Annotated in this window: 109 protein-coding genes and 1 pseudogene (2 of these 110 only partly in view); 61 read left to right on the top strand and 49 right to left on the bottom strand. The window is 66.7% G+C overall.

Annotation, left to right across the window (positions count from 1 at the left end; translation table 11 throughout):
* The 10 genes from ACWV14_RS25190 to ACWV14_RS25145 form a co-directional block, all read right to left on the bottom strand.
* On the bottom strand, window positions 1–826 hold the 5' portion of the coding sequence (locus tag ACWV14_RS25190; protein WP_016452536.1) for an ABC transporter substrate-binding protein. 365 nt of this gene lie to the left of the window's left edge; only the first 826 of its 1191 coding nucleotides appear in the window; it begins with the start codon at window positions 824–826; its stop codon lies beyond the left edge, outside the window.
* Between the two features lie 55 nt (window positions 827–881).
* Window positions 882–1490 (bottom strand): 2-hydroxychromene-2-carboxylate isomerase, encoded by a 609-nt coding sequence (locus tag ACWV14_RS25185; RefSeq protein WP_016452535.1) that lies wholly within the window; start codon window positions 1488–1490, stop codon window positions 882–884.
* Entirely contained in the window at window positions 1487–2218 is a 732-nt protein-coding gene (locus tag ACWV14_RS25180; protein ID WP_016452534.1) for a glutathione binding-like protein, read from the bottom strand. The genes ACWV14_RS25185 and ACWV14_RS25180 overlap by 4 nt, the downstream gene beginning before the upstream one ends.
* Before the next feature lie 147 nt (window positions 2219–2365).
* Entirely contained in the window at window positions 2366–3148 is a 783-nt protein-coding gene (locus tag ACWV14_RS25175; protein ID WP_016452533.1) for an SDR family NAD(P)-dependent oxidoreductase, read from the bottom strand.
* Window positions 3149–3177: 29 nt separating this feature from the next.
* Complete coding sequence (locus tag ACWV14_RS25170) at window positions 3178–3963, bottom strand: enoyl-CoA hydratase/isomerase family protein (protein ID WP_223275149.1); 786 nt, start codon at window positions 3961–3963, stop codon at window positions 3178–3180.
* An 11-nt stretch (window positions 3964–3974) separates the two neighbouring features.
* Window positions 3975–5156, bottom strand: a complete 1182-nt coding sequence (locus ACWV14_RS25165) for a thiolase family protein (RefSeq protein ID WP_016452531.1) — start codon at window positions 5154–5156, stop codon at window positions 3975–3977.
* A 43-nt stretch (window positions 5157–5199) separates the two neighbouring features.
* Window positions 5200–6867 (bottom strand): long-chain fatty acid--CoA ligase, encoded by a 1668-nt coding sequence (locus tag ACWV14_RS25160; protein ID WP_016452530.1) that lies wholly within the window; start codon window positions 6865–6867, stop codon window positions 5200–5202.
* A gap of 11 nt (window positions 6868–6878) precedes the next feature.
* The gene (locus ACWV14_RS25155) at window positions 6879–7931 is read right to left on the bottom strand and encodes a CaiB/BaiF CoA transferase family protein (protein WP_016452529.1); all 1053 of its coding nucleotides are present in this window, start codon (window positions 7929–7931) and stop codon (window positions 6879–6881) included.
* A gap of 11 nt (window positions 7932–7942) precedes the next feature.
* The gene (locus ACWV14_RS25150; protein ID WP_016452528.1) at window positions 7943–9088 is read right to left on the bottom strand and encodes an acyl-CoA dehydrogenase family protein; all 1146 of its coding nucleotides are present in this window, start codon (window positions 9086–9088) and stop codon (window positions 7943–7945) included.
* Window positions 9089–9235: 147 nt separating this feature from the next.
* Complete coding sequence (locus ACWV14_RS25145) at window positions 9236–10267, bottom strand: helix-turn-helix domain-containing protein (protein ID WP_017405984.1); 1032 nt, start codon at window positions 10265–10267, stop codon at window positions 9236–9238.
* 286 nt (window positions 10268–10553) lie between these two features.
* Here ACWV14_RS25145 and ACWV14_RS25140 point away from each other — a divergent pair, with 286 nt between their 5' ends.
* Entirely contained in the window at window positions 10554–11324 is a 771-nt protein-coding gene (locus ACWV14_RS25140; protein WP_016452526.1) for an SDR family NAD(P)-dependent oxidoreductase, read from the top strand.
* Window positions 11325–11346: 22 nt separating this feature from the next.
* On the opposite strand, the gene ACWV14_RS25135 is transcribed toward ACWV14_RS25140, so the two are convergent.
* Window positions 11347–12375: an AraC family transcriptional regulator gene (locus ACWV14_RS25135; protein ID WP_016452525.1), complete on the bottom strand. Its 1029-nt coding sequence runs from the start codon at window positions 12373–12375 to the stop codon at window positions 11347–11349.
* A 294-nt stretch (window positions 12376–12669) separates the two neighbouring features.
* Between ACWV14_RS25135 and ACWV14_RS25130 the strand changes: the two genes are divergently transcribed.
* From ACWV14_RS25130 to ACWV14_RS25030, 21 genes are all read left to right on the top strand, one after another.
* Entirely contained in the window at window positions 12670–13371 is a 702-nt protein-coding gene (locus tag ACWV14_RS25130; protein ID WP_016452524.1) for a nitroreductase, read from the top strand.
* A 157-nt stretch (window positions 13372–13528) separates the two neighbouring features.
* Window positions 13529–15310: an acyl-CoA dehydrogenase gene (locus ACWV14_RS25125; RefSeq protein WP_016452523.1), complete on the top strand. Its 1782-nt coding sequence runs from the start codon at window positions 13529–13531 to the stop codon at window positions 15308–15310.
* Between the two features lie 24 nt (window positions 15311–15334).
* Complete coding sequence (locus ACWV14_RS25120; RefSeq protein ID WP_026382504.1) at window positions 15335–16084, top strand: electron transfer flavoprotein subunit beta/FixA family protein; 750 nt, start codon at window positions 15335–15337, stop codon at window positions 16082–16084.
* Between the two features lies 1 nt (window position 16085).
* Entirely contained in the window at window positions 16086–17030 is a 945-nt protein-coding gene (locus ACWV14_RS25115) for an electron transfer flavoprotein subunit alpha/FixB family protein (RefSeq protein ID WP_026382503.1), read from the top strand.
* 17 nt (window positions 17031–17047) lie between these two features.
* The gene (locus ACWV14_RS25110) at window positions 17048–17962 is read left to right on the top strand and encodes a LysR family transcriptional regulator (RefSeq protein ID WP_016452520.1); all 915 of its coding nucleotides are present in this window, start codon (window positions 17048–17050) and stop codon (window positions 17960–17962) included.
* A 25-nt stretch (window positions 17963–17987) separates the two neighbouring features.
* Window positions 17988–18215: an EexN family lipoprotein gene (locus tag ACWV14_RS25105; RefSeq protein WP_016452519.1), complete on the top strand. Its 228-nt coding sequence runs from the start codon at window positions 17988–17990 to the stop codon at window positions 18213–18215.
* A gap of 217 nt (window positions 18216–18432) precedes the next feature.
* Window positions 18433–20433 (top strand): conjugal transfer protein TraG, encoded by a 2001-nt coding sequence (locus ACWV14_RS25100; RefSeq protein WP_016452518.1) that lies wholly within the window; start codon window positions 18433–18435, stop codon window positions 20431–20433.
* The gene (locus ACWV14_RS25095; RefSeq protein ID WP_016452517.1) at window positions 20430–20894 is read left to right on the top strand and encodes a hypothetical protein; all 465 of its coding nucleotides are present in this window, start codon (window positions 20430–20432) and stop codon (window positions 20892–20894) included. Before ACWV14_RS25100 ends, ACWV14_RS25095 begins: the two co-directional genes overlap by 4 nt.
* Entirely contained in the window at window positions 20891–21928 is a 1038-nt protein-coding gene (gene trbB, locus ACWV14_RS25090) for a P-type conjugative transfer ATPase TrbB (protein ID WP_016452516.1), read from the top strand. The genes ACWV14_RS25095 and trbB overlap by 4 nt, the downstream gene beginning before the upstream one ends.
* The gene (locus ACWV14_RS25085; RefSeq protein WP_016452515.1) at window positions 21925–22317 is read left to right on the top strand and encodes a TrbC/VirB2 family protein; all 393 of its coding nucleotides are present in this window, start codon (window positions 21925–21927) and stop codon (window positions 22315–22317) included. The genes trbB and ACWV14_RS25085 overlap by 4 nt, the downstream gene beginning before the upstream one ends.
* On the top strand, window positions 22314–22598 hold the full coding sequence (locus tag ACWV14_RS25080) for a VirB3 family type IV secretion system protein (protein ID WP_016452514.1): 285 nt from the start codon (window positions 22314–22316) through the stop codon (window positions 22596–22598). Before ACWV14_RS25085 ends, ACWV14_RS25080 begins: the two co-directional genes overlap by 4 nt.
* 10 nt (window positions 22599–22608) lie before the next feature.
* Window positions 22609–25047, top strand: coding sequence for a conjugal transfer protein TrbE (gene trbE / locus ACWV14_RS25075; protein ID WP_016452513.1), 2439 nt, complete (start codon window positions 22609–22611; stop codon window positions 25045–25047).
* Window positions 25044–25772 carry a P-type conjugative transfer protein TrbJ gene (gene trbJ / locus ACWV14_RS25070; protein ID WP_016452512.1) on the top strand — a complete coding sequence of 243 codons (729 nt, stop codon included), beginning with the start codon at window positions 25044–25046 and terminating at the stop codon, window positions 25770–25772. The genes trbE and trbJ overlap by 4 nt, the downstream gene beginning before the upstream one ends.
* Window positions 25773–25784: 12 nt before the next feature.
* Window positions 25785–27119: a P-type conjugative transfer protein TrbL gene (gene trbL, locus ACWV14_RS25065; protein ID WP_016452511.1), complete on the top strand. Its 1335-nt coding sequence runs from the start codon at window positions 25785–25787 to the stop codon at window positions 27117–27119.
* Between the two features lie 18 nt (window positions 27120–27137).
* On the top strand, window positions 27138–27842 hold the full coding sequence (gene trbF, locus ACWV14_RS25060) for a conjugal transfer protein TrbF (protein ID WP_016452510.1): 705 nt from the start codon (window positions 27138–27140) through the stop codon (window positions 27840–27842).
* A complete protein-coding gene (trbG, locus tag ACWV14_RS25055) occupies window positions 27839–28831 on the top strand; it encodes a P-type conjugative transfer protein TrbG (RefSeq protein WP_016452509.1) in 993 nt (330 codons plus the stop codon). Before trbF ends, trbG begins: the two co-directional genes overlap by 4 nt.
* Before the next feature lie 2 nt (window positions 28832–28833).
* Complete coding sequence (locus ACWV14_RS25050; protein WP_016452508.1) at window positions 28834–30096, top strand: TrbI/VirB10 family protein; 1263 nt, start codon at window positions 28834–28836, stop codon at window positions 30094–30096.
* Window positions 30093–30335, top strand: coding sequence for a DUF2274 domain-containing protein (locus tag ACWV14_RS25045; protein ID WP_016452507.1), 243 nt, complete (start codon window positions 30093–30095; stop codon window positions 30333–30335). The genes ACWV14_RS25050 and ACWV14_RS25045 overlap by 4 nt, the downstream gene beginning before the upstream one ends.
* Window positions 30336–30943: 608 nt before the next feature.
* Entirely contained in the window at window positions 30944–31846 is a 903-nt protein-coding gene (cysM, locus tag ACWV14_RS25040) for a cysteine synthase CysM (RefSeq protein WP_454904338.1), read from the top strand.
* Window positions 31847–31910: 64 nt separating this feature from the next.
* Window positions 31911–32495 (top strand): NUDIX domain-containing protein, encoded by a 585-nt coding sequence (locus ACWV14_RS25035; RefSeq protein WP_454904336.1) that lies wholly within the window; start codon window positions 31911–31913, stop codon window positions 32493–32495.
* The gene (locus tag ACWV14_RS25030) at window positions 32485–32712 is read left to right on the top strand and encodes a sulfurtransferase TusA family protein (RefSeq protein ID WP_422087928.1); all 228 of its coding nucleotides are present in this window, start codon (window positions 32485–32487) and stop codon (window positions 32710–32712) included. The genes ACWV14_RS25035 and ACWV14_RS25030 overlap by 11 nt, the downstream gene beginning before the upstream one ends.
* A gap of 66 nt (window positions 32713–32778) precedes the next feature.
* Here ACWV14_RS25030 and galU read toward each other — a convergent pair whose 3' ends face one another.
* Together galU and ACWV14_RS25020 are read right to left on the bottom strand one after the other, a co-directional pair.
* Window positions 32779–33669, bottom strand: coding sequence for a UTP--glucose-1-phosphate uridylyltransferase GalU (gene galU, locus ACWV14_RS25025; protein ID WP_422087927.1), 891 nt, complete (start codon window positions 33667–33669; stop codon window positions 32779–32781).
* A gap of 117 nt (window positions 33670–33786) precedes the next feature.
* Window positions 33787–36666, bottom strand: a complete 2880-nt coding sequence (locus tag ACWV14_RS25020) for a valine--tRNA ligase (RefSeq protein ID WP_454904333.1) — start codon at window positions 36664–36666, stop codon at window positions 33787–33789.
* A 104-nt stretch (window positions 36667–36770) separates the two neighbouring features.
* Between ACWV14_RS25020 and yaaA the strand changes: the two genes are divergently transcribed.
* The 11 genes from yaaA (at window position 36771) to ACWV14_RS24965 (ending at window position 47340) form a co-directional block, all read left to right on the top strand.
* On the top strand, window positions 36771–37553 hold the full coding sequence (yaaA, locus tag ACWV14_RS25015) for a peroxide stress protein YaaA (protein ID WP_454904331.1): 783 nt from the start codon (window positions 36771–36773) through the stop codon (window positions 37551–37553).
* Window positions 37553–38395 carry a 2OG-Fe(II) oxygenase gene (locus ACWV14_RS25010; RefSeq protein ID WP_454904329.1) on the top strand — a complete coding sequence of 281 codons (843 nt, stop codon included), beginning with the start codon at window positions 37553–37555 and terminating at the stop codon, window positions 38393–38395. Before yaaA ends, ACWV14_RS25010 begins: the two co-directional genes overlap by 1 nt.
* Window positions 38396–38409: 14 nt before the next feature.
* The gene (locus ACWV14_RS25005) at window positions 38410–39312 is read left to right on the top strand and encodes an alpha/beta fold hydrolase (RefSeq protein WP_454904327.1); all 903 of its coding nucleotides are present in this window, start codon (window positions 38410–38412) and stop codon (window positions 39310–39312) included.
* Complete coding sequence (queF, locus tag ACWV14_RS25000) at window positions 39309–40175, top strand: NADPH-dependent 7-cyano-7-deazaguanine reductase QueF (RefSeq protein ID WP_454904325.1); 867 nt, start codon at window positions 39309–39311, stop codon at window positions 40173–40175. Before ACWV14_RS25005 ends, queF begins: the two co-directional genes overlap by 4 nt.
* Window positions 40176–40213: 38 nt before the next feature.
* Window positions 40214–41005 (top strand): DUF4019 domain-containing protein, encoded by a 792-nt coding sequence (locus tag ACWV14_RS24995; protein WP_454904323.1) that lies wholly within the window; start codon window positions 40214–40216, stop codon window positions 41003–41005.
* A 117-nt stretch (window positions 41006–41122) separates the two neighbouring features.
* Entirely contained in the window at window positions 41123–42028 is a 906-nt protein-coding gene (locus ACWV14_RS24990) for an SDR family NAD(P)-dependent oxidoreductase (protein ID WP_422087921.1), read from the top strand.
* 85 nt (window positions 42029–42113) lie between these two features.
* Entirely contained in the window at window positions 42114–43004 is an 891-nt protein-coding gene (locus tag ACWV14_RS24985; protein ID WP_454904321.1) for a LysR family transcriptional regulator, read from the top strand.
* Window positions 43005–43191: 187 nt separating this feature from the next.
* On the top strand, window positions 43192–44079 hold the full coding sequence (locus tag ACWV14_RS24980; protein WP_454904320.1) for a LysR family transcriptional regulator: 888 nt from the start codon (window positions 43192–43194) through the stop codon (window positions 44077–44079).
* 109 nt (window positions 44080–44188) lie between these two features.
* Window positions 44189–45343 (top strand): mandelate racemase/muconate lactonizing enzyme family protein, encoded by a 1155-nt coding sequence (locus ACWV14_RS24975; protein WP_454904319.1) that lies wholly within the window; start codon window positions 44189–44191, stop codon window positions 45341–45343.
* 94 nt (window positions 45344–45437) lie between these two features.
* Window positions 45438–46448, top strand: coding sequence for a Bug family tripartite tricarboxylate transporter substrate binding protein (locus ACWV14_RS24970; RefSeq protein WP_454904317.1), 1011 nt, complete (start codon window positions 45438–45440; stop codon window positions 46446–46448).
* A 184-nt stretch (window positions 46449–46632) separates the two neighbouring features.
* The gene (locus ACWV14_RS24965; RefSeq protein WP_454904316.1) at window positions 46633–47340 is read left to right on the top strand and encodes an arylmalonate decarboxylase; all 708 of its coding nucleotides are present in this window, start codon (window positions 46633–46635) and stop codon (window positions 47338–47340) included.
* Between the two features lie 6 nt (window positions 47341–47346).
* Here the strand turns inward: ACWV14_RS24965 and ACWV14_RS24960 are convergent, their stop codons facing one another.
* From ACWV14_RS24960 to ACWV14_RS24950, 3 genes are all read right to left on the bottom strand, one after another.
* On the bottom strand, window positions 47347–48717 hold the full coding sequence (locus tag ACWV14_RS24960) for an MmgE/PrpD family protein (protein WP_454904315.1): 1371 nt from the start codon (window positions 48715–48717) through the stop codon (window positions 47347–47349).
* 111 nt (window positions 48718–48828) lie between these two features.
* Window positions 48829–49992 (bottom strand): acyl-CoA dehydrogenase family protein, encoded by a 1164-nt coding sequence (locus ACWV14_RS24955; protein ID WP_106935366.1) that lies wholly within the window; start codon window positions 49990–49992, stop codon window positions 48829–48831.
* 10 nt (window positions 49993–50002) lie between these two features.
* The gene (locus ACWV14_RS24950) at window positions 50003–50788 is read right to left on the bottom strand and encodes a citryl-CoA lyase (RefSeq protein ID WP_422087914.1); all 786 of its coding nucleotides are present in this window, start codon (window positions 50786–50788) and stop codon (window positions 50003–50005) included.
* Window positions 50789–50894: 106 nt separating this feature from the next.
* Between ACWV14_RS24950 and ACWV14_RS24945 the strand changes: the two genes are divergently transcribed.
* From ACWV14_RS24945 to ACWV14_RS24925, 5 genes are all read left to right on the top strand, one after another.
* On the top strand, window positions 50895–53222 hold the full coding sequence (locus ACWV14_RS24945) for an acyl-CoA dehydrogenase (RefSeq protein WP_454904313.1): 2328 nt from the start codon (window positions 50895–50897) through the stop codon (window positions 53220–53222).
* A gap of 161 nt (window positions 53223–53383) precedes the next feature.
* On the top strand, window positions 53384–54370 hold the full coding sequence (locus tag ACWV14_RS24940; RefSeq protein ID WP_454904311.1) for a Bug family tripartite tricarboxylate transporter substrate binding protein: 987 nt from the start codon (window positions 53384–53386) through the stop codon (window positions 54368–54370).
* 3 nt (window positions 54371–54373) lie between these two features.
* The gene (locus ACWV14_RS24935) at window positions 54374–55876 is read left to right on the top strand and encodes a class I adenylate-forming enzyme family protein (protein ID WP_454904309.1); all 1503 of its coding nucleotides are present in this window, start codon (window positions 54374–54376) and stop codon (window positions 55874–55876) included.
* A gap of 111 nt (window positions 55877–55987) precedes the next feature.
* Window positions 55988–56167 carry a DUF3606 domain-containing protein gene (locus tag ACWV14_RS24930; RefSeq protein ID WP_198085197.1) on the top strand — a complete coding sequence of 60 codons (180 nt, stop codon included), beginning with the start codon at window positions 55988–55990 and terminating at the stop codon, window positions 56165–56167.
* A 120-nt stretch (window positions 56168–56287) separates the two neighbouring features.
* Window positions 56288–56968, top strand: a complete 681-nt coding sequence (locus ACWV14_RS24925) for a hypothetical protein (protein ID WP_454904308.1) — start codon at window positions 56288–56290, stop codon at window positions 56966–56968.
* Here ACWV14_RS24925 and ACWV14_RS24920 read toward each other — a convergent pair.
* Window positions 56911–58146 (bottom strand): DNA topoisomerase IB, encoded by a 1236-nt coding sequence (locus tag ACWV14_RS24920; protein ID WP_454904306.1) that lies wholly within the window; start codon window positions 58144–58146, stop codon window positions 56911–56913. The genes ACWV14_RS24925 and ACWV14_RS24920 overlap by 58 nt on opposite strands.
* A gap of 114 nt (window positions 58147–58260) precedes the next feature.
* On the opposite strand from ACWV14_RS24920, the gene ACWV14_RS24915 reads away from it, so the two are divergent.
* Window positions 58261–59307 carry a purine-nucleoside phosphorylase gene (locus tag ACWV14_RS24915; RefSeq protein ID WP_454904305.1) on the top strand — a complete coding sequence of 349 codons (1047 nt, stop codon included), beginning with the start codon at window positions 58261–58263 and terminating at the stop codon, window positions 59305–59307.
* A gap of 10 nt (window positions 59308–59317) precedes the next feature.
* Here the strand turns inward: ACWV14_RS24915 and ACWV14_RS24910 are convergent, their stop codons facing one another.
* From ACWV14_RS24910 to ACWV14_RS24900, 3 genes are all read right to left on the bottom strand, one after another.
* Entirely contained in the window at window positions 59318–60004 is a 687-nt protein-coding gene (locus tag ACWV14_RS24910; protein ID WP_454904304.1) for a TIGR02117 family protein, read from the bottom strand.
* Between the two features lie 13 nt (window positions 60005–60017).
* Window positions 60018–61208, bottom strand: coding sequence for a Y-family DNA polymerase (locus tag ACWV14_RS24905; RefSeq protein ID WP_454906063.1), 1191 nt, complete (start codon window positions 61206–61208; stop codon window positions 60018–60020).
* A 365-nt stretch (window positions 61209–61573) separates the two neighbouring features.
* A complete protein-coding gene (locus ACWV14_RS24900; RefSeq protein WP_422087906.1) occupies window positions 61574–62188 on the bottom strand; it encodes a YiiX family permuted papain-like enzyme in 615 nt (204 codons plus the stop codon).
* A gap of 102 nt (window positions 62189–62290) precedes the next feature.
* On the opposite strand from ACWV14_RS24900, the gene ACWV14_RS24895 reads away from it, so the two are divergent.
* Window positions 62291–62848, top strand: coding sequence for a putative glycolipid-binding domain-containing protein (locus ACWV14_RS24895; RefSeq protein ID WP_454904302.1), 558 nt, complete (start codon window positions 62291–62293; stop codon window positions 62846–62848).
* A gap of 21 nt (window positions 62849–62869) precedes the next feature.
* Here ACWV14_RS24895 and ACWV14_RS24890 read toward each other — a convergent pair whose 3' ends face one another.
* Both ACWV14_RS24890 and ACWV14_RS24885 read right to left on the bottom strand, forming a co-directional pair.
* Window positions 62870–63865, bottom strand: coding sequence for a Bug family tripartite tricarboxylate transporter substrate binding protein (locus ACWV14_RS24890; protein ID WP_454904300.1), 996 nt, complete (start codon window positions 63863–63865; stop codon window positions 62870–62872).
* Window positions 63862–64797: a LysR family transcriptional regulator gene (locus tag ACWV14_RS24885; RefSeq protein WP_454904298.1), complete on the bottom strand. Its 936-nt coding sequence runs from the start codon at window positions 64795–64797 to the stop codon at window positions 63862–63864. Before ACWV14_RS24885 ends, ACWV14_RS24890 begins: the two co-directional genes overlap by 4 nt.
* Window positions 64798–64918: 121 nt before the next feature.
* Here ACWV14_RS24885 and ACWV14_RS24880 point away from each other — a divergent pair, with 121 nt between their 5' ends.
* Genes ACWV14_RS24880 through ACWV14_RS24870 form a run of 3 tightly spaced genes read left to right on the top strand, consistent with a single transcriptional unit; the run spans window position 64919 to window position 70006 of the window.
* Entirely contained in the window at window positions 64919–67657 is a 2739-nt protein-coding gene (locus tag ACWV14_RS24880; protein WP_454904296.1) for a tannase/feruloyl esterase family alpha/beta hydrolase, read from the top strand.
* The gene (locus ACWV14_RS24875) at window positions 67654–69000 is read left to right on the top strand and encodes a hypothetical protein (RefSeq protein WP_454904295.1); all 1347 of its coding nucleotides are present in this window, start codon (window positions 67654–67656) and stop codon (window positions 68998–69000) included. The genes ACWV14_RS24880 and ACWV14_RS24875 overlap by 4 nt, the downstream gene beginning before the upstream one ends.
* Window positions 69001–69031: 31 nt before the next feature.
* Window positions 69032–70006, top strand: a complete 975-nt coding sequence (locus ACWV14_RS24870; protein ID WP_454904294.1) for a tripartite tricarboxylate transporter substrate-binding protein — start codon at window positions 69032–69034, stop codon at window positions 70004–70006.
* Window positions 70007–70036: 30 nt separating this feature from the next.
* Here the strand turns inward: ACWV14_RS24870 and ACWV14_RS24865 are convergent, their stop codons facing one another.
* Window positions 70037–70747, bottom strand: a complete 711-nt coding sequence (locus ACWV14_RS24865; RefSeq protein ID WP_454904292.1) for a FadR/GntR family transcriptional regulator — start codon at window positions 70745–70747, stop codon at window positions 70037–70039.
* Between the two features lie 246 nt (window positions 70748–70993).
* On the opposite strand from ACWV14_RS24865, the gene ACWV14_RS24860 reads away from it, so the two are divergent.
* The 8 genes from ACWV14_RS24860 (at window position 70994) to ACWV14_RS24825 (ending at window position 79069) form a co-directional block, all read left to right on the top strand.
* Window positions 70994–72079: a porin gene (locus ACWV14_RS24860; RefSeq protein ID WP_454904290.1), complete on the top strand. Its 1086-nt coding sequence runs from the start codon at window positions 70994–70996 to the stop codon at window positions 72077–72079.
* Between the two features lie 103 nt (window positions 72080–72182).
* A complete protein-coding gene (locus ACWV14_RS24855; RefSeq protein WP_454904289.1) occupies window positions 72183–73058 on the top strand; it encodes an amidohydrolase family protein in 876 nt (291 codons plus the stop codon).
* A 7-nt stretch (window positions 73059–73065) separates the two neighbouring features.
* Window positions 73066–74583 (top strand): sugar ABC transporter ATP-binding protein, encoded by a 1518-nt coding sequence (locus ACWV14_RS24850; protein ID WP_454904288.1) that lies wholly within the window; start codon window positions 73066–73068, stop codon window positions 74581–74583.
* A 19-nt stretch (window positions 74584–74602) separates the two neighbouring features.
* On the top strand, window positions 74603–75628 hold the full coding sequence (locus ACWV14_RS24845) for an ABC transporter permease (RefSeq protein WP_454904286.1): 1026 nt from the start codon (window positions 74603–74605) through the stop codon (window positions 75626–75628).
* 29 nt (window positions 75629–75657) lie between these two features.
* Complete coding sequence (locus tag ACWV14_RS24840; RefSeq protein ID WP_454904284.1) at window positions 75658–76614, top strand: substrate-binding domain-containing protein; 957 nt, start codon at window positions 75658–75660, stop codon at window positions 76612–76614.
* Between the two features lie 2 nt (window positions 76615–76616).
* Window positions 76617–77894 (top strand): L-fuconate dehydratase, encoded by a 1278-nt coding sequence (locus tag ACWV14_RS24835; RefSeq protein ID WP_454904282.1) that lies wholly within the window; start codon window positions 76617–76619, stop codon window positions 77892–77894.
* A gap of 36 nt (window positions 77895–77930) precedes the next feature.
* The gene (locus ACWV14_RS24830) at window positions 77931–78707 is read left to right on the top strand and encodes an SDR family oxidoreductase (RefSeq protein ID WP_454904280.1); all 777 of its coding nucleotides are present in this window, start codon (window positions 77931–77933) and stop codon (window positions 78705–78707) included.
* A gap of 32 nt (window positions 78708–78739) precedes the next feature.
* Entirely contained in the window at window positions 78740–79069 is a 330-nt protein-coding gene (locus tag ACWV14_RS24825; RefSeq protein ID WP_454904279.1) for an L-rhamnose mutarotase, read from the top strand.
* A gap of 37 nt (window positions 79070–79106) precedes the next feature.
* On the opposite strand, the gene ACWV14_RS24820 is transcribed toward ACWV14_RS24825, so the two are convergent.
* On the bottom strand, window positions 79107–79580 hold the full coding sequence (locus tag ACWV14_RS24820) for a hypothetical protein (RefSeq protein ID WP_454904277.1): 474 nt from the start codon (window positions 79578–79580) through the stop codon (window positions 79107–79109).
* Between the two features lie 92 nt (window positions 79581–79672).
* Here ACWV14_RS24820 and istA point away from each other — a divergent pair, with 92 nt between their 5' ends.
* Entirely contained in the window at window positions 79673–81262 is a 1590-nt protein-coding gene (gene istA / locus ACWV14_RS24815) for an IS21 family transposase (protein ID WP_454901620.1), read from the top strand.
* On the top strand, window positions 81252–82055 hold the full coding sequence (gene istB / locus ACWV14_RS24810) for an IS21-like element helper ATPase IstB (protein ID WP_454901618.1): 804 nt from the start codon (window positions 81252–81254) through the stop codon (window positions 82053–82055). The genes istA and istB overlap by 11 nt, the downstream gene beginning before the upstream one ends.
* Window positions 82056–82122: 67 nt before the next feature.
* Here the strand turns inward: istB and ACWV14_RS24805 are convergent, their stop codons facing one another.
* The 7 genes from ACWV14_RS24805 to ACWV14_RS24775 form a co-directional block, all read right to left on the bottom strand.
* Window positions 82123–82953 (bottom strand): hypothetical protein, encoded by an 831-nt coding sequence (locus ACWV14_RS24805; RefSeq protein WP_454904276.1) that lies wholly within the window; start codon window positions 82951–82953, stop codon window positions 82123–82125.
* A complete protein-coding gene (locus ACWV14_RS24800) occupies window positions 82950–83264 on the bottom strand; it encodes a hypothetical protein (RefSeq protein ID WP_454904274.1) in 315 nt (104 codons plus the stop codon). Before ACWV14_RS24800 ends, ACWV14_RS24805 begins: the two co-directional genes overlap by 4 nt.
* Window positions 83265–83549: 285 nt before the next feature.
* Window positions 83550–84158 (bottom strand): hypothetical protein, encoded by a 609-nt coding sequence (locus ACWV14_RS24795; protein ID WP_454904272.1) that lies wholly within the window; start codon window positions 84156–84158, stop codon window positions 83550–83552.
* Window positions 84159–84236: 78 nt separating this feature from the next.
* Window positions 84237–85583, bottom strand: a complete 1347-nt coding sequence (locus ACWV14_RS24790) for an MFS family transporter (protein WP_454904270.1) — start codon at window positions 85581–85583, stop codon at window positions 84237–84239.
* Window positions 85584–85704: 121 nt separating this feature from the next.
* Entirely contained in the window at window positions 85705–86862 is a 1158-nt protein-coding gene (locus ACWV14_RS24785; protein ID WP_422087884.1) for an alpha-hydroxy acid oxidase, read from the bottom strand.
* A 109-nt stretch (window positions 86863–86971) separates the two neighbouring features.
* A complete protein-coding gene (locus ACWV14_RS24780; protein WP_454904269.1) occupies window positions 86972–87859 on the bottom strand; it encodes a LysR substrate-binding domain-containing protein in 888 nt (295 codons plus the stop codon).
* Window positions 87860–87924: 65 nt separating this feature from the next.
* Window positions 87925–88515 carry a TetR/AcrR family transcriptional regulator gene (locus ACWV14_RS24775; protein ID WP_422087882.1) on the bottom strand — a complete coding sequence of 197 codons (591 nt, stop codon included), beginning with the start codon at window positions 88513–88515 and terminating at the stop codon, window positions 87925–87927.
* 86 nt (window positions 88516–88601) lie between these two features.
* Here ACWV14_RS24775 and ACWV14_RS24770 point away from each other — a divergent pair, with 86 nt between their 5' ends.
* Window positions 88602–89015: a nuclear transport factor 2 family protein gene (locus tag ACWV14_RS24770; RefSeq protein WP_454904267.1), complete on the top strand. Its 414-nt coding sequence runs from the start codon at window positions 88602–88604 to the stop codon at window positions 89013–89015.
* A gap of 49 nt (window positions 89016–89064) precedes the next feature.
* Window positions 89065–89508 carry a cyanase gene (cynS, locus tag ACWV14_RS24765; protein ID WP_454904266.1) on the top strand — a complete coding sequence of 148 codons (444 nt, stop codon included), beginning with the start codon at window positions 89065–89067 and terminating at the stop codon, window positions 89506–89508.
* Between the two features lies 1 nt (window position 89509).
* Here cynS and ACWV14_RS24760 read toward each other — a convergent pair whose 3' ends face one another.
* Complete coding sequence (locus tag ACWV14_RS24760; RefSeq protein WP_454904264.1) at window positions 89510–90268, bottom strand: SDR family oxidoreductase; 759 nt, start codon at window positions 90266–90268, stop codon at window positions 89510–89512.
* A 364-nt stretch (window positions 90269–90632) separates the two neighbouring features.
* Here ACWV14_RS24760 and ACWV14_RS24755 point away from each other — a divergent pair, with 364 nt between their 5' ends.
* The gene (locus ACWV14_RS24755) at window positions 90633–91193 is read left to right on the top strand and encodes a nucleoside 2-deoxyribosyltransferase (RefSeq protein ID WP_454904263.1); all 561 of its coding nucleotides are present in this window, start codon (window positions 90633–90635) and stop codon (window positions 91191–91193) included.
* A 56-nt stretch (window positions 91194–91249) separates the two neighbouring features.
* Window positions 91250–92137 (top strand): alpha/beta hydrolase, encoded by an 888-nt coding sequence (locus ACWV14_RS24750; protein ID WP_422087877.1) that lies wholly within the window; start codon window positions 91250–91252, stop codon window positions 92135–92137.
* Here ACWV14_RS24750 and ACWV14_RS24745 read toward each other — a convergent pair.
* Window positions 92109–93047 carry an AraC family transcriptional regulator gene (locus tag ACWV14_RS24745; protein ID WP_454904262.1) on the bottom strand — a complete coding sequence of 313 codons (939 nt, stop codon included), beginning with the start codon at window positions 93045–93047 and terminating at the stop codon, window positions 92109–92111. The genes ACWV14_RS24750 and ACWV14_RS24745 overlap by 29 nt on opposite strands.
* A 300-nt stretch (window positions 93048–93347) precedes the next feature.
* Between ACWV14_RS24745 and ACWV14_RS24740 the strand changes: the two genes are divergently transcribed.
* On the top strand, window positions 93348–93908 hold the full coding sequence (locus tag ACWV14_RS24740) for a response regulator transcription factor (RefSeq protein ID WP_454904260.1): 561 nt from the start codon (window positions 93348–93350) through the stop codon (window positions 93906–93908).
* Between the two features lie 15 nt (window positions 93909–93923).
* Here ACWV14_RS24740 and ACWV14_RS24735 read toward each other — a convergent pair whose 3' ends face one another.
* The 8 genes from ACWV14_RS24735 to ACWV14_RS24700 all read right to left on the bottom strand — a co-directional run bounded on the left by ACWV14_RS24735 (window position 93924) and on the right by ACWV14_RS24700 (window position 102151).
* Entirely contained in the window at window positions 93924–94274 is a 351-nt protein-coding gene (locus ACWV14_RS24735; protein WP_454904259.1) for a DUF1161 domain-containing protein, read from the bottom strand.
* 106 nt (window positions 94275–94380) lie between these two features.
* Window positions 94381–95931 (bottom strand): AAA family ATPase, encoded by a 1551-nt coding sequence (locus ACWV14_RS24730; protein ID WP_454904257.1) that lies wholly within the window; start codon window positions 95929–95931, stop codon window positions 94381–94383.
* Window positions 95932–95940: 9 nt separating this feature from the next.
* Entirely contained in the window at window positions 95941–96498 is a 558-nt protein-coding gene (locus tag ACWV14_RS24725) for a hypothetical protein (RefSeq protein WP_454904256.1), read from the bottom strand.
* Complete coding sequence (locus tag ACWV14_RS24720) at window positions 96499–96693, bottom strand: hypothetical protein (RefSeq protein ID WP_454904254.1); 195 nt, start codon at window positions 96691–96693, stop codon at window positions 96499–96501.
* Between the two features lie 24 nt (window positions 96694–96717).
* Entirely contained in the window at window positions 96718–98433 is a 1716-nt protein-coding gene (locus ACWV14_RS24715; RefSeq protein ID WP_454904252.1) for a hypothetical protein, read from the bottom strand.
* A gap of 10 nt (window positions 98434–98443) precedes the next feature.
* Window positions 98444–98941, bottom strand: coding sequence for a hypothetical protein (locus ACWV14_RS24710; protein ID WP_454904251.1), 498 nt, complete (start codon window positions 98939–98941; stop codon window positions 98444–98446).
* Between the two features lie 195 nt (window positions 98942–99136).
* Entirely contained in the window at window positions 99137–101374 is a 2238-nt protein-coding gene (locus ACWV14_RS24705) for an NADP-dependent isocitrate dehydrogenase (protein ID WP_454904249.1), read from the bottom strand.
* Window positions 101375–101509: 135 nt separating this feature from the next.
* On the bottom strand, window positions 101510–102151 hold the full coding sequence (locus ACWV14_RS24700; RefSeq protein WP_454904248.1) for an ABC transporter ATP-binding protein: 642 nt from the start codon (window positions 102149–102151) through the stop codon (window positions 101510–101512).
* 24 nt (window positions 102152–102175) lie between these two features.
* Between ACWV14_RS24700 and ACWV14_RS24695 the strand changes: the two genes are divergently transcribed.
* Complete coding sequence (locus ACWV14_RS24695) at window positions 102176–102976, top strand: hypothetical protein (protein WP_454904246.1); 801 nt, start codon at window positions 102176–102178, stop codon at window positions 102974–102976.
* Between the two features lie 13 nt (window positions 102977–102989).
* On the opposite strand, the gene ACWV14_RS24690 is transcribed toward ACWV14_RS24695, so the two are convergent.
* Entirely contained in the window at window positions 102990–104315 is a 1326-nt protein-coding gene (locus ACWV14_RS24690) for a CynX/NimT family MFS transporter (RefSeq protein ID WP_454904245.1), read from the bottom strand.
* Window positions 104312–104992 (bottom strand): FadR/GntR family transcriptional regulator, encoded by a 681-nt coding sequence (locus ACWV14_RS24685; protein ID WP_454904243.1) that lies wholly within the window; start codon window positions 104990–104992, stop codon window positions 104312–104314. Before ACWV14_RS24685 ends, ACWV14_RS24690 begins: the two co-directional genes overlap by 4 nt.
* A gap of 348 nt (window positions 104993–105340) precedes the next feature.
* Here ACWV14_RS24685 and ACWV14_RS24680 point away from each other — a divergent pair, with 348 nt between their 5' ends.
* A complete protein-coding gene (locus ACWV14_RS24680; protein ID WP_454904242.1) occupies window positions 105341–106234 on the top strand; it encodes a LysR family transcriptional regulator in 894 nt (297 codons plus the stop codon).
* Window positions 106235–106240: 6 nt separating this feature from the next.
* On the opposite strand, the gene ACWV14_RS24675 is transcribed toward ACWV14_RS24680, so the two are convergent.
* Together ACWV14_RS24675 and pbpC are read right to left on the bottom strand one after the other, a co-directional pair.
* Entirely contained in the window at window positions 106241–107707 is a 1467-nt protein-coding gene (locus ACWV14_RS24675; RefSeq protein ID WP_454904240.1) for a TPM domain-containing protein, read from the bottom strand.
* Window positions 107704–109938 carry a penicillin-binding protein 1C gene (gene pbpC, locus ACWV14_RS24670; RefSeq protein ID WP_454904238.1) on the bottom strand — a complete coding sequence of 745 codons (2235 nt, stop codon included), beginning with the start codon at window positions 109936–109938 and terminating at the stop codon, window positions 107704–107706. Before pbpC ends, ACWV14_RS24675 begins: the two co-directional genes overlap by 4 nt.
* Window positions 109939–110123: 185 nt before the next feature.
* Between pbpC and ACWV14_RS24665 the strand changes: the two genes are divergently transcribed.
* Window positions 110124–110339 (top strand): hypothetical protein, encoded by a 216-nt coding sequence (locus tag ACWV14_RS24665; protein ID WP_454904236.1) that lies wholly within the window; start codon window positions 110124–110126, stop codon window positions 110337–110339.
* Window positions 110340–110360: 21 nt separating this feature from the next.
* Here the strand turns inward: ACWV14_RS24665 and ACWV14_RS24660 are convergent.
* The 4 genes and pseudogenes from ACWV14_RS24660 to ACWV14_RS24645 form a co-directional block, all read right to left on the bottom strand.
* A pseudogene (locus ACWV14_RS24660) lies at window positions 110361–110986 on the bottom strand (LysE family translocator).
* A gap of 52 nt (window positions 110987–111038) precedes the next feature.
* On the bottom strand, window positions 111039–111440 hold the full coding sequence (locus ACWV14_RS24655; protein WP_454904235.1) for a GFA family protein: 402 nt from the start codon (window positions 111438–111440) through the stop codon (window positions 111039–111041).
* Between the two features lie 99 nt (window positions 111441–111539).
* Window positions 111540–111818: a DUF2277 domain-containing protein gene (locus ACWV14_RS24650; protein WP_454904233.1), complete on the bottom strand. Its 279-nt coding sequence runs from the start codon at window positions 111816–111818 to the stop codon at window positions 111540–111542.
* A gap of 34 nt (window positions 111819–111852) precedes the next feature.
* Window positions 111853–112138, bottom strand: partial view of an N-acetyltransferase family protein gene (locus tag ACWV14_RS24645; RefSeq protein ID WP_454904232.1) — the 3' portion only. 209 nt of this gene lie beyond the right edge of the window; only the last 286 of its 495 coding nucleotides appear in the window; the start codon falls outside the window, past its right edge; its stop codon occupies window positions 111853–111855.

The following is a 112138-nucleotide window of genomic DNA, read 5'->3' as shown; positions in this document are numbered from 1 at the left end:
GCCCCACCGGAGTCAGCACCGCGGGCACCGAAGATGCGCTCGGGTTGATGTAGATGGCCGGGCGCCAGCCGATGTCGTGGGTCTTGCGCAGCGACTGGAGGGTGGCTTTGGGCGAACCCCACGCCACCAGCACGTCCGCGCCCGAGGCATGCATGGAGACGATCTGCGAGTCCACCGTCGGATCCGACACTTCATGCGACTCTTCGCTGATGAGCTTCTTCCCGGCGGCAGCCAGAACCTCCTTCACGCCACGCAGCACATCCTTGCCGGCGTCGTCGTTCTGGTAGAACATGGCGATCTTCGCGTTGGGCCGCGTCTGCAGGATGTGCCTGGCCAGGATGCGCCCTTCGTCGGTGTACAGGGGCAGCCAGCCCATGCTCCAGGGGAACTTAGCCGCATCATCCAGCCACGTGGCAGAGCCGGACGAAACGAAGAGTTGCGGTACTTTGGCGTTGTTGAGATAGCTGCGCGACGCCAGCCCAGTGGACGAGCCTATCTGCGCCGCGAGAAAAGCCACCTGATCGCGCTCCACCAGGCGGCGCGATTGCTCCAGGGTTTTCGGCGGGCTGTAGCCATCGTCGGCCAGCACCAGCTTGAGCTGGCGCCCATTCACGCCGCCCTCGGCGTTGACCAGGTCAAACCATGCAGACATGGTCTTGCCGACGACGCCATAGCCTGCGGCCGGGCCGCTGAGCGGCCCGGTCGAGCCGATCTTGATCTCGCGATCCGTCACGCCCGGGGTGCCTGCGCCCTGCGCGCGGACCAGGCCAGAAACGCCGGTCAGCATGGCGCCGGAAAGCATGGTGATGAATTGTCTTTTTTGCATGATGTCTCCTGTGGTGGTGGTGAGATGAATGGATGGGTGAACCCTGCTTGCGGTATCAGGCCGTCTTCCCTTGCAGGCGCAGCACGGCTTCGCGGATCAGCGGCATGCGGTCGTTGCCGAAATACATGTCGGTCTTGTCCACAAAGATGGTCGGCGAGCCAAAGCCGCCGCGCGCGACCACCTCATCGGTGTTGGCCTTGAGCTGATCCTTGATCGCCTGCTCGCCGATGCCTGCAAAGAATGGGGCGGGATCGATGCCAATGCGCTGGCACACATGGGTCAGCACCGAATCCTGCGAGATGTCCTGGTCCTCGCCCCAATAGGCTTCAAATATGGCGCGGGCAAACGGCACCATGTCGTTGCCGAGCCAGACGCAGCCGCGCATCGCCTTCACGCTGTTGACGGGAAACACCGTCGGCGGCATCTTGATCGCAAGCCCCGTCGAGCGGGCCCAATCTGCCAGATCCTTTTTCAGGTAGCGGGCCTTCTGCGGCACCGGCGTCTCGCGCGAGGCGTAGACGGTCGGATTGATCGTGTTGAAGATGCCGCCGACCAGGATGGGCCGCCATGTGACCTCGACGCCCAGTTCGTCGGCGAGCGGCTGGATGTTGTGGAAGGCGAGATAGGTCCAGGGGCTGGAGCAGTCGAAGAAGAATTCGATCATGGTGTTTCTCGCTGGTTGTTGGGCGACATGCGGTGTGCCATCTCCTTGGCCTTCTGGCCGAACATGTTCTTTCTTGCTTCGTCGTCCAGCGGCTCCTTCTCGAATTTGCCGACCGCCAGTCCCGCCTGCACTTGCGGCCGGGCGCGCACGCTGGCGTACCAGCGCTTGATGTGGGGAAAATCGTCGAGCGTGAAGCCTTGCGCCTTGTGGGTCATGGCCCAGGGAAAGCAGGCGATGTCGGCGATGCCGTACTCGGCGCCGGCGACATAGGCGCCGGTCTTGCCGAGCTGGGTATCGAGCACGCGATACAGCCGCGCCGCTTCGTCGCGGTAACGCTCGATCGCGTAGGCGATCTTTTCCTGCGCATACAGCGCAAAGTGACCATGCTGGCCGAGCATGGGCCCCAGTCCGCTCACCTGCCACATCACCCATTGCATGGTTTGGGTGAAGCCGCGCAGATCCGTGGGCAGGAAGCGGTTGGTTTTCTGGGCCAGATAGACCAGGATGGCGCCGGTCTCGAACACCGAAAGCGGGCCGCCGCCGTCGAGCGGCGCATGGTCCACTATGGCCGGAATGCGGTTGTTCGGGCTGATCGCCAGAAATTCCGGCTTGAATTGCTCGCCAGCGCGGATGTTGACCGGAGTCACCGTATAGGGAAGTCCGAGTTCCTCAAGCAGGATGGAGATCTTCCAGCCGTTGGGTGTCGGTGCGTAATGCAGGTCAATCATGGCGAATGACGCTCCTGGCGAGCTGCGGATCGACATCACGCCATGACTTGCAGTCACCCGTGGCCGGCCCCCTGACATTCCAGGCTCCCGTCGCGCGGCTTTCTCGGGTTGACGACATCATGCGCAGCTCTTCGAGGGTTCAAGGCGTCAGCGCGGCGCCATGCGGAGGGCCCCATCCACGCGGATGGACTCGGCGTTCATGTAGCCGCAAGTGACCAGAAACTCGACGGCCTGCGCGAATTCATCGGGGTCGCCCAAACGCTTGGGAAAGGGCACGCTGGCCGCCAGCGCTTGCTTGACGTTGTCCGGCAGGGCCAGCAGCAAGGGGGTGCCGAAGATCCCCGGCAGGATGGTGTTGACGCGAACGCCTTCGTCCATCAGGTCGCGTGCGATCGGCAAGGTCATGCCCATGACGGCGGCCTTGCTGGCGGCATAGCTGGCCTGGCCGACCTGGCCGTCCACCGCAGCGGCCGAAGCGGTGTTGACCACGACGCCGCGGTCGCCGTCGGCCAGCGGTTCCAGCGCCAGCATGCCCGCCGTCGATTTGGCAATGCAGCGGAACGTGCCCACCAGGTTGATCTGCACGATGCGGTTGAAGCGATCCACCGCACTCGGGCGGATCTCACCCGTTTTCCGATCGCGGCTGACAGTCTTGACGGCGTCGGCCGTGCCGGCGCAGTTGACCAAAACGCGTTCCTGCCCGATCGCGGCGCGGGCCTTGGCGAAGGCTGCGTCCACCTGCTCCTCGGACGTTACGTCCACGTTGCAGTAAACGCCGCCAAGCTCGCTGGCCAACGCCTGGCCGACGGCTTCGTTCATGTCGAAGATGGCGACCTTGACGCCATGGCTGGCCAAACGCCGGGCCGTGGCGGCCCCCAGGCCGGAAGCCCCCCCGGTGATGACGGCAGAAATGCCGGAATTGAGTTGCATGGTTTTTCCTTGAAGATGACAGACAGGCGTTATTGGCCGGTGAATTTGGGGGTGCGCTTGCCCAGGAATGCCGCTTGCCCTTCCAGGTTGTCGGCCGAACGCAAAGCGACAACGAAATTGCGCTTCTCATGCTCCAGGCCCTGCGCGAGCGGGGTTTCAAAGCTGGCCAGGGCCGCATCCTTGGCCAGCGCCACGGCCAGCGGCGAATTGGCCGCAATCCGGCTGGCCATCGCCAACGCCGTCGGCAGGGCCTGGCCGTCCGCCGTCACTTCGGCGACGATGCCGACGTCGCAAGCCTTGCGGGCATCCATGAAATCGCCGGTCAGCAACAGCGCCATGGCTTTGGACTTGCCGATGGCATGAATCAAGCGCTGGGTGCCGCCCGCACCGGGGATGGCGCCCAGCTTGACTTCCGGCACGCCGAACTTGGCGGACTCGCCCGCGATCACGATGTCGCAGGCCAGCGCCAGTTCCGTGCCGCCGCCCAGCGCGACCTTTTCCACCGCCGCGATGACGGGCTTGGGGAAGCGCCCCAGCGCCGCAAAGAAGTCCCAGCCGGTCGCCGAGCGGTCGCCCAGCAGCGGCGCGGCGCGCAGCACTTCAAAGGCCGTGATGTCGGCGCCCGCGCAAAACACGCCCTCGGCGCCGGTGATGACGACGACCCGCACGACATCGTCGTCGCGCAGTTGCGCAAGCTGTGCGGACAGGCCATCGAACACCGCGCGGTTCAGGCTGTTCTTCGCACGCGGGCGGTTGATGGTCAGGGTGACGACGGCGCCGTCACGGCTGACGAGCACTTCACTGGCTTCGCTCATGGTGGCCCCGCTCATGCAAGCCGCTCGATGATGGTGGTGTTGGCCGTGCCCGAAGCCTCGCAGATGGTTTGCAGGCCATAGCGGCCGCCCCGGCGCTCCAGTTCGTACAGCAGGTCGGTGAGCATGCGCGCGCCGGTGGAACCCAGCGGATGGCCAATGGCCATCGAGCCGCCGTTGACATTCAGGCGGTCGTCCGGGATGCCGAATTCCTGCTGGAACATCAGCGGCACGCCGCCGAAAGCCTCGTTGACTTCGAACAGGTCGATGTCGTTGATGGTCAGGCCCGATTCCTTCAATGCCTTGCGGGTGGAGTCGAGCACGGCGGTGAACTGGATCACCGGGTCGGCGGCGGCCACGGCGGTGCTGACGAAGCGCGCACGCGGCTTGAGGCCATGCTTTTTGGCATAGGCACGGCTGGCGATCAGCAGTGCGGCGGCGCCGTCGCTGATCTGCGACGAGTTGCCGGCGGTGGTGGTGCCGTTGGCGGCAAACACGGCTTTCAGCGTGGCCAGCTTCTCGGGGTCGGGGTTGGCGCGCACGCCCTCGTCGGCGGCGACGACGGGGCTGTTCGGGTCGGCCGGGTCCTCGGTCAGATGCACCAGTTGATCCTTGATGCGACCGGCCTGAATCGCCTCGGCGGCGCGCTTGTGGCTGCGCACGGCGGATGCATCCAGGACTTCACGGGTCAGGCCGAAGCGCGAGTTCAGCAACTCCGACGAAACGCCTTGCGGTATCAGCGGGTTGTCCTGGTAGCGCGCCAGTTCGCGCGGGCTGTATTGCGCGCCCAGCGGCGCGCCGGGCTTGAACGACGGCGGCAGCGGCGCCTGCGACATCGACTCCACCCCCCCGCCGATGGCCAGCTGGTAGGCCCCCGCCTGGATGCCATGCACGGCAAAACTCACCGCCTGCTGGCCGGAGCCGCATTGCCGGTCCACCGTCACAGCCGGGACGGATTCGGGCAGCCCCGCCGCCAGCACGGCATGGCGGGCCAGGTTGCCATGCTGCTGGTCCCACTGCAGCACACAGCCGACGATCACGTCGTCCAGATCGGAGGGGTTGACGCCGGACTGTTCGACCAGCTGGCGCAGCGTCTCGGCCATCAGATCGACGGGGTGCCATTTTTGCAGGCGCCCGCCGCGCTTGCCCACGGGGGTGCGCAGCGCGCCGACGATCACGGGTTCATGGTCATTCATGTGGTTCTCCTGGTAAGAAACTGGGGGTCATGCAAAGCGGGTGTCAGGCGGAATAGCGGTCTGCCTGCTCGACGCGTATGCGCTTCTTGTCGAGCTTGCCGACGCTGGTCTTGGGGATGGCCTCGACGAACAGAACCTGATCCGGCCACTGCCACTTGGCGAAGGCGCTGCCCAGGTGCTCCTTCAGTTGTTCCTGGGTCGCCTGCTGGCCGGGCTTGAGCACCACCAGGGCCAGCGGCCGCTCCTGCCACTTCGGATGCGGAACGCCGACCACGGCGGCGTCGCGCACGGCGGGGTGGCCCATGAGCAGGTTTTCCATGTCGATGGAAGAAATCCATTCGCCGCCGCTCTTGATCACGTCCTTGATGCGGTCGGTGACCTTGAGGTAGCCGTTCTCGTCCACCGTGCCGACATCGCCCGAGCGCCACCAGCCACCCTCCAGGAAGCGGTCTGCGGAATCGGGCATGTCGTGGTAGCTGGCCGTGATCCAGGGGCCGCGCACGCAAATCTCGCCCGCCGACTTTCCGTCATGCGGCAAGTCCTTGTCATCGGCATCGAGGATGCGGATGTCCACCCCGGTCAGCACCAGACCCTGCTTGCGCTTGAGGTTCCAGCGCTCTTCCTCGGTCAGGCGCTTCTTGAGCGTGGACTTGAGGCGGTTCATGGTCACCAGCGTCGTGGCTTCGGTGGCACCGTAGCCGTGGACCACCTCGGCACCGGTGAGTTTGTAGAAACCGATCATCATCGACAGCGGCGGCTCGGAGGCGCCGGACAGCATGCGCATGCTGCTGAAGTCCGGCTTGACCGGCATCGTTTCGATGTACTGCAGCATGGGCTGAAAGATGGCCGGTGCGCCGTTGGCGACCGTCACGCCCTCGGCGATCATGGCGTCAACCAGGGGCTTGGTGTCCTCGGCGACATAGCGGCCCGGCAGCACGATCTTGTCGCCCAGCAGCGTGGCGGCCTGCGGCAGGCCCCAGCATTGCCCGTGGAACATGGGCGTGATGAGCATCACGCAGTCGCTCAGCGTCATGCCCAGATTGGTGGCCATGCCCGTGGAGTGCAGGTAGATGCAGCGGTGCGAGTAGTACACGCCCTTGGGCTTGCCCGTGGTGCCGGTGGTGTAGCAGGCGCTGTAGGCCGAGGTTTCGTCGATCTCGGGCCAGTCGATCTTGGGGTCGGCGGCGGCCAGCAGGTCTTCGTAGTGCAGCAGCGGTTTCAGCGTGGTCTTAATCTGGTCCAGCGGCTTGTCGGTCATGACGATCCAGCCCTTGATCTGGGGCGAATTCGCCGCGACGGATTCGGCGATGGGCAGCAATGATTCGTCCACGCATACGTAGGACACTTGGCTGTGGCCGACCACGTAGCCCAGGTCTTCGGCGCCCAGGCGCAGGTTCATCTGCAGCATGACCGCGCCCAGGCCAGGGATGGACCAGTACAGCTCGAAATGGCGTCGGCTGTTCCAGTCCAGGATGCCGACCCGGTCGCCAGGTTCGACACCGAGCGCGCGCAGCGCATTGGCGCTGCGGCAGACGCGCGCGTAGCAGTCGGCATAGGTGTAGCGGTCCCAGCCGCCATCGGGCGTGCGGTAGACGATCTCCTGGTCTCCGTGGGTGCGCGCGGCGTGCCGGATGAGCGTCGTGGTGTTGAGCTGGCGGTCGTTGCCCGAGGTAGACGGGCAGCCGCGCACGATCTTGGTGGTGTTGGTCATTCTCTGGTCTCCTATGTGGTTGCGTTGAGTGCCTGGAACCGTGGGGCCGGGGCCGCCTCGATGGCGCCGGAGGGGGTGGTCTGGTAGATACCCCGTGCCGCGTTGTGCGGATGCCGCGCCGCCTCGGCCAGGCTGAGCACGGGCGCGAAGCAGGCGTCGCTGCCTTCGAGCAACGCGCACCAGTGCGCCCTGGGTTGGCTGCGGATGAGGGCCGCAATGCGCTCCTTCAGCGCTGGCCACGTCGTCGTGTCGTACTGGTCGGCAGGGTTCACGTCCGTCAGGCCCAGCTTCGACAGCAGCAGTGCGTGGAACGCGGGCTCCACCACCGCGAGGCTGATGAAGCCGCCGTCGGCACAGGCGTACACGTCATAGAACGGCGAATCGTGAAACGGGCTCGGCTTCGTGCCGTCGATCTGCCCATTGGCGCGAATCCAATGCACCAGCGTGCCCATCATGGCCACGATGTCGATGATGGCGGCATCCACGACCCGGCCGCGGCCACTGCCCCTACCGTTACCGCGCGCATCGACCAGCGCGCAGGCGACACCGAAGGCCATGCCCAGCGCCCCGGCCGCGTCCCCGAGCACCGAGGGCGGCACGATGGGCATCTGCCCCTTGCGGGCCGACAGCGACAGCAGGCCCGTCAGCGCCACGTAGTTCAGGTCGTGGCCAGCGGCCCGGGAGAGCGGGCCGTCCTGGCCCCAGCCCGTCATCCGGCCATAGACCAGCTTGGGGTTGCGCGCCGCGCATTCGGCGGGGCCGAACCCCAGCCGTTCCATCACGCCGGGGCGAAAGCCTTCGATCAGAACGTCGGACTGGCCGATCAGATCCAGGGCGCGCGCCTTGCCGCCGGGCGACTTCAGGTCGGTGATCTCGACCGTCTTGCCCCGGTGCAGCGGGTTGGCCGCCGCCCCGCCCAGCGGCTGCGCCCCGGCGGCCTGCTCGGCCCGTGTCAGCGCAATCACCTCGGCACCCATGTCGGCCAGCATCATGGCGGCCAGCGGGCCCGGCCCGATCCCTTCGAACTCCACCACACGGACGCCGTGCAGTGGCTTTTGCAGCATGTGCGAGGCGTTCACAGCTTCCTCGCAATCAGTTCTTTCATGACCTCGTTCGCGCCGCCGTAGATCTTCTGCACGCGCGAGGTGGTGTACATGCGCGCGATCGGGTATTCGTACATGTAGCCGTAGCCGCCGAACATCTGCAGGCACTCGTCCACCACGCGGCACTGCTGCTCGCTGCACCACCACTTGGCCATGTACGCGGCTTCGGCGTCGAGCTTTCCGTCCAGCAGCCGCTGGATGCAGTCGTTGACGAAGGTGCGCACCACGTGAGCGGTGGTGGCGATCTCGGCCAGCTTGTGGCGCGTGGTCTGCATCTCGAACAGCGGTGCGCCGAAAATCTTGCGCTCCTTCGTGTATTCGACGGTGAGTTCCAGGGCCCGGTCGATGATGGCCGCCGCAGGCACGGCGATGGTCATGCGTTCGTAGGGCAACTGGCCCATCAACTGCTTGAAACCAAGCCCTTCGACGCCCCCCAGGACTTGATCGACCGGCACGCGCACCCCGTCGAAGAAGAGTTCGGCGGTGTCCGACGCATGCAGGCCGATCTTGTCGAGCAGGCGGCCCACGCGGAACCCTGGCAGGTTCTCGGTCTCCACCACGATCAGCGAAAGGCCTCGGCTGCCCGCCTCGCCGGTGCGTGCGACCACAATCAGCAGATTGCAGGTGTAGCCGTTGGTGATGAAGGTCTTGGCACCGTCGATCACGTAGTGGTCGCCATCACGGCGCGCGCGGGTGGCGATGGCCTTGAGGTCCGTCCCGCAGCCGGGTTCGGTCATCGCAATGCCGAGCAGCATCTCGCCGCTGCTCAGCTTGGGCAGCCAGCGCTGCTTCTGCTCCTCGGTGCCGTAGTCCATGATGTAGTGCGCAGCGATGCTGTTCACCTGGACGTTGTTGGGCATTTCCGCTCTGGTCAACTCATCCTGTACCACCAGCTGGTAGGCAATGCTGGCCCCGGTGCCGCCGTAGGCTTCGGGCATTTCGGGCAGCATGAACCCCATCTCGCCGAAGGGCCGCCAGGTCTCGCGCGGGACGTAGCCCTGTTCGCGCCAAGCGGGCAGGTGCGGAGCCATCTCGGCGGCGATGTAGCGGCGCACCTGGTCGCGAAAGGTCTCGATGTCGCTGTCCATCCAGGGTTGACGGTGCAATTGCGGCAGCATGGGAGCGCTCCTCAGAAGGTTTGTACGATGAAGGTTTGAAAACTTGGCCAGCGATGCGGCCCCGGGTCATGCCCGCATACCCACAACGGGGCGGGCGAAGCGTCGAATCTCTGCGTTCTCAGTCTGTCCAGGGCATATGGTCGGCATTCAGCCCGTGCGCGTCTTGCCCGCCAGTGCATGGCAAGTTGACTTTGCGTGTGCAAGGGAAAGCCCGGCTGACTCGACCGGGCCGATGGCGGAGCCGTGAGCAGTCATGCCGCGTGCATCGCTGGGCGACACTCCAAAGCGTTGTTTGAATGCGCGGCAGAAATGGCTGGTGGAGTTGAAGCCCCAGTGAAAGGCGATCGCCGAGACCTGCAGATGCCGGCAGACCGGGTCAACGAGTGTCCGCCAGCACGCTTGCAATCGGCTTTCCAGGATGTGGCCGACCACCGTGGTATCGCCCTGCGCAAACAGCGCATGAAGGTAACGCAGTGAAATACCGTGCGCCGCGGCGATGCGTGCCGGACTCAGGTCATCCTCTTGAAAATGCTGGGCGATGTAGGCAAGTACTCGTTCGCGCAACGCGGCCATGGCCGTGAATCGAGTGGCGCTCTCCGGCTCTGGCAGCGCAATGTCCAGAAGCCCGATCACCGTGCGGCAAAGGGCGACGTGGGCGGAGGGCGGCACGGCGCCGATCTCCTTTGCCAACCCCATCAGGTGTTGGCTGAGCAGTGAGCCCACGCCTGTGTGACTGTCAATGCGGCAGGCTGCGGGCGGCTGCTTGCGGCCCGGTAGATGCTCGCGCATGAGCTGCCAGGGAATCATCAACGACACGCTGTGGGTTCGTTCCAGCACCTCATAGTCTTGCCGCTGATCGGTACGCCAGAGGAACATGTCGCCCTCGCAGATTGGCGTGTCCCACTGCTGCAACTGTACTCGGCCGCTCAGGTTCAGCTGCAGCCCCAGGCAGAACTCATCGTCGAATGACGAATGTCCAGGAGGAGACTGCTCGACGCAAGCACCGGTCACGGTGCATACCAAGGAGGCTCCGGCGAGTTCGTGTCGCCGCAACTTCGCCTGGAATGCAGCAGGCTTCGCCGGGGAGGAAAGACTCCAGCGCTGGAAGGAGTCCTTGAGGATCGCTTCCGTCGCATCTATCCTGCCCTCGATGGGCGCATGGTCGATGGACCATTCCATGGGTGACTGTTGCAGCACTTGTCGTCTCCTGAATCTGCCCCCAGACGCCGCAGCCCATCGGGACCGGAGCGTCGACACCGTGGCGTGCTTTCGTGCGGCGCTCAGGGTACCCAAGGCATACAGGCAATCGTAGGCAGCGGTGCTTGGCGCGGCAATGACGGATGGTCTCGATCAACTGACAAGGCACCTCTTTCGACGGATGGGGGAGCGAGGCAACCCCGCAGCCGAGCGGCCCTGCGCTAACCTCCCGGCATCGACGGCGAACTGAAGATGCAAGGAGACGATGATGGATCTGGGTGCAATGCTGGCAGGCAAGCGGGTGCTGGTCACGGGGGCCTCGTCGGGCCTGGGCGAGAACTTCGCTCGGCTGGCTGCTGGTTGCAAGGCCAAGGTAGTGATTGGGGCGCGGCGCAAGGCGCGGCTCGACAAACTCGCCCAGGAACTCGAAAAGCTCGGTTCGCCTCAGGTCACGGTGCTGGAAATGGATGTGGCTTCCGAGCAGTCCATCGACGACGCCTTCGCCGAGATAGACGCCTCGGGCACCATCCTCGACGTGGTGGTTAACAACGCCGGGGCTTCCAACGACGCCTTGTCGCTCACGCTGCCTGTGTCCGACTTCGACTCGCTGATGGAGACCAACGTGCGCGGCGTGTGGCTGGTGGCCGCGCGTGCCGCGCAGCGCTGGGTGGATGCGGGGCGGGGAGGCTCAGTCATCAACATCGCATCGATCCTGGGCGAACGCGTGATGCCGGGCGCCATGCTGTATGCCACGTCCAAGGCTGCAGTCGTGCACATGACCAAGAGCCTGGCGCTCGAATGGGCGCGCCACGGCATTCGCGTCAATGCCATCGAGCCGGGCTACATCGACACCGAGATGACCGATGCCATGTGGGATACCGACCATGGCAAGGCGCTTATCAAGCGCATCCCGATGCGCCGCCTGGGTAAGCCGGAGGAGCTCAACGGTCTGTTCCTGCTGTTCGCGACCGAGGCCGGGTCGTGGATGACCGGCGCCTGCGTGCCAGTGGATGGCGGGCATCTGTGCTCGTCGCTTTGAGTGCGACCGCGTCGAAGCAGCGCTACGTTTTTTGGGTGCGCGAACGATAGACGCCTGGCGTGCTGCCGGTCCATGACTTGAAGGCCCGCTGGAAGGCGGTGCCGTCGGCGAACCCCAACTCGGCGGCGATGGCGCTCAGCGCGGCATCGGTGCTGGTCAACCGAACGATCGCCATGTCGCGCCGTAACTCGTCCTTCAGCACCTGAAAGGACTTGCCCTCCACGGCCAGATGCCGCTGCAGTGCGCTGACCGACATGTGCAAGCGCTGCGCGGCGACAGTCAGATCGGGCCACTCCGGGCACGCTTGCTGCAATAGCGCGCGCACCCGCGCGCTGGCTGTCCGCTCGATTAGACGCGGGCCGATCAGGTTGCCCGGTGTGGCACGCAAAAAGGTCTGGAGCGCGGCGGTGTCACGGCGCATCGGCTGCGTGAATGCGGATGCCTCGAACCAGACCGCCGACCGCGCCTGCCCGAACCGCAACGTGCCCGAGAAGATTTGGGCATAGTCTGCGGCACGCGGCGGTGGCTCGAAGGCAAAATCGAGCCCTCTGGGCACCAGTCGGCCGCCGTGCAGCCATACCAGCAGACGCCAGAAAACGCGCAACAGCAGCCCGTGCAGGAAGTCTGAATGTTTGCCCAGGGCGTGGCGCACGTCCAGAGCAGCACCCTTGAGCAAGCCATCAGAGACGGGCACAAGCGCCACGTCGTCCTGCAGCAGGGCGAAGGATGCACTCACGCGCTGCAAGGCGGCTGCCAGCGTCTTGGCCCCGAGCGTAGAGCGAGCCATCAGCGCAAAGCTGCCGCAGCGCAACGGCCGACCGTGTAGATGGCCTAGGCATTCGTCGTCCAAGCTGTTCTTCACGGCACTGAAGAGTGCGATGTATTGCTCTATGGTCACACGCGACTGCTCCAGATGCAGCAGCGACTCGGCGATGCGGGCCTGCGCCAGAACGCCATCCAGCCAGGACTCGGTGGCCAGTCCTTTGCTGCGCGCGCCGTCGAGCAGGCCATGCACGGCAAAAACAGGAACAGTGACGACGGGTTTCAACATGGTCAAAGGGAGCAACGATAGCTGGCGCTGAATCCGAAATTACACCAAGAAAACGGCCCGCTAACGATGTAGCGTCCGGCTGCGGTCAACCGGATTTTGCCTTGTGCATACAAAGTCAACTCGCCATGCACTGGCGGGCAAGACGCGTATGTGCCGAGTGCCCAGAATACCGCTTGGTAGCACACCCAGGGACGACCCGTGGACGTTCGGCATCGATGCATTCGCATGAATGCTTCTTCGGCAACGGCATGTCGGTGTGCTCACCCGAATAGCCCAGCAACCAGGAGAGAGTGAATGTCTGTCTGCGCCGTGCCTTTGCGCAACATGCTGATTGATGCGGTGATGCGCGAACGTCGTTCCGTGCGCGCCTTTCTGCCGACCCCGGTGTCGCAAGAAGCGGTGGCCCAGATTCTGTCGGTGGCAGCCAGCGCGCCCAGTGGCACCAACACCCAGCCGTGGCATGTCATTGCCGTGGCGGGCGAGGCGAGGAAGCGCCTATGCGACCGTGTATTGCACGCCTTTCACCATGAAGAGGGAGAGCACCAGTCCGAATACGACATCTACCCGGCCGAGTTCTTCGAGCCCTACCTGACCAGGCGGCGTCGGTGCGGTTTCGCTCTTTATGCCGCAGTCGGAATCTCCAAGGGAGATACGGATGCCATGCGCGCTCAACATGCACGCAACTTTGCCTTCTTCGATGCGCCGGTCGGTTTGATCTTCACCTTGGACCGGCGCATGGTGCAGAGCAGTTGGGTGGACTACGGGATGTTCTTACAGAACATCATGCTGGCGGCCCGCGCACGAGGCCTGGATACCTGTTCGCAGATGGCGTGGACCCTTTACCCGCGCCTTCTGGCTGAAGCCCTGCAAATCCCGGACGGGCAGATGGTCCTGTGCGGCATGGCACTGGGCTATGCCGACCCGGCGGCCGTGGTGAACCGCGTGCGCACCGAGCGTGAGCCGGTCGAGAACTTCACACGCTTCAGCGGCTTCTAGAAATCTTGTCATACCAACTAATCGCGTCGTAAGCCGCCTGAGAAATTCAGCCGCCCTGAAGCGGTTGATCGACCGGGCCTTGTCCTGGTGGGTAGGGTCATGCATGGATGTATGCCCTATGGGGCAGACGGGTTGAACCCACAAAGAGGAGTAAGCAATGTCTACCTACGCCGCGCCCTTGCGCGACATGCTGTTCACGATGAAGGAAGTCGGAGGCCTGGATGCGATCTGTGCCCAGCCGGGCCATGAAGAAACCACGCCCGACCTGGTCGAGGCCATCCTGCAGGAGGCTGCCCACTACGCCACCGGCGTGCTTGATCCGCTGAACCGCACCGGCGACGTGCAGGGCGCGCGCTGGCACGACGGCCAGGTCACGCCAGCCGATGGCTTTCGCGAAGCCTGGGCCAGCTTCTGCGAGAACGGCTGGAACGGCATGCCCGCTGCCACCGAATGGGGCGGCCAGGGCCTGCCCACGCTGGTGTCCACAGCCGTGCTGGAGATGTGGAAGTCGTCCAACCTCGCGTTCAGCCTGTGCCAGATGCTCACGCTGGGCGCGGTGGAAGCCATTGCGCACCATGGCAGCGACGCACTCAAGCGCCGCTTCCTGGAGCCCATGGTCGCGGGCCGCTGGACCGGCACCATGAACCTCACCGAGCCCCAAGCAGGCTCCGACTTGGCCGCGCTGCGCAGTCGCGCCGTGCCCGAAGGCGACCATTACCGCGTCAGCGGAAACAAGATCTTCATCACCTGGGGCGAGCACGACATGGCCGAGAACATCGTCCACCTCGTGCTGGCGCGCCTGCCCGATGCACCGCCCGGCGTGAAAGGCATCTCGCTGTTCCTGTGCCCGAAGTACCTGGTCAACGACGACGGCTCCCTGGGCGAACGCAACGACCTGGCCTGCACCTCCATCGAGCACAAGATGGGCATCCACGGCAGCCCCACGGCGTCGATGAGCTTTGGCGACTGCGGGGGCGCGATCGGCTACCTGGTCGGCGAGCCGAACCAGGGGCTGGCCTGCATGTTCACGATGATGAACCATGCGCGGCTGAACGTCGGCCTTGAAGGCGTGGGCATCGCCGAGCGCGCCTACCAGCGCGCACGCGCCTACGCGCTGGAGCGGGTGCAGGGCAAGCCACTGCTCAGCGGCAGCACCACCATCGCCGGCCACCCGGACGTGCGGCGCATGCTGATGGACATGAAGGCCCGCACCGAGGCCATGCGCGCATTGGCCTATTTCTGCGCCGGCCAGATGGACCGCGCCGCAGGCCACGCCGACGCGCAAGAGCGCGAGCAGGCGCTGGCCCTGGTCGGCCTGCTGATCCCGGTGGTCAAGGGCTGGTGCACCGACAGCGCACAGGGCATCACGTCCGATGGTGTGCAGGTGCATGGCGGCATGGGTTACGTCGAGGAAACCGGCGCCTCACAGCACTTGCGCGACGCGCGCATCACGACCATCTACGAAGGCACGACGGGCATCCAGGCCAACGACCTGATTGGCCGCAAGCTGGCGCGCGAGGGCGGGCGCACGCTGAAGGCACTGCTGGGCCGCATCGACGGCGATGCGCGCCGGTTGGCCGAGATGCCCGATGCCGCGCTGGCGCAGATCGGCGGCGTGTTAGCGGCTTCGGCGCGTGCGCTGGGGGACGCGGCCGACTGGCTGCTGGCCCACGACGACCAACCCGCGCAGTGCGCGGCGGGCGCCGTGCCCTTCTTGCGGCTGGCGGGCACGGTGATCGGCGGCTGGCTGTCGGCGCGCATGGCCGAAGCCGCCACTGCGCAACTCGCGGCGAGATCTGGCGATGCGGGCTTTCTCGGCGCCAAGCGTGCCACGGCCAGCCACTACGCAGCGCATGTCCTAGTGCAGGCGCCGATGTTGCGCGACATCGTCACGGGCGGCGCCGCCAGCACGCTGGCCCTGGCGGATGATCAACTCTGAATGATCCTGAAAGGAAACCCTCCCATGAAAATCCTGGTTCCCGTCAAGCGGGTGGTTGACTACAACGTCAAGGTCCGCGTCCAGAGCGATGGCAGCGGCGTGGACATCGCCAATGTCAAAATGAGCATGAACCCCTTCGACGAGATTGCCGTCGAAGAGGCTGTGCGGCTCAAGGAGAAAGGCGCGGCAACGGAGATCGTCGCCGTCTCGTGCGGCGTGTCCCAATGCCAGGAGACGCTGCGCACCGCCATGGCCATCGGTGCCGACCGCGGCATCCTGGTCGAGACCAATGAAGAACTGCAGCCGCTGGCCGTGGCTAAGCTGCTCAAGGCCCTGATCGACAATGAACAGCCCGGCCTCGTGATCCTGGGCAAGCAGGCCATCGACGACGACTGCAACCAGACCGGCCAGATGCTGGCGGCGCTGGCCGACCTGCCGCAAGCCACCTTCGCCTCCAAGGTCGAGATCGCCGGCGACAAGGCAGCCGTGACCCGCGAAGTGGACGGCGGCCTGGAAACCCTCAGCCTTACGCTGCCCGCCGTCATCACCGCCGACCTGCGCCTGAACGAGCCGCGCTACGTCACGCTGCCCAACATCATGAAGGCCAAGAAAAAGCCGCTGGACACCGTCAAGCCCGAAGACCTCGGCGTGGACGTGGCCCCGCGCCTGAAGAACTTGAAGGTCAGCGAACCCGCCAAGCGCGGCGCCGGCGTGAAGGTGGCCGACGTGGCCGCCCTGGTCGAGAAACTCAAGAACGAAGCGAAGGTGATCTGACATGACCGTACTCGTAATCGCTGAACACGACAACGCGACCATCAAGGGCGCGACGCTCAACACCGTGACGGCCGCCGCAGCCTGCGGCGGCGACGTGCACGTGCTGGTGGCCGGCCACAACGCCGGCGCTGCCGCACAGCAAGCCAGCCAGATCGCCGGCGTTGCCAAGGTCATCCACGCCGACGGCGCCAGCCTGGCCCACGGCCTCGCCGAGAACGTGGCCGCCCAGGTGCTGGCACTCCATGGCAGTGGTGCCGGCAACTACAGCCACATCCTGTTCCCCGCCACCGCCAGCGGCAAGAACGTGGCCCCGCGCGTGGCTGCCAAGCTCGACGTCGCCCAGATCAGCGACATCACCAAGGTCATCTCCGCCGATACCTTCGAGCGCCCCATCTACGCCGGCAACGCCATCGCCACCGTGCAGTCTGCTGATGCCGTGAAGGTCATCACCGTGCGCACCACCGGCTTTGACGCCGCCGCCGCCACGGGTGGCAGCGCCGCTGTCGAAACCGCTGCTGCGGCCGCCGACGCTGGCAAGAGCAGCTACGTGGGCAGCGAGATCGCCAAGAGCGACCGCCCCGAACTCACCGCCGCCAAGATCATCGTGTCTGGTGGCCGTGCGCTGGGCAGCAAGGAAAAGTTCGACGAAGTCATCACCCCCCTGGCCGACAAGCTGGGCGCTGCCATCGGCGCCAGCCGTGCTGCCGTGGATGCGGGCTACGCCCCCAACGACCTGCAAGTGGGCCAGACGGGCAAGATCGTCGCGCCGCAGTTGTACATTGCCGCCGGCATCTCGGGCGCCATCCAGCACCTGGCCGGCATGAAGGACTCCAAGGTGATCGTGGCGATCAACAAGGACCCCGAGGCCCCGATCTTCAGCGTGGCCGACTACGGGCTGGAGGCGGACCTTTTCGCAGTTGTGCCGGAATTCGTCAAGGCCTTTTAAATTGGATGAGATACACCATGGAGCTTCGGCATTTACGTTGCTTTATAGCGGTGGCCGAAGAACTTCACTTCGGCCGCGCAGCGGAAAAGCTGCACATCGATCAGTCCCCTTTGTCGCGCACCATCAAGGAGATAGAGGAAGAGCTCGGGGCGCAACTGTTCACGCGAACCACGCGAAGCACCCGCCTGACCTTTGCCGGAATGGCATTCCTGGAGCGGGTGCCGCGAATCTTCGAAGCTCTGAAACAGGCGTGTGACGGCGTCAAGTCCGCCGCCAGTGGGTTTCAGCGACAGTTGCGCATCGCTTTGTCCGATGGCATCACGCCCTCGCGAATGCCGACGCTGCTGGCACAGTGCCGAGCGGAAGATCCAGAGATTGATGTTCGGCTATTTGAGGTGCCGTTGGATCAACAGATCAAGGGTCTGCACGATGACCTGTATGACGTCGGCTTTTCGATGGCCGAAGAGGTGGGCGACGGCATTGTGGTCAGGCCTGCATGGGAAGACGAACTGATGGTGGCGGTCCCAGCTCGCCATCCTGTTCTGGCCCACAAGCACGTGCCGTTGGAAGAAGTGTTGCGCTATCCGCTGGCGCTATGCGATCCGGCGATATGCGAAGGCCATGCACGCCAAGTTGATCGCGTTTTGCAGCGCTACGAGCAACAGCCACTGATCGCCCAGCGCGTGGCGTCCTATGAGGTGATGATGACCTTGGTCTCAGCCGGATTGGCGCTCGGTTTGGCGGGCGCCGCGCACATTGCATCCGGCCGTGGGCCAGGTGTTGTGGCCCGGCGCTTGGCGGGCAAGCCGCAGATGCTGGCCACGTATCTGCTGCACCGTGACGTGGAGCCCTCCGAAATGCTGGCCCGGTTCATCGAACGAGTGGCCTCCATTGATTCGGCGGATGGCTCCAGCGCCGCCGAGGACTCCTGATCCACCTGCTGAAAGGACCCAAGCCATGACCCGATTCCTGCCGCTGCTGATGGTTGCCGCACTGACGGGCTGTGGACCATCCCAACCGACGGAAACCGTGGACTTCCTCGTTGCCCATCCCGAGCGCCTCAAAGAAGTCCAGCGCCTGTGCAAGGAAGACCGCGCGAAGGCAGGAGAAGAACTCTGCCGCCGTGCGGCCGAAGCCGCCAACCGGCGTTTCTTCGGCGATCGGCCGGAACAGCAATCCAAATAGCGCCCCGCGCCGTCGCCTGGCCGCGACAGAGTTCTTGCTGTTACCTCATCACGCCGCAGCGCGCTCGCGCATGCGGCATTTTTATTGCCTTCGCCACAGCAAGAAGTCTGGCCATTTTGGCCTGAATCCCCGCTATAACGGTCTTTGACCGACCTGCACGCTCGCCTTGATCCTCGGCACTACGGCATGTCCCTGTGCCGTAGCGGGAGGTTGGCCAATGCAAGGAACGAACGTGCTGTTCGGTCAGATTGCCGTTGTCTTCGGCATCGTGATCGCTGGCGTATGGAGCGCCACGCAATGGACAGCAGCGGCGCTGGGCTACCAGCTACGCCTGGGTTCGCCCTGGTTCGATTTCCTCGGCACGCCGGTCTATCACCCCTGGCGCCTGTTCGAGTGGTGGTTCTTCTTCGACGCCTACGCGCCGCATGTATTCGACGTGGGCGGTGCCATTGCCGCAGGCAGCGGCCTGATCGCGGTGGTGGTTGCCGTCGGCATGTCGATCTGGCGCTCGCGCCAGTCCAAGCTGGTCACGACCTACGGCACGGCGCGCTGGGCCAATGCGGAGGACATCCACAAGGCGAGTCTTGACCGGTCTGCGGGCGTATTCCTTGGCCTGCATCGCCAGCAGTACCTGCGGCACGAAGGCCCGGAGCATGTTCTGACCTTCGCGCCTACCCGCTCGGGCAAGGGCGTGGGCCTAGTGGTGCCCACCTTGTTGAGCTGGCCCGCATCGGCCGTCATTCACGACATCAAGGGCGAGAACTGGAGCATCACCGCTGGCTGGCGCTCGCGCTTCTCGCACTGCCTGCTGTTCAACCCGACCGATGCGAAGTCGGCGGCCTACAACCCGCTGCTGGAGGTGAGGCGCGGCGCGCACGAAGTGCGCGACGTGCAGAACATCGCAGACATTCTGGTCGATCCCGAAGGAGCACTGGAGCGGCGCAACCATTGGGAGAAGACCTCGCATGCGCTGCTGGTTGGGGCCATCCTGCATGTGCTCTACGCAGGCGAAGACAAGACGCTGCGCGGTGTCGCCAACTTCCTCAGCGACCCGGCCTGTCCCTTCGAGCTTACCCTGCATCGGATGATGACCACGCCGCACATCGGCGATGGACCGCATCTGGTGGTGGCATCGGCAGCGCGTGAAGTCCTGAACAAATCGGACAACGAGCGTTCCGGCGTGTTGAGCACCGCCATGTCATTCCTCGGCCTGTACCGAGACCCCACGGTGGCCGAAGTCACCTCGCGCTGCGACTGGCGCATTGCCGACCTGATCGCGGCCGAGCATCCCGTGTCGCTGTATCTCGTGGTGCCGCCTTCGGACATCAGCCGCACCAAACCGCTGATCCGCCTGATCCTCAACCAAATCGGGCGGCGGCTGACGGAATCACTCGATGGCAGCGATGGCATCCAGCGCCGTCACAAGCTGTTGCTGATGCTCGATGAATTCCCGGCGCTTGGGCGCCTGGACTTCTTCGAGACGGCGCTGGCCTTCATGGCGGGCTACGGCATCCGCAGCTTCCTGATCGCGCAGTCGCTCAATCAGATCGACAAAGCCTACGGCCAGAACCATTCCATCCTCGACAACTGCCATGTGCGCGTGACGTTCGCCACCAACGACGAGCGCACGGCCAAGCGGATTTCCGAAACCCTTGGCACCGCTACCGAGCTGCGCGCGCAGCGCAACTACGCGGGACATCGACTCGCACCGTGGCTGGGGCACCTAATGGTGTCGAGACAAGAAACCGCCCGCCCGCTGCTCACGCCGGGCGAGGTGATGCAGCTGCCGCCCGATGAGGCGGTGGTGATGGTTTCCAGCGTCGCGCCGATCAAGGCCAAGAAGCTGCGCTACTACTCTGACGCGAACTTCCAGCGGCGCGTGCTGCCGCCTCCTGTACTCGTTGCGGGGCGCTACGCCGACGTGCCTCCCTTACGGCCCGACGACTGGAGCGGGCTGACGGTTCCTCCCGTTCCGGTGGCGCCTGCAACCGAAGCCGTTGAAGGCTTCCCCTCTGCCGCTGACGACGGCGGCCCGCGTCGCCAACCCGAACTCTCCGAAGCCGCCGCCTACGACCCCGACCTGGCTGCGCCTGCAGCCGACCTCGGGCTGCTCGATGACGATGACATGCAGCTTCCCCTTCCTCGCCAGCTCGACCCGGCCCTGCAGCGCACGGCCCGGCTGGCTTCCCTTGACCCTGACGACGGAATCGACCTATGACCCAACACCGCCTCAATGTGTTCATCCAGCCGGAGCACAGCAAGCGGCTCGATGAACTGGCCGCCAAGAAGGGCGTGTCCAAGTCCAGCATCGTCGCGGCGGCCCTGGCCTCCTGGCTGTCGCCCGATGCGGCCGACCAGCGCGAGGCGGCGATTGCCAAGCGACTGGATCGCCTGTCGCGCCACGCCGAGCGTCTGGAGCGCGACCAGAACATTGCCATCGAAACATTGGCGCTGTTCATCCGCTATTTCCTCACTGTGAGCACGCCCGTGCCCGAGGCCCATCAGGACGCCGCTCGCGCCCAGGGCAAGGCCCGCTTCGAGCAGTTCGTCGAACAGCTCGGACGGCATTTGCTGCGCGGGCGCAGCCTGGTGCGGGATGTGGTGGAGGAACTGCACCCCGATCCGACGCGATCGGAGGGCGCGGCGGCCGCTGCAGATGCCCAGGAGCGTGCCTTATGAGCGCCGTTCTTTCCTCCTTCACGGCCACCTCGCTGGATCGCCGCATTCAGATGCTACGCACGGCCATGGGGCCGCTGATCGCCGCCGCGCTCGAAGACCCGGACGTGGTGGAAATCATGCTCAACCCCGACCGCACGCTCTGGGTGGATCGTCTGTCCACGGGCCGCGCCCCGATGGGCGAGGAGCTGTCCGAGGCTGATGGCGAACGCATCATCCGTCTCGTGGCCGCCCACGTCGGCGCCGAGGTGCATCGCGGCCAGCCGCTTTTGACGGCAGAGCTGCCCGAGACCGGCGAACGCTTCGAGGGCATCCTGCCGCCCGCTGCACCGGGGCCAGCCTTCGCCTTGCGCAAGCGTGCCTTTGGTGTGATCCCGCTGTCGCGCTACATCGAGGACGGGATGATGACCGCCGCACAGGCTGGTTTGCTGGTGCGCGCCGTGCGCGAGCGCCAGAACATCCTGATCGCGGGCGGCACCAGCACCGGCAAGACCACCTTGGCGAATGCGCTGCTGGCCGAAATCGCCGCCACGGGCGACCGCGTGCTGGTGCTCGAAGACACGGTGGAGCTGCAATGCGCGGCGCGCGATCACGTACCGCTGCGCACGCGCCAGGGCGTCGTGTCCATGACCGAGCTGGTGCGTTCGTCCATGCGCCTGCGCCCGGATCGTGTGGTCGTCGGCGAGGTGCGCGGCGCCGAGGCACTGGATCTCATCAAGGTCTGGGGCACCGGCCACCCCGGCGGCATCGCCACGATCCACGCCGGCTCCGCGCTGGGCGCGCTGCTGCGCCTGGAGCAACTGATTCTCGAAGTGGCGGTGAACCCGCCCCGTGCGCTGATCGCGGAAGCGGTCAACGTGGTCATCCACATTGCCGGGCGCGGACGCAAGCGCCGCATCGAGAGCATCGCTCGGGTCGTCGGCTTCGACGGCTCGGGCTACCAACTGGCGGATGCGCTGGAGGCTCCATTCCCGGAGCTGCTGCCGCAGTCCGACCTTTCTTCCGTGTCCCCTGATCAACCTGGAGAACTGCCATGACGCAGATGATCGTTCCTGCTTTCCGTATTTCTGTAAACCCGCTTGCCCTGCGCTGCCACCCCGCGCGGCTGGATGGCTTGGCGCGCCCGGCCCTGCAGGGTCTGATGCTCGCGGCGCTGATGCTGCTGCTCGCAGGCACCGCGCAGGCCGCAGGTTCCTCGATGCCCTGGGAGGGGCCGCTGCAATCCATCCTGGAGTCGATCCAGGGTCCGGTGGCCCGGATCATCGCGGTCATCATCATCATCGCCACGGGCCTGGCGCTGGCCTTCGGCGATACCTCGGGCGGGTTCCGCAAGCTGATCCAGATCGTCTTCGGTCTGTCGATCGCGTTTGCCGCGTCCTCGTTCTTCCTGTCGTTCTTCAGCTTCTCGGGCGGGGCCGTCGTATGAACGCGGCCCACGATGGCGTGCAGGGGTTCGCTCCAGGTTTCGAGGTGCCCCTGCATCGCTCGCTGACCGAGCCGATCCTGCTGGGCGGCGCGCCGCGCACAGTGGCGATTGCCAATGGCACCTTGGCCGCCGCCGTGGGCTTGGGCCTGCAACTGTGGATTCCGGGCGTGGTGCTCTGGATCGCCGGCCATGCGCTGGCGGTCTGGGGTGCGCGTGTCGATCCGCAGTTCATGCAGGTCTTCGCGCGCCACATCAAGCACCGGCCGCTGCTGGACGTGTGAGGGGAATGCCATGCTGAACCTTGCCGAATACCGCCAGCGGCCGGCGCTGCTGGCCGACTGGCTGCCTTGGGCCGGGCTGATCGCGCCGGGCGTCGTGCTGAACAAGGATGGCGCCTTCCAGCGCACGGCGCGCTTTCGGGGGCCTGACCTCGACAGCGCGACGCAGGGCGAGTTGATCTCCACGTCGGCGCGGCTGAACAACGCGCTGCGCCGCCTGAGCTCGGGCTGGGCGCTGTTCATCGAAGCCGAGCGCCGGCCCGCGGCCAGCTACCCGCACTCGGAGTTTCCTGAGCCGCTGTCCTGGCTGGTGGACGAGGAGCGCCGCGCCGCCTTCGAGGACTCGGGCAACCATTTCGAGAGTGGCTACCACCTCACGCTGGTGTACCTGCCGGCCGAGGAGTCGCGCGCCCGCGCAGCAGGGCTGCTCTATGAGAACCGACCCACCGAAGGCGTGGATTGGCGCGAGCGCCTAACTGCCTTCGTCGCGGAGACGGATCGCATCTTTGACCTGCTCGATGGCGTGATGCCGGAGATCGTCTGGCTCGATGACAGCCAGACGCTGACCTACCTGCATGCCACCGTTTCAACGCGGCGTTACCGCGTGGGCGTGCCCGAGGTGCCATTCCACCTCGACGCTCTGCTAGCCGACGCGCCGCTGATCGGCGGCCTGGCACCGATGCTGGGCGACCAGCATCTGCGCGTGGCGACGGTGCGCGGTTTCCCGACCTCGACCTGGCCGGGGATTCTGGACGACCTCAACCGCCTGGGATTTGGGTATCGCTGGAGCACGCGCTTTCTGTGCCTCGACAAATCCGAGGCGGAACGGGAGTTGGGGCGCTTGCGCCGCCAGTGGTTCGCCAAGCGCAAGAACGTCATCGCGCTGCTGCGCGAGACGATCTTCCAGCAAGAAAGCCCGCTGGTCGATACCGACGCCAGCAACAAGGCCACCGATGCCGATGCCGCCTTGCAGGAGCTGGGCAGCGATCAAGTGGCCTTCGGCTACGTGACAGCGACCGTCACCGTCATGGACGCGGATGCCGCCGTGGCCGACGAGAAGCTGCGCAGGGTGGAGCGCGTCATCCAGGGGCGTGGCTTCGTCACCATCCCCGAAACGCTCAACGCCGTGGATGCGTGGCTGTCGTCCATTCCGGGTCATGCCTACGCGAACGTGCGCCAGCCCATTGTCTCCACGTTGAACCTGGCGCACCTGATGCCGGTGTCGGCGGTATGGGCCGGGCCGGAGAAGAACGCGCACCTCGACGGCCCGCCGCTGATCGTCACGCGCACTGAGGGCGCGACGCCGTTCCGGCTGGTGACGCACATCGGCGACGTGGGCCACACGCTGGTGGCTGGTCCTACGGGCATGGGCAAGTCGGTGCTGCTCGCCACATTGGCGATGCAGTTTCGGCGCTATCGCGGCTCGCGCATCTTTGCCTTCGACATGGGACGCTCGATGCGCGCCACCATCCTCGGGCTGGGTGGCGAGCACTACGACCTCGGGATGGATGGCGAGATCGCGTTTCAGCCTCTCGCCCGCATCGACCGCGAGGGCTACCGCACCTGGGCCGCCGAATGGATCGAAGGGCGCTTGCGGCATGAGGGTGTAGCCGTCGGCCCCGAAGAGAAGGCCGCCATCTGGTCGGCGCTCGGCAGTCTCGCCGGTGCGCCGGTGGAGCAGCGCACGATGACCGGCCTGTCGGTGCTGCTGCAATCGAATGCGCTGCGCCAGGCGCTCGCGCCGTACGTGCTGGGCGGCGCCCACGGCAAGCTGCTGGATGCGGATTCGGATCGCCTGGGCGCCGGCTCCGTGCAGTGCTTCGAGATGGAGGAACTGATGCACAGCAAGGCCGCCGTCATGGCCGTGCTGCATTACCTCTTTGCGCGCTTCGATGAACGCTTCGACGGTGCGCCCACGCTGCTGATCCTCGATGAAGCGTGGCTGTTCCTCGATGACCCGGTGTTTGCGGCGCGCATCCGCCAATGGCTCAAGACGCTGCGCAAGAAGAACGTGAGCGTCATCTTCGCCACGCAGAGCCTGGCGGACATCAAGGATTCGAGCATCGCGCCCGCAATCATCGAGAGCTGCGCGAGCCGCATCTTCCTGCCCAACCCACAGGCGACCGAGCCGCAGATCAGGGTTATCTACGAAGGCTTCGGGCTGAACTCGCGCCAGATCGAGATCGTGGCGACCGCGCAGCCCAAGCGCGACTACTACTACCAATCCCGACTCGGCAACCGCCTGTTCGACCTCGACCTGGGCGCCGCGACGCTGGCCTTTGCGGGCACGTCCACGCCGCAAGACCAGCGCGACATCGACGCGGTGCTCGCTGCCGCTTCATCCGCTTCCACCCCGTTCGTAGCCGCGTGGCTGCGCCATCGCGGCCTGAATTGGGCCGCCGACCTGCTGTCCTCGTTCCCGTCCACCCATCTCCAGGAGAACCCATCATGAAAAAGCGTCTTCTCGCCGCCGCCGTCGCGGCCATGCTTTGCACCGCTACCGCCGTGCAGGCGCAATGGGTCGTGATCGACCCCACGAACCTCGTGCAGAACACGCTGACCGCGATCCGCACGCTGGAGCAGATCAACAACCAGATCAAGCAGCTCCAGAACGAAGCGCAGATGCTCATCAACCAGGCGCGCAACCTGGCCAGTCTGCCATCCAGCGTGGTCGGCCAGCTGCGCGCCAATCTGGCGACCACCCAGCGGCTGATCGCGCAGGCCAAGGGCTTGGCCTATGACGTGACGAATCTGGATCGGGAATTCCAGCGCCTGTACCCCGAGCAATACGCCGCCACCGTGAGCGGCAACCAGATGTACCGCGACGCGCAGGAACGCTGGAAGAACACGCTCGATGGCCTGCAGACCACCATGCAGATGCAGGCTCAGGCATCGCAGAACCTGAGCGACGACGAAGGCGTGCTGGCCGACCTCGTGGGCAAGAGCCAATCGGCGGTGGGCGCTTTGCAGGCGATGCAGGCCACGAACCAGTTGCTGGCCCTGCAGGCCAAGCAGTCGATCCAAACGCAGCGGCTGCAGATCACGCAGGATCGCGCGGGCTCGCTGGAACTGGCGCGGCAGGCCGCCGCCGTGGAGCGGGGCCGCGAGGTGAACCGGCGCTTCCTGGGTGAGGGCACGCCGTACACGCCGCGGTCCGTCGATTTCTACAGTCGTTGACGGAGCCAGGCCATGAACGACGTTTCGGTCATTGACCGCTTCCTCGACATCTTCTCGCGCTACATCGACTCGGGCTTCGGACTGTTGCATGGCGAGGTGGCGTTCCTGACCGCAACGTTGATCGTCATCGACATGACGCTCGCCGGGCTGTTCTGGGCGATGGGGCATGCCACCGGCCAGGGCGAGGACGTGATCGCCAAGCTGATCCGCAAGGTGCTGTACGTGGGTGCCTTCGCCTACATCATCGGCAATTTCAACACCCTGGCGGGCATCCTGTTCCGCTCATTCGCCGGGCTGGGCCTGACGGCCAGCGGCTCGACCTTGAGCATGGGCAACTTCCTGCAGCCGGGACGGTTGGCCAAGGCCGGTATCGACGCAGCGGCGCCCATCCTCGACCAGATCCGGGAGATGGCGGGCTTCCCGGAGGTCTTCATCCACATCGCGCCCATCGTCGTGCTATTTCTCGCTTGGCTGGTGGTCATCGTCAGCTTCTTCGTGCTGGCGGTGCAACTCTTCGTCACGTTGATCGAGTTCAAGCTGACCACGCTGGCGGGCTTCGTGCTGGTGCCGTTTGCCCTCTGGAACAAGACAGCGTTTATGGCCGAGAAGGTGCTGGGCAACGTGGTGTCCTCGGGCATCAAGGTGCTGGTGCTCGCCGTCGTCGTGGGTATCGGCTCAGGGCTGTTCGCCGAATTCAGGATACCGCCCGGTTCCGAGCCGTCCATCGACCAGGCGCTGGTCATCATGCTGGCCTCATTGTCCATGCTGGCCCTGGGCATCTTTGGGCCGGGCATTGCGACAGGCTTGGTGTCCGGTGGGCCACAGCTCGGCGCGGGCGCGATGGCCGGTGCTGCCATCGGCGCAGCCGGAACCGCCGTGGCGGTCGGTGCCGCGGCTACCGGCGTCGGAAGCGCAGTGGCGGCCGGGGCACGCATGGCACCCGCCGCCGCCCGCTCGATGGCATCGACCGCCAGCAGCGCCAAGTCGACGTACCAGGCGGGCTCCACTTCGGCCGGTGGCGGCCTGAAGGGTGCCGCCGCCGGCGTGGGCAATGTTGCCAAGACCGGCGCGCAGGCGGCCGGGCAGAAAGTCGCCGATGGGGCGCGGTCGATGAAGGAACGCATGGCGGCGGCCTTTCGGCCCGATGACGCGCCGGCCTCCGGCGCCGCGCACGCCGACCCTGACGCTAGCGGATCGGCTCCGTCTGCCGAACAACCCGCCTGGGCCAAGCGCCTGCACCGCAGGCAGCAACTCACCCATGCCGCGACGACCGCCGCCCACACGCTGCGCGGCGGCGACGGCGGCAGCTCCAGCCAGGGGCCAAGCCTGCGTGATTCCGATTCCTGATCTTGAAGGAGAACTCCCATGCGATTCAAAAGACCGCAGGTGCGCTATGCCAACACACCGCAGCCTGCTACCCCGTACCAATCCGCCGCCCAGGCCTGGGACGAGCGCATCGGCTCGGCCCGCGTACAGGCGAAGAACTGGCGGTTCATGGCCTTCGGCTGCCTCACTTTGGCCGTACTGATGGCCGGTGGCCTGGTCTGGCGTTCCGCGCAGTCCATCGTCACCCCCTACGTCATCGAGGTGGACAACTCGGGTCAGGTGCGCGCTGTCGGCGAAGCGGCCACGCCGTACCGGCCCAGCGATGCGCAGATTGCTTACCACCTCGGCCGCTTCATCGGTCTGGTGCGCTCGCTGTCCATCGACCCCATCGTGGTGCGGCAGAACTGGCTCGATGCCTATGACTACACGACCGACAAAGGCGCCGTGGTGCTCAACGAGTACGCCCGCGTGAACGATCCGTTCGCGCGTATCGGCAAGGAGTCGGTGACGGTGCAGATCAGCAGCGTGACCCGCGCCAGCGACACGTCGTTCAACGTGCGCTGGACGGAGACGCGCTTCGTCAACGGCGCGCTGGATCGCACCGAACGCTGGAACGCCGTGGTGTCCATCGTGCAGCAGACGCCGCGCACCGAGCAGCGCGTGCGCAAAAACCCCCTGGGCATCTACGCCAACGGGCTGTCGTGGAGCCGCGAACTGGAAGCGAACGAAGGAGCAAAACCATGAATGATCTTTTCCGTAAATCCGCCTTGCCGATCATGCTGCTTGCCCTCACGGGCTGCGCTACGCAGGGCAAGCCGCCGCCGTCCATCTCGCTCGATGAGCCGGTGCAGGCCCAGCCGCTGCCGGAGCCGCCTACGCCTGTGGAGGTAGTGGCTGTGCCGCAGGTGCTGCCGATGCCAGCGCAGATGAAACCTGTGCCGGATGCCAAGTCCGTCGCAGAACCCGCCGATGAAACCGTGCGCGTGTCTCGCGCCAACGCCGAGGCGCGTATTGCGCCCACGCGCGAGGGCTACGTCAACGCGATTCAAGTGTGGCCCTTCACAGATGGCGCGCTGTATCAGGTCTATGCGGCCGTGGGCCGCGTGACGGTGATCGCGCTCCAGCCTGGTGAGGAGCTGGTGACGGTGGCTGCTGGCGACACGGTTCGCTGGATCGTCGGGGACACGTCGAGCGGCAGCGGCGATGCGCTGCGCGTCAATGTGATGGTCAAACCGATCCGCTCGGGGTTGAAGACCAACCTAGTCATCACCACCAGCCGGCGCACCTACCTGCTGGAGCTGACTTCGACCGAGAAGACGTGGATGGCGTCGTTGTCCTGGGAGTACCCGAAGGACAAGATGCTGGCCCTGCAGCGCCAGGCGCAAGCGGCCAGCGCCGTCGCGCCGGTCGATAGCGGCCTGTCGCTGGAGAAGATCCGCTTCCGCTACGCGGTCAGCGGCAGCAATCCGCCGTGGAAGCCGCTGCGCGCCTTCGATGACGGCGGGAAGGTCTACATCCAGTTCCCGCCGGGCATCGCGCAGGGCGAGCTGCCGCCGCTGTTCGTCATCGGCGCGCAGGGCGACGGGCAGTTGGTGAACTACCGTTTTCGGTCGCCGTATTACATCGTGGATCGCCTGTTCGGTGCGGCCGAACTGCGCCTGGGCGGAGACAAGGGCGATGTGGTGCGGATCGAGCGCACCGATGGCGTTTCCGGTGGCACGCGGAGGAACTGACCATGAGCCAGGACGACACTCGCGATCTTGGCACGCCACAGGCGGGCAAGGTCGCGCCCGAGGCGGTGGCGCTGCGCGCCCAGCCGCGCCCGGTCACACGCCTGAATCGGCGCACCTTGGCCATGCTCACGGGCGGCCTGTCGGTCGCCGTGCTAGGGGCCACGATCTGGTCATTGCAGCCACATCGGCGCGGCGCAGGCGAGCAGACCGAGCTTTACAACGTGGATCGCGTCTCGAAGTCCGAGGGGCTGGATGGCCTGCCTTCGGATTACTCCAAGCTGCGGAAGGTGCCGGAGCTGGGGCCGCCGCTGCCGGGCGATCTCGGCCCTGCCATCGTGAAGGCGCAGCAGCCGGTGACACCCACGTATGCGCCACCGGGCCACGACCCGGAGGACGCTCGGCGCAAGGAAGCCGAAGCGGCAGCGGCTTCCTCGGTGTTCTTCCATTCTGGTACGCCCGGCAAGACCGCAGCGCCAGCGACTGCGCAAGCGGCTGGCCCGGCATCGACCTTGGCGGGCTTCGACCCGCTGGCCGCTGGGCCGGCCTCGACGGCTGCCCAGCCTGCCGACCCGACCGCCGTGCAGAACCGGCAAGACCAGAAAGAGGCTTTCCTGAAAGGCGGTTCTACGGAAACCCGCAATTCTGGCAATCTGCAAATGCCAGCCTCGCCGTACCAGATGATGGCCGGGACGGTGATCGCCGGGGCGCTGGTGACAGGCATCAAGTCGGACCTGCCGGGCGACGTGATTGGCACGGTGACGGAGCCGGTCTACGACTCGGCCACGGGCAAGTTTCTGTTGATCCCTCAGGGCTCGCGCCTCATGGGCAAGTACAACAGCCAGATGAGCTATGGGCAGAGCCGCGTGCAGGTGGTGTGGAACCGCATTATCTTGCCGGATACGTCTTCGCTGAAGCTCGACAACCTCGCGGGCGCCGACCCGGCCGGCTACTCCGGCCTGGAGGATGGCGTCGATTGGCACTGGGATCGCGTCTTTGCCGGTGCGGCGCTGACGACACTGCTGGGCGTGGGCGCGGAGCTGGCCGCGCCGGAGAACCGGCAGAACGGCAACCGCATCGTGATTGCCGGGCGCGACAGCGCGCAGGACAGCATCAATCAGGTCGGCCAGGAGATGACCCGGCGCAACATGAACATTCAGCCGACCTTGACGGAGCGGCCGGGCCTGCCGGTGCGGATCATCGTCAACCGCGATCTGGTGTTGCGACCGTACCAGCCGATGTTCTTCCAGCGGGGGGCGATGCGATGAGCACGACGAAGAAATTGCGGCTGGGGCCGCTGCCCAAGCTGGAGTCCACGAAGCTAACCTTTGCGTGCTCGGTCAGCCTGAAAGCCGACCTTGACCGCTATGCCGCGCTGTACGCGCAGGCGTATGGGGAGGCGGTCGATGCCACGATGCTGATCCCGTACATGCTGGAAACCTTCATGGCGGGGGATCGAGGATTCAAGCGCACGCAGACCAAGAACGAAAAAGCCGCCTCTGCTTGACAGAGGCGGCTCTTGAATTGGTGCCCGAGGCCGGAATCGAACCGGCACGCCTTGCGGCGGGGGATTTTCTTCCCACTTCGGCTTTCGCCGCCGCCGTCTCCGAAGAAACGGCGTTCGTGGGCTGGAGCACGCCTTCACCATAGCCTTTCGGCCGTAGGTGCCCGCCGTCTGCTCTCTACACCTTCCGAGGAGCCTTTCGGCTCCAGGGCTTGGCTCGGTATTAGCTCGGACTTGCGTCCAGGGCCTTCGCCGAGTTTGACGGGCTTCACCTCTGGGGTTTCCCCCGGAGGGCTCAAATTTGGTCTGAGTCCCCTGCGTCTACCAATTTCACCACTCGGGCATGACGCACGATGCTACTTCAACTATCTACTCCTCACTGGGAGCCAGCTTGCATCGTCCTGGCTCCTAGCTGACTCCTGGCTCGAAATGCAGGCATCTCGATCAAGAGGCGATTTATCACTCAATCCCTTGTCCCATGCGGCTTGGCAGGCAGTGACCTCAAGCAAGAACTACGTAGAAGTCCCTATTTTTGAGTCCCCTGCGTCTACCAATTTCACCACCCGGGCAGGGTTCTGAACGAAGCCCAAAATTATGGCACAGTGGCTGCCATGAATTATCCGACGATCGAAGATGCCATCGGCAAGACCCCCCTGGTCGCCCTGCAACGCATCCATGCCGCAGAAAATGCCAAGCGTGGCAACGTGATTCTCGGCAAGCTGGAAGGCAACAATCCAGCAGGTTCGGTGAAAGACCGGCCGGCCCTCTCGATGATCAAGCGCGCCGAGGAGCGCGGTGAAATCAAGCCCGGCGACACGCTGATCGAAGCCACCTCCGGCAACACGGGCATTGCCCTGGCCATGGCCGCGGCCATCAAGGGCTACCGCATGGTGCTGATCATGCCGGAGGACCTCTCCGTGGAGCGTGCCCAGACCATGAAGGCTTTCGGCGCCGAACTGGTGCTCACGCCCAAGAGCGGCGGCATGGAATACGCGCGCGATCTCGCCGAGCAGATGGTCGCGCAGGGCAAGGGCCTGGTGCTCGACCAGTTCGCCAACCCCGACAACCCGCGCATCCACTACGAGACCACGGGCCCCGAGATCTGGGCCGACACCAAGGGCAAGGTCACCCATTTCGTGAGCGCGATGGGCACCACCGGCACCATCACCGGCGTCTCGCGCTTCCTGAAAGAGAAGAACCCCGCCATCCGCATCATCGGCGCGCAACCGGCCGAAGGCTCGCGCATTCCGGGCATCCGCAAATGGCCGGCCGAATACATGCCGAAGATCTTCGACCCGAGCAGGGTCGACCAGGAAATCAGCGTGAGCCAGGACGACGCGGAAGAAATGTGCCGCCGCCTTGCGCGCGAAGAGGGCATCTTCGGCGGCATCTCGGCCGCCGGTGCGCTCTGGGCCGCGCTCGAGGTGTCCAAGACGGTCGAGAACGCGACCATCGTGTTCGTGGTCTGCGACCGCGGCGACCGCTACCTCTCCACCGGCGTGTTCCCGGCCTGATCGTCTTCAGCCAACCCGCGGCCCGACTCCACGCGGGCGGCGCCATAAAAAGAAAAGAGACCCCATGCCCCATCCCAAGTTTTGCCAGGTCTGTGCCACGCCGCTCGAGTGGATCGCGCTGATGGAAGACGGCGGCCCCAAGGAGCGCCTGCGCTGCCCCAACTGCGGCCACACCCACTGGAACAATCCCACGCCCGTTCTCGCGGCCATCGTCGAGTACCGCGGCCAGGTGCTGCTGGCGCGCAACGCGGCATGGCCGGTCAAGATGTATGCGCTGATCACCGGCTTCATGGAGGCCGGCGAGACGCCGGAGGAGGGCGTTGCGCGCGAGGTCAAGGAAGAAACCAACCTGGACGTCAGCGCCCTCAAGATCGTCGGTGCCTACGACTTCCAGCGCATGAACCAGGTCATCATCGCCTACCACGTGGTGGCCGACGGCGAGGTCAAGCTCTCGCCCGAACTGGTCGACTACCGCCTCTACGACCTGCCCGACCTGAAGTGCTGGCCCGCCGGCACCGGCTATGCGCTGGCCGACTGGCTGCGCACGCGCGGCCACGAGCCCGTGTTCTTCACCGCCGCGGAAAACGAAGAGCGCCGCCGCGGCCTGAACCTGCCGCCGGAGCCCGAGGAGCGTGGAAGTGCAAGTTGACCGCGAACTCGACACGCGCGGGCTGAACTGCCCGCTGCCCATCCTCAAGGCGAAAAAATCGCTCAACGAGATGGCGAGCGGGCAATTGCTGAAGGTGGTGTCGACCGACCCCGGGTCGATCCGCGACTTCCAGGCCTTTGCGCGCCAGACTGGCAACGAGCTGATGGAACAGGAAACCATCGGCACCGACTTCATCCATGTGCTGAAGCGCCGCTGACAAAGCCAAAGAAAAAGGGCCGCAGCAGCGGCCCTTTGCACAAGCGCGATGCGCGCCGTGTGTTGTTTACAGCTTCAGGCTCTTGAGGTATTCGCGGAACTCCGCGCCCACTTCGGGGTGCGCCAGCGCCAGTTCCACCGACGCCTGCAGGAAGCCTTCCTTGCTGCCGCAGTCGTAGCGGATGCCCTTGTACGAGTACGCGTACACCGATTCCTTCTTCATCAGCGCCGCGATGCCGTCGGTCAGCTGGATCTCGCCGCCCGCGCCCTTGGGCTGGTTGCGGATCTCGTCGAAGACGCCCGGCGTCAGGATGTAGCGGCCCGCCACGCCCAGGCGCGAGGGTGCGTCTTCTGGCTTCGGCTTCTCGACCATCTTGCTGACCTTGACCAGGCCTTCCTCGACGGCGTCGCCGGCCACGATGCCGTATCGCTTGACGTGCTCCAGCGGCACTTCCTGCACCGCCAGCAGCGAGCCGCCGAGGCGGGCGAAGGCCGCGGTCATTTGCGCCAGCACGGGCTCGCCGCCCTTGGGGCCGACCATCAGGTCGTCCGCCAGCAGCACGGCGAAGGGCTCGTTGCCCACCAGATGCTCGGCGCACAGCACGGCATGGCCCAGGCCCAGCATGCGCGGCTGGCGCACGTAGGAGCAGGTCATGTCGTCGGGCATGACAGAGCGCGCAATGTTCAGCAGGGCGGTCTTGCCGCTGGCCTCGAGCTGGCTTTCGAGCTCGTAGGCGGTGTCGTAGTGGTCCTCGATGGCGCGCTTGTTGCGGCCGGTGACGAAGATCATGTCGCGGATGCCCGCGGCGTAGGCCTCTTCGACGGCGTACTGGATAAGCGGCTTGTCGACCACCGGCAGCATTTCCTTGGGCTGTGCCTTGGTGGCGGGCAGAAAGCGGGTGCCAAAGCCCGCAACGGGAAATACAGCCTTGCGGATACGTGTCGATGGTGTGGACATGGGCAGTTCGGCGTCGGTTCGTTGGAAGAAAGAAAGGGGGAAGTCCCGGGAGTGGTAGCAGGAGCGGCAAGCAAGTGCCGAACCAGCATCCTAAACGCCCGGTATTTACTCCGTCTGTCAGCCGAGGCGCACAAGCTGGTCGCGCAGGCGCTCCAGCGTGGCGGTGAAATCGGCCAGGCGCTTGCGTTCCTGCTCGATCACGGCAGGCGGCGCCTTGGCCACGAAGGCCTCGTTGCCGAGCTTGCCGTGCACCTTGGCGATCTCGCCCTCGATGCGCGCGATTTCCTTGCCGATGCGCAGCTTTTCGGCCGCCTTGTCGATTTCCATGTGCAGGCACAGGCGCGCGGCACCCACGACCGCCACCGGCGCCGCTTCCGCGGCCGCCTGCCATGAGGCCTCGTCGTCGAAGACCTTCACTTCCTTGAGCTTGGCCAGCGCCTGCAGCACGGGCGCCGCTTCGCGCAGGAAGGCAGCGCCTTCGGCGTCGTCGGCCACGGCGTACAGCGGCAGGCGCATCGCGGGCGACACGTTCATTTCGCCGCGCAGCGTGCGGCATGCGTCGACCAGGCTCTTCAGCCGCGCCACGTAAGCCTCGGCCGCCTCGTCGATCTTCTCCGGCTGGCTCTGCGGATACGCCGCCACCATGATCGACTCGCCCTCGCGACCCGCAACCTTCGACACCTTCTGCCACAGCTCTTCCGTGATGAATGGAATCACCGGGTGCGCCAGGCGCAGCAGCGTTTCGAGCACGCGGATCAGCGTGCGGCGCGTGGCGCGCTTCTGCGCGTCGTCACCGGTCTGGATCTGCACCTTGGCGATTTCGAGGTACCAGTCGCAGAACTCGTCCCAGGCGAACTGGTAGATCGTGTTGGCCACGTTGTCGAGGCGGTATTCCTCGAAGCCCTTGGTCACTTCCGCCTCGACGCGCTGCAGCTGCGACACGATCCAGTAGTCGGCGCGGCTGAACTTCAGGTAGCCGTGGGCCGGGCCGCCGACCTTGCAGTCTTCCTTCGTGTGCTCCAGCAGGCCGCAGTCCTGGCCTTCGCAGTTCATCAGCACGAAGCGCGTTGCGTTCCACAGTTTGTTGCAGAAGTTGCGATAGCCCTCGCAGCGCTTCGAGTCGAAGTTGATGCTGCGGCCCAGCGAGGCCAGCGAAGCGAAGGTGAAGCGCAGCGCATCGGCGCCGAACGCCGGAATGCCGTCCGGGAACTCCTTCTGCGTGTTCTTGCGCACCGTGGGCGCGGTCTCGGGCTTGCGCAGGCCCTGGCTGCGCTTGTCCAGCAGCTCGGGCAGCGCGATGCCGTCGATCAGGTCGACCGGGTCGAGCACGTTGCCTTCGGACTTGCTCATCTTCTTGCCCTGCGCGTCGCGCACCAGGCCGTGGATGTAGACGTCCTTGAACGGCACCTTGCCGGTGAAGTGCTTGGTCATCATGATCATCCGGGCGACCCAGAAGAAGATGATGTCGTAGCCCGTCACCAGCACGGTGGACGGCAGGTACAGCTCCAGTTCCTTGGTCTTCTCTGGCCAGCCCAGCGAAGAGAAGGGCACCAGCGCCGCCGAGTACCAGGTGTCCAGCACGTCCTCGTCGCGCGTCAGCTTCTTGCCCGGCGCCTTGGCCTGCGCGGCGGCTTCGTCTTCCGCCACGTACACGTTGCCTTCCTCGTCGTACCAGGCGGGAATCTGGTGGCCCCACCAGAGTTGGCGCGAGATGGTCCAGTCCTGGATGTTCTCCATCCAGTGGTTGTAGGTGTTGACCCAGTTCTCGGGCACGAAGCGCACCTCGCCCGACTTCACCACGTCGATGGCCTTCTGCGCGATCGACTGGCCGTCGGCGCCGGGGCGGGTCATGGCCACGTACCACTGGTCGGTGAGCATCGGCTCGACGATGGCGCCCGAGCGCGCGCAGCGCGGCACCATCAGCTTGTGCTTCTTCACTTCGACGAGCAGGCCCAGCGCGTCGAGGTCGGCCACCACGGCCTTGCGCGCCACGAAGCGGTCCATGCCGCGGTATTTTTCGGGCGCTTTGTCGTTGATGGTCGCGTCCAGCGTCAGCACGCCGATCATCTCGAGCTTGTGGCGCTGGCCGACCGCGTAGTCGTTGTAGTCATGGGCGGGCGTGACCTTGACCACGCCGGTGCCGAATTCCTTGTCCACGTAGTCGTCGGCAATGATCGGGATCAGCCGGCCCACCAGCGGCAGCTTCACGCGCTGGCCGATCAGGTGCTTGTAGCGCTCGTCCTCGGGGTGGACCATCACGGCCGTGTCGCCGAGCATGGTCTCGGGCCGGGTGGTGGCCACGGTCAGCGCGCCGCTGCCGTCTTCCAGCGGGTACGACAGGTGCCACAGGAAGCCATCTTCCTCCTCGCTCTCGACCTCGAGGTCGCTCACCGAGGTCTTGAGCAGCGGGTCCCAGTTGCCCAGGCGCTTGCCGCGGTAGATGAGGCCTTCGTCGTACAGCTTCACGAAGGTGTGCATCACGACCTTCGACAGGTCGTCGTCCATCGTGAAGTACTCGCGGCTCCAGTCCACCGTGTCGCCCATGCGGCGCATCTGCTGCGTGATGGTGTTGCCCGACTTTTCCTTCCACTCCCACACGCGCGCCACGAAGTTCTTGCGGCCGAGTTCGTGGCGGCTGACCTTCTGCTCCTGCAGCTGGCGCTCCACCACAATCTGCGTCGCGATGCCCGCGTGGTCGGTGCCCGGCACCCACAGCGTGTTGGCGCCCTTCATGCGGTGGTAGCGCGTGAGGCTGTCCATGATCGTCTGGTTGAACGCATGGCCCATGTGCAGCGTGCCCGTCACGTTGGGCGGCGGCAGCTGGATCGCGAATGACTCGGCGCCTTCCTTGGGCTGCTGAGTGCCGCGGAAGCCCGCCTTGGCGTAGCCGCGCTTTTCCCATTCCGGGCCCCAGTGCGCCTCGATGGCGGCGGGTTCGAAGGATTTCGACAGGCTGTCGAGGCCGGGTTGGGCGGGGGAGGTGGTGGGTTCGCTCATGGGGAATGCAAAACGGCACCCTCGGGTGCCGTCGTAACGAGGTGGGATTGCCGGTGATTTTACCGGCGCTGCCTCCGGTCACTTCGGCCACTCATAATTCCGGGATGCTGTTCCTGCTCTCCCCTGCGAAGTCGCTCGACTACGACACCCCGGTCACCGCCGAAATCCCCGCCACCCAACCCCATTTCGAGTCCCCGCGCGGCCCCTCGGTCGAACTCATCAAGCTGCTGCGCGAGAAGTCGCCGCAGCAGATCGCCGAGCTGATGCACCTGTCGGACAAGCTCTCTGCCCTGAACGTGGCCCGCTACGAGGCCTGGTCGAGCAAGAGTACCGCCAGGAACGCCCGCCAGGCCGCCTTCGCCTTCGACGGCGACGTCTACGGAGGCCTCGACGCCCGCACGCTCACCCGGGCGCAGCTCGACTGGGCGCAAGACCACGTCTGCATCCTCAGCGGCCTCTACGGCCTGCTGCGCCCGCTCGACCTGCTGCAGCCCTACCGGCTCGAGATGGGCACCGCGCTGGCCAACCGCCACGGCAAGGACCTGTACGCCTTCTGGGGCTCGCGCATCGCCGAGCACCTGAACGAGCGCCTTGCGGCCGACCGCACGCCGGTGGTCATCAACGTGGCTTCCCAGGAGTACTTCAAATCGGTCGACAGGAAGGTGCTCAAGGCCCGTGTGGTCGAATGCGTGTTCGAGGAGTGGAAGGGCGACAAGTACAAGATCGTCAGCTTCTTCGCCAAGCGCGCGCGCGGCCTGCTGGCCCGCTGGGCTGTGCAGCACAAGGCAGCCACGCCCAAGGCACTGGAAAAGTTCGACCTCGAGGGTTATGGTTTCGACGCTCAAGTGTCGACAGCCGAAAGGCTGGTGTTCAGGAGGAAAGTCTGATGTCGCAAGCGATCAGTCCGGAACTGCGCGAATGGCTGGTGGCCCAGCTCGCGGCCGGGCACTCGGTGCCGGCGCTGCGCGCGTCCATGCGCGCGGCCGGCTGGCATGACGCGGCCGCCGATACGGCGCTGGCCCAGCTCGAAGCTGGTTTTCCCAACGTCGAGGTGGCGCTGCCGCCCGTGCGCACCGAAATGCCCGGCCCCGACCTCGACGGCGCGCCGCTGTACCTCGACGTCGGCGACCGCCGCGTGCAGGTGCTGCAGACCATGCGGCATCCGCGCGTGGTGGTGTTCGGCAACCTGCTGTCGGGCGAGGAGTGCGAAGGCCTGATCGCCGCCGCGCGCGTGCGCCTGGCGCGTTCGCTCACCGTGGAAACGCGCACCGGCGGCGAAGTGCTGAACGTCGACCGCACCAGCGACGGCATGTTCTTCGAGCGTGGCGAGAACGAGATCGTCGCGCGCCTGGAGCAGCGCATCGCCATGCTGCTGCGCTGGCCGCTCGAGTTCGGCGAGGGCCTGCAGATCCTGCGCTACGCCCCCGGCGCGCAGTACCGCCCGCACTACGACTATTTCGACCCCGGTGAGCCCGGCACGCCCACCATCCTCAAGCGCGGCGGCCAGCGCGTGGCCACGCTCGTCATGTACCTGCAGGAGCCCGAGGGCGGCGGCGCCACCACCTTCCCCGACGTGGGCCTGGAGGTGGCCCCGGTGCGCGGCTCCGGCGTGTTCTTCAGCTACGACCGGCCCGACCCCGTCACCCGCACCCTGCACGGCGGCGCGCCGGTGCTGGCGGGCGAGAAGTGGGTCGCCACCAAGTGGCTGCGCGAGCGCGAGTTCAAGTAGGCAAGAAGGAACCGATGAAAGTCACCGCCAACGGGCTGCAGATCGAAGTCGACGACACCGGAGGCGAAGGGCGTCCCGTCATCCTGCTCATCATGGGCCTGGGCATGCAGCTGGTCGCATGGCCGAACGGCTTGGTGCAGCAGCTGGTGGACGCGGGCTTTCGCGTGGTGCGCCACGACAACCGCGACATCGGCCTGAGCCAGGGCTTCGATCACGCGGGCACCGGCAACGTCGTGTGGCAGACCATCCGCCACCGGCTCGGCCTCAAGGTGCGCTCGGCCTACACGCTGCAGGACATGGCGCTCGATTCGCTCGGCGTGCTCGACGCGCTGGGCATCGCCAAGGCCCACATCGTCGGCGCCTCGATGGGCGGCATGATCGCCCAGCGCATTGCCGCCTTTGCGCCGCAGCGCAGCACCAGCCTCGTGAGCATCATGAGTTCCAGCGGCGCGCGCGGCCTGCCCGGGCCGCGCCGCGAAGTGACGACCATGCTCATGCGCCGGCCCCTGGGCAAGAGCGAGGCCGAACTCGTGGCGCACAGCATCAGGCTGCTGCGGCTGATCCAGAGCCCCGCCTACCCGCAGACCGATGAAGAGCTGGCCGAGCGCCTGACCTTCAGCATGCGGCGTTCGTACCACCCGGCCGGCCTGATGCGGCAGATGCTCGCCATCGGCGCCGACGACGAGCGCCCCCAGGTACTGCCGCGCATCCAGTGCCCGACGCTGGTGCTGCACGGCGACGCCGACGCGCTCGTGCCCATGGCCTGCGGCGAAGACACCGCCCGGCGCATTCCGGGCTCGCGCTTCGTTTCCATTCCCGGCATGGGCCACGACCTGCCGCCCGAGGTGTGCGCCATCCTCGCCAACCACATTGCACCGTTCGCGCACGCGGCCGAAGCCCGAGATTCAAAGCCATGAGCACAGACCACAACCCCAATACCCCCGAGCAATCGCAGCTGGGCCGCGCCTCGGCCTACGCCGACCACTACGACCCCACGCTGTTGTTCCCCATCGCGCGCGCCACGCAGCGCGAGGCCATGGGCATCAAGTCCGGCGCCTTGCCCTTCTTCGGCGCCGACCTGTGGACCGCGTTCGAGGTGAGCTGGCTCAATGCGCGCGGCAAGCCGCAGCTGGCCATCGCGCACTTCACCATTCCGTGCGAGACGCCCAACATCATCGAAAGCAAGAGCTTCAAGCTCTACCTGAACAGCTTCAACAACAGCACCTTCGCGGGCATCGACGCCGTGCGCGAGCACCTGCGCACCGACCTCGCCGAGGCCGCCTGGCGCGGCAGCGACCAGTCGGGCGGCATCGGCGTGAAGCTGCTCACGCCCGAGCTGTTCGACCGCGAACCGGTGCATGAGATCGACGGCCTCGACCTCGACCGGCTCGACATCGAGTGCACCCGCTACCAGCCCGCCCCCGATCTGCTGAGCAGCGACACCACGCAGGTGCACGTGAACGAAACCCTCACCAGCCGCCTGCTCAAGAGCAACTGCCTCGTCACCGGCCAGCCCGACTGGGGCAGCGTGCAGATCCGCTACAGCGGCCCGCCCATCGATCAGGCCGGGCTGCTCGCGTACATCGTGAGCTTTCGCAATCACAACGAATTCCACGAGCCCTGCGCCGAGCGCATGTTCACGGACATCTGGAGCCGCTGCAAGCCCACCAAGCTCGCGGTGTACGCGCGCTACACGCGGCGCGGCGGGCTGGACATCAACCCGTTCCGCACGAGCTGGCCACAGGCGCTGCCGGCGAATATCCGTACTGCGCGGCAGTAAGCCCCCGTCTTTTTGTCCAACCGGGAGAAAGAAGAAAAATGCGTTCAGTGCTTTCACACGCGGCCGCTGGCGCGTTTCTCTTCATGGCAACGGCGTATCCCGCAATCGCGGGCGAAGACGTGGCCGTCAGGCAGCTTGGCAATGCAGCGTATGAGCTGACGCTCAAGGCGGGCGAGCCGCTGGAAATAGCGGCCGGGCAAGCCCAATTGACGCCCACAGCACAGAAGCTGTGCGGCGAAAACAAGGTCACATTCGGGCGCTACAGCTTCGCGCGCCAGGAACCCATCGATCCGGTGTCCTCAAAAGCCCCCGGCGAGCTGGTGCTCCGGCAGGAAATTCAATGTGGATCGGTCGCCCAGGAGAAAAGCGCCGCCTCCCCCGCAAGGGAGCGGCCATCGACGCCCGAAGAAGACCAGAAGCAGGTCGAGTTGCTGACGTACCAGTACCTAAAGGCCAAGGATGCCGGTGATTTTGCGAAGGCCTATGGCTTCTTTGCCGATTCGATGAAGGCCACGGCTTCGCAAGAGAGCTGGAGCAGCGCCGGAAGAAAGTTCAGCGCGATTGCCGGGCCAGCCACGAGCCGCCGGATCCGGAAAATCACGCGTTACGACAACCCACCGTCTGCCCCGCGGCCCGGTGTCTACATCGCAGCCGATCTGGTGAGCCAGTTCCAGAACATCGACATCCATTGCGGCTACGTCGTCTGGCGCGGTCAGCCTGATGGCTCGTTCCAGGTCATTCGCGAAGAAGCCAACTACATCGACAAGGCCACGCAGCAGCGAATGACGCCCGAGCAACTGGCGGCGTTCAAGGCCAGCGCCCGCTGCTGAGCCCGTGCCGGGGCGAAGCCCCTCTTCGGAAATCCGAAACCCGCAGCCCGCTCCCTGTGGCATTCTGGAATCGACCCGCGAACCGCGGTCGAACGAACATCCGGAGCACAGACAAGCATGGTTGAAGGAAAAGTGGTCGTCGTCACCGGCGCTGGCGGCGGCATCGGGCGCGACATCGCGCTGGCGATGGCGGCGCATGGCGCGAAGGTGGTGGTCAACGACATCGGCGCCGCGCTCGACGGCGAAGGCGGCAGTGCAGGCCCCGCGCAGCAGGTGGTCGACGAGATCCGCGCAGCCGGCGGACAGGCTGTGCCCAACACCGACAACGTGGCCGATGCCGCCAGCGCCGCACACATCGTGCAGTGCGCGCTCGACAGCTTCGGCCGCATCGACGCGGTGGTCAACAACGCGGGAATCCTGCGCGACCGCTTCTTCCACAAGATGTCGGTCGACGAGTGGGACTCGGTGCTCAAGGTGCACCTGTACGGCTCGTACTACGTGAGCCGCGCGGCGGCCACGCACTTCAAGGAGCAGAACTCGGGCGCGCTGGTGCACATGACCTCGACCTCGGGCCTCATCGGCAACTTCGGGCAGGCCAACTACTCGGCGGCCAAGCTCGGCATCGTCGCGCTGTCGAAGTCGATCGCGCTGGACATGCAGAAATTCAACGTGCGCTCCAACTGCATCGCGCCCTTTGCCTGGAGCCGCATGATCGGCGCCATTCCCACAGACACCGACGAGCAGCGCGCCCGCGTCGACAAGATCAAGCAGATGACGCCCGCCAAGGTCGCGCCGCTCGCGGTGTATCTGGCGAGCGATGCGGCCGGTGCGGTCAACGGGCAGATCTTCTCGGTGCGCAACAACGAGATCTCGCTCATCAGCCAGCCGCGCCCGGTGCGCTCCATTCACCGCTCCGAAGGCTGGACGCCGCAGAGCATCGCCGAGCACGCCATGCCCGCGATGCGCGCCAGCTTCTTCCCGCTGGACCGTTCGGCCGACGTGTTCAGCTGGGACCCGGTCTGAGGACAAACCCGCAGGAGGCCGAGCGCAGCTTCGGCGTCATTCGCCGGACAATGCGCGTTCCCTTCTTCCTTCGTGCCCGCGCCCGGTGAACCTGCACTTCGACCTGTTCGACCTGAAACTGTTCGTCTACGTGGCGGACGCGCACAGCCTCACGCGCGGTGCCGAGAAGGCCTGCATCTCGCTGGCCGCGGCCTCCACCCGCATCAAGCAGATGGAAGAGGCCGTGGGCGGCAAGCTGCTGCATCGCAGCGCGCAGGGCGTGACGCTCACTGCCGCCGGGCAGGCCGTGCTGTATCACGCCAAGCGCGTGATGCAGCAGATGGAGCACCTGCGCTGCGACATGCAGGACTTCGGCAAGGGCATCAAGGGCCATGTGCGGGTGTTCGCCAACACCACCTCGATCACGGAGTACCTGCCGCAGAAGCTGGCCGGCTTCCTTACGCAGCATCCTGCCGTGCAGGTGGACCTGCGGGAATACCTGAGCGAGGAGATCGTGCGCGCGGTGGCCGACGGCGAGGCCGACATCGGCATCCTCGCGGGCGACGTGCACACGGGCGACTTCGATGCGCGCCCCTTCGGCAGCAACCAGCTCGTGCTGGTCGTGCCGGTCGCGCACCATCTGGCGGGCGCACCGTCGGTGGCCTTCGCCGACACGCTCGACGAGCAGCACGTGGGCCTGCACCACGGCAGCGCCATCCACCGCTTCCTGCAGCGCCGTGCCGAGCTGGCCGGCCGGGGCTTCAACCCGCGCATCCAGGTCAGCAGCTTCGAGGCCATCTGTTTGATGATCGAAGCGGGCGTGGGGGTCGGCGTGCTGCCTGCATCTTCCGCGCAGAGACTGTCGATGGCGATGCGCATTTCGACCGTGGCGCTCAGCGATGCCTGGGCCGAGCGCGAGCTGAAGCTGATCGCGCGCAATCGCGAGCAGCTGCCGGCCTCGGCTCGCGAGTTGTTCGACCACCTCGTCGCTTCATGAAGCTCACCCCCAGTCTTCGCGCACTTCGTGTCGCTGGGCCAACCCCCTTGCAGGGGGCAACACCAGCGGCCTGGCAGAGCCGGTTCCGCGGTGTTCCTGGCTTGGGCCGTGGCCGAGGCAGTGGCAGTGGCGTGCGCCGTGGGTCGCGCATCGGCGCGGCGGAAAGCCACCAGGATGGGGACTCTGCATGTCCGCCGACCTGAAGTCGCTGCGCCTGTTCGTGACCGTGGCCGACCACGGCAGCATCAGCGAAGGCGCCAAGCGTTGCCACATCGCGCTTGCGGCCGCGAGCAAGCGCATCTCCGACCTCGAGGCCCGCGCCAGGCTGCCGCTGCTGGTGCGCCATGCACGCGGCGTCACGCTCACCTCGGCGGGCCATGGACTGCTGCTGCATGCGCGCGCCGTGCTCTCGGCCATGGACCGCCTCGGCGCGGAGTTCGACGATTTCCAGAACGGCGTGGCGGGCGTGGTCAGCATCACGGCCAACGCGTCGACCATCGCGCAGTTCCTGCCGGCGCAGATCGGCTCCTTCCTGCGGCTGCACCCGGTGCTGAAGATCGACCTGCAGGAGCGCGCCAGCACCGAGGTGGTGAAGGCCGTGCAGGCGGGCCTGGCCGACATCGGCGTGATCGAGAGCCACACGCCCGCCGACGGCCTCGAATGCCTGCCGTACCGCAACGACGAACTGGCCGTGGTGATCGCGCGCGACCACCCGCTCGCGCGGCGCAAGCGCATCGGCGTGGAAGAAGTGCTGCGCTACGACCATATCGTGGTGCGCGAAGGCACCGCGCTGCACCGGGTGCTGCTGGCCGCCGCGCTGGAGGCGCAGGTGCCGCTGAAGGTGCGCATGCAGGTGGGCAGCTTCGACATGGTGTGCCGCATGGTGGAGCAGGGCGTGGGCATCGGCGTGCTGCCCTACGCGGCCATCCTGCCGCAGCTGCAGATACTGCGGCTGCGCTGCCTGAAGCTCGACGCGCCCTGGGCGCTGCGCCGGCACCTGCTGTGCGTGCGCAGGCAGCAGGACCTGACCGTGGCCGCGCGCTCCGTGCTGGAGCACCTCGGCCGGCCGGACTGAACGCGAGGGGACGCGAGCCTTCGCGCCGCGCGAAGCCTCGCGCTCGCCAAAAACGAATTGTTCTCCGGCGGCCTGCGCGCAAAGATCGCGCAAACCAAAGGAGACTCCCTTGAAGATCGTTCGCGTCAGCGCCACGCCGCTGAACATTCCCGTCACCATCGACGTGGTCGGCCTGAACAAGCAGACCTCGCTGTCGCTGTGCCTCACCGAGATCGAGACCGACACCGGCCTCGTCGGCCACGGCATGACCGCCATCACCGAGGAAGAAATCATCGCCGCCGCCGTGCGCGAGGTGGCCGGCCCCGCGCTGATCGGCGAAGACCCGATGGCCACCGAGCGCTTGTGGGAGAAGCTCTACTGGCTGCTCTCGCCGCGCGGCCAGACCGGCTATGCCAGCCACACCATCGCCGCGCTGGACATCGCGCTGTGGGACATCAAGGCCAAGGCACTCGGCCAGCCGCTGTGGCGCCTGCTCGGCGGCGCGCGCGCCAGGGTGCCGGTGTACGCCACCTTCGGTTTCGGCTTCTTCGAGCGCGACCAGCTCGCGGCGGCCGCAAGGCTGTGGGTGTCGCAGGGCTTCCAGCGTTTGAAGATGACCGTCGGCAACCATGCGCTCGCACGCCGCGACGAGCCGCGCTCGCTCGACGAGGTCATCGCCGAAGACGTGCGCCGCGTGGCGGCGGTGCGCGAGGCCGTGGGCCCCGACGTGAAGCTGTACGTCGACGCCAACTGCGGGCTCGACCTGTTCCACGCCACCGAGCTGGCGCACCGCATCGAGCCCTACGGCATCAGCTTCTTCGAGGAGCCGCTCACGCAGAACGACGTGCGCCAGATGGCCCAGCTGCGCGCACGCACCCGCATTCCGCTGGCCTGCGGCCAGAACGAGGGCCTGGCCTTCCGCTTCCGCGACCTGCTGGTGAACCAGGCGGTCGACGTGCTGCAGCCCAACGTGACCATCTCGGGTGGCTACTCGCAGGTGCTGAAGATCGCCGGCATGGCGCAGGCCTTCAACGTGCCCATCGACAACGGCGGCGCCTGGCCTTTCCACAACATGCACCTGCATGCGGGCGTGTCGAACGGCGGGCTGGTCGAGTACCACTACGTGGCGGTGCAGATGCTCAAGCAGATCTTCGACGGACTGCCGGTACCCGACCAAGGCTGGCTCACGCTGCCCGAGACACCGGGCCTGGGCTTCGCGCCCAATGCCGACCGCGTGCGCGAGCTGGCGAAGCTGCCGACCTCGCACGGCAAGGGGAAGGCCTGAGCAGCCGGCGGGCTGCTGCCTCCCGGCGACACTTTCCTTCACGACCAGGCCGCGACAGACGGCCGGCGATTCCGACCAAGACAACGGAGACAAGATGAAAGCCAGACAAGCGATTCGACCCGCGCGCCGCCATGCACTGCGCGCAATGGCGGCCCTGGGCCTTGCGAGCGCCTTCACCCTCGCGGCGCCCGTGGCCTGGGCCCAGAAGTACCCCGACAAGCCGATTCGGCTCGTGGTCGGTTATTCGGCCGGTGGTGGTGTCGATGCGGTGGCCCGCCTGCTCGGCGTGCGCCTGTCGGCCGTGCTGGGCCAGCAGGTGCTGGTGGAGAACCGCACCGGCGCGACCGGCCTGATCGCGGCCGAGTTCGTCGCCAAGGCGCCGCCCGACGGCTACACGCTGATGATGGGCGACAGCGCCTTGCTCATTGCCAAGCTGCTGCAGCCGAAGATCGGCATCGATCCGCTCACCAGCTTCAAGCCGGTGGCGGGCGCGTTCATCTCGCCGCTGATGATCGTCGCGGGCAACGACTTTCCTGCGAAGACGCCGGCCGAGCTGGTGAAGGAACTCAAGGCCAACGCCTCGCGCTATTCGTACGCCACCTCGGGTGTGGGCACGGTGCAGCACCTGGGCTTCGAGATGCTCAAGCAGGCCAGCGGCAGTTCGGTGGTGCATGTGCCGTACCGCGGCGCCGCGCAGATCGTGCCGGACGTGATCGGCGGGCAGATTCCTCTTGGCGTGGTGAGCGCCACTGCAGGCATGGCGCAGGCCAAGGCGGGCAAGCTGCGCGCGGTGGCGCTGATGAACACGGCCAAGCTCGAAGGCGCGGAGAGTGTGCCGCCACTGGCCGATGCGTTGCCGGGGTTCGACGTGGCGCCGCGCATCTTCGTGCTGGCACCCGCGGGCACGCCTGACGATGTGGTCGAGAAGCTCTCGGCTGCGGTGAAGTCGGTGCTCGATACGCCGGAGGCCGGTGCGGCGGCCGCTGCGCAGGGCACGCTGCGTGCCTATTCAACGCCTTCGCAGCTTGGGAAGGACATGGCTGCGGAGACTTCGCGGTGGAAGAAGATCATTTCTGATCAGCACATCGTGGCTGAGGGGAACTGAGGTTTTTTGTTCGTGGTGCGCTCACGCCGGCATGAGCAGAGCGCTTGTCGTGCGCAGGGCGCCGGGTGCTCCCCGCAGCGAAATAAAGGAGGAGGGCGAAGCCCGGGGGACATTCGCGGAGGGGAGTACCCGGTGGCCTGTGCACATACCCCGAACAAGAGCCAAAAAACATGGAGCCATTGAAATGACAACACCCCACCTGGGCCTGATCGTGCCCCCCGCAGCCGGCGCGGTGCCGGTAGACGGCCCGCTGCTCTACGGCGAACGCATCCGCTTCAGTGCCAAAGGCCTGGGCCTTGGAGAAATCTCGACGCGCGGTTATCTCGACGTCATCGACTCGGTGGTCGAGAAGGCCGTGGCGCTCAAGGAGGAGGGCGTGAGCGCGGTCTCGCTCATGGGCACCTCGCTGAGCTTCTTTCGCGGCGCGGCCTTCAACCGGCAACTCGAAGCCGAGATGACACGCGCCACCGGATTGCCCTGCACCACCATGAGCAACGCCATCGTCGGCGCACTGCGGCACCTCGGAGTGCGACGCGTGGCGGTGGCCACCGCGTACATCGACGAAGTCAACCTGCACCTGCGCAATTACCTGGAGCAGAGCGACTTCGAGCCACTCGCGCTCGAAGGCCTTTCCATCTCTGACGTGAAAGCCGTGGGCGAAGTGCCGACGCAGGTGCTCGTCGATTTGTGCCTGAAGGTGTTCGATGCCCAACCCGGCGCCGACGGCATCCTCATCTCGTGCGGCGGGCTGGTCACGCTGGATGCGGTGCGCGAAGTCGAAGCGCGCCTGCGAGTGCCCGTGGTGTCGAGTTCGCCCGCCGGCTTCTGGGACCTTGTCGGCACCGCCGGGCTCGATCCGCGCGTGCCCGGTCAGGGGCGCCTGTTCGCCTGAGCCTGTTCAGCGGATCAGCCAGCGCCCCACGCGCGGCGTGTCGGCCAGCTGCCAGACCCGCTCGCACAGCGCCTTCGCCTCGTCGGCGGTAGCGCCTTCGCCGTAGTGCGCCAGGCGCTGCATCTTGTCTTCGATCTCCGCGCGGTCCAGGCTGTTGCCCGGGTCGCCTTTAGGCTCGTCCACGCGGCCCTGCAGCCTGCGGCCGTCGGTGGTGTGGACGCTGACCTTGCCGATCCAGCGCGCCGGGTAGGCGGCGTCGACTTCGTCGTCCAGTTCCATCGTCACCTTCTCGCGGAAGGCCGAGACCTCGGGCGCGAGGAAGTCGCGGTCGAACTCGCCCAGGCCCGCGCGGCCGTGCACCGCGATCAGGCCCAGCACCGTGCCCATCGAGAACTTGCCCTGGTGCACCGTGGCCGGCACGTCCACACGGCCCAGCACGTCGATGGCGCCCTGGTGCACGTGCGTGGTCACGCGCGACACGTCGGCGGGCTTCAGGTTGTTCTGCTGTATCACCTGAAGCAGCGCGTCGGCGGCGGGGTGGGTGTGGCGGCAGGAGGCGTGGTACTTGAAGGAGGTCTCGGCCAGCGTCCAGCGCGTGCCGAGGCCGTCTGTGAGCTTGGCCGGGTCGGCATCGCTCGACATACCCACGCCCAGGCCCTGCGCGCCTTCGAGGATCTTCGCGGCGCCGGTGAAGCCGTCCTGCGCGAGGTAGGCCGACATCAGCCCGCTGGCCGCCGCGTGTGCGCAGTGCAACTGCTTGGAGTCTGCCGCGTCGCGCAGGAACTCCCACACGCCGGCCGATTGTGTGCCTGCCGAGCCGAAGGCGTGCAGCATCTGCTGCGGCGTGAGGTCGAGCAGTCGGCCCACCGCCGCGGCAGCGGCCAGCGTGCCCGCCGTCGCGGTCGTGTGGAAGGTCTTGTAGTGCGAGCGCCCGAGAAATTCGCCCACGCGAATGCCGACCTCGTAGCCCGCGACCACCGCCGTCAGTAGTTGCGCGCCGCTCGCGCTGATGCTCTGCGCCACGGCCAGCGCCGGCGCAATGACGACCGCCGCCGGGTGAAACACCGAGCCGTTGTGCACGTCGTCCTGCTCGACGAAGTGCGAGGCCGCCGCATTGACGAGCGCGGCGAACAGCGGCGAGCTGGTCTGGCGCGAAGTCAGTATTTCGCTGGGGCCTTCCGCGGGGCCCATCAGGCGCGCGAAGCGCTCGATGCTGCGGATGGGGCGCGCCGTGCGCGCTGCGAGCACAGAGCCCAGCCAGTCGAGCATCAGGTCTTCGGTGCGGCGCAGCACAGGTGCGGGAATGTCGGCGAACTGCAGTTCGGCGGCGAAGGTCGCGAGCACCTTGCTCGGATGTTCGGCAACGGCGGATGTCATGAATGGATCCTTTCGTGGAATGCCGCGGAACCGGCTTTGCCGGGCCGCAGGCGTTGCCCCCTGCAAGGGGGTTGGCGAAGCGACACGAAGTGCGCGAAGCCTGGGGGTTAGTCAAAAGGAACGGGGCAGGCCGAGCATGTGTTCGGCTACATAGCTCAGGATCAGGTTGGTCGAGATCGGCGCCACCTGATACAGCCGCGTCTCTCGGAACTTGCGCTCGATGTCGTATTCGCAGGCAAAGCCGAAGCCGCCATGGAACTGCAGGCATGCATTGGCGGCTTCCCAGCTCGCCTTGGCCGCAAGGTACTTCGCCATGTTGGCCTGCGCGCCGCAGGGCTGGTGCGCATCGAACAGGCGGCAGGCCTCGTAGCGCATCAGGTTCGCGGCTTCCACTTCGATGAAGGCCTCGGCAATCGGAAACTGCACGCCCTGGTTCTGCCCGATGGGCCGGCCGAACACCACGCGTTCCTTGGTGTACTTCGTCACCCGGTCGATGAACCAGTAGCCGTCGCCGATGCACTCCGCCGCAATCAAGGTGCGCTCGGCGTTGAGCCCGTCCAGGATGTACTTGAAGCCCTGGCCTTCCTCGCCGATCAGGTTCTCGGCCGGGATCTCGAGGTTCTCGAAGAACAGCTCGTTGGTCTCGTGGTTCACCATGTTCAGGATGGGCTGCACCGTGAGTCCCTTGCCGATGGCCTCGCGCAGGTCGACGATGAAGATCGACATGCCTTCGGACTTCTTCTTCACGTCCGCCAGCGGCGTGGTGCGCGCCAGCAGGATCATCAGGTCCGAATGCTGGATGCGCGAGATCCACACCTTCTGCCCGTTGACGACGTAGCGGTCGCCCTTCTTCACGGCGGTGGTCTTGATCTTGGTGGTGTCGGTGCCGGTGGTGGGCTCGGTCACGCCCATCGACTGCAGGCGCAGCTCGCCGTTGGCGATCTTCGGCAGGTAGTTGCGCTTCTGCGCCTCGCTGCCGTGGCGCAGAAGCGTGCCCATGTTGTACATCTGGCCGTGGCAGGCGCCGGAGTTGCCGCCGCAGCGGTTGATCTCTTCCATGATGACCGAGGCCTCGGTCAGGCCAAGGCCGGAGCCGCCGTACTCCTGCGGAATCAGCGCGGCCATCCAGCCGGCCTTGGTGAGCGCATCGACGAATTCGGCGGGGTAGCCGCGCGCCTCGTCGATCTTGCGGAAGTAGGCATCGGGAAACTGCGCGCACAGGTCGCGCACGGCATCGCGGATGTCGGGGTAGTTCTTGTCGTTGGCGTTGTTCATCGGTCTTTGCTCAGTCCTGGCGCGGGCCGCCGGCTTCCTTCTCCACGCGTTGCCAGATCTCCACCGCCATCGGGTCGTCGATCTCCTCGAGGATGTGGCCCACCAGGCCGATGGCGCGCGCCATCACGCCGAAGCCGCGGATGATCTTCCAGGGAAAGCCGAACTCGGCCGCAATCGCGCCGATGGCCCCCGTGGCGTTGATCGGCAGCGACTTGCCCGACACGCGCTCGGCTTCTTCCTGCACCGCCTGCATCAGCGCGACATAGTGGCTGGAGAGGCCGTTCTCCGCCGCGATCTGGAACAGGCGCGGTGTGCGCGGATCGATGGGCTTGTGCAGCGGATGGCCCAGGCCCGGCACGATCTGCTTGCGCGCGCGGTGGTCGGCGACGATGTCTTTCGCCATGTCGGCGAGCGGCCGCGTGGGCTTCTCGCCGAAGGGAATGGCCTCGTAGAGCATCCTGGCCGCGCCTTCGGTGCTGCCTACGAACACCGTGCCCAGTCCGCAGAGGCCGGCTGCCACGGCGGCCTGCAGTGCCTCTGGAGCGCCTGCATAAGTGAGGCGCGCCGCCAATGCACTGGGCGTGATGCCGTGCTCCACCAGCGTGACGACGATGGCATTGAAGGTCACCGATTCCTGCGGCGTCGGGATGCGCCCGGTCAGTTCCAGGAAGGCCATGTCGCCGAGGTTCAGGTGGCCGAGGATTTCCGAAGGCAGGTCGCGCCCGCGCACGGTGATCTTGTCGGGGGTGCTGTGGCCCAGCTCCGTATGCAGGGATTTCTTGATCTTGGTGGTCATGCGCCGAATCTAGCCCCGCCTCGCGCGGGGTGGCTCTCTGATTGCGAAACCCTCCCTTCGGCAAATGCAAATGCTCGGCGGCGGGGTCTTCAGGCACGCTGCTGCGATGGACCTTGAATCACTTTCGGCGGTGCGCGAATCGGCGCTCGACTACTTCGTTCGCAGCCGTGCCACCCAGCGGCGGCGCCAGCGCATGGAACAACCGGATGCCGACGAGGCCGAGGGCTGGCGCGACATCGCCGCACTGGGCTGGCCCGGCATGCTGGCGCCCGAATCGTCCGGCGGCCTCGCGCTGGGGCTGGCCGGTGCCGCGGAAATTTTGCGCGCGGCCGGCGAGCACGCGGCGCCGGAGCCATTGCTGGCCGTGGCCGGCCTCAGCGCGCTGCTGCTGTCGGAGCTGCACACCCCGCGCGCCGATGCGCTGCTGGCCGAGCTGGTCGCGGGTAGCAGCCTGCCGGCGCTGGCGTGGCAGGAGAGCGCGGGCGACCTCAGCGCGGTGCCGCTGGCCTGCGGCTGCGAAGCGCTTGCAGGCGATGCAGGCGGCGTGCTGCTGCAGGGCGAAAAGCTCATGGTGCTGCCCGGCGCGGCCGCCAGCGGCTGGCTCGTGTCGGCGCGTGGCGAAGACGACGCGGTGCTGCTGTGGGTGCCGCGCGGCACTGCGGGCGTGAGCGAAACGTTGGTACCGCTGGTCGACGGCAGCCAGGCGTCGAACCTGCGCTTCGAGCAGGTCGAGCTGCCGGCGGACGCGGTGCTGGCCGAAGGCCCGGCCGCGCAGGAGGCGCTGCGCAGGGCACTCGCTGGCGGGCAGATCCTGCAGTCGGCCGAACTGCTGGGCGCGGGGCAGGCCATGCTCGCGCAAACGCTGGCCTACCTGCGCACGCGCTCGCAGTTTGGCAAGCCCATCGGCAGCTTCCAGGCGCTGCAGCACCGTTGCGTCGACATGTTCATCCACCTCGAAGTGGCGCAGGCCACGCTGGACGAAGTGCTGGCGGTGGCGGCACAGGGCTTGCCAGCGGATCGACTCGAGGCCGAGGCCAGTCGCGTCAACGCGCGCTGCACGGCGGCCGCGTTGCAGGCCTCGCGCGCCTCGGTGCAGCTGCATGGCGCCATCGGCTACACGCAGGAGTGCGACCTGAGCCTGTTCTACAAGCGCGTGTTGTGCCTCTCGGCCTGGCTGGGCAATGCCAGCGCGCACCAGCTCCGCCATGCCTTGCTTTCGCGCGATGCGGAGGCTGCTGTGGGCACCGCGGAGTGGCAGGGCGAGTTCCCCCGCACCGCCGACTGGGCGGCGATGCCCGAGGCCGATTTCCGCCGCATGGTGCGCGCCTTCCTGCAGCAGCGTTATCCGCAGCAACTGCGCTACCTGTCGCACCGCGCGCGCTGGAGCGAGATGCGCGAGTGGTATCTCACGCTGTCGGCGCAAGGCTGGATCGCGCCCGCATGGCCGCAGGCGCATGGCGGCATGGGCCTGCCGGCAGACAAGCTCATCGCGTGGATCGAGGAACTGGAGCAGCACGGCGTGGCGCGCGCGCCCGACCAGGGCATCGTGATGATCGGCCCGCTGCTCATACAGCACGGCACGCCCGAACAGCAGCAGCGCTTTCTGCCGCGCATCCTCAGCGGTGAGCATGTGTGGTGCCAGGGCTATTCCGAGCCCAATGCCGGCTCTGACCTCGCGGGCCTGCGCACCGAGGCGATGCCCGCGCGCGACGCACAGGGCGAGCACTTCGTGGTCAACGGCCAGAAGATCTGGACCACGCTTGCGCAAGACGCCAACCACATCTTCATGCTGGTGCGCACCGACAAGGACGCGCGCAAGCAGGAGGGCATCAGCTTCCTGCTGTGCGACCTGCGCACGCCGGGCATCACCATCCGGCCCATCCGTACGCTGGCCGGCGAGCCGGAGTTCTGCGAGGTGTTCTTCGACAACGTGCGCGTGCCGGCGGAGAACCTGGTCGGCAAGCTGCACGGCGGATGGACCATCGCGAAAGCGTTGCTGGGCTTCGAGCGCATCTTCCTGGGCAGTCCCAAGCAGTCGCAGTACGCGCTGGGCCAGTTGGCGCGGCTGGCGCAGGCGCGGCGGCTGTTTGCCGACCCGGTGTTCGCGCAGCGCTTCGCTGCGCTGCGGCTCGACGTGCTCGACCTGTCGGCGGCCTACACCGGCTTCGCGAACATCGTGCGGGCCGGCAAGCCGCTGCCCGCATCGGTGTCGCTGCTGAAGATCTGGGCCAGCGAGACCTATCACCGCATCGGCGCGCTGCTGGTCGAGGCAGCCGAAGAGCAGGGTGCCGTGGTCGGCGACCAGGTGCTCGACGGGCAGAGCTTCAACGTGCTCTCGCCGCTCATCGGCTCGACGGCCGCAATGATCTACGGCGGCACCAACGAGATACAGCGCAACATTCTTGCGCGGCAGGTCCTGGACCTGCCTGCATGAGGCTCGCCTCCAGTCTTCGCGCACTTCGTGTCGCTTCGCCAACCCCCGGCCGGGGACAACACCTGCGGACCGGCAAAGCCGGTTCCGCGGTGTTTCACGAAAGAACAGTCCTGCTTGGCTTTTGAGCCTGACTTGTAGATCAACAACAGGAGACAACGCTCATGACATCGAATCGCTTCTCTCGCCGCCACTTCGTGACCGCGCTGGCCGGCAGCGCGGCACTTGGCGCACTGCCGCACCGCGCCTTCGCGCAGCAGCCATTGCCGCCGCTCATCAAGCTGGTGGTCGGCTATTCGGCCGGCGGCCCGGTGGACGGTGCCGCGCGCCTGCTCGCGCCCGCGCTGAGCCAGGCGCTGGGCACGCAGGTGATCGTGGACAACCGCCCCGGCGCGAGCGGTTCGCTCGGTGGCGACGCGGTGGCCAAGGCCGCGGCCGACGGCACGATGCTGTTCTTCGGCGCGAGCCCGACCATCACCATCAACCCCAACGTGCAGCGCCACATGGCCTTCGACCCGATGAAGGACCTCGTGCCCATCGCGCCGCTGGTGGACTACACCAATGTGCTGGTCGTCAACAACGACGTGCCGGTGCACAGCGTGGCCGAGCTGCTGGCCTATGCGAAGGCGCGGCCCGGCAAGGTGTTCTACGGGTCGGCGGGCGTGGGCGCGTCGAACCACCTGAGCGGTGCGCTGCTCGAGAAGATGACCGGCGTGCAGCTCACCCACGTGCCTTACAAGGGCAGCGCGCCCGCGCTGGCCGACGTGATGGCGGGCACGGTGACGATGATGTTCGACATCATCGCGACCTCCAAGCCCTTCATACAGACCGGTAAGGTGCGCGCGCTGGCCGTCACCTCGCGCCAGCGCAACCGCATGCTGCCCGATGTGCCGACCATGATCGAGTCGGGCGTGGCGGGCTACGACGTGGGCGGCTGGTTCGGCCTGTACGGACCGGCGCGCATGGACCCCGCACTGGTCGCGCGCATCAACGCCGCCGCGCAGAAGATGCTGGCGCGCGAAGACATCGCGAACCGCCTGCGCGAGCAGGGCTATGACGTCTGGGCCGGCGCGGCAGACCTGCTCGCGACCAAGGGCAAGTCCGACCGGCAGCTCTGGGCCACGGCGTCCAAGGGCATCGAGGCGGAATAGGCGATGCAGCAACCACGCATTCACGACCTGCTGGAGACGCGCGCGGCGCGCACGCCCGAGGCAGTCTTTCTTTTCGAGAGCGGCGCAACGACCACCTACGCGGCGCTGCAGGCGATGGCCGAGACCGCCACGCAAGACCTGCTGGACGCCGGCGTGCGGCCGACCGACCGCGTGGTGCTTGTGGCCGAGAACTGCGCCGCGCACATCGCACTGCTGATGGCGTGCAGCCGCATCGGCGCATGGTCTTGCGGCGTGAACGCGCGCATGTCGCCGGGCGAGATAGCGGCGATCGTCGAGCGGGCGGACGCGCGTCTTTGCTGCTTCACCACCGGCGCTTCGCAGGCGGCCGAACAGCACGCCCGGCGCGCCGGTGCGGTGCCGTCGGCACTTGCCGGTGTGATGCGTTCGGCAACCCGTGAACAAGCGCGCACCGAGCCCGCCCCGGCCCTGGCCGACACCGCCGCCATCATCTTCACCTCAGGCACGTCGGGCACCCCGAAGGGCGTGATGGTCTCGCACCGCGGGCTGCTGCACTTCGGGCGGGTATCGGCTGGTGTGAGGGCGTTGAGCGAGCGCGACCGTGCCTACGCTTTCCTGCCGATGACGCACATCTTCGGCATCGGCACCGTGCTGATGGCCGCGCTCACCGGCGGCGCGTCGCTGGTGCTGCGCGGCAGCTTCTCGCCGGCCGACATGCTGCAGGCGCTGGCGCACGAGCAGGTGTCGAACCTGCTCGGCCCGCCGACCATGTACGCGCGCCTGCTGGCCCACATCGACAGCGAGCGCGCGGTGCCGCGCTTTCCGCATCTGCGCTACGTGTACACCGGCTCGGCACCGCTCGACCCCGCGCTCAAGCAGCGCGTGGAGCGGCTGTTCGGCCAGCCGCTGCACTATGGCTACGGGCTCTCGGAGTACGCGGGCTCGGTGTTCCTCACGCGCACCGAGGCGCCTCGCTCGGACACGGCGGCCGGCCATGCGGTGGAGGGCGGCGAGGCCCGCATCGTGTCGCTCGAGGGGCAAGACGTGCCGCAAGGCGACACCGGCGAAATCTGGCTGCGCGGGCCCGGGCTCATGCTCGGCTATTTCCGCGATGCGGCTGCCACTGCGCAGGTGATGCGTCCCGGCGGCTGGTATGCCACCGGCGACCTCGGGCGCTTCGGGCCCGACGGCGCGCTGTTCGTGGTGGGCCGGCTGAAGGAAATGATCATCCGCTCGGGCTTCAACGTGTATCCGGCGGAGGTCGAGGCGGTCATCGGCCGCTTCGACGGCGTGCACCTGTGCGCGGTGGTCGGCGTGCCCGAGGCGGATGGCAACGAGCAGGTGGTCGCCTTCGTGGAGCTGAAGCCGGACGCGGTGCTCGACGAGGCGGCGCTGCGCGCGCACCTGGTGGAGCACCTGTCGCCGTACAAGCGCCCATCCCGCATCGAGGTGATCGACACCATGCCGACCACCGCCAACGGCAAGCTGCTCAAGCGCGAATTGCAGGCGCGGCTGCGCCTTGCGTAGGCAGGTGTGCCGCCGGGCGCTTCACGTTTTCCTGCAAGCGGGTGCGCCGCAGTCCTTCGGCCCGCCTTTGGGGGGCGCCGCATCGTGGTGTCTTCTACAAAGGAAAGCACCATGGCCGATGACTTGAGCAAGCGCGGGCCGCAAGACGCCACCCGCATCAACGTGAACGAGGCGCACGAAGTGCGCTACTGGACCCAGACGCTGGGCGTGACCGAGGCGCAGCTGCGCTCGGCCATCGCCGCCGCCGGCGTCGAGGTGAAGGACGTGCGCACCTACCTGGGCAAGCCCTGAGTCTCGTAGGCTCGTTCCTACACCCGGCGCGGTAACCGGGCACGATACTTGTTGCTCCCTCTCGTTTCAGGAAGTACCCGTGACCGTGCCGATGAACCTCACGCCGCTGGCAGCCGCGCCATGAAGTCTTCTCCCAGCGCGCGCAGCTGGATCGCCGCAGGCGTGCGCCACGAGCTGCTCACCCGGGCCCTGCCCGCCCTCCGGCACGACATGGCGGCACCCGTCTCGGTGATCCGCATGGCGCTGTTGATGCTCAAGCGGCAGGTCAGCGCAGCCACCGTCGACGCCGCCGCCTGCGAAGAGCGGGTGGCGCTGATCGACAACCAGGTGGCCGAACTTGTCGCCGCCATCCGCTCGCTGCGCGACTGGGAACTGGCGACCACCGACGACGGCATTGCCCGCAGCGCGCTGGTGGCGCAGTGCACGACGTTGATGCGCGCGGCCTTCGACCTGCACGGCGTGACGCTCGACATCGACCCCGCCCTCGAACCGAGCGAGGACGAAGCACGCTGGCCTGCCGCCGCGGCCCTGCGCTATCTGTTCCTCGGCGTGCTCGGCTACCTGCACGACAGTGCCGACGAAGCCGGCACGATCCGCGTGCAGGCGGAAGGTGCCAATGCGCTGCGGCTTTCGGCCCTGGCGCGCGAAGCGGGCGGCACCGATGCCGTGCTCGATGCGCATCGCGCGCCGCGTGCGCTGGCCATCGATGCCGTCGCGCTGCAGAACCTGGCCGAAGACCTGGGTTACGTCGTTGCCGTGGACGGCGACAGCGTGCGCTTCGCGCTCGCCACCGCGGCCTGAGCCTTCCTGCCGCTTCGGCGGCTGCTGCCCGCCACCGCGCGCGCCTGCCCTTGCCGGTGCGTGCGCAGGAAGGCCAGCAGCCGGCGTTCGGCCGCATAGAGCCCGCGTGAAGGCCGCGCCGTCTTGCGGCCGGCGATCTTCTCGAACAGCGCGGTGGCTGCGTCTTCATCGTTGTCCGAAAGCGCGCTGCCCAGTGCCAGCACGGCCGGGTGCACATAGGCCTTCTTGCAGACAGCGGGCGTGTTGCCTAGCTGCTTGGCGACGGCCGCGAGGATGTCCTTGGCGCTGTAGCGGGTGCCGTCCGCCGCGCTGCGCCCCGGCTCGCAGGCCAGCCGCGTGAGCTCCAGCGCCTGCACCGTGCCGTGCCAGGTGCGGAAGTCCTTGGCGGTGAAGCGCTCGCCGGGCGAGGCTTCGGCAAGGTAGTCGTTCACGTCGGTTGACGACACGCTGCGCAGCTCGCCGTCTTCGCCCGCGTACTGGAACAGGGCCTGCCCGGGCAACTGCTGGCACTGCCGCACCACCTTGGCCACGCGCGGGTCTTCCAGCCTGGCCTCGTGCATCACGCCGCTCTTGCCCTTGAAGCGCAGCCGCAGCGCCGTGCCCTTCACGTCCACATGCCGGTTGCGCAGGGTGGTGAGGCCGTAGGAGCCGTTGCTGCTTGCGTACTCTTCATTGCCGATGCGCAGCAGGGTGGTATCGAGCAGGCGCACCAGCGCCGCCAGCACCTGGCTGCGGCCGGGCGCCTTGTTTTTCTTGTCCGGCTGCAGGTCGCGCGCCACGCGGGCGCGGATGCGCGGCAACGCGAGCGCGAAGGCTTCGAGCCGCTCGAACTTGGTCTCGTCCTTCATCACGCGCCAGTCGGCGTGGTAGCGGTACTGCTTGCGTCCGCGTGCGTCGATGCCGGTGGCCTGCAGGTGGCCGTTGGGCAGCGGGCAGATCCACACCTGGGTGTAGGCCGGCGGAATGGCCAGCATGCGGATGCGCGAGATTTCGTCCACGTCGCGCAGCCATTGGCCCTTGGCGTCGCGGTAGCGAAAGCGCTCGCCGTGCTTCAGGCGGCGTATGCCCGGCATGTCGGGGTTCACGTAGACCAGCCCGTTGGCGATGGGCGTTGGCTTCGAAGGCGGCCTCGAGGACGGCTGCGATGCGGGAGAGGTAGAAAGAGCAGTAGCCGGCATGGGGTTTGCGTGGTGGTACGCACCGTTTTTGCCAGCGCCGACAATCGGCGCCTGTAGGACGCCGCAAATGCGGCCCGTCTGTTCTTTCCCTTATCGAGCTTCCGGAGCTTCCGAATGTCTTCCCGCCCCTCGTCCTTCCGTACCCGCTGGCTCCTGCTGCCGGCCGCCGCGCTGCTTGCCACGGGCTGCGCTTCCACCTCTTCCACCTCGGTGCCGGCCACGGCCTCGGCCGCGCCCGTGAAGGTCAAGGTGTTCGTCGCCGCCATGTTCGAGATCGGCCAGAACACGGGCGACCGCGCCGGCGAATTCCAGCACTGGTACGAGCGCTACTGGAAAGACGCCAAGCCCATCGCCGTGCCGGGCGCGCTGCAGCCCGTGTACTGCAACACCGACGGCGTGTGCGGCGCGGTGCTGGGCATGGGCAAGGTCAACTCGTCGTCGTCGATGCAGGCCATCCTGCTGAACCCGCGGCTCGATTTTTCGCAGGCCTACTACGTCATCTCCGGCGTGGCCGGCACGCCGCCCTCGCGCGGCACCATCGGCGAGGTGAACTGGGGCACCTGGCTGGTCGACTACGACCTGGGCCACCGCTGGGCGCCGGAAGAAAACAAGCCCGGCCAGCCGACCTTCATGCCGCGCAAGGGCTACGAGGAGTACCGCCGCTTCCAGCTCAACCCCGACCTCGTGCGCTGGGCCATGAAGCTGTCGGCCGACACGCCGCTGAAAGACTCCGAATCGGCCCGCAAGTACCGCCTGCGCTACCCCGACGCGGCGGCCCGCCGCGCACCATTCGTCGGCACCGGCACGCACATGACGGGCGACACCTTCTTCCACGGCCCGGGCATGTCGAAGCAGGCGCAGTACATCGCCAAGCTCTACGGCGCCGACGACTACGTCATCACCGAGATGGAGGCCGCCGCCATCACGCTGGTCATCAAGCGCACCCACGGCACCGACCGCGTGATGAGCCTGCGCGGCGCGGTCAACTTCGACCAGGGCAATCCGAAGGAGACCACGCTGCAGCACCTGGACCCGGCCCCCGGCGAAACGGCAGGCGGCTTTGCCGAGACGGTGGAGAACGTCGAGCGCGTGGGCAGCCGTGTGGTCGACCACATCGTGGCCAACTGGCCGCAGTGGCAGGGCGGCGTGCCCAAGCCCTGAGCCTGCCCGGTCAGGGCCGCGCCGGCTTCAGGTGCCAGGTCACGGTGAAATCGAAGGGCGTCCACCGGCTCACCGTGACGCCCGCCTGTCGCAGGCCACGGCCGATCCAGGTGTTGCAGGTCTCGAAGAGGTTGTAGGCGCCCTCGGCTTCGTAGAAGGCGTCCTGGCTGTCGTAGTGCGCGCCCGCGATGGGTTGTGCCGGCCCCGGCGGCAGGCTGGCGCGCACATGGCCGACCAGCTGCGCGTACCGGGCCTGCGACAGCGGCAGCTCGAATGCGCCGCGGCCCAGTTGCCCGCGCCGCAGGTAGCTCACGTGCAACAGCGAGCGGTTGCCGCCCGACAGCGCACCGAATGCACGCGAGGCCGTCAGGTCGCCCCAGGTGGGCGTGTTCAGGTAGAACTCGCGGTCGCCCCAGCCGATGGCGACGAACTCGGCATCGGGCGGCGGCGCCTTGAAGTCTTTCAGCGGAAACACCTGCAGCCAGTCGATGGTGGCCGAGCGGACCGGGAACACGTAGTCGGTGTGCACGCCGTTGCTCAGCACCCAGGCCTGCACTTCGGCGGGCGCATCGCCGGCCGGCTTCGCGCCGTTGGCCGGCCAGAACACCAGCGCGCACGCGACCGCGACATACAGGCCGATCAGCGCGGCCAGCCCCAGCAGGGTGAATGCGATGCGCCGGAGCCAGCGTTTCAGCATGGTGGTGGGCCCGTCAGAAAAGAGAGGCCGTGGTGGCCACCGGCTCCGATGCCGCGCGCTGCGCGCCGCCGGCAGGCGCCAGCGCCTCGGGGCTGCCGGCCTTGGCCAGCGCGCCCACGCGCACGCCCAGCAGCCGCAGCGGCCGTTCCAGCGGCACGCGCTTCAGGCACTGGCCGCCAGTCTGGCGGATGGTCTTCGCGTCGGCGGTGAAGTGGCCGATGGTCTGGTCGCGCGTGGCGATCTTGAAGTCGTCATAGCGCAGCTTGATGCCGATGGTCTTGCCCACGTAGCCTTTGCGCTGCAGGTCGGCGGCCACCTGCTCGCACAGCTTGGTGAAGATCGCGCCCAATTCGGCGCGGTTGCGCACCGCATGCAGGTCGCGGTCGAAGGTGGTTTCGCGGCTCATCGACACGGGCTCGCTCTCCGTAACCACCGGGCGGTCGTCGCGGCCCCAGGCCACCTCGTGCATCCATGCGCCGGTGGCCTTGCCGAAGTTGGCGATGAGCCAGTCGCGCTCGCGCGCCGCGAGCTGGCCCACGGTCTCGATGCCGAAGCGCTTGAGCTTCTCGTCGGCCTTGGGCCCGATGCCGTTCACCTTGCGGCAGGGCAGTGGCCAGATGCGCGATTCGAGGTCGTCTTCATAGACCACGGAGATGCCGTTGGGCTTGTTGAACTCGCTCGCCATCTTGGCGATGAGCTTGTTGGGCGCCACGCCGATGGAGCAGGTCAGCCCGGTCTCGCTGAAGATGGCCTTCTGCAGCAGCCGCGCCAGCGAACGCCCGCCGTCGCGCTGGCCGCCGGGCACGTCGGTGAAGTCGATGTACACCTCGTCCACGCCGCGGTCTTCCATGAGCGGCGCGACTTCCAGAATGACCTGTTTGAAGGCGCGCGAGAAGCGCCGGTATTCGTCGAAGTCCACCGGCAGGATGATGGCCTGCGGGCACAGCTTGGCGGCCTTCATGAGCCCCATGGCCGAGCCGACGCCGAACTGGCGCGCGGGGTAGGTGGCGGTGGTGATCACGCCGCGGCCGGTGTAGTCCTTGAGCCGTGGGAACGAATCGACCGGAATGTCGGCCAGCGTGCCGCCCTCGGGCAGGTCGCGGATGGCCTCGTCCACGCGCCGGCGCCCGCCGCCGATCACCACGGGCAGGCCCTTGAGCTGCGGATAGCGCAGCAGCTCGACGGACGCATAGAAGGCGTCCATGTCGAGGTGGGCGATGCGGCGGATCGGCGGGGCTGACGGGGGCTGGGAACTCACGGCAACGATTGTCTCGCGGGTGGGGTGGTTTTGCCTGCTGAAGGTTGAGTTCAGGGCGTGTGCACAGGCCGCCGGGTACTCCCCTCCGCGAATGTCCCCCGCCCTTCGGGCTCCTCCTTTATTTCGCTGCGGGGAGCACCCGGCGCCCTGTGCACGATGGACGCGGCGCTTGTGTTGGCTGATCAACAAGTGCTCTGAACGATCACGCCGATGGGGTGCCTTGCGCAGCGAAATAAAGGAGGAGCCCGCAGGGCGGGGGACATTCGCGGCGCAAGGTACCCCGTCGGCGTGAGCGCCACCCTGAAAACCCCTCAGCGCGTCTCGACGGTCCTGAGCAACGGCGACTCGAACATCGCCACCGGAGAGATCACCGGCTCGTCCATCGGCACCCTGTCGCCGTAGCGCTCGCGCATCTTGGCGCGCACCGCCGGGTCCGTCAGGTTGAATTCGCGGATCTTCTGCAGCTCGCCGATGCGCACGCCCAGTGCGCGCTGGTAGAGCTTCCACACGAGTTCGGAACAGTAGATGCGCTGGTCCGACCATTCGAACGTCAGGTCGTAAGGGCGGCCCTCGAAATCGGCGGTGCGGGCGCGCAGCGTGGCCACTGCGCCCGGCGTCAGCAGCCGGTCGGCATCGCGCAGCCGCTTGACCACGTAGTGGCCGCCATTGCCGCGTGCGGTCCATTGCGCGAGCGGCGTGTAGCGCACCGTCGACACCGCCTCGAACACGTAGGGCTTGCCGCCCCGCATCAGCACGATGCCCATGTGGCTGTAGCGCGAGCCGGTGGCGCGCTGCACCGCCACGCTCTGCGCCGAGCGCGAGGTGTGGAAGACGATGTCGCCGTCTTTCAGCGCGGCCGCGGCGTGGCCGGCGCCGCAGAAGAAGACGGACAGGAGCAGCGCGAGCGCCGCGGGGAGCTTGGTCATGGTGCCGGGCATTGTCCGGCATGCACCGGCGGCCAATTTTCTTCGGCCATGATGAAGGGACAAGGCTTGCGCACTGCAGCATGCCGGTCCATCATCCGCGCCATGCAAACCGTCGCCTCCATTCTCTGGCGCAGGCTCGACGCACCGGGTCACGACGCCTGCCGCCTCGAACGCAATGCCTCTGCCTGGCAACTCGACGGTGCCGCCGTATTCCGCATGGAAGACGGCCGCATCGGCCAACTGCACTACCGCGTGCGCTGCGACCTGCATTGGCACACCCAATGGGGCACCGTGCGCGGCTGGCTCGGCGGCTCGGCCATCGACCTGTCGATCACGCGCGACGCACGCGGCCACTGGAAGCTCAACGACGAAGCCGTGCCCGACATGTCGCACTGCGTCGATCTCGACCTGGGTTTCACGCCAGCCACCAACCTGCTGCAGCTGCGGCGGCTCAACCTCGAGAAGGGCGAGAGTGCCGATGCGCCGGCCGCGTGGCTGGACCTGGACGGCGGCGTGCTGAGCGAACTGGCGCAGCGCTACGAGCGGCGCAGCGAGACCGAGTACGCCTACGAGGCAAGGCGCTTCGACTACAGCGCGGTGCTGGTCGCCACGCCCGACGGCTTCGTGAAGGACTATCCCCGTCTCTGGGCCGAAGGCTGAACTGCGCGGCTGCCGCCGCGCTCAGTCGAACTGCGAACGGTCGCCCGCCACCAGCTCGCGGTTGCGCCGCCGGTCGATGACGATCTCGCGAGCGAAATCTTCTGTGCTGCCGCCTGCCGGCAGGTTGTAGGCCTCACGCAGGCGCGCACGCACGCCGTCGCTCTCCAGCACGCGGTTGATCTCGCCATTGAGCCGCTGCACCACCGCAGCCGGCGTGCGCGCCGGTGCGAAGATGCCGAAGAGCGAATCGCGGTTCGCCTTCTCGAAGCCCAGCTCCGCCAGCGTCGGCACCTCGGCCAGCGCCTCGATGCGCGCGGGCGCGCCCACCGCCAGCGGCTGGAAACGGCCGCCCTCGATGTACTGCAGCTGTTGCGCGGCCACGTTGGTGGACAGCACTTCGAACTGCCCGCTGAGCGCATCGTTGAGCTGCGGGCCGCCGCCCTGGTAGGGGATGTGCGTGATGTCGGTGCGGCTTTGCATGCGCACCTGCGCCAGCACCATGTGCCCGATGGTGGCCACGCCAGAGGTGGCCCAGCGCACCGCGCCCGGCCGGCTGCGCGCCTGCGCGATCAGCGCGCCGAAGCCGCGCCCCGCGAAGGCCGGCGTGCCGACCACCAGCACCGGCGTGCGCATCACGCTGGCCACGGGAACGAAGGCGTGCTGCGGGTCGTAGGGCACGCGCGCGAGCAGCGGATGCAGCGTGAGCGGGCTGATGGCCGAAAAGGCCAGCGTGCAGCCGTCGGGTGCCGAACGCGCGAGCGCATCCATGCCCAGGCTGCCGCCCGCGCCGGGACGGTTTTCGACCAGCACCGGCGTGCCGATCGCCTGTGCGAGCGGTTCGGCCAGCACGCGGGCCATGCCGTCGCTCACGCCGCCGGGCGGGTACACCACGATCAGCCGCACCGCGCGGCGGGGCCAGGCGGAAGGGGCCGCGCGCAGCAGGCCCGGTGCCGCGCAGGCAGCGGCGAACAAGGCGCCCGCACCCTGCGCAAAGCGGCGCCTTGCCTGCGCGCTCATGGCGCCGCCGGGTCCTTGTTTGCGTGCTCGCCTGCCAGCTTGCGCAGCAGCGCCGCGAAATGCTGCGCGGGCAGGTTGTCTTCTTCCACGCGCGACACCAGGGTGAGCGGCGCGTCGAGCTGGCCGCCGTCGGCCAGCCGCATGTAGGCGATGGCGTGCGCGTGCACGCCGGTCATCGAGGCGGGCACCACCGACAGGCCGACACCCGCGGCCACGAGATTCAGGTTGGTCATCATGCGATCGACTTCGGCCACCACGCGCGGGCGCAGCCCCTTGGCGTGGCACAGCGCGAGCAGTTCGGCATAGAGGCCGGGCGCGCCCGGCCGCCGCACGAGGATGATGCCTTCCTCGCACAGCCTGGCAAGCGGCAGCGGGCGTGAAGCCTTGGTGCGTGCGAGGGCAAAGCGATGGTCGCTGGGCATGGCCACCAGCACCGGCTCGCGCAGCATCGTCTCGAACACCAGCCCCTCGGGCCGCGCCACCGGCACGCGCAGCAGGCCGCAGTGCAGCCGCCCGGCGGCCAGTGCCTCGGTGAGCTCGGCCGCGTTGTCCTCGCGCAGCTGCAGTTCCACCAGGGGGTAGGCGCGGCGGAATGCGCGCAGCGCCTCGGGCATGAAGCGGTGCGCCGCCGCCGAACTGGTGAAGCCGACCGCGAGCGTGCCGGCCTGGCCCTTGGCCACGCGGGCCATGCGCTGCTTCATGGACTCCATGTCCTGCAGCATGCGCAGCGCCTCGGCCTGGAACAGCCGGCCCGCGTCGGTGAGCGCCACGCCGCGCGGATGGCGGCGGAACAGCGGCATGCCCAGCTCGCGTTCCAGCGCCTTGATCTGCAGGCTCAGCGGCGGCTGCTGGATGCCGAGTTGCTCGGCCGCGCGCGTCATGTGGCCGGTGCCCGCGACTGCCACGAAGTAGCGCAGTGCCCTTATGTCCATATATTTTTGGTATTGAAAGTGCCTTGTTATTTTATTTGACCCTAAGTCACACCGAATCTATCGTCCGGCCGCCCATTCAAGAACAAGCGGCCCAACGAGGCCGCATGCCGGAGACAAACCCATGCGCACAACGCGCCCTGCCTCGATGATTCGTGCCGTCCTGTATGCGATCGGCCTTTCGCTGGTTTCACTCATCCTTGCCGCCTGCGGTGGTGGCGGAGGCGGCGTAGGCGGCGGTGTTGGCCTGCTGCCCGCCACGCCACCCGCCAGCGGGAACCCGCCCGCCAACGATCCGCCGGACAACCAGCCGCCCCCGCCTGTGCAGCCGGTCGTTGCCTGCGCCGACCTGAACGGCAAGAGCCTGCCGGCCTCGCTGATCAGCCTGCCCACCCAGGGCGCCACCGTCACCAGCGCCACGCCGGTTGCCGCGGGCGATGCGGGCAACACGCTCGGCGACTACTGCCGTGTGCGCGGCACCATCCAGCCGGTCGACCCCAACGCCTCGGTCATCAACTTCGCGGTGAACCTGCCCGAGAAGTGGAACCAGAAGACCATCCACTTCGGCGGCGGCGGCTTCGACGGCGTGCTGATCGACGGCACCGAGCTCATCCGCTTCGGCCCCGCCGGCAAGCCCGCGCCGCTGGCGCTGGGCTACGCCACCTACGGCGACGACTCGGGCCACCAGTCGAGCAGCATCACCGACGGCAAGTTCGCGGCCAACGACGAGCAGCTTGCCAACTACGGCGGCAACTCGCTCAAGAAGACGCGCGACGTGGCGCAGGCACTGGTGTTCGCGCGCTATGCGGTGAAGCCGAAGCACGCCTACTTCCTGGGCACCTCGACCGGCGGGCGCGATGCGCTCAGCTACATCCAGCGCTGGCCCGAGGACTACGACGGCGTGATCGCCAACGAACCCGCGCTCAACTACACCGGCACGCGGCTGTCGAACGTGGCCGTGGGCCGCGCGCTCTACTACAACAACGGCATTGACGGCTGGATGGACCTGAGCGAGACGCTGATGGTGCAGAAGGCCGCGATGCAGGCTTGCGACAAGCTCGACGGCGCGGCCGACAACATCGTGAGCAACGTCGAGAGCTGCCGCATGCTCAATCAACAGATCCTGGCGTCGCTGCGTTGCCCCGACGGCACCAAGACGGCCAAGACCTGCCTGTCGGACGCGCAGATCGCCACCGTGCGCGCCATCGAGTCGCCGCTGGACTTCACCAGCTATTCGCTGGCCAACGGCGTGAAGCGCGCGGGCGGCTACAACCTGCTCGAAGGTGCGCTGGTGGCGGGGCCGTACACCACGCGTGATCTCGGTACGCGCAGCGTGCCGGGCAATCCCGCCACGTCTTCCGACGCCAACATGTACGTCACCGGCGACCAGTGGGTGAAGTTCTTCGTCACGCGCATCGCGAACTTCGACACGCTGACCTTCGACCCATTGAACCCCGGCAGCTATGCCGCGCGCGTGACCGAGGTGTCGAACCTCACCGACGCGACCAACCCCAACCTGGCGCCGTTCTTCGCGCATGGCGGCCGGCTCATCATGCTGCACGGCCTGGCCGACGAAGTGATCAGCCCGAACTCGACCATCGACTACTACAAGCAGCTCATCGCCACGGTGGGCCAGGCTTCGGTCGACCAGCACGTGCGCTTCTACACGGTGCCCGGCATGGGCCACGGCACCGGCAGCTTCATTCCCAACTGGGATTCGCTGGCGGCGCTCGAAGGCTGGGTGGAGGGCGGGCTCGCACCCGCCACCGGCGTGGCGGTGGACGCGGTGGCCGGAACCTACGGCCGCACGCGTCCGCTGTGCCAGTTCCCGTCGTGGCCCAAGTACCGTGGTAGCGGCAGCCTCGACGCGGCCGTCAACTACAGCTGCGTGACCGAGGTCGGCGACCCGCTGGCCTGCCCGAACCTGCCCGCCTCCGTGACGAGCTACAAGGGCGGCAACAGCTTCGGCGAGGAACTGCGCGTGCAGATCGACCCGGTCACCATGGCCTATACCGTGACCATCGACGCAAGCCTGCAGCGCGCCGCCGGCACGCTGCGCACCGGCTCGCTGGTGTCGGAGGGCAGCTGCAGCTATGCCAGCGGCGAGAGCGGGGCGGTGTTCAGTTTCGGCGCGGGCGGCGTGCTGTCGGGCGGCGTGAATGCGCCGAGCGGCGGCGGCTTCGCGCCATTGCTGGCCTTCCAGAAGACCTACGACAACGCGGCCTCGCCCGCCGATTTCAAGTCGATCGCCAACACCTTCAACGCGGCGGGTGTGCTGCAGCAGGATCCGGGCGGCGCCACTGCCTACGGCGCGGCCGTGAAGCTGCGCAATGCGGGCACTTTCCAGTACTGCCGCGACCCGGTCTCCGGCAGCTTCATGACCTACGACGCCAACTGCGCGCAGACCGAGAAGGGCTACATCACCTACGACGCGAGCCATGGTGCGTTCAACGTCTTCACCACGCCGCCTGAAGGCAATGCCGTCGTCACCGGCGGCACGCGCAGCGGCTCGATGGTGATCGGCCAGGTCAACGGCGCGACGGTGCCGCTGCACCTGGTGCGCGTGTCGGCGACCAGTTCGGGTATGCGCGTCCTTGCATTGCAGCAGAGCCTGATGGCCGGCGTTGCCGACGGAAGCTTCGCGATGCTGAGCGTGAAGGGGGAGAACCATGATGCGACGGTGGCCGGCAGCGCGTTCAATCTGGGTGGCGCGACCGCCGCCCTGGGCTACGACGCCCCGGTGCTGGGCGTAGCGCAAGCCGATGCGGGCCGCCCGGGCAATTTCATCTTCAACAGCGGCGTCCTGGCATTCGTCTCCACCCCGGGAGCGAACGCGGCGCTGGAACTGGGAGTACGCCATTGAAAAACCGACTCTCGCAGCTCGCTGCATTCGCCCTGATTGGCGCGGCGCCGCTGCTGTCCGCGCACGCGGCACCGACGGCGCCGAAGGCGGCGACCTGCCCGTCGCCCGTGCCCGACGCCGCGCGCTGCTACACGGGCGAGGACGGCGCGGGCGCCCTCTACTGGATAGCGATTCCGAACGACTGGAACCACGTGCTCGTGATGCACGCCCACGGCGGCCCCGAGACCGGTCCGCCCAAGCTCGAGCGCAGCGAGGAAGACCTCAGGCGCTGGGCCGTCACGGTGAAGGCCGGCTATGCCTGGGCCGGCTCCACCTACCGGCGCGGCGGCTACGGCGTGACCATGGCCGCCGAAGACACCGAGCGGCTGCGCCAGATCTTCGTGCGCAACTTCGGCCAGCCGCATCGCACGCTGCTGCACGGGCAGAGCTACGGCGCGGGCGTGGCGGCGAAGGCGGCGGAACTGTATGCGCCCGCAGGTGGAGCGAAGAGTCCCTACGACGGCCTGATGCTCACCAGCGGCGTGCTCGGCGGCGGCAACAGCGCCTATGACTTCCGGCTCGACCTGCGCGTGGTGTACCAGTACGTCTGCCACAACCATCCGAAGCCCGACGAAGCACAGTACCCGCTGTGGATGGGCCTGCCGCTCGATTCGAAGCTCACCCGCGCCGACCTCGCCGCGCGCGTGAAGGAATGCACCGGCGTCGGCCTGCCCGCTGCGCAGCGCACGCCCGAGCAGGCCGCGCGGTTGAAGACCATTCTTTCGGTCGTGAAGATCCAGGAGCGCTCGCTGCTCGGCCACCTGACGTGGGCCACCTGGCTGTTCCAGGATCTGGTGCAGAAGCGGCTCGGCGGGCGCAACCCGTTCGGCAACATCGGCGCGGTCTACAGCGGCTCGGCCGACGATGCGGCGCTCAATGCCGGCGTGCTGCGCTACGCAGCCGACCCGCAGGCCAAGGGTGCGCTGGCGGCCGACAGCCAGCCCACCGGCCGCACATCGCTGCCCACTGTGGGCCTGCACGCGATCGACGACCCGACGGCCTTCGTGGAGCTGGAGAACTCCTACCGACGCATCCGCGACGCGGCCGGAACCGGCCGCCTGCTGGTGCAGAGCTTCAGCAGCGAGCGTGAGCACAGCTACCTGAGCGATTCGGAATACCCGGCGCTCTTCACCGCGCTGCTCGACTGGATCGACAAAGGCGAGAAGCCCACGCCCGAAGGCCTCGCGCAGCGTTGCAAGGCATTGATGCCGCGCTACGACACCGACGGCAAGAACGGCTGCCACATCCAGCCCGCGTGGCAACCGCCCGCGCTCGAAAGCCGCGTGCCTTCGCGTGCACCCTGATTTCCCTTTATCTCAACTCGACGGAGACTCCATGAAAAAACTGTTCGCCCTCGCGGCGATCGCCATTGCTGCCGGCGCTCATGCGCAAGACTTTCCGGGCGGAAAGTCGATCACCATCGTCGTGCCCTTCGCGGCCGGCGGGCCGACCGATCGCGTGGCGCGCGACCTGGCCGAGGCGCTGCGCAAGCCGCTCGGCGGCGGCACGGTGATCATCGACAACGTGCCCGGCGCCGGCAGCTCCATCGGCGCGGCCAAGGTGGCACGCGCCACGCCGGACGGCTACACGCTGCTGCTCAACCACATCGCGATGGCCACGGTGCCGAGCCTTGTGCGCAACCTGCCGTTCAAGGTGGAGAGCGACTTCGAATACCTGGGCATCGTCAACGACGTGCCGATGACGCTCATCTCCAAGCCCAGCATTCCGGCCACCAACTACAAGGAGCTGACGAGCTGGATCGCGGCCAACAAGGGCAAGATCAACATCGGCAATGCCGGCGTGGGCTCGGCGTCGCACCTGTGCGGCCTGCTCTACCAGAGCGCCACCAAGACCGAGATGACGGCCGTTCCGTACAAGGGCACAGCACCCGCCATCACCGACCTGATCGGCGGACAGATCGACCTGCTGTGCGACCAGACCACCAACACCACGCCGCAGATCCAGTCCGGCAAGGTCAAGGCCTTTGCCGTGACCACGCCCAAGCGTCTCGCGCTGCCGGCGCTGAAAGACCTGCCCACGCTCGACGAGGCCGGCCTGAAGAACTTCCAGGTCACGATCTGGCACGGCCTGTATGCGCCCAAGGGCACGCCCGCGCCGGTGCTGAAGAAGCTGAGCGATGCGGTGAAGACGGCGCTGAAAGACCCGGACTTCATTCACCGCGAAGAACTGCTGGGCGCCGTGGTGGCGACCGACGGGCGCATCGAGCCCGCGGGCCACAAGAAGTTCGTGGCAGAAGAAATCGCCAAGTGGACGCCGATCATCAAGGCGGCCGGCGTGTACGCCGAATAGCCGCGCTGCAGCGATGGGGGAAGGCGCCGGTCAGGGGACGGATGCCTGCGTTTCTCCCGTCCATCGCGCATGCGATGCGCTCAGGTGATGAAGCATCGCCGCCACGGCGGCGTGGGGGTCTCGCGCCTCCAGCGCGCGGTAGATTGCCTCGTGTTCGGCGAATGCGGCCTTCCAGGCTTGCGAGTCTTCGGTACGTGCGCTCATTCGAGATGAGATCGGGCTGTGCCGCCCGTCGAAAAGCTCACCCACCAGCCGCACAAGAACGGAGTTCTCCGTCATCTCCGCAATGGTGAGGTGAAAACGTCGGTCGTTCTCGAGCTGCGATCGGCCGTGGAGGCCATCCTGGCGCATGTCTTCCAGGCAAGTTTTCACGCGGTCCAACTGCTGTGAAGTGACGCGGGCCGAGGCCAGCGTTACCACGGAGCCTTCGAGCATGGCACGGGCCTGCATCATTTCAGAAGGGCTCTCGCCGACCGCCGGCGTTGCGCGCTCGGACGCGTCTTGCGACGCACAGACATAAACGCCCGACCCCATCCGTATCTCGATGCGCCCGTCGATCTCCAGGGCGATCAGCGCTTCGCGCAGCGAAGGCCGCGACACCCCCAGCTGCAAGGCCAGTTCCCGCTCCGGAGGCAGCCGCGCGCCGGGGGGCAGGTCGCCGTCCCGGATGAAAGTCCGAATCTGGTCCGCGATCTGCTGATAGAGCCGCCGGGTGTCGGCGGGTTTGGCGGGAGGAAGCATTTGGATCTACACCAAGGACGAAGCGAGGCTATGTGGTCATGCCAGTTTGACACTGTCAATCCGGTCAATCCGCGTTCGTTCTCCTTGTTTTCCTCGGGGAAACCCGAAAAGGGTTTGTTCTGGTAAGGCCAATTTTGCCATATGGCAAAGTGGTCATGCCAATTGGTAAGGCCAAAAAGCTGTCACACACCAGGACCTGTCCTGGTCGCCTCATACCCGTTCAGGAACAACAAAGGAGACGAGAAGATGAAGACAAAGCTGAATTTCCGATCCATCGCCATCGCCATCGCCATCGCCTGCGTCACATGCGTCTGCCTCGGCCTTGGTGCGACAGGCGCGCAAGCCCAAAGCAGCGTGACGCTCTACGGTCGCGCGGTTGCCGGTGTCGACTACCAGAACAACATTGCCGACGCGTCGGGCAGGGGTGGCGGCACCTTGTGGCGTCACGCCGGCAACCAGTGGGGCACCAGCATGCTGGGCATCAAGGGCACGGAGGACCTGGGCGGCGGCATGGCCGCCCTGTTCGTGCTCGAAGGCGGTTTCGATCTGCCTGCCGCCAAGCCCAACGGCGCCGATCTGCTGCTCAACCGGCGCGCGTATGTCGGCCTGCAGGACTACTGGGGCAAGCTGGTCTTCGGCAAGAACCTGTCGATCTCCAACGACGTCTGGTATCTCGACCCGACGGGCCAGCAGTTCATCGGCACGGCCACGCTGGTGCGCGGGCGCAACTGGCAGGGCAACGACAACGGCATCGAATACACGACGCCGACCTGGGGCGGCTTCAGTGCCACCCTGCAGACAGGGCTCGGCGAGCAGACCGATGGCTTCAGCAAGCTGCGCAAGGACGGCGTCTCGCTGGTCTATGCCGCGTCTTCGTTCGAAGCGCGTGCCATCTACGACGTGGCGCGCGACAAGAACGGCAAGTATTCGGACCTGTTCCTCACGTCGAAGGAACTCACGCTCGGCGGTACCGCAACCTTCGATGCGCTGAAAGTGTTCGCCGGCTACCAGCACCTGTCGGCGCCCGATGCGCCGCTCACCGCGCCGAGCAAGGCCAACCACTACTGGGTCGGCGCCAACTACCAGCTCACGCCCTGGCTGACCATGATCGGCTCCGTGTTCCGCGTCACGCAGAACCGCAACGCCGGCAGCGCCAACCTGTACATGCTGGGGGCCAACTATGCGTTGTCCAAGCGCACCTTGCTCTATGCATCGGTGGGCAAGGTCTACAACAGCTCGACGGCCAACTTCTCGGTGGAAGCCACCAACAACAACCCGCCCGCGGGCGGCCGGCAATCGGGAACGTACTTCGGTATGAGCCATACGTTCTAACGCTGCGCGGCATTGCCGTTCGCATCGATTGACGACGCCCTCGCGATCTGAATGAATAAGCCCCGCCATGGACCCAAGCCCAGCTGCCGATGATTGGAAACGCATGGTCACACGCATCGACTCGCACCAGCATTTCTGGCGGCCCGCGCGCGGCGACTACACGTGGTTGCGTGCCGACGTGCCGGCGCTGGAGCCCCTGGTGCGCGACTTCATGCCGCAAGACCTGATGCCGCTCATGCAAGCGCATGGCGTGACGCGGAGCGTGCTGGTGCAGGCGGCCGACTCCGAAGCCGAGACCGACTTCATGCATGAACTCGCGGCCGCGCACGACATCATCGGCGGCGTGGTCGGCTGGGTCGACCTGGGTCGGCCCGAAGCAGCCCCATCGCTGGAACGCATGGCGCGGCACCCGAAGTTCAAGGGCGTGCGGCCGATGCTGCAGGACCTGCCCGATGACGACTGGATAGCGCGCATGCCGCATCCCGATGCGGTGCGGGCGCTCGTGCGGCTCGGCCTGCGCTTCGATGCGCTGGTGAAGCCGAGGCATCTGTCGCCGCTGCTGCGCTTCCTGAAGGACTGGCCCCAGTTGCCCGTGGTGATCGACCACGGCGCCAAGCCGCCGGTGGGTGCGCACGGCAGCGAAGCCTTTGCGCAGTGGCGCAAGGAGATCGCAGCAATCGCGTCGCTGCCGCAGGTGTGCTGCAAGTTCTCGGGCCTCTGGGGCGAAGCGCCGCAGTCCACGCACGGCAGTGTCGACGCGGCCGTGAGCGTGGTGCGCCCGGTGTGGGAGCACCTGCTCGAATGCTTCGGCCCCGCTCGCCTGATGTGGGGCAGCGACTGGCCGGTGCTCACACTGGTCGGCGACTATGCCGGCTGGATCTCTGTGAGCGACAACTTCATCGGACAGCTGTCGGCCGACGAACAGACGCAAGTCTGGCGAGGCACCGCGCAGCGTTTCTACGACATTGCCACGGACTGAACGCGCCATGCAACCCATCGTCATCATCCGCGACCTCTGCAAGTCATTTGCCGGCGTGCGCGCTCTCGACAAGGCGCAGTTCGATCTGCTGCCCGGTGAGGTGCATGCCCTCATGGGCGAGAACGGCGCCGGCAAGTCCACGCTGATGAAGGTGCTCGCGGGCGTCTACAGCAAGGACTCCGGGGAGGTGCTGCTCGACGGCCGGCCCGTGGACATCGATAGCCCGCGCGCCGCGCAGGCACTGGGCATCGGGATCATCCATCAGGAGCTGAACCTGATGAACCACCTGAGCGCGGCGCAGAACATCTTCATCGGCCGCGAGCCGCGCGGGCGCCTGGGCCTGTTCATCGACGAGGAGGCCATGCGCGCGGAGACGCAACGCATCTTCGAGCGCATGAACCTGCGGCTCGACCCGCGCACGCCGGTGGGTGAACTCACGGTGGCCAGGCAGCAGATGGTGGAGATCGCCAAGGCGCTGTCCTTCGATTCGCGCGTGCTCATCATGGACGAGCCCACTGCCGCGCTGAACAACGAGGAAGTGGCCGACCTGTTCCGCATCATCGGGCAGCTCAAGTCGCAGGGCGTGGCCGTGGTCTACATCTCGCACAAGATGGACGAACTCAAGCGCATTGCCGACCGCGTGACCGTGATGCGCGACGGCCAGTACATCGCCACCGTGCCGATGGCCGAAACGCCGATGGACTCGCTCATTGCCATGATGGTGGGGCGCCAGCTCACCGATGTGGAGAACGAATTTCCCGACACCTCGGGCAACGAGATCGTGCTCGAGGCCAGGGGCATCAACCGCGGCTCGATGGTGCGCGATGCAAGCTTCGTGCTGCGCAAAGGCGAGATCCTTGGCTTTGCGGGGCTCATGGGCGCGGGCCGCACCGAGCTTGCGCGCGCCGTGTTCGGCGCCGACGCCATCGACTCGGGCGAAGTCCGCGTGCGCGGCAAGAAGGTGTCGATCAGGTCGCCGCAAGATGCGGTGTCGCACGGCATCGGCTACCTCTCGGAAGACCGCAAGCACTTCGGCCTGGCGACGGGCATGGACGTGGAAACCAACATCGCGCTGCCCAGCATGAAGAAGTTCGTGTCGATGGGCGTGTTCCTCGACCATGCGGCCATCGAGGCCGCCGGCCGGCGCTACGTGAAGCAGCTCAACATCAAGACGCCCTCGACCCACCAGCAGGTGCGGCTGCTCTCGGGCGGCAACCAGCAGAAGATCGTCATCGCCAAGTGGCTGTTGCGCGACTGCAGCGTGCTCTTCTTCGACGAGCCCACGCGCGGCATCGACGTGGGTGCCAAGGCCGAAATCTACCGCCTGCTCAACGCGCTGGCAGAGCAGGGCAAGGCCATCGTGATCATCTCGTCGGAGTTGCCCGAGATATTGCGCATGAGCCACCGCGTGCTGGTGATGTGCGAAGGCCGCATCACCGGCGAACTGGCGGGGCGCGAAGCCTCGCAGGAAAAGATCATGCAGCTCGCCACCCGGCGCGAAGCTGCCACCGCCACCGCCCCCTGACGACGACTGGAGACACCCCTTGACGAACCCCACCGCCACCACCGCTGCCACGCCCGGCTTCTCGCTGAAGGCGCGGCTCTTTCGTCCGGCCACGCGGCAGAAGATGCTGGCCTTTGCCAGCCTGATCGTGCTGATGGTGTTCTTCAGCATCGCGTCGCCGCAGTTCCTGCAGGCCGACAACCTGGTGAGCATTCTTCAATCGACCGCGGTGAACGGCGTGCTGGCGATTGCCTGCACCTTCGTCATCATCACTTCGGGCATCGACCTGTCGGTGGGCACGCTGATGACCTTCTGCGCCGTCATGGCCGGCGTGGTGCTTACCTACATGGGCATGCCGCTCGCGCTCGGCATTGCGGCCGCGATTCTTTTCGGCGCGCTGGCCGGCTTCGTGTCGGGCGTGCTGATTGCCAAGCTCAAGATACCGCCGTTCATTGCCACGCTGGGCATGATGATGCTGCTCAAGGGCCTGTCGCTGGTGATCTCGGGCACCAAGCCGATCTACTTCAACGACACGCCGGGCTTTACAGCCATCTCGCAGGACTCGCTGATCGGCTATGTCATCCCGTCGCTGCCGATTCCGAATGCGGTGCTCATCCTGTTCCTGGTGGCCGTTGCCGCGAGCATCGTGCTCAACAAGACCATCCTCGGGCGCTACACCTTCGCGCTCGGCAGCAATGAAGAAGCGGTGCGGCTCTCCGGCGTGAACACCGATTTCTGGAAGGTCGTGGTCTACACGGTGAGCGGCGGCATCTGCGGCATTGCGGGCTTGCTGATCGCCTCGCGCCTGAACTCGGCGCAGCCTGCGCTGGGGCAGGGCTACGAACTCGATGCGATTGCTGCGGTGGTCATCGGCGGCACGTCGCTCAGCGGCGGCACCGGCACCATCGTCGGCACGATCATCGGCGCCTTCATCATGAGCGTGCTGACCAACGGCCTGCGCATTCTTTCGGTCGCGCAGGAGTGGCAGACCGTGGTCACGGGCGTGATCATCATTCTTGCCGTGTACGCGGACATTCTGCGCCGGCGCGGCGGCAGCAAGCATTGAGCTGATTTCACAACCACAGGAGACATCGCATGATCCAGAGAAGAGCAGTCACCACCACTTTGGGTGCGGCCCTCATCGGCCTGTCGGGCTTTGCGGCGCACGCGCAGCAGGCACAGGAGGTCTACATTCCGCTCGTGTCCAAGGGCTTCCAGCACCAGTTCTGGCAGGCCGTGAAGTCGGGCGCCGAGCAGGCCGCGAAGGACTTCAAGGTCAAGGTCACTTTCGAAGGCCCCGAGACCGAGGCCATGGTCGACAAGCAGATCGACATGCTCTCCGCCGCGCTGGCCAAGAAGCCGCAGGCCATCGGCTTTGCCGCGCTCGACAGCCAGGCCGCCATCCCGCTGCTGAAGAAGGCGCAGGCCGCGAAGATACCGGTGGTGGCTTTTGACTCCGGCGTGGACAGCGACATACCCGTGACCACCACGACGACCGACAACAAGGCCGCTGCCGCGCTGGCCGCCGACAAGATGGCCGAGCTGATCGGCAAGAGCGGCGAGGTGGCGCTGGTGGTGCACGACCAGACCAGCCGCACCGGCGTGGACCGGCGCGACGGTTTCGTCAACCGCATCAAGTCGACCTACCCGAACATCAAGATCGTGAGCGTGCAGTACGGCGGCGGCGACCAGCTCAAGTCGACCGAGATCACCAAGTCGATCTTGCAGGCCTCGCCCAACCTCAAGGGCATCTTCGGCGCCAACGAGGGCTCCGCCATCGGCGTGGTCAACGGCGTGAAAGAGATGAAGCGCAACGGCAAGGTCGTGATCATCGGCTACGACTCCGGCAAGCAGCAGAAGAACGCGATCATGGACGGCAGCATGGCCGGCGCCATCACGCAGAACCCGGTGGGCATGGGCTACAAGACCGTGGAGATGGCGGTGAAGGCGATCAAGGGCGAGAAGCTGCCGAAGGTGGTGGACACCGGGTTCTTCTGGTACGACAAGACCAACATTGCCGACCCCAAGATCGCAGCCGTGCTGTACGACTGAGCATGACCACAGTCCGATCGATGCGCGTGCTCGACGTGCGCTTTCCCACCTCGCAGCAGTTGGACGGCTCCGACGCGATGAACCCCGACCCGGATTATTCGGCGGCGTATGTCGTGCTCGAAACCGACCAGCCGGGGCTCGAGGGCCACGGCCTCACATTCACCATCGGGCGCGGCAACGAGATCTGCTGCGCGGCCATCGAGGCCATGCGCCATCTGGTGGTGGGGCTCGACCTTGCATGGGTGGCAGAGGACATGGGGCGCTTCTGGCGCCACGTCACCTCCGACAGCCAGCTGCGATGGATCGGCCCCGACAAGGGCGCGATCCACCTGGCCACCGGCGCTGTGGTCAACGCGATGTGGGACCTGTGGGCCAAGTCCGAAGGCAAGCCCGTGTGGCAGCTGGTGGCCGACATGAGCCCCGAGGAGTTCGTGCGCTGCATCGACTTCCGCTACATCACCGACTGCATCACGCCTGAAGAGGCGCTGGCGCTCGTCACCGAAGCTGCGAAGGGAAAGGCCGGGCGCATCGCCACGCTCAAGGCCGAGGGCTACCCCTGCTACACCACGTCGGCCGGATGGCTCGGCTACTCCGACGAGAAGCTGCGCATGCTCGCGCAGGAGGCTGTGGACGCCGGCTTCAACCACATCAAGCTCAAGGTGGGACGCGACCTGCAGGACGACATCCGCCGCCTGACGGTGGCGCGCGAAGTGCTCGGCCCCGACCGCCACCTGATGATCGACGCCAACCAGGTCTGGGAAGTCGACCAGGCCATCGACTGGGTGCGACAACTGGCCTTTGCCAAGCCGTGGTTCATCGAGGAGCCCACCAGCCCCGACGACGTCGAGGGCCACCGCAAGATCCGCGAAGGCGTGGCGCCCGTGAAGGTGGCCACGGGCGAGATGTGCCAGAACCGCATCATGTTCAAGCAGTTCATCATGCGCGGCGGCATCGATGTGGTGCAGATCGACGCATGCCGCCTTGGCGGCGTGAACGAGATCCTTGCCGTGATGCTCATGGCCGCGAAGTACAAGCTGCCCGTTTGTCCGCATGCCGGCGGCGTGGGCCTTTGCGAGTACGTGCAGCACCTGTCGATGATCGACTACCTCTGCATCTCCGGCACGCGCGAAGGCCGCGTGGTCGAGTATGTCGACCATCTGCACGAGCACTTCATCGAACCCTGCGAGATCCGCAATGCGGCCTACATGCCGCCGAAGGGCGCGGGCTTCTCCATCACCATGAAAACCGAATCGCTCGAACGCTACCGCTTCCGGGGCTGAGACCGGATCACACCAAACGAAAGGCATCTCCCGACCATGGACCTGCATCTGAAAGACAAGGTGGTGCTCGTCACCGGCGGCGGCAGCGGCATTGGCGCTGCTATCTCGATGACGCTGGCGAGCGAGGGCGCGGTTCCGGTGATCTGCGGCAAGAATCCGCTCGATGCGCCGTTCGAAGAAGCGCTGCGCGCGCTGCAGCCGCGCATGCGGTTCTTTCAGTTCGAACTGATGGAGGAGGCGGCTTGCGCCAAGGCCGTGGCCGACACCGCCGCGGAGTTCGGCCGCATCGACGGGCTGGTCAACAACGCCGGCGTGAACGACAGCGTGGGCCTGGAAGCAGGGCGCGAGGCCTTCATAGGTTCGCTCGAACGCAACCTCATCCATTGCTACGTGATGGCGCACTACTGCCTGCCGCACCTGAAAGCGAGCAGGGGCGCGATCGTCAACATCTCATCGAAGACCGCAGTGACAGGGCAGGGCAACACCAGCGGCTACACGGCGGCCAAGGGCGCGCAACTGTCGCTGACGCGCGAGTGGGCCGCGTCGCTGCTGGAAGACGGCGTGCGCGTGAACGCGGTGATTCCTGCCGAAGTGATGACGCCGCTTTACCAGCGATGGATATCGGCCTTCGACGAACCCGACCGCAAGCTCGAAGAGATCACCAGCAAGATCCCGCTGGGGCGTCGCATGACCACGCCGCAGGAGATTGCGGACAACGTCGTGTTCCTGCTGTCGGAGCGCGCTTCGCACACGACGGGGCAGTGGGTGTTTGTGGATGGCGGGTATACGCACCTGGACCGGGCGTTGACCTGATTTCTTTATTTGAAATTTAAAGCGGAGTTTTCATGCGCCATTGCCTTGCCCTCGATCTGAAGGACGATCCGGCGTTGATTGCCGAGTACGAGGCTTATCACCGCGAGATATGGCCCGAGGTGCGGGCGCATCTTGTCGCGCATGGCGTGACTGCGATGGAGATCTATCGGCTGGGCACGCGGATGGTGATGTTGATGGAGACGGACGACGCGCGGTATGACGCGGAGGCTATGGCGCTGGCTTCGAAGAGCGATCCGAAGATCAGGGAGTGGGAAGAACTTATGTGGAAGTTTCAGGCGCCCACGCCCTGGACGCCTGTGGGGGAGAAGTGGGTGGGGATGGGGAAGGTATTTGAGCTGTAGGGATCGCCAAATACCTGCCCGAGATCAACAGGCATCCTCAATTGATCAAATTGCTGTTGCTTATCGTCCCAACGGTGCCCGTCAACCGCACGAAGAAGTCTGTATCGTCGAATTGCGCGGTATTGCTTCCAGTGTTCTGGAACAGATAGGTACCAGCAGCAGAGCCCGTTTGAATGGTGATTAAGTAGGATTGGCCCGTGTTGTTCAAGACAACGGAAAGCCCACTGGTAATAGTGCTCAGGTAGTTGCTGGTATCCGCGTTTCCGATGATGTAGCTCCCAACGCTGCTCGCATTCACCCCGGTCTTGAAGTAGTCGGTACCTGTCGCATTGAAGTTGGCCACTGTGTCAACGCTGGTCTTGTTTGACATATTGGCGCCCATTGCGATGATGACTTCCGAGCCCGAACCGCTGGTTGGGAGGCTGATACTGTCGACACTGGAAGTACCGGCAACGGTTGTGCTTGCGCTGCTGGTGCCGAGCAGATTCAAAGTCTGGCTGTTGATTTCCATCCAGAAGTGACCCACTTGGCCCGGTGATTTCCATCTAAATCTGACCCACGTGATAACCCTAACCTGCTGCTTTTAGCAGCAGGAGCACAGGAGTGATTGACGTGGCGACACTGAGTGTCATCAGGCGTTGGGCACTGCGAGAGCAACTGTCCATCCGAGAGATAGCCCGGCGCACGGGCTTGTCTCGCAACACCATCCGCAAGTACCTTCGCGAGGGCGAGGCGGCGCCCAGCTACGCGAAGCGCATCAGCCCGAGCAAGCTCGACGCGTTCGCCGAGAAGCTCGGCGGCTGGCTCAAGAGCGAGGCGTCTAAGTCACGCAAGCAGCGGCGCACGCTCAAGCAGATGCACGCCGATCTGGTGGCGCTGGGCTACCAGGGCTCCTACAACCGCGTGGCGGCCTTTGCACGAGCGTGGCATGCGCATCTCCACGAGGTCCAGCAGACGACCGGGCGCGGCACCTTCGTGCCTCTGGCCTTCGGTCCCGGCGAGGCATTCCAGTTCGACTGGAGCGAGGACTGGGCCGTCATCGCTGGTGAACGCACCAAGCTGCAGGTGGCGCACTTCAAGCTCAGCCACAGCCGTGCGTTCATCGTGCGCGCCTACCTGTTGCAGACCCACGAGATGCTGTTCGATGCGCACAACCGGGCCTTCGAGGTACTCGGGGGCGTGCCTCGGCGCGGCATCTACGACAACATGAAGACCGCCGTGGACAAGGTACGCCGCGGCAAGGAGCGCGACATCAACGCGCGCTTCAGCGCCATGGTCAGTCACTACCTGTTCGAGGCCGAGTTCTGCAACCCGGCCTCGGGCTGGGAGAAGGGCCAGGTCGAGAAGAACGTGCGTGATGCGCGCCACCGGTTGTGGCAACCTGTGCCGGCGTTCGCCACGCTGGCGCTGCTCAACGACTGGCTGGAGGACCGCTGCAAGGCGCTGTGGGGCGAGATCGTCCACGGCAAGCTGCCAGGGACCGTAGCCGATGTCTGGGCGCAGGAACGGCCACTACTGTTGCAGATCCCCAGACCCTTCGATGGTTTCGTGGAACACACCAAGCGCGTCTCGCCCACCTGCCTGGTGCACTTCGAGCGCAACCGTTACAGCGTTCCGGCCTCCTACGCGAACCGGCCAGTGAGCCTGCGCGTGTACGCCGAACGCCTCGTCGTGGCGGCCGAGGGCCAGATCGTGTGCGAGCACACGCGCATCATTGACCGTCGCCACGACACCGCAGGTCAGACCGTCTACGACTGGAGGCACTACCTGGCAGTGCTGCAACGCAAGCCAGGAGCGCTCAGGAACGGAGCGCCCTTCAGCGAGCTGCCGCAGGGCTTCCGGCGGCTGCAGGCCGCGCTGCTGAAGCAGCCAGGCGGAGACCGCGAGATGGTGGAGATCCTGGCGCTGGTGCTGCACCACGACGAGCAGGCAGTGCTGACCGCGGTCGAACTGGCGCTGGAAGCCGGCGTGGCCAGCAAGACTCATGTGCTGAATGTGCTGCACCGACTGCTCGATGCCAAGCCCATTGCGCCGGCGCCTGTCACGGCACCGCAGGCACTGCGCCTGATGAACGAGCCGAAGGCCGATGTGCTGCGCTACGACACGCTCCGGGGGCGTGCCAGCGCTGCTGGCGGCCTGCGCGGGCCGCTGAACTCCAAGTCGAGTAGCCAGGAGGTGCGCCATGCGACATGACCCTGCCAGCGGCGCCATCGTGATCATGCTGCGCGAACTCAAGATGCACGGCATGGCCCAGGCCGTCGCGGAGCTGGCCGAGCAGGGATCGCCGGCCTTCGAGGCGGCCCAACCGATGCTCTCGCAGTTGCTAAAGGCAGAGACAGCCGAGCGGGAGGTACGCTCGGTGGCCTACCAGTTGAAGCTCGCTCGCTTCCCAGCCTATCGCGATCTCGCTGGCTTCGACTTCGCCAACAGCGAGGTCAACGAGGCGCTGGTGCGTCAGCTACACCGATGCGAGTTCATGGACGATGCGCAGAACGTGGTGCTCGTGGGCGGTCCGGGCACCGGCAAGACCCACATCGCCACGGCGCTGGGCGTGCAGGCCATCGAGCACCAACACCGCCGGGTGCGCTTCTTCTCGACGGTAGAACTGGTCAACGCACTCGAGCAAGAGAAGGCCAGTGGCAATCCCGGCCACATCGCGCACCGACTGATGTACGCGGACATGGTGGTGCTCGATGAACTGGGCTACCTGCCGTTCAGCGCATCAGGTGGCGCGCTGTTGTTCCATCTGCTGTCCAAACTCTACGAACGCACGAGCGTGGTGATCACAACCAACTTGAGCTTCAGCGAGTGGGCCAGCGTCTTCGGCGACGCGAAGATGACGACGGCGTTGCTGGACCGGCTCACGCATCACTGCCATATTCTGGAGACCGGAAACGACAGCTTCCGCTTCAAGCACAGCTCGGCTCAACCCGTTCAAGCAGTCCAACCTAAAAAGGAGAAAGCCAAGAACTTATCCACACCGTGAGCCGGCTGGCTCGCAAAGAGGGTGGGTCAATATTCGATGGAAATCGCGGGTCAGGATTCCATGGAACTCAACACTGGTAGGAATCAAACGCGCAAACGACAACCACCTTGTCCACGGGGCTGGTGCCCACCACCCCACTGCCGCTGCTGACCGAGCAGGTCTGGCCGACCGGCTGGGTGACCACGGTCACCGCATAGGCACTGCCCGCATTGATCGCAGTGGGAAACAGGAAGGGGCCGTTGCTTGAAACAGTCACCGTCTCGCCGCCATTGTTTCCGAGCACAACGGTGCCAGCCAGTGAACTGACCGAGCCGCTGATCTGCTGACTGGTCGGAACGATGTTGAAACTGCGCGTCCAGATGGAGGAGTTGCTCAAGGTCGCGTTGTCCAGCGTCACCTTGGAAGGGTCCAGCGTGAGCGTCAAGGTCTGCCCGCTCTCGCACTTGCCGCCACTCAAGCGGACGTTGACCGTCATGCGTGCTTCATCGAGTGAAATCACCGGGGCCGGCGACTGTGTGCACGTGCCACTCACCACGAAGAAATCTGACGCGATGCTGCTAATCCGCACGTTGTAAGTTGCAATGACGTTCGCCGGACGCGTCGCGCCTTGTGCATCGTCAGTGATCTGGACGCTCGCCGCACCTGGAGAGGGAGCAGGCGAAGGAAACAGCATCTGGTCTGCGGAGCCACCGCCTCCACAGCCGCCCAGAGCCAGGAGGAGGCCCGCCAAGGCACAGTGTCTGAACGTGTTCCAACCGAAAATCATGAGGTGATCCTTGCGGTAAAGGGCTGTGCCGGAGTGCACTGCTGTGACCCGGCGTATCATTTTGTTTCTTATTGTGTCATGACCGGGCGTTGGTGTTTGCCCGTGGTGCGCGTCATGGTTGGCTGCGTTCATTGCAAACTGCCTTCACCCAACGAGGCACGTAGCGCCTGAACCGTGGTGTCGGCCTTTTCGATCCGCCGCTGCAGTTCGTCATTGACCACTCGCACCAGCGCGCCGAGTTCGGTGCGGGTCGGATGAATCTCTTCCGTGTCGGTCACTGCCTGTGAAGCGATGAGCTTCTCGAGGCCCGCATACGCACGCCGCACCTCGTGAAGGCTGTCGATGTCGTCGCATGCCTGCAGGGCAAGCGATTCGACGCTGACGGTTTCTGAAGATGCGGGGAGCGAAGGGATGTGCGCGGACGCGCGAGCAAATGCAGCCATGTTCGGCCTCCAAGGGTTTCGGTTTGCTGAAACCGACGCACCCGAGGCCAATCGGAGGCGGCGGCTCGACGGGTTGGCCTACCGGGAAACCACTTGCGTGAAACCGGCCGGGCTCGCGCCCGCCCATCGAGCCGCCAAAACTGGAGGCACGAACGACGAAGCCGCAGACCCTGCGGGGTGACTGCGGCTTGCGTCGCAGTGATTTCAGCGGGAGGCCAATCCCGATCACGCCTGTTTTTGACGTGACGGCGGCAGTATAGCCACGCGATGTTTGCAGCCCCGGCCTCAGCCCAGCGCCACCACTTTCTCTGCCTCGGCGACTTCCATCCGAAACGCCTCCATCGGCGGCTTCACCAAGGCACTGGCCTGCTCAGCAAACTCCTTCACCGGCGCCCACTTGTGCCCCCGCCCATCGAGCGACAGGTCATAGGCCCGCTGCAGATGCGCCAGCAGTTTTCTCGAAGCCGCCTGAGCCGCCAGCAGTGCGTCTATCGCACGCGGGGTCTCGAAGCGCAGGTGGTCGACGTTCGCCAGCGCGGACGTGATGCCTTCGACTTCGAGCGACAGGTGCAGCAGGTCGAGCGCGGTTTCGTCGGGATGCGACTTGACCTTCTCCGCGACCGTGTAGACCGCGTTGATCAGTTGCAGCGCACCCTGGTGCATTGAAAGCCGGGCCGCCAGCTTGCGTGCCTCGCGGCGCTGCACTTCCAGCGCGTGCTGCCGCTGCACGACCCACAGCCCCAGGCCGATGGCGGTGACCGAGCCGAAGGCCTGAGCCCATGCGGCCCAGTCGCCGGTGGCGGCTGGTGGATAGGCCGCGAACACGCCGATCAGCGCGCCGTAGACAAGCACGGCAACGCCGCACACCATGGCTGTTTCCAGCTTTGACTTCATGCCTCTTTCCTCTTGGAGGCCGGAAGTATGTCCCCTCGCTTCGGGTCTGAATTGCCCGAACAAAGGGGTTTTGCACCCTCAGTGATCGTGATGCAGGTAGCTGGCCTGCCGCGGCAGGCGCAGGCTGACGACGAAGGCGAGGACCATCATCGCGCTCACGTACCAGAAGAATGCCGACTCGTGGCCCAGCGACTTGAGGCCCAGCGCCACGTATTCCGCCGAGCCGCCGAAGATGGCGTTCGCTACCGCGTAGGCCAGCCCGACGCCAAGCGCACGCACTTCGGGCGGGAACATCTCGGCCTTCACGATGCCGCTGATGGAGGTGTAGAAGCTCACGATGGCCAGGGCCACGATGATGAGCACGAAGGCCAGCACCGGGCTGGTGGTGTGCTGCAGGGCCGTGAGAATGGGCACCGTGGCCAGCGCGCCGAGGCCGCCGAACAGCAGCATGTTGTTGCGCCGCCCGATGCGGTCCGACAGCGCGCCGAACACAGGCTGCATGCACATGTAGACGAACAGCGCGCCGGTCATGACGTAGCTCGCTGTCTTGATGGGCAGGTGCACCGTGTTCACCAAGTACTTCTGCATGTAGGTGGTGAAGGTGTAGAAGATGAGCGAGCCACCGGCCGTGTAGCCCAGCACCGTCAGGAACGCAGGCGTGTGGTGCTTGAACAGGCCCGCCATGCTGCCGGCCTCCTTGTTCTCCCGGGCCTCGGCGCTCTGCGTTTCATGCAGCGTGCGGCGCAGCAGCAGCGCGACCACGGCGGCGATGGCGCCGATGACGAACGGAATGCGCCAGCCCCAGGTCTTGAGTTCGGCTTCGGTCAGCAGCTGCTCGAGCGCCACGATGACCAGCACCGCCAGCAGTTGCCCGCCGATCAGCGTGACGTACTGGAACGACGAGAAGAAGCCGCGCTGGCCGCGCAGCGCGACCTCGCTCATGTAGGTGGCGGTGGTGCCGTATTCACCGCCCACCGACAAGCCCTGGAACAGGCGGCAGATGAGCAGCAGGAAGGGCGCCCACGCACCGATCTGCGCGTAGGTGGGCAGCGCCGCGATGACCAGCGAGCCGCCGCACATCATGGTGACGGAGATCAGCATCGAGGTCTTGCGCCCGAGCCGGTCGGCCACGCGGCCGAACAGCCATCCGCCGATGGGCCGCATGAGGAAGCCGGCCGCGAACACGCCGGCGGTGTTCAGCAATTGCGCGGTGGGGTCTGACTTGGGAAAGAAGGCCGGCGCGAAGTACAGCGCCGAGAAGGCATACACGTAGAAGTCGAACCACTCGACCAGGTTGCCCGACGAGGCCGCCATGATCGCGAAGACGCGGTGGCGTTTTTCTTCAGCGCTGTAGTGCGGTGGGGACGAAGAAGACGAAGAAGAGGAAGCCGTCTGGCCTCCATGGGTAGGCGTGACTGCGCTCATGGTGCCTTTGCCGCCGTGCGGGCGATGTTGTTGTTGCCAAAACATTCTGCGCCCGCACGTGGGTGGGCCGTGTCAGCCGGCACCGCATCGGCCTACCCCCGAAGTGGCCTTCGCACAGGCCCTAGAACGTGCCGGGCAGCAGGATGCTCGAATCGACGTCGTCGATATTCGTGCGGCCGCAGAAGGCCATGGTGATGTCGAGTTCCTTCTGGATGATCTGCAGCGCGCGCGTCACGCCGGGCTGGCCGTAGGCGCCCAGCCCGTACAGGAAGCTGCGGCCGATGAGCGTGCCGCGTGCGCCCAGCGCGCGGGCCTTGAGCACGTCCTGGCCGCTGCGGATGCCGCCGTCCATCCACACCTCGATCTCGCTGCCCACCGCTTCGACAATGGCGGGCAGTGCCGCGATGGAAGAGGGCGCGCCGTCGAGCTGGCGGCCGCCGTGGTTCGACACGATGAGCGCATCGGCGCCGCTGTTGGCAGCCAGGCGCGCGTCTTCCACGTCCATGACGCCCTTGAGGATGAGCTTGCCGCCCCAGAGCTTCTTGATCCACTCGACGTCGGCCCAGCTGAGCGCGGGGTCGAATTGCTCGGCGGTCCACGACGACAGCGAGGACAGGTCTTTCACGCCCTTGGCATGGCCCGCGATGTTGCCGAAGGTGCGTCGCTTCGTGCCCAGCATGCCCATGCACCAGGCCGGCTTGGTGGCGAGGTTGATCAGGTTCTTGATGGTGGGCTTGGGCGGCGCGGTGAGGCCGTTCTTGATGTCCTTGTGGCGCTGGCCCAGGATCTGCAGGTCGAGCGTGAGCTGCAGGGCCGTGACGTTGGCGGCCTTGGCGCGTTCGATCAGGCGTTCGATGAAGTCGCGGTCCTTCATGACGTAGAGCTGGAACCAGAACGGATGGCGGCCGGTGTGCTCGGCGATGTCTTCGAGCGAGCAGATGCTCATGGTCGACAGCGTGAACGGAATGCCGAAGGCCTTGGCCGCGCGGGCGCCGAGGATCTCGCCGTCGGCGTGCTGCATGCCGGTGAGGCCGGTGGGCGCAATGGCCACGGGCATGGCGGTTTCCTGACCGACCATGGTGGTGCGCAGCGAGCGGCCTTCCATGTTCACCGCCACGCGCTGGCGCAGCTTGATCTTCTGGAAGTCGCTCTCGTTGGCGCGGTAGGTGCCCTCGGTCCAGGCGCCGGAATCGGCGTAGTCGTAGAACATCTTCGGCACGCGCCGCTTGGCGATCACCCGCAGGTCTTCGATGCTGGTGATCTTGGAAAGGTCGGGCACGGGGCGTCTCCTGGATGGTCTTTGTGGGTTGGCGGGGGCTAACCGGCCATTATCGGCAGGTGCTCCGGCGGGCCATCTGAAAAAAGCCGGGGCTTCGGCTGAAAAGAATTCAGTCCCGCAGCGCCTGCCGCAGCCACTCGACGAAGGTGGCGCATTCCCAGCGTTCCATGGTGCCCGGCCGCCAGCACAGGAAGTAGGCGTTGGGCGAAGGTACGCTGCGCTGCGACAGCCGCACGAGCCGGCCGTTGTCGAGCCAGGCGCTGCCGAGCTTCAAATGCATCAGCACCACGCCGAAGTCTTCCGCCGCCGCATCGAGCGCCAGGCCCAGGTCGGTGAGCTGGTGGCCGGTGGCGGGCTCGGGCAGGCCGATGCCGCAGGCCTTGAACCAGGTGCGCCACGACTCCAGCGGCGTGCGCAGCAACTGCGAGCGCGACACCTCGGCATCGGTCGAGAAGCCGGCCTCGAACGGGCCGTGGCGTTGCAGGTAGGCCGGGCTGCACGCGGGCGACACCTCGTCGGCCAGCAGCTGGCAGAACTCGCGGTCGTGAAAGGGGCCGGTGCCGAAGCGCAGCTCCAGGTCGACCTCTTCGAGCGTGGAATTGCGCACCGGCGCCGTCACCTGCAGCATCAGCTCGATGTTCGGGTAGGTGTCGCGAAAGCGCGCGAGCCGGGGCAGCAATATCTGCCGGGAGAAGGTGGGCGTGACCGCCACGCGCAGCCGCCGCATCTGCGAAGCCGGCTCGCGGCCTGGCACTTGCTGCAGTGCCGCAATGGCCTCGCGCACGCGGGCCAGGTAGGCCATGCCGTCGGCGCTGAGGCTGAAGTCGCTGCCGGTGAAGAACTTGAGTTCCAGCAGAAGCTCGAGCTGGCGGATGCGGTGGCTCACCGCGCTGGGCGTCACGCTGAGCTCTTCGGCCGCCAGGTTGACGCTGCGCAGGCGCGCGACGGCCTCGAAGGCCTGGAGGCCCTGGGTCGAGGGGAGACGCGGTGAAACCATCTTCTTGTCGGCGAAAGCAGCGGGGTTCGATGGTATCGAACGCTTCCCGGTGCGGATGTCGGGGCCTAACTTGCGGCGAGCGTGGCCGTCAGTGCCTGAAGCAGCCGGCGCAGGTCGTCGACCGCCTCGCGCGCCAGTGCCGCATCGCCCATCTGCGCCTTGACGATGGCGCCGTCCACGCCCAGCGCCGCCGCCTGCGCGAGCGCCATGCGTTGCGGCCCGTCGGGCAGCAGGCCGGCGATGACTTCGACCATCTCGCGTTTGTGCTCGCGTGCGATGCCTGTGGCTCCGGGCACGCTGGCGCCGATTTCCACCACCGAGTTGATGAACGCGCAGCCGCGAAACACCGGGTCGGCGAACCACTCGGCCATCACGTCGGCCAGCACCATCAGCGCCTGCCCGCCCTCGATGCGCTGCTGCGCGCCGCGCCGGCCCAGCGCGTCGACGAACCACGCCATCCACAGGCCGTGGCGGTGGTCGAGAAAGGCGCGCACCAGGTCGTCCTTCGACGGGAAGTGCCGGTAGAACGTGACCTTGGTGACGCCCGAGGCCGCAATGACGCGGTCGATGCCGGTGGCGCGGATGCCGTCGGCATAGAAGAGGTCGTGCGCGGTGAGCAGGATGCGCTCGCGCGCCGGCAGTGCGGAGATGTCCATGGTGCGATTGTAGGCATGTAGACAGGTCTGTCTACATGTGGCACATTGCGGCGCATTCCCTCTTGCCACTTCATTGAAAGACCCTCATGGAATCCCGCCCGCCGCTGCCGCCCTTCACCCTCGAATCCGCCATCAAGAAAGTCCAGGCTGCCGAAGACGCCTGGAACTCGCGCGACCCTGTGCGCGTGAGCCTGGCCTACACGCCCGACACCGAGTGGCGCAACCGCGCCGAGTTCGTCAACGGCCGCGAGCAGGTGGTCGAGTTCCTTTCGCGCAAGTGGGCGCGCGAACTCGACTACCGGCTGAAGAAGCAGCTGTGGGCCTTCATGGACAACCGCATCGCGGTGCGCTTCGAGTACGAATGGCACGACGACGCGGGCCAGTGGTATCGCAGCCACGGCAACGAGAACTGGGAGTTCGCTGAGAACGGCCTGATGCAGCGCCGCTTCGCGAGCATCAACGACCAGCCCATCAAGGAAGCGGAGCGCAAGTTGCACTGACCTCCGGCACGGCTGTTGCTTGCTCCGGGCTGTTCAAACAGGAGACCGCATGAACCGCAACGACGTCACGGAGAAGATCATCACCGTCAAGGTGAGCAAAGGCATCCAGTGGGCCGACGTGGCCAAGAAGGTGGGCCTCTCGAAGGAATGGACCACCGCCGCCTGCCTCGGCCAGATGACGCTCGACGACAAGCAGGCCAAGGTCATCGGCAAGATCTTCGGCCTCACGCCGGAAGAGCAGAAATGGCTGCAGGTGGTGCCCTACAAGGGCTCGCTGCCCACCCCGGTGCCGACCGACCCGCTCATCTACCGCTGGTATGAGGTGGTGAGCGTGTACGGCACCACCATCAAGGAACTGATCCACGAGGAGTTCGGCGACGGCATCATGAGCGCCATCGACTTCAGCATGGACATCCAGCGCCAGGCCGACCCGAAGGGCGACCGGGTCAAAGTGGTGCTGTCGGGCAAGTTCCTGCCCTACAAGACCTACTGAATCACTGCACGTACACGGCGGGGTGCGGCTTCTGCCTGTAGGGCAGCCGCATCGTGTCGACGGTGATGCCGTAGCCCTCGATGGCGCCGGCAATCGAGCGGGCCACCGCATCCACCGGCACCGCGATGCGCCGGTTGGTGCGCATGCGCTCGCGCGAGTAGCTGGCCGCGATGCGTTCGGCCAGCGGGTCGCCCGGGCCGTTCACGTCGGGGCTGATCATCGTCACGTGCAGGCGGCCGGCGTGCTCCTGGCGCAGCCCTTCGGAGATCGCGTTCACCGCGTACTGCGTGCCGTGGTAGACGGCGGAGGAGGGCGACACGCCCTGCATCGCCACCGGCGCCACATTGACGATGTGGCCCCAGCCCTGCTCCTGCATCGTCGGCAGCACGGCCGCAATGCCGAGCAGCACGCCGCGCAGGTTCACGTCGATCATGAGCTCCCACTCCTCGATCTTGCGGTTCCACAGCGGCGACATCGGCATCACGCCCGCGGCGTTCACCAGCACGTCGATGTGCTCGTGCGTCTCGAGCGCGAACTCGGCAAATGCTTCCACGTCGGGGCGGTGCGTGACGTCGAGGCGCTGGAAGCTGGCGGTACCGCCGGTGGCCTCGATCTCGGCCACGAGCGCCGCGAGTTTGTCGGTGCGCCGCGCACCGAGCACCACTTTGGCGCCGCGCCGCGCAAGCAGCCGCGCGGTCGCTTCGCCGATGCCGCTGCTCGCGCCGGTGATGAGGACGACTTTTTCCTGGATTGCGGTCATGGAGAACTCCTTGTGCTGGTCGGTTTGCCGTGGGGCGCACACCAGAGAAGAGCGTGTGCCGGGCATGGAGGGAAGTTTCTCGCGGCAAGGGCCGCAAGCGGTATCCGGATCGAACGCGGTTTTTGCCTGATCCTGCAAAACCTGGGGCGGGGGCAATCCTGGATCGGGGGGCGCTTGGTACTTTCGCGCTAGGGCGGTACGTGGGGCTGTGCGATGTGGCGATTCTTCAGAAAAGCGCGGGCAGGGTGGTAGCCGGTTCGTACGTATTTCTTGCCCAATCCGCCACGAATGAACTTGGCAGCCGGTTGCTTCCCGTCACGCCGCCGGGATTGAGCCCGGCCCGGAAATCGCCGATGCTTTGTCGATGCAAGAAGCCCTCGACATCGCGCCACGCCCGCGCGTCTACCTGGCCGGGCCGGATGTCTTTCGCCCTGACGCGAAGGCGCATTTCGTCCGCATGGCTGCCGCTTGCGATGCGGCAGGCCTCGACGCCTTGCCGCCGGCGGACGGCAGCGAAGACCCGTCTCCCATTCCCCTGGAAAGGAAGATCTACGAAGCCAACATGCGGCTGCTGCGCAGCGCCGATGGCGTCGTTGCCAACCTCGAATGCTTCCGGGGCCTGGAGCCGGATTCCGGCACGGTGTTCGAGGTGGGGGCGGCGGTTGCGCTGGGGATTCCCGTTGCGGCCTATGGCGTGCCGGAGGGCAGCTACGCGGCCCGGGTGCGGGCAGCATTGCCGTGCGAGCAGGACCCGAGCGGCATGCTGCGCGAGCGCGGTACCGGCATTGCCGTCGAAGACTTCGGCCAGCCGCCGAACCTGATGCTGGCCTGCTCGATCCACATCGAGCCGACGCTGGAAGCGGCCTTGAAGAAGATGGCCGGGCTGCTTGGGGCTCGCTGCGCGCAGGAAGCTGGAAAGCCCTGATCACCGCTGCGCCCGCCACCCCCTAGGATGGCGTTCCCTTTTCAATGGAGCACTGCATGCCGAGCACAGAGACGCACTTCGACCTGACTTCCAACGACGGCATCGCGATCGAAGCGCATCGCTGGCAAGGCCCGACGCAGCGCGCCGTGATTCAACTGGCGCACGGCATGGGCGAGCATTCGCTGCGCTACCGGCATCTGGCCGAAGCGCTGGTGCAGGCCGGCTATGTCGTCTACGCCAACGAGCACCGGGGCCACGGCAAGGGCGCCGCCGCGCGCGGCGAGTTGGGTGAGTTCGGTCCACGCGCTTTCGCCGGCCTGGTGGACGACATGGCGCTCCTGAGCCGCCATGTGCGCGGCGTGCATCCGGGCCTGCCGCTGATCCTGCTGGGCCACAGCATGGGATCGTTCGCCACGCAGTACTACCTCGTCGAGCACAGCGCACTGCTGGCGGGTGCCGTGCTTTCGGGCACCTCGGCGCTCGACCTGCTGGGTGCCGCGCTGCAGTCCGGCTTCAAATTGGAGGACATGAACGCCGCGCTGCCCGATGTGCGCACGCCGTTCGACTGGCTCAGCCGCGACCCGGCGCAGGTCGATGCCTACATCGCCGATCCGCTGTGCGGCTTCACCGTCTCGGCCGAGGGGCTGGGCTCGATGTTCGCGAAACTGGCGGACCTGACGCCCGAGGCGATGCGAAAGCGCATCCGCCCCGATCTGCCGCTGTACCTGTTCATCGGCGACCAGGACCCGGTCAGCAACAAGGCCGAGTGGTTCTATCCGTTGGTGCAGCGCTACCGCGAGGCGGGCCTGAGCGATGTGTCGAGCCACGTATTCGGCGGTGCGCGCCACGAGACGCTCAACGAGGTCAACCGCGACGAGGTCGTCGCCGTGCTGCTGGCGTGGATCGCGCGGGTGGTCAGTGCGGCGCGCCCGACGAAGCCCTGAATTCCTGCGGCGACATGCTGTAGGCCCTTCGGAAAGCCCTTGTGAAGTCCGACGGGCTCTTGAACCCGACGCCATAGGCCACGTCAGTCACCATCATGTGCGGATAGCGCACGAGGTCGTCGGCCGCATGCCGCAGCCGCAGGTGGCGTATGTATGCACCCAGGCCGCCTTCATGCTGGAACAGGCGGTACAGGGTCGGCCGCGGAAGGTGCAGCGCCGCCAGCACGTTCTCCGGCGACAGGTCGGCGCGATGCAGGTTGGCCTGCACATAGCGGCGTACCTGCCCGAACATCGCCGCTCGGGCGGCTGCACGCGCGCCGCCGCTCAGGCGCGCCTGCTTGCCGAAGCCCGCGATCAGCAACTGCACGGCGTCGCGCACGGCGCTTTCGGCGGCCGGGGCGCTCAGCGTCGCAATCTCCCGGCCGAGGGCGGCCGTATGGTCCAGCGCCAGCCGCGCGATGGGCGAGTCGGGCTGCATCGTGCGGGCGTGGACGGCCGCAGGGTCCGGAAAGACCTCCTGCACCATCGTTCCCGGCACGAAGAAGGTCAGCACATGGCAGGCGTTGCGATGCATGCGCACCGGCTGGCCCATGTCGAGCGCCACGAACTTCGCGGCAGCTGGCGCGTCGCGCTGCGCCGAGGAGCGCACGGTCACGCTGTCGACATCGCCTTCGGCGAACACATGGAAGGCGTAGTTGCGGACGTTGTCGGTGGAGATGCGCGCGAGCGAACGCTCGAGCAGCATGGCGTCGGAGCGGCAGTCGGTGAAGACGATGTCGCCGACCTCGTACCGGTCGATGGACGCGTGGAACGGCTTGCCGATGTCGGCCGACGAGGGCACCACGTCGATCACATGGCCGACGCGCTCACGCCAGGCCAGGAATTGCCGGTGTGGGGGTTCCGCAGCCACGTCGAAATGGCTGTGGGAGATGCGGTTCCCCAGCGGGGAACGGACGCCGGTTTCTAGCTCGCGCAAGCCCATCAAAAACACTCCGAATCAGGCGGAGAGGCTCTCAGAAAACCTGAAAATAAACCAAAAGTGCCAAAAAATAACGGATTTCCGGCGGATTCTCGCAAGAACTGAGACGCACGGTCAAGGCCGTTTGTCATACGAAAGCAATCTTCGGGGTGACGTGGTTGCAGGGCCACGCGGAGGCTCCCAGCCAAGGGGTCTCGCAGTTTTCCACCCTTCCCGAGCGAGCGCCGACACATGCTGTCCGATAAAAAGACAAAGAGGATCCCCACCGAGCCTATGCGCGAGGGCAAGCGCGGCATCGAGCCGGCCGCGCTGTCCATGGCCGCGCAGGCGCTGCATGCGGACTCCGTGGCCGCGGCGGGCGCGGTGGGTTCGCTGTTCTCCGAGGCGAACGAGGTCGAGCTGGCCTTCCTGATGCGGCTGGTCGCGGAAGGCGACGCGGCGACGGCGTCGCGGATCGCGCAGCGCATTCTGGATGCGCGCCAGATGCACGAGGTCAAGGTCGACGTGCCTGCGGTGCGGGCACCCGCCAAGCCAAGGCGGGTGCGCAGCCTGCAGCCGGCAGGCCCGGACTGCGGACGGTCTTCGCTGTCCCCGCGCGAGATCAACGTGCTGCGGATGGTCTCCCAGGGGCTGAGCAACAAGCAGATCGCCGAGACGAGCTACCGCTCGCCCCACACGGTCGATGCGCAGGTCAAGAATATCTACCGCAAGCTGGCAGTGAAGTCGCGTGCGCAGGCCGTGCGCGAAGGCATGCAGATGGGGCTGCTCGGCCTGGAGGCCCGGGGTAGCTGATCCAGCGGCGTCGTGCTACGGCTGCTTCCTGCAGTCGCCGCCGACGGACACGGTGCCGTCCTTGCATTCGGTGAGGATCGGCTCGCTGCCGCTGGACGGTGCCCCTGAAGCAGGCGCGGGAGAAATGCCTTCCCGCACCGGTCCCACGTCGCGTTCGTACACGACCTTCTTGCTGCCGAGTTCGCAGCTGCCCACCACCTGGCCGGCCGCCGTTGCGCTGGCATCGACGACGGTGACGGCGAAACGCGCGACACCGGCCGCGGCGATCTTCGATTCGATACGGGTACGCAGTGCTTCGCAGTCTTCGGCGCCGTGGGCGGCGCCTGCGAAGGCCAGCGTGAGGGAAATCAGCAGACGGTGTTTCATGGTGGGCCTGCCTCACACGGCTAGCTGGGAGTGGGCCAGCAGTCTAGTTGTGAAGGCGAGGGGGTTCAAATCCCCGTCCTTTTAACGGACGTGGGGACTTATTGCATCAACCCAGGACTTGGCGACGCGGGCGCGGCTGGTTCTGCGCCGTGCCAATGGGTTGGCCCGATGCCGGCACGGCGCGCTCGCGGCCCCAGGCGCGGATGCTCTCGATCTGCTCAGGCGCGGTCTTCGACAGCGGCACCACGTTCACGAACGCGCGGCGAAACAAGTCGGGCGTAACGGCCGCGTCGCCGTTCAGGTAGGCCTCCTTGACCACTTCGCGCACCGCCGATTCGAGATCGGACCCCGCGAAGCCGTCCGATAGGCCGACCAGCTCTTCCATCAGCTCCTCTGGCGGCGTCTGCTTGAGGCCGCGGCGCGTGTAGATGTCGATGATCTCGCTGCGTTCCTGCGGCGTCGGCAGGTCGACGAAGAACAGCTCGTCGAAGCGGCCCCGGCGCAGCAGTTCGGGCGGCAGCTTGGATACATCGTTGGCAGTGGCCACTACGAACACGCGCGAGCGCGCCTCCTGCAGCCAGTACAGGAACTGCCCGACGAGGCGCGTCGAGGTGCCGCCGTCGCCGCTGCCTTGCGCGCCGGCCAGGCCCTTTTCGATCTCGTCGATCCACAGCACGCACGGCGAGACGTGGTCGGCCGTGGCCAGCGCGTCCTTCAGGCGCGATTCGCTCTGTCCCAGGTACTGGCCGTGGATGGTCGACAGGTCGAGCCGGTACAGCGGCAGGCTCCAGTTGGCCGCGATGGCCTTGGCCGACAGCGACTTGCCGCAGCCCGGCACGCCCACCAGCAGCACGCCGCGCGGCGGTCGGATGCCGCGTTCGCGCAGGTCGGCGGTGAGCAGCGGGCGTTCCTTGTCGAGCCATGCCTTGAGGCCGCCGAGCCCGCCCACGTTCAGCTCGGTGCCGCGCACGCTGACGCGCTCAATGCCGGATATGTCCGCGAAGATGCGGTCCTTGGCGTGCATCAGCTCGACCATGTCGGCCTTGGTCACGCGGCCGTTGGCAAGCAGCGTGGCGATGATGTTCTCAGCCTCGATGCGCGAAATGCCCGCAAGGATGGCCGCGGCCCGGCGCTCGTCGTCGGCGTCCCATTCGATGGGGAAGTGGCCGCGATAGGCGTCGAGGTTTTCCCGGATGATCGCGAACATCTCGTCCTCGCTGGGGGCCGAAAGCGCCAGCGACATGCCGGCGCGCTGCAACTGGCCCCACACTGGCTTGGTCGTGATGACCACCACCACACCGCTGTGCTCGGCGGCCAGCATGACCACGTCGAGCAGGTGGCGCGCGGAGGCGGTGTCGTCCTCGATGTCGGACACTTCGGTCAGCACCATCGACAGGTTCTGGCGCTGCGCGAACTGCTGGCTCGCGAAGTCGACGGCCCCGGCGGACGAGCGGTCTTCATTGACGGCGCGGCCGGTCGCGAGCTCGCGGGTGCCCTGTGAAAGCGTGTGTACGTACACCGGCGCATTCAGCGTGGCGCCTACCTCGCGCAGCAGGTCGAGCACGCGGGCGCGCTCCGCGCTGCGGATCGAGATGAATGGAATACGCGCCTTGAGGTAGCGCGTGAGGGTGGCCTTGAACTCGGTGGTGTCGCTCATCGGTACTCTTCAAATCAGGATGTTGCGCCGCCGCATGCCGGAGGGCGGCATGTCCGTGAGGGCGCTGGAAGCTTGCATGGACGGCGAAGCGACCGTGGAGACGGTCAGCGTGTCGTAGCGCAGCAGGTTGTTGTTCTGCAGCAGCACGCGCAAGCGCCCGCTGCGGTCGGCTTGGGCCGAGTCTTCGAGCGACTTCTGCGAACGCTCGGCGAACTTGCGCACCTCGCTGGTCAGGTGCGCGCGCAGTGTTTCGGCGAAGACCGGTAGCTGCGCCAGTCGGTGCAGGAAGAACAGCGACTGGCGCGCGTTGAGGATCGCCCGCACCACGCTGCCTTCGTCCGCGCCCATGCGCAGGTCGCGGGTCAGGTGCCCGGAGCAGCGCGTCAGCCGAGCGTTGAACTCATCGGCCAGCCGCTGCGCGAACAGTGGACCGACGCCGCCGCTCCACGAGAGCTCGCCGCCGCCCATGTGCGCGAGGCAGGCCTCGTCTTGCGTGCCCGCAGCCAGCTGGTCGAGGCATTCGCTCCACTGGGCGTAGGTTCGCGGGCCTTCCGGGGACACCGGCATTTACTTGACGCGGCGGATGAAGGGCGTGGCCGGCAGCAGGTCCCAAGCGGGGAGAGCTCCTGCCAGTGCGTCTGGCGCCTCGGCCAGGGTCTGTTGCGGCGGAGTGGGTGCTGCTATCGGTGCGGGCACGGCGGGCACGGCGGGCAACGTGGGCGATGTGGGAGCGGTCGCCCCGGGGATGATGACGCGGTTCATGCGAAATTCCTTCTTGGCGGTTTCTCAGCCATTGACCAGGACGCGGCGCACCGTGTCGTGCGACGAGAGGATGTGTTGCCCGGGGGTGATGCTTTCAAGCAGCGCCGTCACGTCGGCGGCCACGGCGTCGCGTTTCGCGAGATCGCGGCGCAGTTCGACTACCTCGGCCACGCAGGCCCTCAGTGCCTGGCTCGATTGCTCGAGCAGTATTGCGAAGTCGGCCTTGATCTTGTCGCGGGTCTTGTCGAGCTGCCGGTAGGCGAGGAACACCCACGTCAGGCAACCGGCGCCGATCAGGAACGGGAACAGACCGGCGCCAAAGGCCACCAGGATCAGCAAGACACCGATCACCAAACCGGCCCAGTGCATGCCCGTGAGCTTCACTTGCGCCAGTGCATCGGCTTCGCGCTTGGCGATGTTTTCCTTCAGGCTGGCGAGCAGTTCGGTTTCGTCCTCGCCGTTGGCAGTGCTGCCTTTCCAGTCCTCGATGGTGATGCCGATGCGCGTCGGCACGGCCATGCGCGCGCCGGCGGTGACGTCGGCATGTGCGTCCACGATCCAGTCGCGCGAATGGGCAATGGCAAAACGTTGCGTGGCGCGCGTGACGTGGGAGGTCTCCGGGTGCATGGCCGCGTTGGTCAGCAACTGCGTGAAGTCGACCTGCTCTTCGAGCGCGGTGCTTTGCAAGTCATAGCGCTTGCGGGCTGCGTTCTTGTCGCCGCTTTCCTCGATGATGAAACGGCACATTTCTTCCTGACGGCGCAGCGGCAGTTCTTCGTCGTCGAAGCGCGTTACCAGCTTGCTCAGCAGGTCGTCCACCGCGGTCAGCACGCTGGGCGCTGCCTTTATCTCGCCCTTGAAGACGCCGTCGAAGTGCGTCAGCACGGCCTGGTGCATCGCCATGCCGTTGAGCGCCTGGTTGATGGCGGTCCATGTCGGGCTGAAGCGCTTGAGGTGGCTGTAGCGGCTGCCGTGGTCTTCGTTTGGGGTCTTCGAGAGCAGGCCCTTGCTCCACTGGCTGCGTTGCGTTTCCACGAAGCCGGCCTGCTGCGAAAGCTCCTCGATCCAGGCGGAGATGCGCTTGCTGCAGTGCATGCTCACGTCGGCGCCGAACACGCCGTTGGCCATGGCATCGATCATGACGACGGTCTGGCGGTCGAGCTTGTAGGGGTTCTGCAGTGCAAAGTAGCGGTCGAGCCAGGTGCGGTTGGCATCTGTGCGGCCGGCGCGGCGCGATACCAGCGCGAAGAACAGCGAGGTCTTCTCGTCGTCGCGGCGCACGGCTTCGGCCAGCGCGCGCGTTGCCAGCTCACGGTTGTCTCCCAGCCATGCCGACAGGGCCACCAGCGCGGGCGCCAGCCAGTAGCGGGGCGCCGAGATCATCAGTTCCTCGGTGGCGCTGCGCAGCGTTTCGTTGCGCACCAGCTGCACGTCGGAAGCCTGCAGGATGCCGGTGGCCTGGCGGCGCACCACGGCGTAATAGCCGAAGGCGGATTCCAGTTCCTGGCGCACCTTGACGTGGCGGGTTTCGGCCAGCGAAAGCTCCTTGGCCTTGAGGTCGGCCTCGACGAAGTCGGCAAAGGCCTGTTCGAGCCGCGACAGCTCGGAGCGGGTCTGCGTCAGGTCGCGCCCGACGGATTCGACTTGGCCCGAGACCGTGCCGATGTCGCCCTGAAGGCTGCGCAGTGATCCGAGGATCATGCTCAGGTCGGCCAATTGAATGATGCGTTCTGAACTCATGGGTCGTTTTTCAAATGTCGATGATGGCTGTCTGGCCGGAGGCGCTGACGGTGACCAGCCGGGTGGAATACACCTCGATGAAGACGTAGCCGGGGTGTTGCGCGAGCGAGCGGGCGCGCTCCATCAGGGGAGGCAGCGCTTCGCCGATCTTGAAGTGCTGGATGATGCTGCCGGCGCAGGTCAGGGTATGCACTTCATGGGGCACGCCCAGATAGCACTTGGCGACGATGCCGACCGGCAGCGCGTCGATGGCCACATCGGGCAGCTCCTGGCGGATGGCCGCCAGCAGGTCCTGCGTGGCTTGGGCCGCGTTGGCGCCGTGCAGATGCGTGCCGGCGTCGAGCCGGGTCATGGCCTCGATGTAGGCGGTCGAGCGCTTCTGGCGCAGGCGCGCCTGCAGCTCTGCGCCGCCCAGCACGGTGCGGCTGGCGGTCTGTGTGTCGGCGGGGCGCAGCGACAGCTGCGGGCCGGCTTCTGCGGGCTTTGCGCCCAGGATGGCACGTGCCATTTGCCTCCCTCCTGTTGAACTCTGCGGTGTGCGCTTCGTTGGCGCTGGAATGCTCGTTGCCGCCCGGTGTTCGGAGCGCGAGTCGGTATCGTGACGTGAATGCACCGGCGGCAGGCCCTGCGGCCCGAGCGCCGGTGCGATCGGTTAAGCCGGGGTTTCAGTAGTGCGGCGTTGGCGGCCGCACCGCAGTTCCCATCAGCCTTGCGCGGAAGCCAGCGCCGCGTTCAGCGTGGCGCTCGGGCGCATCACCGCCTCGAACTTCGCCTTGTCGGCCAGGTAGTAGCCGCCGATGTCCACGGCCTTGCCCTGCACCGCCGCCAGCTCGTCGACGATCTTCTTCTCGTTGCTGGTGAGCGAGTCGGCCAGCTTCACGAACAGGGCCTGCAGCTCCTTGTCTTCGGTCTGCGCGGCCAGCTCCTGCGCCCAGTACATGGCCAGGTAGAACTGGCTGCCGCGGTTGTCGAGCTGGCCGGTCTTGGGCGACGGGTTCTTGTTGTTGTCCAGCAGCTTGCCGGTGGCGGTGTCGAGCGTCTTGGCCAGGATGGCGGCTTTCTTGTTGCCGGTCTTCAGGCCCAGGTCTTCCAGGCTGACGGCCAGCGCGAGGAATTCGCCCAGCGAGTCCCAGCGCAGGTGGTTTTCTTCCACCAGCTGCTGCACGTGCTTGGGGGCCGAGCCGCCCGCGCCGGTCTCGTACAGGCCGCCGCCGGCCATCAGCGGCACGATCGACAGCATCTTGGCCGAGGTGCCCAGTTCCATGATGGGGAACAGGTCGGTCAGGTAGTCGCGCAGGATGTTGCCGGTGGCGCTGATGGTGTCCAGGCCGCGCACGACGCGCTCCAGCGTGTAGCGCATGGCGCGCACCTGGCTCATGATCTGGATGTCCAGGCCCGAGGTGTTGTGCTCGTGCAGGTACATCTTGACCTTGGTGATCAGCTGCGCCTCGTGCGGGCGGTAGGCGTCCAGCCAGAACACCACCGGCATGCCCGAGTTGCGCGCGCGGGTGACGGCCAGCTTGACCCAGTCGCGGATCGCGGCGTCCTTGACCTGGCACATGCGCCAGATGTCGCCTTGCTCCACGTTCTCGCTCATCAGTACTTCGCCGGTGTCCAGGTCGGTGATGTTGGCAACGCCGTCTTCCGGGATCTCGAAGGTCTTGTCGTGCGAGCCGTACTCCTCGGCCTTCTGGGCCATGAGGCCCACGTTGGGCACCGTGCCCATGGTCTTGGGGTCGAAGGCGCCGTGCCACTTGCAGAAGTTGATGATCTCCTGGTAGATGCGGGCGAAGGTCGATTCGGGCATCACGGCCTTGACGTCCTTCAGGCGGCCGTCGGCGCCCCACATCTTGCCGCCGTTGCGGATCATCGCGGGCATGGATGCGTCGACGATGACGTCGTTGGGCGAGTGGAAGTTGGTGATGCCCTTGGCCGAGTCGACCATGGCCAGCTCGGGGCGGTTCTCGTGGCAGGCGTGCAGGTCGCGCTTGATCTCGTCCTGCGTGCTCTGGGGCAGCGTGGCGATCTTGGTGTACAGGTCGACCATGCCGTTGTTGACGTTGATGCCCAGTTCGTCGAACAGCTTGCCGTGCTTCTCGAAGGCTTCCTTGTAGAAGATCTTCACGCAGTGGCCGAACACGATGGGGTGCGAGACCTTCATCATGGTGGCCTTGACGTGCAGCGAGAACATCACGCCGGTCTTGTGCGCGTCCTCGATTTCCTTTTCATAGAAGGCCAGCAGTGCCTTCTTGCTCATGAACATGGAATCGATGACCTCGCGGTCCAGCAGCGCGACCTTGGGCTTGAGCACGATGGTCTTGCCGCTCTTGGTGATCAGCTCCATCTTGACGTTGCGCGCGCGGTCCAGCGTCATGGATTTTTCGCCGTGGTAGAAGTCGCCGCCGTGCATGTGCGAGACGTGCGAGCGCGAGGCCTGGCTCCACTCGGCCATGCTGTGCGGGTTCTTGCGTGCGTATTCCTTGACGGCCTTGGGTGCGCGGCGGTCGGAGTTGCCTTCGCGAAGAACCGGGTTCACGGCGCTGCCGGTGCACTTGTTGTAGCGCGCGCGGATGTCCTTGTCCTCGTCCGAGGTCGGGTTCTCCGGGTAGTCGGGGATCTTGTAGCCCTTGCCTTGCAGTTCCTTGATCGCCGACTTGAGCTGGGCGACCGAGGCGCTGATGTTGGGCAGCTTGATGATGTTGGCTTCGGGCTTGAGCGTGAGCTTGCCCAGTTCGGCCAGGTTGTCGGGCACCTTCTGGTCGTCGCTCAGGAATTCGGGGAATTCGCCCAGGATGCGGGCTGCCACCGAGATGTCGCTGGTGGTGACGTCAATGCCGGCCGGGGTGGTGAAGGCGCGGATGATGGGCAAAAACGCGTAGGTCGCCAGCAGGGGCGCCTCGTCGGTGAGGGTGTAGACGATGGTGGGTTGCTTCGAGCTCATGCGCTTGCGTCCGTAAATCCTGGGTTGTCGGGTGGCGTGAACTTCAGGGATAAATCAGTTCACGAAGGTGGCGATTGTCGCCGGGCGGAAGGAGGGTGGCCGATCCGGGGTGCGATCTCCCCGTAACAGGCTCTGTCAATCCAGCGGCAGGGCGATGGTAGCGGCCAGCGGCACGGTGTCGATCAGCGCCGCGCTGGCGACCAGCACGGCCCGGCGCCCCTGCCCGGCCACGTCCGTCAGCGCCCGCCAGAGGCAGCGGGCGGAGCCGGCGTCGAGTCCGGCGGTCGGCTCGTCGAGCAGCACCAGCGGCCGGCCCGAGGCAAGCCCTGCCGCCATCCAGACCTTGCGCCTGGAGCCGGTGGAGAGCATGAACAGCTTCTTGTCGAGGTGCGGCTCGAGCGAAAAGCCGTCGACCAGCGCCTGCCAGGCGGCCGGGTCGAAGCCGCTGTCGCCCTCGGTCAGTTGCCGCGTGCACTCGCGGGCGGTGAGCTGGTCGAAGCGGTCGGTGGCGGGGTCGACGAAGAAGACCTGGCGGCGGTAGGCCTCGGGCGAGGCGTCCAGGCGGGTGCCGGCCACCGTCAGCCGGCCGCTGGCGGGCAGCACGCCAGCGATCACCTGGAGCAGGGCCGACTTGCCGGCGCCCGTGTCGCCATGGAGCAGCGTCACGCCGGCGCCGATCGAGGCAGTCCAGCCGGACGCGATGGCGCTCTGGCCGGGGTAGGCGAAGCCGATGTCCTGCAGTTGCAGGATGGGAGTAGAGGTTGGGGCGGAGTTCACGGCCCGCGTTTTACCATCGGCCCCATGAAGAAAATGCCCATTGCCGCGGCGCTGCTGGCCGCGCTGCCGTTCGCGGTGCCCGCCGTTGCCGCCCCGGCGGCGCAGGTTTTCGTCGCGGTAAAGCAGCCCGAGTCGATAGATGCCGACTGGCGCGCCCACCTGTGCGCCTTGCTGCCCCAGCCCTGCGACGCCAAGGCGCTGACGCTCCATCGTCCGCGCGGCGGCGCACCCGGCGACTACGTGGTGCTGTCGGAAGCGCCGCTGGTCCTGGGCCGGCTGAAGCGCGCGGCGGATGCCACGGATTGGAAGCTCGATCGCGTGTACGACTTCACCGGGTACGCCGGTTCCGTCAAGGAAGGCGAGGCGGGCAACCGCGAGGTCCAGCGCGCGCTCGCGCCGGCTCTTTATCCGCTGGCCGACGGGCGCTGGGCCGTGGCGGTGCTGCAGCGCCAGTTCGAGGGCTACTCGGGCGGCGGCGCGTCGTTTTCCACCGCCGACTTCGTGCCGCTGGACGCCGATCCCGCGTCCGCCAAGGCCGCGTACGAGGCCATTCCGTTCTCTTGCAGCAAGATGATCCGCGCCTGCTTCTCCGAGAAGGAATACAAGACCTCGAAGCACTGCCACGACGAAAGCAGCGGCAGCCTGCGCATTGCCTACGGCGAGCCGGCAAAGGCCGGCGGCCCCTACGGCTGGCAGTTCACCTGGCTGCAGAGCGACTGGGCCGCGCACGTGCCGGCCAGCGCCACCGTCAGCACGCGCTCGCGCTTTGCCGCCGATGGCAGCGGTGGCGGCTCGGCCGACTTCTGCGGCGGCGGGCCGCAGTAGACAGCAAGAAAGATCAGGCGCCGCGCGGCACCGTCACCGCGCCCACATGCTTCGTGCGGCCGGCGCCGAGGCCCGCGATCACCAGCGCGATGCCCAGCCCGATGAACAGCCACGACGAGGCGCGAAAGCTCCCCGTCCAGCCGTGCAGCAGCCCGGCCACCAGCGGGCCGAAGGCGGCCACCATGTAGCCCACGCCCTGCGCCATGCCCGACAGGTGCGCGGCCACGTGCGAGTCGGGCGAGCGCAGCACGATCATCGTGAGCGCCAGCGCGAAGGTGCCGCCCTGCGCGATGCCCAGCAGCACCGCCCACAGCCATACGCCGCCGAGCGGCGCGAACAGCATCGCCAGCATGGCCGCCACCGTGAGCACCGCCAGCACCACGGCCAGGCCACGCTGGTTGCGCAGCTTCACCGCCAGCGCCGGCACCACGAGGCAGGTCACCACCTGCGTCATGACGGACAGCGACACCACGTAGCCGGCAGTCTCGCTGCCGAGCCCGCGCTCGCGCAGGATCGGCGCGAGCCAGCCCATCACGATGTAGGCGAGGGCGGACTGCAGCCCCATGAAGAAGGTGACTTGCCAGGCCAGCCTGTCGCGCCACAGCCCGCGCACGGTGAAGCCCGATTCGCTCGCCACCGCTTTGACCGGCAGTGCCTGCGGCGCCCAGATCAGCGTGACCACCGCGGCCGGCAGCGCCCACATGGCCAGCGCCATGGTCCAGCCGCCGCCCAGCGCGTGCTCGATGGGCACGGTGAGGCCCGCCGCGCTGGCGGCGCCGCCGCACACGGCCATGGTGTAGAGGCCCATCATCAGCGCCGCCTGCTTCGCGAAGTCGCGCTTCACCAGGCCCGACAGCAGCACGTTCGACACCGCGATGCCGCTGCCCGCGATGGCCGACGCGACGAACAGAAGCGGGATGTTTCCGGTGCCGCGCAGCACCGTGCCCAGCAGGATCAGCACCATGCAGCCGAGCAGCGTGCGCTCGGTGCCGAAGCGGCGCCCTAGCCCCGGCGCCAGCGGCGCGAACGCGCCCAGGCAGACGATGGGCAGCGTGGTCAGCAGGCTCGCGGCGGTGGCCGAAAGGCCGGTGGCCTTGATGATTTCCGGCAGCACCACCGAGAGGCTGGCGAACACCGGCCGCAGGTTGAACGCGATCAGCACCACGCTCGCGCCGAGCAGGATGCGGCGGCCCAGGTTGGGCGCGGGCGTGGGCAGCGGCGCGGGCCGGTTGTCGGCTTCGGTGTCGATCAGCAGGTCTTCGGCCGCGCCGCCTGCGCAGGGCTGCGGGGGCCGGGTGCGTTGAACGGCGGCATCGCGTGAGAGGGCGGCGGCGCTCATGCCGTGCCCAGCGCCAGCGCGTCGATCATCGGCGCCATGAATGCGCGCACCGCCGCGGCGGCGACGTCCGGGTCGCGGCTGGCGATGCCGTCGATGATGGCGCGGTGCGCGGCCTCGTCGGGTTCGGGCAGCGCGGTGCCCATGGTGCTGGCGATCGTTTCCTTGATGTAGCCGGTGATGAAGCGGCAGGTCTCGGCCAGCGCGAGGTTGCCCGACACGTCGACGATGGCCAGGTGGAAGGCCAGGTCGCGCTCGATGAAGCTGTCGCCGCCGTCGTTCCCGTCGGGCACGCCGCGCTTGTCCAGCAGCGTGTTCAGCCGGCGCAGGTCCCGGGCCGTGTGGCGCACCGCCGCGAGCCGGGCGGCCTCGACCTCGAGTGCGCGGCGTACCTCGAACTGGTCGCGCAGGCTGGCGCGGCGCATTTTCTGCAGGCTGGAAGAGGGGTCGAAACCGGAGCGCACATAGGTGCCCGAGCCCTGCCGCACTTCGAGCAGGCCGCGCGACACCAGTGTCTTGACCGCCTCGCGCACCGTGCCGCGGCTCACGCCCAGCAGCAGGGCGAGCTGGGGCTCGATGGGAATGCGGCTGCCCACGGCCCAGCGGCCGCCGGAGATCTCGGCGCGGATGCTATCGGCGGCGGCGTCGGCCAGGGAGGTACGAGGAGCTTGAGCGAGCATCAGATGGGCCTATTCATTCAATGATTGGACGAATTTTGCCTCCTGTGCAAAATCCGGGATGCGAGCGCGGTGGTTGCTCGCTTTCGCGGCACGCAACTGTCTTGACCCTTGTTCGCTCGATTGTGCAAGCTGGATTCGAAGATTTTTGGCAAAACGGTGAACTTTTGCCCATGTTGGTCAAACGTTGACCCCTTCATTACCAATTGTCCGCTCTCTGTCCGAAAATGAAACTAAAGGTCACTTTTGAATCTTTAAGTTGCTTTTGCTCGGCGTTCGACACTCCCACCCGGACGCCAACAGGGAGCGCCCAGGGAGAGAACAAGAAAATCGGGTCACGTCGAATCTGAAATGAAGGACTTCTCTTTGTCGGACGTGCGGCTGTTCACGAAAGCCGCGCAGTTGGGGGGACTGACCTCCGCCGCCGATGTGCTGAACGTACCCAAGGCCTCCGCCTCGCGCCAGCTCCAGCGGCTGGAAGCCAAGGTGGGCCATCTGCTGCTGCATCGCGGCTCCGCGCGCTTCGCGCTCACGGAAGAGGGGCGCGAATTCCTGGTGGCCGCGCAGCATGTGCTGACCATCCTCGACGACGTCATGCTCAACCTGTCTTCGGGCGGCAGCGCGGTGACAGGGCGGCTGCGCATCGTGGTGCCGCACTACTACGGCAGGGAACTGCTCATGAGCCACCTGCCGGCATTCATGGCGGACTATCCGCAGCTCGAGGTGGTGGTCGAGACCGGCAACGACCGCGCCGACCTGTTCCGAAACGAGGCCGACGTGGCCATCCGCCGCGGGCGCGACGGCTGCGACGAGCTGGTGGCGCGGCACCTGAAAGACGAGCCGCTGATGCTGTGCGCGGCGCCCGACTACCTGGCGCCGCACCCGGCCATCGAGAGTCTGCAGGACTTCTCCCGGCATGTTTTCCTGACCACCGGCGCGGAGGGGCGCAAGCGGGAGGTCAGCCTCGCGGCCGTCGAAAAGACCCACCGCATACGCGTGGAAAGCGTATTCCAGTCGGACGACCTGGAACTGATCCTGCAATTGGCGCTGTCGTCCCGCGGCATTGCATTGGTGCCGATGTCGCTGGCCCAGCCGCAGCTGGACATGGGGCTGCTGCTGCCGGTGTTGCCGCAGCTGAAGCTCAAGCCGCAGGAAATCAACCTGGTCTACATGCCGTCGCGCCGGAATTCTCCAAAGATCAAGACCTTCGTCGACTACGTCCTGAGCATCTTCAGGTCGTCCTAGCAGGTGCTACCAACTGCCGGAAGCGCCGCCGCCGCTGCTGGAGCCGCCGCTGTCCGAGGACGAGGAACTGCTGTCCGACGAACTGCTGCTGCTGCTCGAGGAACTGCTGCTCCAGCCGCTGTCGCGGTCGTCGTCGTCTCCATTGCCACTGCCGCCGCCGGTGGCGGGGAAGAAGCCGAGCACCAGCGCGATGAAGCTCACCAGCGCCATCAAGAGCCAGATTTCGTCGGGGTCCGGGCCCGGGCGCAGCTGCACGAACGCGAAGCCGATGACGCCGGTCACCAGCGCGAGCCGCACCATGAAGCCGAGCATGCCGCGCTTCCAGTGAACGCGCACGCCCACCACGATCGTCGCGATGCCGATGCCGACGATGCCTGTAGCGAGCACGCCCGCGATGATCCACGGCACCTTGTCGGCGCCCAGGTAGAAGCCGAGGCCGATGAGCCCCGCGATAGCGAGTGCGATGCAGATGAACACGTAGCGCGCGGTCCTGAACCGGCCCGACAGGTAGCCGACCCCGTACATGAAACCCACCGGCATGAAGAGGACGAACGGCATCGCGAGGTTCATCAGCGCCAGCGTCGCGGCCACCGGGCCGGCCGCGAGCAGGCCCAGCACCATCGGCCAGCGCCGCTGCTCGGGCGAGGCGGCCTCGGTCTTCAGATCCGCCCAGAGCGCACCCTCGCGCTGCGCCCGGTGAGCGTCCACGCGCCGGCCCTTGCGGCCCCGCTTGCCGCTGCCTTGCGACACCACGCGCGGCGCGGCAGGGCGCGGCCGGCTTCCGTGCCACACGCCCACGCCAATGGTCCAGAGCATCACCGCGAGCAAGGCCGTGTTGATGCGCGACTGGCTGGACTCGGCCGAGAACGCATCGATCACCCGGTGCAGCAGCGATGACTCCTTGTCGCGCGGCTCGGCCTGCGGCTCTTCATCGACGACCTGCAACTGCGGCGCGCTGATCAGTTCCGACAGCGACTGCACCGCCGCCTTCACGCCGCCCGCGAAGTCACCCTGGCGAAAGCGCGGCGTCATCTCGCCGTCGATGATGCGGGCCGCCTGGATGTCGGTGATGCGGCCTTCCAGGCCCGTGCCGACCTCGATGCGCATGCGGCGGTCTTTCAGCGCCACCAGCAGCAGCACGCCGTCGTTCTCGTCCTGGCGCCCGAGCCTCCATTGCGCGAATACGCGCGTGGCGAACTGTTCGATGGAGTCTTCGCCGGTGGTCGGCACGATCAGCACCGCCAGCTGGGCCTGCGTGCGTTGCTCGATGGCGGAAATGTCTTCGCGCAGGGAGCTGGCGTCGTCGGCGTTCAACGTCTTCGCGAGGTCGACCACGCGCGAGCTCATCGCGGGCACCGGCACCGGCCTGGCCTGCGCGGGAAGGCTCAGCGCGAACGCCGCGGCCACCAGCATCCACGAGGCGACCAGGCGAAGCCAGCCATGCGCAGCGGAATCGGCGAACCCCGCTCTCATCGCTTCGCGCTCTTGGTCACGACCCCCGCGCCGCGCACTTCGATGCGGCGCTGGTCGACCACCTTGCCCGTGCTGTCGACCAGCTCGATCACATGGCGCCCCGGCCAGGGCAGCCATTGCGCGCTGTTGCCGCGCGCGAAATGCTTGCCGTCGATGCGCCACTGCACGCCGCGCCCTTCGGACTCGAAGCGCACGCGCTGGCGCAGCGGCGGAATGTCGGGGTCGACCGCGATGATGGTGCCGTCGGACGGCGCGGTGATGCGCGCCGACGCGGCACTGCCGGCCATGCCGGTGTCGAGTGCGAACAGCGGCTGCTCGGTGCCCTGCAGGAACCACTCGTCGCGCGCGGCCTCCAGCGCGCCGCCGTCGGCGCCGGGACCGAACTCCACATGCGCCTGCACCACGCCGGGCGGCGGCGCGGGCGCGCGGCTGGGTTCGCGCGCGTGCAGGAAACGCATCACCTCGGCCCACACCGGCGCGGCGCCGCTGGTGCCGCTCACGTCCCACATCGACGCGCCGCTGGCATTGCCGACCCACACGCCGACCGTGTAGCGCTGCGACCAGCCCACGGCCCAGTTGTCGCGCATGTCCTTGCTGGTGCCGGTCTTCACGGCGGTCCAGAAGCGGGTGGAGAGGATGCTGTCCAGGCCGAAGGTGCGGGTGCGCGCATTCGGGTCGGAGAGGATGTCGCCGACGATGAAGGCGGCGCCCGCATCGAGCAGGGGCGGCTCGGCGGGCCGGGCCTTGTTGGCCGCAGTGGGTGAAGTGGGTGAAGTGGATGCAGGCCGCGCGGTCAGCGTCGTCGTGCCGTAGCGCCCGCCGTTGGCCAGCATGCGGTAGGCGTTGGTGAGCGACAGCAGCGACACCTCGGCGCTGCCGAGTGCGAGGCTGTAGCCGTAGTAGTCGCCGCTCTCGCGCAGCGGCAGGCCGGCGGCGCGCAGCTCGCGCGCGAAGGCCTCGGGCGACACCATCACCAGCGTGCGCACGGCGGGCACGTTGAGCGAAGCGGCCAGCGCGGTGCGCGCCGACACCGGGCCCTTGAAGCGGCGGTCGTAGTTCTGCGGAATGTAGAGGCCGCTGGCGGTGCTGATCTGCGCCGACGAGTCCTCGATCAGCGATGCGGCGGTGATGCGCCGCTCGGCAATGGCCTGGCCGTAGAGCAGCGGCTTGAGCGTGGAGCCGGGCTGGCGCAGCGCCGTGACGCCGTCGACCTCGGCGGCCTGGCTCAGCGGGCCCGACGAGCCGACCCATGCGAGCACTTCGCCGGTGGCGTTGTCGAGCACCACGAGCGCCCCGTCTTCGACGTGGCGGTCGCGCAGCTCGCGCAGGTGGCGCTGCAGCGTGTCGAGCGCAAAGCGCTGCAGCGGCGCGCGCAGCGTGGTGCGCACGCCGGCTTCCACCTTCGCATCTTTCGCATCCTTCACTTCGCGCAGCACACGCCGCGCCGCATGCGGCGCGATGCCCTCGTTCGGCTCGAAGGCCCGGCGCTGCACGGCGGCGCTCGTGAACATGTCCAGCGCCTCGCAGTCGACCTTCTGCTGAGGCTCCATGGTGCGCAGCACGTCGCAGGCGCGTTGCGCCACCAGCGCTGGCTTGGCATTGGGCGCACGCACCAGCGCCGAGGCCACTGCCGCCTCGCGCGCATCGAGCCCGCTCGGCGCCTTGCCGAACAGCGTGCGCGAAAGCGCGTCGATGCCCACGATCTCGCCGCGAAACGGCACGGTGTTCAGGTACGCCTCCAGGATCTGGTCTTTGCGCCAGTTGCGCTCGAGCTGCGCGGCGGCCACCGTCTGGCCGATCTTCTGCGTGAAGCTGCGGCCGCCCGATGCGCGCCGCAGGTCGTCGTCGAGCAGGCCGGAGAGCTGCATGGTGATGGTCGAGGCGCCGCGCGTGCGCGTGTTCCACAGGTTGCCCCAGGCCGCGGCCGACACGGCGCGCCAGTCGATGCCGCTGTGTTCGTAGAAGCGCTTGTCCTCGCTCAGCACCATGGCCGTGCGCAGGGCCGGCGACACGTCGGCCAGCGGCGTCCATTGGCCGCGCCGCACGGTGGGGTCGGTGCGTACGCGCTGCAGCAGTTCGCCGTTGCGGTCGAGCACGGCCGTGTCGGACGAGCGGAAGTCGCGCTTCACTTCCTCGAAGCTCACGAGGGCCAGCGCAGGTTGCGCGCAAACCGCCGCGAGCAGGACGAAGGCCAGGGCCTTTCGGTCGAAGGAAGAGGGCGCGAACTGCATGAAAGAGAGCGTCGTTTCGGAAAGTATGTGGCGGTGACATTCTCCGCGAAGCACCTCGGGGTGCCGGCCTACCCGGGGACGGGGTGCGTGCCGCATGGCGGGGGCGCGCGCTTCATTCCAAAGTTCCCACATCCCGGCTTGCAGGAGGCGACGCCGGTTCCACGAACATTACTAGGAGAGCTTTCATGGCAACGAAGACACTGGCGCTGCTACTGGCCGCCTCGGCCATCCTGGCCGGCTGCGTAACCCCGGTCTATGACCGCCCGCCGCCGCCGCGCCCACATGCCGGCGACCGTGATCGCGACCGCGACGGCGTGCCGAACCGATACGACCGCGACAGGGACGGCGACGGTGTGCCCAACCGCTACGACAGCGCGCCGAACAATCCGTACCGCAACTGACGCAACCGGGCTTGCGCCGCCTCAGCCGGGCCTGCGCGCCATCAGCGCCCAGATGCCCGCCGCGCTCAGCAGCGAACCGCCCGCAAGGTTGAAGCGCCGTTGTGCGCGCGGCGACGACAGCAGCCTGCGCGCCGAGGCCGCGAACACCGCATAGAGCGTGGCGTTGGTCGCAGCCAGCGCGACGAAGGTGAGGGCCAGCACCCACATCTGGCGCGTGACGTCCACCGACGGGCTGATGAACTGCGGCAGGAAGGCCACGAAGAACACGATGCCCTTGGGGTTGAGTGCCGTCACAGATAGGTGTTAGCGAACAGCCGCCAGTGTGAGACCGGGGCGGCCGGCTTGGCGAGTTCGCTCGGCGAGATGCCGGCGCGCAGCAGCTTGATGCCCAGGTACAGCAGATACAGGCCGCCTGCCCACTTCACCACCGTGAACCAGAAGGCCGAGGCCGAGAGCAGCGCGCCCAGGCCCAGCAGCGACACCACCAGCGCGGTCGAGTCGCCCAGCGCCACAGCGGCCACCAGCGGCACGTTGGCGCGGCGGCCGTGCGACATCGAATAGCTGATGACCGTGAGGATGGTCGGCCCCGGGATGATCAGCAGGACGATGGAGGCCGCGACGAAGGCGAGCCAGAGTTCGATGGGCATGTGCTTGTCTCCTGATGGTTGTTGTGATGATTGTGGAAGGCCAGGCTCCGGCTCAGCTTCCGATGGCCGTTCGCGCGACGTGCCAGGTGCCCCGGTGCCCGTCCACGTAGCTGATGGGCGAGTTGGCCAGGTCGTCCAGGTCCACGTCGTCCAGGCAGGTCACGTTCACGCCGTAGGCGCTCGCGCCGGTCTCGGGCGAATGGCCCACGCCGAAGGAACGCACGCTGCAGTGCCTGCAGACGATGTAGTGGCTGTTGCGGGTGTCGAGCATCTGCTCGCTGAGCTCGGATTCGCCCTCCAGCAGCCGGAAGGCGTCGGTCGCGACGATGGCGGGCCAGAAGCGGGTCTGGGTGCAGATGGCGCAATTGCACCGAAGGGTGCCCAGGCTGATGTCGATGTCGGCTTCGAATCGCACGGCGCCGCAGTGGCAGCCGCCGGTGTAGGTCTTTTTCATGTGCTTGTTCGCTGCTCCCGATCGATTGGAGCGGCCGGCAAACACAATATCAAATGCCGCGCCGGCGGGCAGCGGCGGGGCTTTTCCCTTCCCCGGTCGCTAGCCGGGCACGGCGCCGAACCGGGCCGCCGAGCGGGCCCTGGCGCGCCCGGCCTCGACCTCGCGGTCTTTGGGCTCGGCCGTGGTGACCATCGATTCGAGCAGCCGCGCCGCGGTCGCCGCCACCTCTTCGACCGCGCGCTCGAAGGCTTCCTCGTTGGCCTTCGACGGTATGCTGAAGCCGCTGAGCTTGCGCACGAACTGCAGCGCGGCGGCGCGGATTTCCTGCTCGGTGGCGGGGGGCTCGAAGTTGTAGAGGGTCTTGATGCTGCGGCACATGGGCGCTCTCCGTTCGATGACGACGCGGTCCAGTCTAGCGAAGCAGGGCCATCGCGTGGGCGTCGTGATAGACGCCGTCGATCAGGCTGGCGCGACGCACGATGCCTTCATGCTCGAAGCCGAGCCGCTCGTACAGCGCCTTGGCATTGAGGTTGTCCGCGCGCACGTTCAGCGCAATGCGGGTCAGCCCGCGTGCCCACGACTTGTCGATGGCAGCCTGCAGCAGCTTCGCGCCCAGGCCCTGGCTGCGCGCCTCGGGCAACAGCGCGATGCCCAGTACGCCGATGTGCGCCCGCGAATGCCCGAACACCGGCGACACG

Source organism: Variovorax durovernensis (assembly GCF_977011995.1).
This window is presented reverse-complemented; position numbering and strand designations above follow the sequence as displayed.

Coding starts and splice junctions, on each gene's coding strand:
- ACWV14_RS25185 (WP_016452535.1), bottom strand. CDS start 1,490: ATGATCGAATTCTTCTTCGACTGCTCCAGCCCCTGGACCTATCTCGCC.
- ACWV14_RS25180 (WP_016452534.1), bottom strand. CDS start 2,218: ATGATTGACCTGCATTACGCACCGACACCCAACGGCTGGAAGATCTCC.
- ACWV14_RS25175 (WP_016452533.1), bottom strand. CDS start 3,148: ATGCAACTCAATTCCGGCATTTCTGCCGTCATCACCGGGGGGGCTTCC.
- ACWV14_RS25170 (WP_223275149.1), bottom strand. CDS start 3,963: ATGAGCGAAGCCAGTGAAGTGCTCGTCAGCCGTGACGGCGCCGTCGTC.
- ACWV14_RS25165 (WP_016452531.1), bottom strand. CDS start 5,156: ATGAATGACCATGAACCCGTGATCGTCGGCGCGCTGCGCACCCCCGTG.
- ACWV14_RS25160 (WP_016452530.1), bottom strand. CDS start 6,867: ATGACCAACACCACCAAGATCGTGCGCGGCTGCCCGTCTACCTCGGGC.
- ACWV14_RS25155 (WP_016452529.1), bottom strand. CDS start 7,931: ATGCTGCAAAAGCCACTGCACGGCGTCCGTGTGGTGGAGTTCGAAGGG.
- ACWV14_RS25150 (WP_016452528.1), bottom strand. CDS start 9,088: ATGCTGCCGCAATTGCACCGTCAACCCTGGATGGACAGCGACATCGAG.
- ACWV14_RS25145 (WP_017405984.1), bottom strand. CDS start 10,267: ATGGAATGGTCCATCGACCATGCGCCCATCGAGGGCAGGATAGATGCG.
- ACWV14_RS25140 (WP_016452526.1), top strand. CDS start 10,554: ATGGATCTGGGTGCAATGCTGGCAGGCAAGCGGGTGCTGGTCACGGGG.
- ACWV14_RS25135 (WP_016452525.1), bottom strand. CDS start 12,375: ATGTTGAAACCCGTCGTCACTGTTCCTGTTTTTGCCGTGCATGGCCTG.
- ACWV14_RS25130 (WP_016452524.1), top strand. CDS start 12,670: ATGTCTGTCTGCGCCGTGCCTTTGCGCAACATGCTGATTGATGCGGTG.
- ACWV14_RS25125 (WP_016452523.1), top strand. CDS start 13,529: ATGTCTACCTACGCCGCGCCCTTGCGCGACATGCTGTTCACGATGAAG.
- ACWV14_RS25120 (WP_026382504.1), top strand. CDS start 15,335: ATGAAAATCCTGGTTCCCGTCAAGCGGGTGGTTGACTACAACGTCAAG.
- ACWV14_RS25115 (WP_026382503.1), top strand. CDS start 16,086: ATGACCGTACTCGTAATCGCTGAACACGACAACGCGACCATCAAGGGC.
- ACWV14_RS25110 (WP_016452520.1), top strand. CDS start 17,048: ATGGAGCTTCGGCATTTACGTTGCTTTATAGCGGTGGCCGAAGAACTT.
- ACWV14_RS25105 (WP_016452519.1), top strand. CDS start 17,988: ATGACCCGATTCCTGCCGCTGCTGATGGTTGCCGCACTGACGGGCTGT.
- ACWV14_RS25100 (WP_016452518.1), top strand. CDS start 18,433: ATGCAAGGAACGAACGTGCTGTTCGGTCAGATTGCCGTTGTCTTCGGC.
- ACWV14_RS25095 (WP_016452517.1), top strand. CDS start 20,430: ATGACCCAACACCGCCTCAATGTGTTCATCCAGCCGGAGCACAGCAAG.
- trbB (WP_016452516.1), top strand. CDS start 20,891: ATGAGCGCCGTTCTTTCCTCCTTCACGGCCACCTCGCTGGATCGCCGC.
- ACWV14_RS25085 (WP_016452515.1), top strand. CDS start 21,925: ATGACGCAGATGATCGTTCCTGCTTTCCGTATTTCTGTAAACCCGCTT.
- ACWV14_RS25080 (WP_016452514.1), top strand. CDS start 22,314: ATGAACGCGGCCCACGATGGCGTGCAGGGGTTCGCTCCAGGTTTCGAG.
- trbE (WP_016452513.1), top strand. CDS start 22,609: ATGCTGAACCTTGCCGAATACCGCCAGCGGCCGGCGCTGCTGGCCGAC.
- trbJ (WP_016452512.1), top strand. CDS start 25,044: ATGAAAAAGCGTCTTCTCGCCGCCGCCGTCGCGGCCATGCTTTGCACC.
- trbL (WP_016452511.1), top strand. CDS start 25,785: ATGAACGACGTTTCGGTCATTGACCGCTTCCTCGACATCTTCTCGCGC.
- trbF (WP_016452510.1), top strand. CDS start 27,138: ATGCGATTCAAAAGACCGCAGGTGCGCTATGCCAACACACCGCAGCCT.
- trbG (WP_016452509.1), top strand. CDS start 27,839: ATGAATGATCTTTTCCGTAAATCCGCCTTGCCGATCATGCTGCTTGCC.
- ACWV14_RS25050 (WP_016452508.1), top strand. CDS start 28,834: ATGAGCCAGGACGACACTCGCGATCTTGGCACGCCACAGGCGGGCAAG.
- ACWV14_RS25045 (WP_016452507.1), top strand. CDS start 30,093: ATGAGCACGACGAAGAAATTGCGGCTGGGGCCGCTGCCCAAGCTGGAG.
- cysM (WP_454904338.1), top strand. CDS start 30,944: ATGAATTATCCGACGATCGAAGATGCCATCGGCAAGACCCCCCTGGTC.
- ACWV14_RS25035 (WP_454904336.1), top strand. CDS start 31,911: ATGCCCCATCCCAAGTTTTGCCAGGTCTGTGCCACGCCGCTCGAGTGG.
- galU (WP_422087927.1), bottom strand. CDS start 33,669: ATGTCCACACCATCGACACGTATCCGCAAGGCTGTATTTCCCGTTGCG.
- ACWV14_RS25020 (WP_454904333.1), bottom strand. CDS start 36,666: ATGAGCGAACCCACCACCTCCCCCGCCCAACCCGGCCTCGACAGCCTG.
- yaaA (WP_454904331.1), top strand. CDS start 36,771: ATGCTGTTCCTGCTCTCCCCTGCGAAGTCGCTCGACTACGACACCCCG.
- ACWV14_RS25010 (WP_454904329.1), top strand. CDS start 37,553: ATGTCGCAAGCGATCAGTCCGGAACTGCGCGAATGGCTGGTGGCCCAG.
- ACWV14_RS25005 (WP_454904327.1), top strand. CDS start 38,410: ATGAAAGTCACCGCCAACGGGCTGCAGATCGAAGTCGACGACACCGGA.
- queF (WP_454904325.1), top strand. CDS start 39,309: ATGAGCACAGACCACAACCCCAATACCCCCGAGCAATCGCAGCTGGGC.
- ACWV14_RS24995 (WP_454904323.1), top strand. CDS start 40,214: ATGCGTTCAGTGCTTTCACACGCGGCCGCTGGCGCGTTTCTCTTCATG.
- ACWV14_RS24990 (WP_422087921.1), top strand. CDS start 41,123: ATGGTTGAAGGAAAAGTGGTCGTCGTCACCGGCGCTGGCGGCGGCATC.
- ACWV14_RS24980 (WP_454904320.1), top strand. CDS start 43,192: ATGTCCGCCGACCTGAAGTCGCTGCGCCTGTTCGTGACCGTGGCCGAC.
- ACWV14_RS24970 (WP_454904317.1), top strand. CDS start 45,438: ATGAAAGCCAGACAAGCGATTCGACCCGCGCGCCGCCATGCACTGCGC.
- ACWV14_RS24965 (WP_454904316.1), top strand. CDS start 46,633: ATGACAACACCCCACCTGGGCCTGATCGTGCCCCCCGCAGCCGGCGCG.
- ACWV14_RS24960 (WP_454904315.1), bottom strand. CDS start 48,717: ATGACATCCGCCGTTGCCGAACATCCGAGCAAGGTGCTCGCGACCTTC.
- ACWV14_RS24955 (WP_106935366.1), bottom strand. CDS start 49,992: ATGAACAACGCCAACGACAAGAACTACCCCGACATCCGCGATGCCGTG.
- ACWV14_RS24950 (WP_422087914.1), bottom strand. CDS start 50,788: ATGACCACCAAGATCAAGAAATCCCTGCATACGGAGCTGGGCCACAGC.
- ACWV14_RS24945 (WP_454904313.1), top strand. CDS start 50,895: ATGGACCTTGAATCACTTTCGGCGGTGCGCGAATCGGCGCTCGACTAC.
- ACWV14_RS24940 (WP_454904311.1), top strand. CDS start 53,384: ATGACATCGAATCGCTTCTCTCGCCGCCACTTCGTGACCGCGCTGGCC.
- ACWV14_RS24935 (WP_454904309.1), top strand. CDS start 54,374: ATGCAGCAACCACGCATTCACGACCTGCTGGAGACGCGCGCGGCGCGC.
- ACWV14_RS24930 (WP_198085197.1), top strand. CDS start 55,988: ATGGCCGATGACTTGAGCAAGCGCGGGCCGCAAGACGCCACCCGCATC.
- ACWV14_RS24925 (WP_454904308.1), top strand. CDS start 56,288: ATGAAGTCTTCTCCCAGCGCGCGCAGCTGGATCGCCGCAGGCGTGCGC.
- ACWV14_RS24920 (WP_454904306.1), bottom strand. CDS start 58,146: ATGCCGGCTACTGCTCTTTCTACCTCTCCCGCATCGCAGCCGTCCTCG.
- ACWV14_RS24915 (WP_454904305.1), top strand. CDS start 58,261: ATGTCTTCCCGCCCCTCGTCCTTCCGTACCCGCTGGCTCCTGCTGCCG.
- ACWV14_RS24910 (WP_454904304.1), bottom strand. CDS start 60,004: ATGCTGAAACGCTGGCTCCGGCGCATCGCATTCACCCTGCTGGGGCTG.
- ACWV14_RS24905 (WP_454906063.1), bottom strand. CDS start 61,208: ATGGACGCCTTCTATGCGTCCGTCGAGCTGCTGCGCTATCCGCAGCTC.
- ACWV14_RS24900 (WP_422087906.1), bottom strand. CDS start 62,188: ATGACCAAGCTCCCCGCGGCGCTCGCGCTGCTCCTGTCCGTCTTCTTC.
- ACWV14_RS24895 (WP_454904302.1), top strand. CDS start 62,291: ATGCAAACCGTCGCCTCCATTCTCTGGCGCAGGCTCGACGCACCGGGT.
- ACWV14_RS24890 (WP_454904300.1), bottom strand. CDS start 63,865: ATGAGCGCGCAGGCAAGGCGCCGCTTTGCGCAGGGTGCGGGCGCCTTG.
- ACWV14_RS24885 (WP_454904298.1), bottom strand. CDS start 64,797: ATGGACATAAGGGCACTGCGCTACTTCGTGGCAGTCGCGGGCACCGGC.
- ACWV14_RS24880 (WP_454904296.1), top strand. CDS start 64,919: ATGCGCACAACGCGCCCTGCCTCGATGATTCGTGCCGTCCTGTATGCG.
- ACWV14_RS24870 (WP_454904294.1), top strand. CDS start 69,032: ATGAAAAAACTGTTCGCCCTCGCGGCGATCGCCATTGCTGCCGGCGCT.
- ACWV14_RS24865 (WP_454904292.1), bottom strand. CDS start 70,747: ATGCTTCCTCCCGCCAAACCCGCCGACACCCGGCGGCTCTATCAGCAG.
- ACWV14_RS24860 (WP_454904290.1), top strand. CDS start 70,994: ATGAAGACAAAGCTGAATTTCCGATCCATCGCCATCGCCATCGCCATC.
- ACWV14_RS24855 (WP_454904289.1), top strand. CDS start 72,183: ATGGTCACACGCATCGACTCGCACCAGCATTTCTGGCGGCCCGCGCGC.
- ACWV14_RS24850 (WP_454904288.1), top strand. CDS start 73,066: ATGCAACCCATCGTCATCATCCGCGACCTCTGCAAGTCATTTGCCGGC.
- ACWV14_RS24840 (WP_454904284.1), top strand. CDS start 75,658: ATGATCCAGAGAAGAGCAGTCACCACCACTTTGGGTGCGGCCCTCATC.
- ACWV14_RS24835 (WP_454904282.1), top strand. CDS start 76,617: ATGACCACAGTCCGATCGATGCGCGTGCTCGACGTGCGCTTTCCCACC.
- ACWV14_RS24830 (WP_454904280.1), top strand. CDS start 77,931: ATGGACCTGCATCTGAAAGACAAGGTGGTGCTCGTCACCGGCGGCGGC.
- ACWV14_RS24825 (WP_454904279.1), top strand. CDS start 78,740: ATGCGCCATTGCCTTGCCCTCGATCTGAAGGACGATCCGGCGTTGATT.
- ACWV14_RS24820 (WP_454904277.1), bottom strand. CDS start 79,580: ATGGAAATCAACAGCCAGACTTTGAATCTGCTCGGCACCAGCAGCGCA.
- istB (WP_454901618.1), top strand. CDS start 81,252: ATGCGACATGACCCTGCCAGCGGCGCCATCGTGATCATGCTGCGCGAA.
- ACWV14_RS24805 (WP_454904276.1), bottom strand. CDS start 82,953: ATGAACGCAGCCAACCATGACGCGCACCACGGGCAAACACCAACGCCC.
- ACWV14_RS24800 (WP_454904274.1), bottom strand. CDS start 83,264: ATGGCTGCATTTGCTCGCGCGTCCGCGCACATCCCTTCGCTCCCCGCA.
- ACWV14_RS24795 (WP_454904272.1), bottom strand. CDS start 84,158: ATGAAGTCAAAGCTGGAAACAGCCATGGTGTGCGGCGTTGCCGTGCTT.
- ACWV14_RS24790 (WP_454904270.1), bottom strand. CDS start 85,583: ATGAGCGCAGTCACGCCTACCCATGGAGGCCAGACGGCTTCCTCTTCT.
- ACWV14_RS24780 (WP_454904269.1), bottom strand. CDS start 87,859: ATGGTTTCACCGCGTCTCCCCTCGACCCAGGGCCTCCAGGCCTTCGAG.
- ACWV14_RS24775 (WP_422087882.1), bottom strand. CDS start 88,515: ATGGACATCTCCGCACTGCCGGCGCGCGAGCGCATCCTGCTCACCGCG.
- ACWV14_RS24770 (WP_454904267.1), top strand. CDS start 88,602: ATGGAATCCCGCCCGCCGCTGCCGCCCTTCACCCTCGAATCCGCCATC.
- cynS (WP_454904266.1), top strand. CDS start 89,065: ATGAACCGCAACGACGTCACGGAGAAGATCATCACCGTCAAGGTGAGC.
- ACWV14_RS24760 (WP_454904264.1), bottom strand. CDS start 90,268: ATGACCGCAATCCAGGAAAAAGTCGTCCTCATCACCGGCGCGAGCAGC.
- ACWV14_RS24755 (WP_454904263.1), top strand. CDS start 90,633: ATGCAAGAAGCCCTCGACATCGCGCCACGCCCGCGCGTCTACCTGGCC.
- ACWV14_RS24750 (WP_422087877.1), top strand. CDS start 91,250: ATGCCGAGCACAGAGACGCACTTCGACCTGACTTCCAACGACGGCATC.
- ACWV14_RS24740 (WP_454904260.1), top strand. CDS start 93,348: ATGCTGTCCGATAAAAAGACAAAGAGGATCCCCACCGAGCCTATGCGC.
- ACWV14_RS24735 (WP_454904259.1), bottom strand. CDS start 94,274: ATGAAACACCGTCTGCTGATTTCCCTCACGCTGGCCTTCGCAGGCGCC.
- ACWV14_RS24730 (WP_454904257.1), bottom strand. CDS start 95,931: ATGAGCGACACCACCGAGTTCAAGGCCACCCTCACGCGCTACCTCAAG.
- ACWV14_RS24725 (WP_454904256.1), bottom strand. CDS start 96,498: ATGCCGGTGTCCCCGGAAGGCCCGCGAACCTACGCCCAGTGGAGCGAA.
- ACWV14_RS24720 (WP_454904254.1), bottom strand. CDS start 96,693: ATGAACCGCGTCATCATCCCCGGGGCGACCGCTCCCACATCGCCCACG.
- ACWV14_RS24715 (WP_454904252.1), bottom strand. CDS start 98,433: ATGAGTTCAGAACGCATCATTCAATTGGCCGACCTGAGCATGATCCTC.
- ACWV14_RS24710 (WP_454904251.1), bottom strand. CDS start 98,941: ATGGCACGTGCCATCCTGGGCGCAAAGCCCGCAGAAGCCGGCCCGCAG.
- ACWV14_RS24705 (WP_454904249.1), bottom strand. CDS start 101,374: ATGAGCTCGAAGCAACCCACCATCGTCTACACCCTCACCGACGAGGCG.
- ACWV14_RS24695 (WP_454904246.1), top strand. CDS start 102,176: ATGAAGAAAATGCCCATTGCCGCGGCGCTGCTGGCCGCGCTGCCGTTC.
- ACWV14_RS24690 (WP_454904245.1), bottom strand. CDS start 104,315: ATGAGCGCCGCCGCCCTCTCACGCGATGCCGCCGTTCAACGCACCCGG.
- ACWV14_RS24685 (WP_454904243.1), bottom strand. CDS start 104,992: ATGCTCGCTCAAGCTCCTCGTACCTCCCTGGCCGACGCCGCCGCCGAT.
- ACWV14_RS24680 (WP_454904242.1), top strand. CDS start 105,341: ATGAAGGACTTCTCTTTGTCGGACGTGCGGCTGTTCACGAAAGCCGCG.
- ACWV14_RS24675 (WP_454904240.1), bottom strand. CDS start 107,707: ATGAGAGCGGGGTTCGCCGATTCCGCTGCGCATGGCTGGCTTCGCCTG.
- pbpC (WP_454904238.1), bottom strand. CDS start 109,938: ATGCAGTTCGCGCCCTCTTCCTTCGACCGAAAGGCCCTGGCCTTCGTC.
- ACWV14_RS24665 (WP_454904236.1), top strand. CDS start 110,124: ATGGCAACGAAGACACTGGCGCTGCTACTGGCCGCCTCGGCCATCCTG.
- ACWV14_RS24655 (WP_454904235.1), bottom strand. CDS start 111,440: ATGAAAAAGACCTACACCGGCGGCTGCCACTGCGGCGCCGTGCGATTC.
- ACWV14_RS24650 (WP_454904233.1), bottom strand. CDS start 111,818: ATGTGCCGCAGCATCAAGACCCTCTACAACTTCGAGCCCCCCGCCACC.